The 109,600-nt window shown below is 70.8% G+C and carries 109 protein-coding genes, 4 tRNA genes, 1 pseudogene and 1 riboswitch (1 of these 115 running past the window's edge); of the genes and pseudogenes, 45 read left to right on the top strand and 69 right to left on the bottom strand.

Annotation, left to right across the window (positions count from 1 at the left end; genetic code table 11):
• Nucleotides 1-204, bottom strand: the 5' portion of a protein-coding gene (locus tag ACFV6X_RS06530) for an aspartate/glutamate racemase family protein (RefSeq protein WP_365449939.1). Its footprint begins 612 nt before the window's first position; 204 of the gene's 816 nt are visible here — the first part of the coding sequence; the start codon lies at nucleotides 202-204; the stop codon falls past the left edge of the window.
• Between the two features lie 208 nt (nucleotides 205-412).
• Here ACFV6X_RS06530 and ACFV6X_RS06525 point away from each other — a divergent pair, with 208 nt between their 5' ends.
• Nucleotides 413-1,360: a D-2-hydroxyacid dehydrogenase gene (locus ACFV6X_RS06525; RefSeq protein WP_385378525.1), complete on the top strand. Its 948-nt coding sequence runs from the start codon at nucleotides 413-415 to the stop codon at nucleotides 1,358-1,360.
• 17 nt (nucleotides 1,361-1,377) lie between these two features.
• On the top strand, nucleotides 1,378-2,781 hold the full coding sequence (locus ACFV6X_RS06520) for an amidase (protein ID WP_385378522.1): 1,404 nt from the start codon (nucleotides 1,378-1,380) through the stop codon (nucleotides 2,779-2,781).
• Here ACFV6X_RS06520 and ACFV6X_RS06515 read toward each other — a convergent pair.
• Complete coding sequence (locus tag ACFV6X_RS06515) at nucleotides 2,762-3,256, bottom strand: DUF3830 family protein (RefSeq protein WP_385378519.1); 495 nt, start codon at nucleotides 3,254-3,256, stop codon at nucleotides 2,762-2,764. The genes ACFV6X_RS06520 and ACFV6X_RS06515 overlap by 20 nt on opposite strands.
• A 119-nt stretch (nucleotides 3,257-3,375) precedes the next feature.
• Here ACFV6X_RS06515 and ehuB point away from each other — a divergent pair, with 119 nt between their 5' ends.
• From ehuB to ACFV6X_RS06485, 6 genes are all read left to right on the top strand, one after another.
• A complete protein-coding gene (gene ehuB, locus ACFV6X_RS06510) occupies nucleotides 3,376-4,317 on the top strand; it encodes an ectoine/hydroxyectoine ABC transporter substrate-binding protein EhuB (protein WP_385378516.1) in 942 nt (313 codons plus the stop codon).
• A complete protein-coding gene (ehuC, locus tag ACFV6X_RS06505; RefSeq protein WP_385378513.1) occupies nucleotides 4,314-5,015 on the top strand; it encodes an ectoine/hydroxyectoine ABC transporter permease subunit EhuC in 702 nt (233 codons plus the stop codon). The genes ehuB and ehuC overlap by 4 nt, the downstream gene beginning before the upstream one ends.
• A complete protein-coding gene (gene ehuD / locus ACFV6X_RS06500; RefSeq protein ID WP_365449927.1) occupies nucleotides 5,012-5,662 on the top strand; it encodes an ectoine/hydroxyectoine ABC transporter permease subunit EhuD in 651 nt (216 codons plus the stop codon). Before ehuC ends, ehuD begins: the two co-directional genes overlap by 4 nt.
• Nucleotides 5,652-6,440, top strand: coding sequence for an ectoine/hydroxyectoine ABC transporter ATP-binding protein EhuA (ehuA, locus tag ACFV6X_RS06495; protein ID WP_385378509.1), 789 nt, complete (start codon nucleotides 5,652-5,654; stop codon nucleotides 6,438-6,440). The genes ehuD and ehuA overlap by 11 nt, the downstream gene beginning before the upstream one ends.
• A gap of 205 nt (nucleotides 6,441-6,645) precedes the next feature.
• A complete protein-coding gene (locus tag ACFV6X_RS06490) occupies nucleotides 6,646-7,404 on the top strand; it encodes an IclR family transcriptional regulator (protein ID WP_385378507.1) in 759 nt (252 codons plus the stop codon).
• A gap of 100 nt (nucleotides 7,405-7,504) precedes the next feature.
• A tRNA-Lys gene (locus ACFV6X_RS06485) sits at nucleotides 7,505-7,578 on the top strand.
• A 54-nt stretch (nucleotides 7,579-7,632) separates the two neighbouring features.
• Here ACFV6X_RS06485 and ACFV6X_RS06480 read toward each other — a convergent pair.
• From ACFV6X_RS06480 to ACFV6X_RS06470, 3 genes are all read right to left on the bottom strand, one after another.
• Nucleotides 7,633-8,238 (bottom strand): lytic polysaccharide monooxygenase, encoded by a 606-nt coding sequence (locus ACFV6X_RS06480; RefSeq protein WP_385378504.1) that lies wholly within the window; start codon nucleotides 8,236-8,238, stop codon nucleotides 7,633-7,635.
• Nucleotides 8,239-8,334: 96 nt separating this feature from the next.
• Nucleotides 8,335-9,465, bottom strand: a complete 1,131-nt coding sequence (locus tag ACFV6X_RS06475) for an SPFH domain-containing protein (RefSeq protein WP_385378502.1) — start codon at nucleotides 9,463-9,465, stop codon at nucleotides 8,335-8,337.
• Between the two features lie 49 nt (nucleotides 9,466-9,514).
• Nucleotides 9,515-10,648 carry a peptidoglycan-binding protein gene (locus ACFV6X_RS06470; protein ID WP_385378499.1) on the bottom strand — a complete coding sequence of 378 codons (1,134 nt, stop codon included), beginning with the start codon at nucleotides 10,646-10,648 and terminating at the stop codon, nucleotides 9,515-9,517.
• A gap of 207 nt (nucleotides 10,649-10,855) precedes the next feature.
• Here ACFV6X_RS06470 and ACFV6X_RS06465 point away from each other — a divergent pair.
• The 4 genes from ACFV6X_RS06465 (at nucleotide 10,856) to ACFV6X_RS06450 (ending at nucleotide 15,842) form a co-directional block, all read left to right on the top strand.
• Nucleotides 10,856-10,929: transfer RNA gene (locus ACFV6X_RS06465), tRNA-Lys, on the top strand.
• A gap of 88 nt (nucleotides 10,930-11,017) precedes the next feature.
• Nucleotides 11,018-11,731, top strand: a complete 714-nt coding sequence (locus ACFV6X_RS06460) for a FadR/GntR family transcriptional regulator (RefSeq protein ID WP_385378497.1) — start codon at nucleotides 11,018-11,020, stop codon at nucleotides 11,729-11,731.
• A gap of 257 nt (nucleotides 11,732-11,988) precedes the next feature.
• The gene (locus ACFV6X_RS06455; RefSeq protein ID WP_385378494.1) at nucleotides 11,989-13,908 is read left to right on the top strand and encodes a glycosyltransferase family 2 protein; all 1,920 of its coding nucleotides are present in this window, start codon (nucleotides 11,989-11,991) and stop codon (nucleotides 13,906-13,908) included.
• Nucleotides 13,905-15,842, top strand: a complete 1,938-nt coding sequence (locus ACFV6X_RS06450; RefSeq protein WP_385378491.1) for a galactose oxidase-like domain-containing protein — start codon at nucleotides 13,905-13,907, stop codon at nucleotides 15,840-15,842. The genes ACFV6X_RS06455 and ACFV6X_RS06450 overlap by 4 nt, the downstream gene beginning before the upstream one ends.
• A gap of 8 nt (nucleotides 15,843-15,850) precedes the next feature.
• On the opposite strand, the gene ACFV6X_RS06445 is transcribed toward ACFV6X_RS06450, so the two are convergent.
• From ACFV6X_RS06445 to ACFV6X_RS06385, 13 genes are all read right to left on the bottom strand, one after another.
• A complete protein-coding gene (locus ACFV6X_RS06445; protein ID WP_385378488.1) occupies nucleotides 15,851-16,879 on the bottom strand; it encodes a glycoside hydrolase family 6 protein in 1,029 nt (342 codons plus the stop codon).
• Between the two features lie 93 nt (nucleotides 16,880-16,972).
• The gene (locus ACFV6X_RS06440) at nucleotides 16,973-17,638 is read right to left on the bottom strand and encodes a class F sortase (protein ID WP_385378485.1); all 666 of its coding nucleotides are present in this window, start codon (nucleotides 17,636-17,638) and stop codon (nucleotides 16,973-16,975) included.
• A gap of 6 nt (nucleotides 17,639-17,644) precedes the next feature.
• Complete coding sequence (locus ACFV6X_RS06435; protein WP_385378483.1) at nucleotides 17,645-18,148, bottom strand: hypothetical protein; 504 nt, start codon at nucleotides 18,146-18,148, stop codon at nucleotides 17,645-17,647.
• Nucleotides 18,149-18,337: 189 nt separating this feature from the next.
• The gene (locus ACFV6X_RS06430) at nucleotides 18,338-19,117 is read right to left on the bottom strand and encodes an HAD-IIA family hydrolase (RefSeq protein WP_365449903.1); all 780 of its coding nucleotides are present in this window, start codon (nucleotides 19,115-19,117) and stop codon (nucleotides 18,338-18,340) included.
• A 117-nt stretch (nucleotides 19,118-19,234) separates the two neighbouring features.
• On the bottom strand, nucleotides 19,235-20,296 hold the full coding sequence (locus tag ACFV6X_RS06425) for a 2-aminoethylphosphonate ABC transporter substrate-binding protein (protein ID WP_385378480.1): 1,062 nt from the start codon (nucleotides 20,294-20,296) through the stop codon (nucleotides 19,235-19,237).
• A gap of 59 nt (nucleotides 20,297-20,355) precedes the next feature.
• Complete coding sequence (locus tag ACFV6X_RS06420) at nucleotides 20,356-21,153, bottom strand: ABC transporter permease (protein WP_385378477.1); 798 nt, start codon at nucleotides 21,151-21,153, stop codon at nucleotides 20,356-20,358.
• On the bottom strand, nucleotides 21,140-22,120 hold the full coding sequence (locus tag ACFV6X_RS06415; RefSeq protein ID WP_385378474.1) for a 2-aminoethylphosphonate ABC transporter permease subunit: 981 nt from the start codon (nucleotides 22,118-22,120) through the stop codon (nucleotides 21,140-21,142). Before ACFV6X_RS06415 ends, ACFV6X_RS06420 begins: the two co-directional genes overlap by 14 nt.
• The gene (locus ACFV6X_RS06410) at nucleotides 22,113-23,162 is read right to left on the bottom strand and encodes an ABC transporter ATP-binding protein (protein ID WP_385378471.1); all 1,050 of its coding nucleotides are present in this window, start codon (nucleotides 23,160-23,162) and stop codon (nucleotides 22,113-22,115) included. The genes ACFV6X_RS06415 and ACFV6X_RS06410 overlap by 8 nt, the downstream gene beginning before the upstream one ends.
• Nucleotides 23,162-23,860: an HAD family hydrolase gene (locus tag ACFV6X_RS06405; RefSeq protein ID WP_385378467.1), complete on the bottom strand. Its 699-nt coding sequence runs from the start codon at nucleotides 23,858-23,860 to the stop codon at nucleotides 23,162-23,164. The genes ACFV6X_RS06410 and ACFV6X_RS06405 overlap by 1 nt, the downstream gene beginning before the upstream one ends.
• Nucleotides 23,861-23,865: 5 nt before the next feature.
• The gene (locus tag ACFV6X_RS06400) at nucleotides 23,866-24,990 is read right to left on the bottom strand and encodes a TIGR03364 family FAD-dependent oxidoreductase (RefSeq protein WP_385378465.1); all 1,125 of its coding nucleotides are present in this window, start codon (nucleotides 24,988-24,990) and stop codon (nucleotides 23,866-23,868) included.
• A gap of 154 nt (nucleotides 24,991-25,144) precedes the next feature.
• Nucleotides 25,145-25,900: a GntR family transcriptional regulator gene (locus tag ACFV6X_RS06395; protein ID WP_385378462.1), complete on the bottom strand. Its 756-nt coding sequence runs from the start codon at nucleotides 25,898-25,900 to the stop codon at nucleotides 25,145-25,147.
• 31 nt (nucleotides 25,901-25,931) lie between these two features.
• Nucleotides 25,932-27,356, bottom strand: a complete 1,425-nt coding sequence (locus ACFV6X_RS06390) for a hypothetical protein (protein ID WP_385378459.1) — start codon at nucleotides 27,354-27,356, stop codon at nucleotides 25,932-25,934.
• Nucleotides 27,357-27,504: 148 nt separating this feature from the next.
• The gene (locus ACFV6X_RS06385) at nucleotides 27,505-28,593 is read right to left on the bottom strand and encodes an ROK family protein (RefSeq protein ID WP_385378750.1); all 1,089 of its coding nucleotides are present in this window, start codon (nucleotides 28,591-28,593) and stop codon (nucleotides 27,505-27,507) included.
• A 133-nt stretch (nucleotides 28,594-28,726) separates the two neighbouring features.
• Between ACFV6X_RS06385 and ACFV6X_RS06380 the strand changes: the two genes are divergently transcribed.
• From ACFV6X_RS06380 to ACFV6X_RS06370, 3 genes are all read left to right on the top strand, one after another.
• A complete protein-coding gene (locus tag ACFV6X_RS06380; protein WP_385378456.1) occupies nucleotides 28,727-29,830 on the top strand; it encodes a Gfo/Idh/MocA family oxidoreductase in 1,104 nt (367 codons plus the stop codon).
• Nucleotides 29,827-30,342, top strand: coding sequence for a heme-degrading domain-containing protein (locus ACFV6X_RS06375; RefSeq protein ID WP_385378453.1), 516 nt, complete (start codon nucleotides 29,827-29,829; stop codon nucleotides 30,340-30,342). Before ACFV6X_RS06380 ends, ACFV6X_RS06375 begins: the two co-directional genes overlap by 4 nt.
• A 93-nt stretch (nucleotides 30,343-30,435) precedes the next feature.
• Entirely contained in the window at nucleotides 30,436-31,311 is an 876-nt protein-coding gene (locus ACFV6X_RS06370) for an LLM class F420-dependent oxidoreductase (protein WP_385378450.1), read from the top strand.
• Between the two features lie 52 nt (nucleotides 31,312-31,363).
• Here the strand turns inward: ACFV6X_RS06370 and ACFV6X_RS06365 are convergent, their stop codons facing one another.
• The 5 genes from ACFV6X_RS06365 to ACFV6X_RS06345 all read right to left on the bottom strand — a co-directional run bounded on the left by ACFV6X_RS06365 (nucleotide 31,364) and on the right by ACFV6X_RS06345 (nucleotide 34,858).
• Nucleotides 31,364-32,221 carry a fumarylacetoacetate hydrolase family protein gene (locus tag ACFV6X_RS06365; protein ID WP_385378447.1) on the bottom strand — a complete coding sequence of 286 codons (858 nt, stop codon included), beginning with the start codon at nucleotides 32,219-32,221 and terminating at the stop codon, nucleotides 31,364-31,366.
• Between the two features lie 130 nt (nucleotides 32,222-32,351).
• The gene (locus ACFV6X_RS06360; protein ID WP_385378444.1) at nucleotides 32,352-33,062 is read right to left on the bottom strand and encodes a YidC/Oxa1 family membrane protein insertase; all 711 of its coding nucleotides are present in this window, start codon (nucleotides 33,060-33,062) and stop codon (nucleotides 32,352-32,354) included.
• 109 nt (nucleotides 33,063-33,171) lie between these two features.
• Entirely contained in the window at nucleotides 33,172-33,489 is a 318-nt protein-coding gene (locus ACFV6X_RS06355; protein WP_365449889.1) for a DUF6412 domain-containing protein, read from the bottom strand.
• A 49-nt stretch (nucleotides 33,490-33,538) separates the two neighbouring features.
• The gene (locus ACFV6X_RS06350; RefSeq protein WP_385378440.1) at nucleotides 33,539-34,318 is read right to left on the bottom strand and encodes a class E sortase; all 780 of its coding nucleotides are present in this window, start codon (nucleotides 34,316-34,318) and stop codon (nucleotides 33,539-33,541) included.
• 114 nt (nucleotides 34,319-34,432) lie between these two features.
• A complete protein-coding gene (locus ACFV6X_RS06345) occupies nucleotides 34,433-34,858 on the bottom strand; it encodes a VOC family protein (RefSeq protein ID WP_365449886.1) in 426 nt (141 codons plus the stop codon).
• Between the two features lie 342 nt (nucleotides 34,859-35,200).
• On the opposite strand from ACFV6X_RS06345, the gene ACFV6X_RS06340 reads away from it, so the two are divergent.
• Complete coding sequence (locus tag ACFV6X_RS06340; protein WP_385378436.1) at nucleotides 35,201-36,217, top strand: SEC-C metal-binding domain-containing protein; 1,017 nt, start codon at nucleotides 35,201-35,203, stop codon at nucleotides 36,215-36,217.
• Nucleotides 36,218-36,568: 351 nt separating this feature from the next.
• Here the strand turns inward: ACFV6X_RS06340 and ACFV6X_RS06335 are convergent, their stop codons facing one another.
• Entirely contained in the window at nucleotides 36,569-37,072 is a 504-nt protein-coding gene (locus ACFV6X_RS06335) for a YDG/SRA domain-containing protein (protein ID WP_385378433.1), read from the bottom strand.
• A 160-nt stretch (nucleotides 37,073-37,232) separates the two neighbouring features.
• On the opposite strand from ACFV6X_RS06335, the gene ACFV6X_RS06330 reads away from it, so the two are divergent.
• Nucleotides 37,233-40,394: a DUF3427 domain-containing protein gene (locus tag ACFV6X_RS06330; RefSeq protein WP_385378430.1), complete on the top strand. Its 3,162-nt coding sequence runs from the start codon at nucleotides 37,233-37,235 to the stop codon at nucleotides 40,392-40,394.
• On the opposite strand, the gene ACFV6X_RS06325 is transcribed toward ACFV6X_RS06330, so the two are convergent.
• Nucleotides 40,327-40,998, bottom strand: a complete 672-nt coding sequence (locus ACFV6X_RS06325) for an ATP-binding protein (RefSeq protein WP_385378427.1) — start codon at nucleotides 40,996-40,998, stop codon at nucleotides 40,327-40,329. The genes ACFV6X_RS06330 and ACFV6X_RS06325 overlap by 68 nt on opposite strands.
• Nucleotides 40,999-41,200: 202 nt before the next feature.
• Between ACFV6X_RS06325 and ACFV6X_RS06320 the strand changes: the two genes are divergently transcribed.
• Together ACFV6X_RS06320 and ACFV6X_RS06315 are read left to right on the top strand one after the other, a co-directional pair.
• Nucleotides 41,201-42,046: a helix-turn-helix domain-containing protein gene (locus tag ACFV6X_RS06320; protein ID WP_385378424.1), complete on the top strand. Its 846-nt coding sequence runs from the start codon at nucleotides 41,201-41,203 to the stop codon at nucleotides 42,044-42,046.
• On the top strand, nucleotides 42,046-42,240 hold the full coding sequence (locus tag ACFV6X_RS06315) for a DUF397 domain-containing protein (protein WP_385378421.1): 195 nt from the start codon (nucleotides 42,046-42,048) through the stop codon (nucleotides 42,238-42,240). The genes ACFV6X_RS06320 and ACFV6X_RS06315 overlap by 1 nt, the downstream gene beginning before the upstream one ends.
• A gap of 1 nt (nucleotide 42,241) precedes the next feature.
• Here the strand turns inward: ACFV6X_RS06315 and ACFV6X_RS06310 are convergent, their stop codons facing one another.
• Complete coding sequence (locus tag ACFV6X_RS06310) at nucleotides 42,242-42,709, bottom strand: hypothetical protein (protein WP_385378418.1); 468 nt, start codon at nucleotides 42,707-42,709, stop codon at nucleotides 42,242-42,244.
• 495 nt (nucleotides 42,710-43,204) lie between these two features.
• On the opposite strand from ACFV6X_RS06310, the gene ACFV6X_RS06305 reads away from it, so the two are divergent.
• The 3 genes from ACFV6X_RS06305 to ACFV6X_RS06295 all read left to right on the top strand — a co-directional run bounded on the left by ACFV6X_RS06305 (nucleotide 43,205) and on the right by ACFV6X_RS06295 (nucleotide 45,102).
• Entirely contained in the window at nucleotides 43,205-43,819 is a 615-nt protein-coding gene (locus ACFV6X_RS06305) for an NAD(P)H-dependent oxidoreductase (RefSeq protein WP_385378416.1), read from the top strand.
• 94 nt (nucleotides 43,820-43,913) lie between these two features.
• The gene (locus tag ACFV6X_RS06300) at nucleotides 43,914-44,699 is read left to right on the top strand and encodes an SDR family NAD(P)-dependent oxidoreductase (RefSeq protein WP_385378413.1); all 786 of its coding nucleotides are present in this window, start codon (nucleotides 43,914-43,916) and stop codon (nucleotides 44,697-44,699) included.
• Between the two features lie 100 nt (nucleotides 44,700-44,799).
• Nucleotides 44,800-45,102 carry a hypothetical protein gene (locus ACFV6X_RS06295; RefSeq protein ID WP_385378410.1) on the top strand — a complete coding sequence of 101 codons (303 nt, stop codon included), beginning with the start codon at nucleotides 44,800-44,802 and terminating at the stop codon, nucleotides 45,100-45,102.
• 21 nt (nucleotides 45,103-45,123) lie between these two features.
• On the opposite strand, the gene ACFV6X_RS06290 is transcribed toward ACFV6X_RS06295, so the two are convergent.
• A complete protein-coding gene (locus ACFV6X_RS06290) occupies nucleotides 45,124-46,068 on the bottom strand; it encodes a GlxA family transcriptional regulator (RefSeq protein WP_385378407.1) in 945 nt (314 codons plus the stop codon).
• A gap of 186 nt (nucleotides 46,069-46,254) precedes the next feature.
• On the opposite strand from ACFV6X_RS06290, the gene ACFV6X_RS06285 reads away from it, so the two are divergent.
• On the top strand, nucleotides 46,255-46,704 hold the full coding sequence (locus ACFV6X_RS06285) for a hypothetical protein (protein WP_385378404.1): 450 nt from the start codon (nucleotides 46,255-46,257) through the stop codon (nucleotides 46,702-46,704).
• 37 nt (nucleotides 46,705-46,741) lie between these two features.
• Here ACFV6X_RS06285 and ACFV6X_RS06280 read toward each other — a convergent pair.
• From ACFV6X_RS06280 to ACFV6X_RS06270, 3 genes and pseudogenes are all read right to left on the bottom strand, one after another.
• Nucleotides 46,742-46,974 (bottom strand): annotated as a pseudogene (locus ACFV6X_RS06280) (glyoxalase); the annotation flags it as partial.
• 20 nt (nucleotides 46,975-46,994) lie between these two features.
• The gene (locus tag ACFV6X_RS06275; protein WP_385378403.1) at nucleotides 46,995-48,494 is read right to left on the bottom strand and encodes an MFS transporter; all 1,500 of its coding nucleotides are present in this window, start codon (nucleotides 48,492-48,494) and stop codon (nucleotides 46,995-46,997) included.
• Between the two features lie 51 nt (nucleotides 48,495-48,545).
• The gene (locus ACFV6X_RS06270; RefSeq protein ID WP_385378400.1) at nucleotides 48,546-49,937 is read right to left on the bottom strand and encodes a DUF445 domain-containing protein; all 1,392 of its coding nucleotides are present in this window, start codon (nucleotides 49,935-49,937) and stop codon (nucleotides 48,546-48,548) included.
• A gap of 244 nt (nucleotides 49,938-50,181) precedes the next feature.
• Here ACFV6X_RS06270 and ACFV6X_RS06265 point away from each other — a divergent pair, with 244 nt between their 5' ends.
• A complete protein-coding gene (locus ACFV6X_RS06265) occupies nucleotides 50,182-51,516 on the top strand; it encodes an SGNH/GDSL hydrolase family protein (RefSeq protein ID WP_385378398.1) in 1,335 nt (444 codons plus the stop codon).
• A 25-nt stretch (nucleotides 51,517-51,541) separates the two neighbouring features.
• Here the strand turns inward: ACFV6X_RS06265 and ACFV6X_RS06260 are convergent, their stop codons facing one another.
• From ACFV6X_RS06260 to ACFV6X_RS06245, 4 genes are read right to left on the bottom strand one after another with little or no spacing between them, the layout of a single operon-like run.
• On the bottom strand, nucleotides 51,542-52,264 hold the full coding sequence (locus tag ACFV6X_RS06260) for a DUF1707 domain-containing protein (RefSeq protein WP_385378396.1): 723 nt from the start codon (nucleotides 52,262-52,264) through the stop codon (nucleotides 51,542-51,544).
• 33 nt (nucleotides 52,265-52,297) lie between these two features.
• Nucleotides 52,298-53,326, bottom strand: a complete 1,029-nt coding sequence (locus tag ACFV6X_RS06255) for an ATP-binding cassette domain-containing protein (RefSeq protein ID WP_385378393.1) — start codon at nucleotides 53,324-53,326, stop codon at nucleotides 52,298-52,300.
• Nucleotides 53,327-53,336: 10 nt separating this feature from the next.
• Entirely contained in the window at nucleotides 53,337-54,176 is an 840-nt protein-coding gene (locus tag ACFV6X_RS06250; protein WP_385378391.1) for an ABC transporter permease, read from the bottom strand.
• Nucleotides 54,169-54,969 (bottom strand): ABC transporter permease, encoded by an 801-nt coding sequence (locus ACFV6X_RS06245; protein ID WP_385378388.1) that lies wholly within the window; start codon nucleotides 54,967-54,969, stop codon nucleotides 54,169-54,171. The genes ACFV6X_RS06250 and ACFV6X_RS06245 overlap by 8 nt, the downstream gene beginning before the upstream one ends.
• A 186-nt stretch (nucleotides 54,970-55,155) precedes the next feature.
• On the opposite strand from ACFV6X_RS06245, the gene ACFV6X_RS06240 reads away from it, so the two are divergent.
• Nucleotides 55,156-57,537: a transglycosylase domain-containing protein gene (locus tag ACFV6X_RS06240; RefSeq protein ID WP_385378385.1), complete on the top strand. Its 2,382-nt coding sequence runs from the start codon at nucleotides 55,156-55,158 to the stop codon at nucleotides 57,535-57,537.
• A gap of 12 nt (nucleotides 57,538-57,549) precedes the next feature.
• Here ACFV6X_RS06240 and ACFV6X_RS06235 read toward each other — a convergent pair whose 3' ends face one another.
• From ACFV6X_RS06235 to ACFV6X_RS06225, 3 genes are all read right to left on the bottom strand, one after another.
• Entirely contained in the window at nucleotides 57,550-57,870 is a 321-nt protein-coding gene (locus ACFV6X_RS06235; protein WP_385378382.1) for a DMT family transporter, read from the bottom strand.
• Between the two features lie 34 nt (nucleotides 57,871-57,904).
• Nucleotides 57,905-57,968: riboswitch (guanidine-III (ykkC-III) riboswitch) on the bottom strand.
• Nucleotides 57,969-58,043: 75 nt separating this feature from the next.
• Nucleotides 58,044-58,346, bottom strand: a complete 303-nt coding sequence (locus ACFV6X_RS06230; RefSeq protein WP_258021436.1) for a co-chaperone GroES — start codon at nucleotides 58,344-58,346, stop codon at nucleotides 58,044-58,046.
• Between the two features lie 95 nt (nucleotides 58,347-58,441).
• Nucleotides 58,442-58,771: a DUF3618 domain-containing protein gene (locus ACFV6X_RS06225; RefSeq protein WP_385378380.1), complete on the bottom strand. Its 330-nt coding sequence runs from the start codon at nucleotides 58,769-58,771 to the stop codon at nucleotides 58,442-58,444.
• A 93-nt stretch (nucleotides 58,772-58,864) separates the two neighbouring features.
• Here ACFV6X_RS06225 and bcp point away from each other — a divergent pair, with 93 nt between their 5' ends.
• The 4 genes from bcp to ACFV6X_RS06205 all read left to right on the top strand — a co-directional run bounded on the left by bcp (nucleotide 58,865) and on the right by ACFV6X_RS06205 (nucleotide 60,910).
• Entirely contained in the window at nucleotides 58,865-59,332 is a 468-nt protein-coding gene (gene bcp, locus ACFV6X_RS06220) for a thioredoxin-dependent thiol peroxidase (RefSeq protein WP_385378377.1), read from the top strand.
• 139 nt (nucleotides 59,333-59,471) lie between these two features.
• The gene (locus ACFV6X_RS06215) at nucleotides 59,472-60,122 is read left to right on the top strand and encodes an HNH endonuclease signature motif containing protein (RefSeq protein ID WP_385378374.1); all 651 of its coding nucleotides are present in this window, start codon (nucleotides 59,472-59,474) and stop codon (nucleotides 60,120-60,122) included.
• The gene (locus tag ACFV6X_RS06210) at nucleotides 60,119-60,784 is read left to right on the top strand and encodes an HNH endonuclease (RefSeq protein WP_385378371.1); all 666 of its coding nucleotides are present in this window, start codon (nucleotides 60,119-60,121) and stop codon (nucleotides 60,782-60,784) included. The genes ACFV6X_RS06215 and ACFV6X_RS06210 overlap by 4 nt, the downstream gene beginning before the upstream one ends.
• A gap of 53 nt (nucleotides 60,785-60,837) precedes the next feature.
• Nucleotides 60,838-60,910: transfer RNA gene (locus tag ACFV6X_RS06205), tRNA-Leu, on the top strand.
• A 56-nt stretch (nucleotides 60,911-60,966) separates the two neighbouring features.
• Here ACFV6X_RS06205 and rdgB read toward each other — a convergent pair.
• The 4 genes from rdgB to ACFV6X_RS06185 form a co-directional block, all read right to left on the bottom strand.
• Entirely contained in the window at nucleotides 60,967-61,569 is a 603-nt protein-coding gene (gene rdgB / locus ACFV6X_RS06200; RefSeq protein WP_365457687.1) for an RdgB/HAM1 family non-canonical purine NTP pyrophosphatase, read from the bottom strand.
• A 59-nt stretch (nucleotides 61,570-61,628) separates the two neighbouring features.
• On the bottom strand, nucleotides 61,629-62,030 hold the full coding sequence (locus ACFV6X_RS06195; protein ID WP_365457690.1) for a hypothetical protein: 402 nt from the start codon (nucleotides 62,028-62,030) through the stop codon (nucleotides 61,629-61,631).
• A gap of 180 nt (nucleotides 62,031-62,210) precedes the next feature.
• Nucleotides 62,211-62,948, bottom strand: a complete 738-nt coding sequence (rph, locus tag ACFV6X_RS06190) for a ribonuclease PH (RefSeq protein ID WP_385378367.1) — start codon at nucleotides 62,946-62,948, stop codon at nucleotides 62,211-62,213.
• A 97-nt stretch (nucleotides 62,949-63,045) separates the two neighbouring features.
• Nucleotides 63,046-63,279, bottom strand: a complete 234-nt coding sequence (locus ACFV6X_RS06185) for a PTS glucose/sucrose transporter subunit IIB (RefSeq protein ID WP_365457696.1) — start codon at nucleotides 63,277-63,279, stop codon at nucleotides 63,046-63,048.
• Between the two features lie 197 nt (nucleotides 63,280-63,476).
• Here ACFV6X_RS06185 and ACFV6X_RS06180 point away from each other — a divergent pair, with 197 nt between their 5' ends.
• Together ACFV6X_RS06180 and ACFV6X_RS06175 are read left to right on the top strand one after the other, a co-directional pair.
• A complete protein-coding gene (locus tag ACFV6X_RS06180) occupies nucleotides 63,477-64,763 on the top strand; it encodes a PTS transporter subunit EIIC (RefSeq protein WP_385378364.1) in 1,287 nt (428 codons plus the stop codon).
• Nucleotides 64,764-64,942: 179 nt separating this feature from the next.
• On the top strand, nucleotides 64,943-66,208 hold the full coding sequence (locus ACFV6X_RS06175) for a PTS transporter subunit EIIC (RefSeq protein WP_365457702.1): 1,266 nt from the start codon (nucleotides 64,943-64,945) through the stop codon (nucleotides 66,206-66,208).
• A gap of 86 nt (nucleotides 66,209-66,294) precedes the next feature.
• On the opposite strand, the gene ACFV6X_RS06170 is transcribed toward ACFV6X_RS06175, so the two are convergent.
• Entirely contained in the window at nucleotides 66,295-67,047 is a 753-nt protein-coding gene (locus ACFV6X_RS06170) for an MBL fold metallo-hydrolase (protein ID WP_385378361.1), read from the bottom strand.
• 196 nt (nucleotides 67,048-67,243) lie between these two features.
• Here ACFV6X_RS06170 and ACFV6X_RS06165 point away from each other — a divergent pair, with 196 nt between their 5' ends.
• Nucleotides 67,244-67,690: a type II toxin-antitoxin system PemK/MazF family toxin gene (locus ACFV6X_RS06165; protein WP_385378358.1), complete on the top strand. Its 447-nt coding sequence runs from the start codon at nucleotides 67,244-67,246 to the stop codon at nucleotides 67,688-67,690.
• A gap of 25 nt (nucleotides 67,691-67,715) precedes the next feature.
• On the opposite strand, the gene ACFV6X_RS06160 is transcribed toward ACFV6X_RS06165, so the two are convergent.
• The 7 genes from ACFV6X_RS06160 to clpS all read right to left on the bottom strand — a co-directional run bounded on the left by ACFV6X_RS06160 (nucleotide 67,716) and on the right by clpS (nucleotide 72,487).
• Complete coding sequence (locus tag ACFV6X_RS06160) at nucleotides 67,716-68,666, bottom strand: PLP-dependent cysteine synthase family protein (RefSeq protein ID WP_385378355.1); 951 nt, start codon at nucleotides 68,664-68,666, stop codon at nucleotides 67,716-67,718.
• 13 nt (nucleotides 68,667-68,679) lie between these two features.
• Entirely contained in the window at nucleotides 68,680-68,958 is a 279-nt protein-coding gene (locus ACFV6X_RS06155) for a MoaD/ThiS family protein (protein WP_365457714.1), read from the bottom strand.
• Nucleotides 68,959-69,074: 116 nt separating this feature from the next.
• A complete protein-coding gene (locus ACFV6X_RS06150; RefSeq protein ID WP_365457717.1) occupies nucleotides 69,075-69,170 on the bottom strand; it encodes a putative leader peptide in 96 nt (31 codons plus the stop codon).
• 79 nt (nucleotides 69,171-69,249) lie between these two features.
• Nucleotides 69,250-69,672: a Mov34/MPN/PAD-1 family protein gene (locus ACFV6X_RS06145; RefSeq protein WP_385378352.1), complete on the bottom strand. Its 423-nt coding sequence runs from the start codon at nucleotides 69,670-69,672 to the stop codon at nucleotides 69,250-69,252.
• A gap of 131 nt (nucleotides 69,673-69,803) precedes the next feature.
• Entirely contained in the window at nucleotides 69,804-71,222 is a 1,419-nt protein-coding gene (locus ACFV6X_RS06140) for an amino acid permease (RefSeq protein WP_385378349.1), read from the bottom strand.
• 342 nt (nucleotides 71,223-71,564) lie between these two features.
• A complete protein-coding gene (locus tag ACFV6X_RS06135) occupies nucleotides 71,565-72,158 on the bottom strand; it encodes a DUF2017 domain-containing protein (RefSeq protein WP_385378347.1) in 594 nt (197 codons plus the stop codon).
• Nucleotides 72,159-72,169: 11 nt separating this feature from the next.
• Nucleotides 72,170-72,487, bottom strand: a complete 318-nt coding sequence (gene clpS / locus ACFV6X_RS06130) for an ATP-dependent Clp protease adapter ClpS (RefSeq protein ID WP_365459137.1) — start codon at nucleotides 72,485-72,487, stop codon at nucleotides 72,170-72,172.
• Between the two features lie 58 nt (nucleotides 72,488-72,545).
• Between clpS and ACFV6X_RS06125 the strand changes: the two genes are divergently transcribed.
• Entirely contained in the window at nucleotides 72,546-73,883 is a 1,338-nt protein-coding gene (locus ACFV6X_RS06125; RefSeq protein WP_385378344.1) for a nicotinate phosphoribosyltransferase, read from the top strand.
• A gap of 193 nt (nucleotides 73,884-74,076) precedes the next feature.
• The gene (locus ACFV6X_RS06120; RefSeq protein ID WP_385378342.1) at nucleotides 74,077-74,661 is read left to right on the top strand and encodes a nicotinamidase; all 585 of its coding nucleotides are present in this window, start codon (nucleotides 74,077-74,079) and stop codon (nucleotides 74,659-74,661) included.
• Between the two features lie 246 nt (nucleotides 74,662-74,907).
• On the opposite strand, the gene ACFV6X_RS06115 is transcribed toward ACFV6X_RS06120, so the two are convergent.
• Nucleotides 74,908-75,249, bottom strand: a complete 342-nt coding sequence (locus ACFV6X_RS06115) for a hypothetical protein (protein WP_365459146.1) — start codon at nucleotides 75,247-75,249, stop codon at nucleotides 74,908-74,910.
• A gap of 122 nt (nucleotides 75,250-75,371) precedes the next feature.
• Nucleotides 75,372-77,738, bottom strand: coding sequence for an immune inhibitor A domain-containing protein (locus ACFV6X_RS06110; RefSeq protein ID WP_385378339.1), 2,367 nt, complete (start codon nucleotides 77,736-77,738; stop codon nucleotides 75,372-75,374).
• 393 nt (nucleotides 77,739-78,131) lie between these two features.
• Between ACFV6X_RS06110 and ACFV6X_RS06105 the strand changes: the two genes are divergently transcribed.
• Nucleotides 78,132-78,401: a hypothetical protein gene (locus ACFV6X_RS06105; RefSeq protein ID WP_385378336.1), complete on the top strand. Its 270-nt coding sequence runs from the start codon at nucleotides 78,132-78,134 to the stop codon at nucleotides 78,399-78,401.
• Nucleotides 78,402-78,476: 75 nt separating this feature from the next.
• Here the strand turns inward: ACFV6X_RS06105 and ACFV6X_RS06100 are convergent, their stop codons facing one another.
• Nucleotides 78,477-79,172: an RDD family protein gene (locus tag ACFV6X_RS06100; RefSeq protein ID WP_385378333.1), complete on the bottom strand. Its 696-nt coding sequence runs from the start codon at nucleotides 79,170-79,172 to the stop codon at nucleotides 78,477-78,479.
• A 93-nt stretch (nucleotides 79,173-79,265) separates the two neighbouring features.
• Entirely contained in the window at nucleotides 79,266-80,822 is a 1,557-nt protein-coding gene (locus ACFV6X_RS06095) for an RDD family protein (protein ID WP_385378331.1), read from the bottom strand.
• A gap of 231 nt (nucleotides 80,823-81,053) precedes the next feature.
• Between ACFV6X_RS06095 and ACFV6X_RS06090 the strand changes: the two genes are divergently transcribed.
• A complete protein-coding gene (locus ACFV6X_RS06090; RefSeq protein WP_385378328.1) occupies nucleotides 81,054-81,464 on the top strand; it encodes an SsgA family sporulation/cell division regulator in 411 nt (136 codons plus the stop codon).
• Between the two features lie 13 nt (nucleotides 81,465-81,477).
• Here ACFV6X_RS06090 and ACFV6X_RS06085 read toward each other — a convergent pair whose 3' ends face one another.
• A complete protein-coding gene (locus ACFV6X_RS06085; protein WP_365459715.1) occupies nucleotides 81,478-82,884 on the bottom strand; it encodes an FAD-linked oxidase C-terminal domain-containing protein in 1,407 nt (468 codons plus the stop codon).
• Nucleotides 82,885-83,081: 197 nt separating this feature from the next.
• Between ACFV6X_RS06085 and ACFV6X_RS06080 the strand changes: the two genes are divergently transcribed.
• Entirely contained in the window at nucleotides 83,082-84,440 is a 1,359-nt protein-coding gene (locus tag ACFV6X_RS06080) for a tetratricopeptide repeat protein (protein WP_385378747.1), read from the top strand.
• Between the two features lie 10 nt (nucleotides 84,441-84,450).
• Here the strand turns inward: ACFV6X_RS06080 and hppD are convergent, their stop codons facing one another.
• A complete protein-coding gene (gene hppD, locus ACFV6X_RS06075; RefSeq protein WP_385378324.1) occupies nucleotides 84,451-85,596 on the bottom strand; it encodes a 4-hydroxyphenylpyruvate dioxygenase in 1,146 nt (381 codons plus the stop codon).
• A gap of 124 nt (nucleotides 85,597-85,720) precedes the next feature.
• Here hppD and ACFV6X_RS06070 point away from each other — a divergent pair, with 124 nt between their 5' ends.
• From ACFV6X_RS06070 to ACFV6X_RS06040, 7 genes are read left to right on the top strand one after another with little or no spacing between them, the layout of a single operon-like run.
• Entirely contained in the window at nucleotides 85,721-86,191 is a 471-nt protein-coding gene (locus tag ACFV6X_RS06070; RefSeq protein WP_365459709.1) for an Lrp/AsnC family transcriptional regulator, read from the top strand.
• A 57-nt stretch (nucleotides 86,192-86,248) separates the two neighbouring features.
• Nucleotides 86,249-86,896, top strand: a complete 648-nt coding sequence (locus tag ACFV6X_RS06065) for an ABC transporter permease (protein WP_385378321.1) — start codon at nucleotides 86,249-86,251, stop codon at nucleotides 86,894-86,896.
• Nucleotides 86,889-88,127, top strand: coding sequence for a betaine/proline/choline family ABC transporter ATP-binding protein (locus tag ACFV6X_RS06060; RefSeq protein ID WP_385378318.1), 1,239 nt, complete (start codon nucleotides 86,889-86,891; stop codon nucleotides 88,125-88,127). The genes ACFV6X_RS06065 and ACFV6X_RS06060 overlap by 8 nt, the downstream gene beginning before the upstream one ends.
• On the top strand, nucleotides 88,124-88,984 hold the full coding sequence (locus ACFV6X_RS06055; RefSeq protein ID WP_385378315.1) for an ABC transporter permease: 861 nt from the start codon (nucleotides 88,124-88,126) through the stop codon (nucleotides 88,982-88,984). The genes ACFV6X_RS06060 and ACFV6X_RS06055 overlap by 4 nt, the downstream gene beginning before the upstream one ends.
• On the top strand, nucleotides 88,981-89,940 hold the full coding sequence (locus ACFV6X_RS06050) for a glycine betaine ABC transporter substrate-binding protein (protein ID WP_385378312.1): 960 nt from the start codon (nucleotides 88,981-88,983) through the stop codon (nucleotides 89,938-89,940). Before ACFV6X_RS06055 ends, ACFV6X_RS06050 begins: the two co-directional genes overlap by 4 nt.
• A 54-nt stretch (nucleotides 89,941-89,994) precedes the next feature.
• Nucleotides 89,995-90,585, top strand: a complete 591-nt coding sequence (locus ACFV6X_RS06045) for an ArsR/SmtB family transcription factor (RefSeq protein ID WP_385378309.1) — start codon at nucleotides 89,995-89,997, stop codon at nucleotides 90,583-90,585.
• Entirely contained in the window at nucleotides 90,582-90,770 is a 189-nt protein-coding gene (locus ACFV6X_RS06040) for a hypothetical protein (RefSeq protein WP_385378306.1), read from the top strand. The genes ACFV6X_RS06045 and ACFV6X_RS06040 overlap by 4 nt, the downstream gene beginning before the upstream one ends.
• Here ACFV6X_RS06040 and ACFV6X_RS06035 read toward each other — a convergent pair.
• The 4 genes from ACFV6X_RS06035 to ACFV6X_RS06020 form a co-directional block, all read right to left on the bottom strand.
• Nucleotides 90,767-91,558 carry a S16 family serine protease gene (locus ACFV6X_RS06035; protein ID WP_385378304.1) on the bottom strand — a complete coding sequence of 264 codons (792 nt, stop codon included), beginning with the start codon at nucleotides 91,556-91,558 and terminating at the stop codon, nucleotides 90,767-90,769. The two genes, ACFV6X_RS06040 and ACFV6X_RS06035, sit on opposite strands and share 4 nt — an antisense overlap.
• 133 nt (nucleotides 91,559-91,691) lie before the next feature.
• Nucleotides 91,692-92,333 (bottom strand): IclR family transcriptional regulator, encoded by a 642-nt coding sequence (locus tag ACFV6X_RS06030; protein ID WP_385378301.1) that lies wholly within the window; start codon nucleotides 92,331-92,333, stop codon nucleotides 91,692-91,694.
• Nucleotides 92,334-92,692: 359 nt separating this feature from the next.
• Complete coding sequence (locus tag ACFV6X_RS06025; protein WP_385378298.1) at nucleotides 92,693-94,483, bottom strand: DEAD/DEAH box helicase; 1,791 nt, start codon at nucleotides 94,481-94,483, stop codon at nucleotides 92,693-92,695.
• Between the two features lie 177 nt (nucleotides 94,484-94,660).
• A complete protein-coding gene (locus tag ACFV6X_RS06020) occupies nucleotides 94,661-96,136 on the bottom strand; it encodes an MFS transporter (protein ID WP_385378295.1) in 1,476 nt (491 codons plus the stop codon).
• 180 nt (nucleotides 96,137-96,316) lie between these two features.
• Here ACFV6X_RS06020 and ACFV6X_RS06015 point away from each other — a divergent pair.
• Nucleotides 96,317-96,388 (top strand) — tRNA-Cys (locus tag ACFV6X_RS06015).
• Nucleotides 96,389-96,463: 75 nt separating this feature from the next.
• Here ACFV6X_RS06015 and ACFV6X_RS06010 read toward each other — a convergent pair.
• The 10 genes from ACFV6X_RS06010 to ACFV6X_RS05965 all read right to left on the bottom strand — a co-directional run bounded on the left by ACFV6X_RS06010 (nucleotide 96,464) and on the right by ACFV6X_RS05965 (nucleotide 109,408).
• Nucleotides 96,464-96,958: a cupin domain-containing protein gene (locus ACFV6X_RS06010; RefSeq protein ID WP_385378292.1), complete on the bottom strand. Its 495-nt coding sequence runs from the start codon at nucleotides 96,956-96,958 to the stop codon at nucleotides 96,464-96,466.
• A 49-nt stretch (nucleotides 96,959-97,007) separates the two neighbouring features.
• The gene (locus ACFV6X_RS06005; RefSeq protein ID WP_385378289.1) at nucleotides 97,008-97,412 is read right to left on the bottom strand and encodes a RidA family protein; all 405 of its coding nucleotides are present in this window, start codon (nucleotides 97,410-97,412) and stop codon (nucleotides 97,008-97,010) included.
• 505 nt (nucleotides 97,413-97,917) lie between these two features.
• Entirely contained in the window at nucleotides 97,918-99,096 is a 1,179-nt protein-coding gene (locus ACFV6X_RS06000) for an SUKH-4 family immunity protein (protein ID WP_385378286.1), read from the bottom strand.
• A 430-nt stretch (nucleotides 99,097-99,526) separates the two neighbouring features.
• Nucleotides 99,527-101,836, bottom strand: coding sequence for a xanthine dehydrogenase family protein molybdopterin-binding subunit (locus tag ACFV6X_RS05995; protein WP_385378283.1), 2,310 nt, complete (start codon nucleotides 101,834-101,836; stop codon nucleotides 99,527-99,529).
• Nucleotides 101,833-103,509 (bottom strand): 2Fe-2S iron-sulfur cluster-binding protein, encoded by a 1,677-nt coding sequence (locus ACFV6X_RS05990; RefSeq protein ID WP_385378280.1) that lies wholly within the window; start codon nucleotides 103,507-103,509, stop codon nucleotides 101,833-101,835. Before ACFV6X_RS05990 ends, ACFV6X_RS05995 begins: the two co-directional genes overlap by 4 nt.
• On the bottom strand, nucleotides 103,506-104,399 hold the full coding sequence (locus ACFV6X_RS05985) for an FAD binding domain-containing protein (protein ID WP_385378278.1): 894 nt from the start codon (nucleotides 104,397-104,399) through the stop codon (nucleotides 103,506-103,508). Before ACFV6X_RS05985 ends, ACFV6X_RS05990 begins: the two co-directional genes overlap by 4 nt.
• 273 nt (nucleotides 104,400-104,672) lie before the next feature.
• A complete protein-coding gene (locus ACFV6X_RS05980; protein ID WP_385378275.1) occupies nucleotides 104,673-106,310 on the bottom strand; it encodes a beta-N-acetylhexosaminidase in 1,638 nt (545 codons plus the stop codon).
• Nucleotide 106,311: 1 nt separating this feature from the next.
• Nucleotides 106,312-107,157 carry a carbohydrate ABC transporter permease gene (locus tag ACFV6X_RS05975; protein ID WP_385378272.1) on the bottom strand — a complete coding sequence of 282 codons (846 nt, stop codon included), beginning with the start codon at nucleotides 107,155-107,157 and terminating at the stop codon, nucleotides 106,312-106,314.
• Nucleotides 107,154-108,119, bottom strand: coding sequence for a carbohydrate ABC transporter permease (locus ACFV6X_RS05970; protein WP_385378269.1), 966 nt, complete (start codon nucleotides 108,117-108,119; stop codon nucleotides 107,154-107,156). The genes ACFV6X_RS05975 and ACFV6X_RS05970 overlap by 4 nt, the downstream gene beginning before the upstream one ends.
• Nucleotides 108,116-109,408, bottom strand: a complete 1,293-nt coding sequence (locus ACFV6X_RS05965) for an extracellular solute-binding protein (RefSeq protein ID WP_385378266.1) — start codon at nucleotides 109,406-109,408, stop codon at nucleotides 108,116-108,118. The genes ACFV6X_RS05970 and ACFV6X_RS05965 overlap by 4 nt, the downstream gene beginning before the upstream one ends.
• Nucleotides 109,409-109,600: the final 192 nt, after the last annotated feature.

Below are 109,600 nucleotides of genomic sequence, written 5' to 3'. Positions count from 1 at the left end.
CGCCTCGCTCAGCGTCTCGTGCTCGCTGACCAGGCGGGCCAGGTCCAGGCTCACCTCCACCGGCACGTACGGGGTGCGGGTGACGTGCAGGGACACCTCGTCCGGCACCCAGCGCCACAGCTCGCGGTCCAGCGCGAAGTCGAAGGGGGCGACGACACCGATTCCGCGTTGCGGAGCCGGTCCGCCGAGAAAAGCGACGTCCATGGCAGGCACCGGCCTCACGCTCGGAGACGAGTGGGCAACGGATCGTGGGGAACGCCCGTGTTGACGACGGTAGGTTCGGGTGCGAGCGTGGTCAATCCGCCTGGATCACTCCCAGGTCAACACGCGGTTAAACCCCGTTGACATGTCGTCACCGGCCGTTGCCCCACGGTCGGCCGCCCCTCGCGAACGGCTGGAGAAACGGCTGCTCATGCCCACTCCCACCCTGCTCGTCCTGGACGCCGAACCCCTCCCCCGGCTGGGCCGCCTCACCGGCCGCGCCCGGATCGAGCACACGGACGCCGCGGCCCTCGCCGAGAGGCTGCCGCACGCGGATGTGCTGCTCGTGTGGGACTTCACCTCGCACGCCGTGCGTGCGGCGTGGCCGGGCGACGGGCCGCGGCCCCGCTGGGTGCACACCGCGAGCGCGGGCGTGGACCACCTGATGTGTCCGGAACTCGCCGCCGGCGACACCGTGGTGACGAACGCGCGCGGCATCTTCGACCAGCCCATCGCCGAGTACGTCGCCGCCCTCGTGCTGGCCATGGCCAAGGACCTGCCGCGCACGCTGGAGTTCCAGCGGGAGCGCGCGTGGCGGCACCGCGAGTCGCAGAAGGTCACCGGGGGCCGGGCGGTCGTGGTCGGCTCCGGCCCGATCGGCCGGGCCATCGTCCGCACCCTCAAGGCGCTCGGCGTCACCACCGCCCTCGTCGGCCGCACCCCGCGCACCGGCGTGCACGGCCCCGACGACCTGGACCGGCTGATGGCCCGCGCCGACTGGGTGATCGCGGCGGCGCCGCTCACGGAGCAGACGCACGGCATGTTCGACTCGCGCCGCTTCGGGATGATGCAGCCCTCCGCCCGCTTCGTCAACGTCGGCCGCGGGCCGCTGGTGGTGGCGGAGGCGCTCGCCGAGGCGCTGGCCAAGCGCTGGATCGCGGGTGCCGCCCTGGACGTCTTCGACGCCGAACCCCTGCCGCCGGACAGCCCGTTGTGGCAGGTCCCGAACCTGATCGTGTCCCCGCACATGAGCGGCGACACCGTCGGCTGGCGGGACGAACTCGGCGCCCAGTTCGTGGAGTTGTACGACGCGTGGGAGGCGGGGCGGCCGCTGCCGAACGTGGTGGACAAACAGCGTGGGTATGTACCCGGACACTGACGTTCCTGGGAGGGTGGATGACCGAGCTCACCGAGCTGACCGCCGTAAGGCTCCTCGACGGCTACCGCAAGGGCGAGTTCAGCCCGGTGGAGGCGGCCCGCGCGGCGCTGGAGCGGGCCGAGGCGATCCAGCCGGAGGTGAACGCCTTCGTCCGGCTGACCGCCGAGGACGCGCTGCGCCGGGCCCGGGAGTCCGAGGGGCGATGGCGGCGCGGCGCACCGGACGGGCTGCTCGACGGGGTGCCGGTCACCGTGAAGGACATCCTGCTGCTGCGCGGCGCCCCGACCCTGCGCGGCTCCCGGACGGTCGATCCGGAGGGCCGCTGGGACGAGGACGCCCCCTCCGTCGCCCGGCTGCGCGAGCACGGCGCGGTGTTCCTCGGCAAGACGACGACGCCCGAGTTCGGCTGGAAGGGCGTCACGGACTCGCCGGCCGGCGGGGTGACGCGCAATCCCCACGACCCGGCGCGCACCGCGGGCGGCTCCAGCGGGGGCGCGGCGGCGGCCGTGGCGCTGGGCGCGGGACCGCTGGCGCTCGGCACCGACGGCGGCGGCAGTGTGCGCATCCCGGCGGCGTTCTGCGGGATCTTCGCGCTGAAGCCGACGTACGGGCGCGTGCCGCTGTATCCGGCGAGCGCGTTCGGGACGTTGGCGCACGTGGGGCCGATGACGCGGGACGCGGCGGACGCGGCCCTGCTGATGGATGTGATCGGCGGCCCGGACTCCCGCGACTGGTCGGGGCTCCCGCCGGCGACCACGGCCTTCACGGACGGCCTGGCGGGCGGCGTGCGCGGGCTGCGGGTGGCGTACTCGCCGACGCTGGGCGGGCAGGTGGCGGTGCGGCCGGCGGTGGCGGCGGCGGTACGGCGGGGGGTGAAGCTGCTGGCGGAGCTCGGCGCGTACGTCGAGGAGACCGATCCCGACCTCACCGACCCGGTGGACGCCTTCCACACGCTCTGGTTCAGCGGCGCCGCCCGGGTGACCCAGCGCCTCGGGCCGGAGCAGCGCGCGCTGCTGGACCCCGGGTTGCGGGAGATCTGCGCGCAGGGCGCCCGCTGCTCGGCGCTGGACTATCTGGCCGCGGTGGACGTCCGGATGGACCTGGGCCGCCGGATGGGCCGCTTCCACGACACCTACGACCTGCTGGTCACCCCGACCCTGCCGATCACGGCGTTCGAGGCGGGCGCCGAGGTGCCGAAGGGGTCCGGGCACCGGCGGTGGACGGGCTGGACCCCGTTCACCTACCCGTTCAACATGACGCAGCAGCCCGCGGCGACCGTGCCCGTCGGGACGGACGGGGACGGCCTGCCGATCGGGATGCAGCTGGTGGCGGCCCGGCACCGGGACGACCTGGTCATGCGGGCCGCGCACGCGCTGTACGAGGCCGGTGCCGCCGCCGGGGTCAGGCTCGCCGGAAGCTGAGCGTCTCCCCGGCCGCGCCGGTCCGCCACAGGTCGTTGCAGGCCTCGGCCATCGCGGGCAGGCCCTCGACGATCTGGCCCCAGACGATGCCGGGGACCCAGCCGACGTCGGCGTTGAGCAGCAGGTTGTTGCGTTCGTAGAAGAGCGCGAGGTCCACGACGGTCGTACCGGCGCGGACCTCGCGGTCGTAGCCGTAGGCCTTCGTGCCCAACTCCGTCCCGGCGAAGGCGAAATAGCACAGATCGCCCGGAATGGGGGTTACGGTCGGATTTTCCAGTGGTGGCTCGGATGCCGCGAAGGGCGGGAAGAGGCCGTAGATCTCGTTGCGGGCGTACTTGGCGTGGTAGACGTCACCGGACAGCGGGAGGGCGTCCCAGACGGCCGCGCAGGTGATCGGCGCCCGGTCGTCGAGCAGCCTGGCCCTGCAGGTGACGGCGCGTTTGTCCAGCGAGACCTCGATGTAGCGATCAGCCATGGGTTCCATGGGAGTGCCCGGCGGCGGCGCGGTCAAGGGGGCCTGCGCACGCTGCCCCGGGTGGTGCGGGGCTTGAAAAGATCGGCATGACTCGCGTGCGGTCGGGTAGCCGCGCGCCCATGGCTCCACCACGCAGAAGCCCAACGAGAAACACCGACCACATATCCGAACCCGCCCCGGGACGCCTCTTCGGGCCCACCCGCCGGTCGCTGCTCGCGGGGGTCGCGGCGCTCGGCGCGCTGGGCGCCGCCGGCTGCACCCGCGTGGCCACCGCGTCCGGCACGGAGGGCGGTGACCTGCTCGACCGGCTGAGGGCCGCCGGTGTCGTGCGCCTGGGTATCGCGGGCGAGATCCCGTTCGGGTACATCGACACGAACGGCGAACTGACCGGCGAGGCGCCCGAGCTGGCCAGGGTGATCTTCAAGCGGCTCGGGGTGGACCGGGTGCAGCCCGTGCCGACCGAGTTCGGCTCACTCATCCCGGGCCTGAACTCCCAGCAGTTCGACGTCGTGGCCGCGGGGATGTACATCAACCCCAAGCGCTGCGAGCAGGTCATCTTCTCCGACCCCGACTACCAGATGCTCGACTCCTTCATCGTGCGCAAGGGCAACCCGCTCGGGCTGCGCGACTACCGGGACGTCGTCGAGAAGAAGGCCAAGTTCGCCACCGGCACCGGCTACGCCGAGATCGAGTACGCCGTGCAGGCGGGCTACGAGGAGAGCGACATCCTGATCGTGCCCGACCAGGTGGCCGGGCTGAACGCCGTCGAGGCCGGGCGCGTGGACGTGTTCGCCGGGACGGCGCTGACCACCCGCGAGGTGGTGAAGAAGTCCGCCAAGGCCGAGGCGACCGACCCGTTCAAGCCGATCGTCGACGGCAAGCCGCATGTCGACGGCGGCGGTTTCGCCTTCCGGCCCACCGAGACCGGGCTGCGGGACGCCTTCAACCGGGAGCTGCGAAAGCTCAAGGAGAGCGGCGAACTGCTGCGCATCCTCAAGCCGTTCGGGTTCACCGAGGAAGAGATGACGGATCTGACCGCGAAGGAGCTGTGCGGCGGATGACCTCGGGACTGTGGGAACTCGTACTTCAGGGCATCTGGGTCACGATCCAGCTGCTCGTCCTCAGCACGCTGCTGGCCACCGCCGTGTCCTTCGCGGTCGGCATGGCGCGCACCCACCGGTTGCGGATCGTCCGCTTCCTCGCGGGCCTCTACACCGAGGTGTTCCGTGGCACCTCGGCGCTGGTGATGATCTTCTGGGTGTTCTTCGTGCTGCCGCCCGCCTTCGGCTGGCAGCTGGTCCCGCTGTGGGCGGGCACCCTGGCGCTGGGTCTGACCTACGGGGCGTACGGCTCCGAGATCGTGCGCGGCGCGCTGAACGCCGTCGACCCGGCGCAGCGGGAGGGCGGGATCGCGCTCAGCTTCACCCCGTGGCAGCGGATGCGGCTGATCCTGCTGCCGCAGGCCGTGCCGGAGATGATCCCGCCGTTCTGCAACCTGCTGATCGAGCTGCTCAAGGGCACCGCGCTGGTGTCGATCATGGGCATGGGTGACCTGGCCTTCAGCGGCAACCTGGTGCGCCTCGCCCTTCAGGAGAGCGCGGAGATCTACACGTACATCCTGCTCATCTACTTCGTGATCGCCTTCCTGCTCACCCGGATGATGCGCGGGCTGGAGAAGAGGCTGAAGGCCGGGGTCGGCAAGGCGCCGCAGCGCAAGGCCCGAACGCCCGAGCCGGCTGTGGTGGAGGGGGTCCGATGAACTGGGACTGGAACGCGGTCACGGACTTCATGCCGCACTTCTGGGACGGTCTGCTGGTCACCCTGCAGATCCTGGTGATCGGCTCGCTGATCTCCTTCGTCCTGGGTCTGGTGTGGGCCCTGCTGATGCGGGTGCCGAGCCGCTGGGTGACCTGGCCCGTCGGCGTGGTCACCGAGTTCGTCCGGAACACCCCGCTGCTTGTGCAGCTGTTCTTCCTGTTCTACGTGCTGCCCGAGTGGGGCGTGACGGCCTCGGCCCTGACCACCGGTGTGATCGGCATCGGTCTGCACTACTCGACGTACACGATGCAGGTCTACCGGGCCGGCATCGAGGCGGTGCCCGTCGGCCAGTGGGAGGCCGCGACGGCGCTGAACCTGCCGCTGAGGCGGACCTGGACGGCGGTGATCCTGCCGCAGGCGGTCCGCCGGGTGGTGCCCGCCCTCGGCAACTACGTGATCTCCATGCTGAAGGACACACCGATGCTGATGGCGATCACGGTGCTGGAGATGCTCGGCGAGGCCCGGCTGTTCTCCCAGGAGACCTTCCGCTTCACCGAGCCCCTGACGGTGATCGGCGTGGCCTTCATCGTCATTTCCTATCTGGCCTCCCTTGTTCTGCGAGCCCTGGAGCGACGCCTTGCCCACTGAGACCCTCCCCAACCCGGAGAAGAACCCCGCCACGAACAAGACCGCCGAGCTGATCCGGCTGGAGCAGGTGAGCAAGCGGTTCGGCGACAACCTCGTCCTCGACCACCTCGACTTCTCCGTCGACGCGGGTCGGCACGTCACGCTGATCGGGCCGTCCGGGTCGGGCAAGACGACGATCCTGCGGATGCTGATGACCTTGACCAAGCCCGACGAGGGCACGATCACCGTCGACGGGGACAAGCTCTTCCCGGCGCCGGAGAAGCAGATCCGGGAGATCCGCAAGAAGATCGGGATGGTCTTCCAGCAGTTCAACCTGTTCCCGAACATGTCCGTGCTCCGCAACGTCACCGAGGCGCCGGTCACCGTGCTCGGCCTGTCGAAGGACGAGGCGGAGGCGCGCGCCCGGGAGTTGCTGGACCTGGTGGGCCTCGCCGACAAGTGCGACGCGAAGCCGTCGCAGCTCTCCGGCGGGCAGCAGCAGCGGGTGGCGATCGCGCGGGCGCTGGCGATGCGCCCGCAGGTGCTGCTCCTCGACGAGGTGACGTCCGCGCTGGACCCGGAGCTGGTCGCGGGCGTCCTGGACGTGCTGCGGGACATCGCGCGCAGCACCGACATCACGATGCTCTGCGTGACCCATGAGATGAACTTCGCGAGGGACATCTCCGACCAGGTCCTGATGTTCGACTCGGGGCGGGTCATCGAGTCGGGCCCGCCGGAGAAGATCTTCGGAGACGCCGAGCACGAGCGGACGCGGGAGTTCCTGAGCGCGGTGCTGTGATTTTTTCCGGTCCGTCACACTACCCGCCGGTACCGTCACCCGAGGTCGGGGCGGCGGGGCATTCCGTAGGCATATGCCAAGTGGCTACGCCCCTGCTGGGAGGGTCGTCATCTCGTCAACTGCCGCTCACTACCGGCCTCCTGCCGGTTATCGTGGAGAGCCAGAGCAGGCCCAGGACGGAAGTGAGCGAGCGCAGGGGGAGACCGTGGCGCTGAAGCACGAGCCGACCGTGCCGTACCACTCGGCGCAGGACGCGCTGCGCGTTCTGGAGACGGTGGCACGGCACTCCGCCGGAGTCACCGTCACCGGGATCGCCCGCCGAACGGGCCTGCGCGCGGAGCGGCTGACGGTACTGCTGCGGATGCTGCGCCGCGAGGGGTACGTCGACCAGGACACCGACGGGGCGTACGTCACCGGCGCGGCGCTCGCCCGCCTCGGCTCCGCGCACCACCACGACGAGGCCCTGCGCGAGCAGCTCCAGCGCACCCTGGACCGGCTGCGGGACTCCGTCGGCGCCGCCGTCTACATCAGCCGCTACGTCGACGGCGAGGTCCGGGTCACCCAGTACGCGGCCGGCCCGGCCACCCCGGCGGTCAACGAGTGGGTCGACTTCCGCTTCTCGGCGCACGCCACGGCGGTCGGCAAGAGCCTGCTCGGCCAGCTGGACCACAACGGCCGCCGCGACCACCTCGCCCGGCACAAGATGGCCCGCCTCACGTCGCGCACGATCACCAGCGACAAGGTGCTGCTCTCCCGGCTGGAGGCCCAGCCGCCCACGGTGCCGGTGCTCGACCTCCAGGAGTACGCGATCGGCACGGTCTGCGCGGCCGTCCCGATCACCGCCGGCTCCGCGGTGGGCTGCCTGGCCCTGTCGCTCCCGGTCGAGCACGCCCACCGGCTGCGCCAGGCGGCCGACACACTGAACCGCAACGCGGCCCCGGTACTGCTCTCCCTGGCGCTCTAGGGTCCGCCCCGGATCCCTCGGGCGGTGGTCAGGAGCACCCGCGCGGACCGGGTACTATTTTCTACGTCGTCGGCCGCGGTACGCGGACGGCGGGAGTCATGCGCCGCTAGCTCAGTTGGTTAGAGCAGCTGACTCTTAATCAGCGGGTCCGGGGTTCGAGTCCCTGGCGGCGCACAACGAAGGAGCCCCTCGCGGCAAGCGAGGGGCTCCTTCGCGTGTCCGGCCCACTCAGAACGTGACATCCGAGCAGGCGTAGAACGCGTTGGCCGTGTCCGCGATCGTCCACACCGCGACGATGACGTGCCGGCCGCTGAGCCCGGACGGCAGGGTGCCACTGTGCGAGAGGGTCTGCGGCGGACGCTGGCCGTTGTACGGGACCGTGAGGAACGGGGTCAGGTTGAGGTCGGACCGGGCCAGGTTGTGGTTCTGGTTCCAGCCCGGCTTGGTGACGTAGTACTTGAAGTCGGTCGTGGAGTGCATGGCGGTGAACTGCCAGCGGAACGAGTAGCTCTGGCCGCCGTTCACCTTGGTCGCCGGCCACGCGCCGCCCGACGGGGTGCGCGGGCTGTCGAGCTGACCGAAGGGCGTGTTGTTGCCGGAGCAGATCCGCCCGTCGGCCGGCCCGGAGGAGGGGAAGCCCTTCGGACCCTCGACGCTCTGCGGCTCCCACTGGATGTTGCCGCAGTTGGTCACCGTGCCGTTCTGACACAGCTTCTGCCGACTGATGGGCAGGTCGGTGTAGCCGTGCCCGCTGGCTCCGCCGGAGGAGAGCACCAGGGCACCGGTGGTCGCCATACCCACCATCACGGCGGACAACTTGGTCTTTCTGCGCATACTGCCGCTCCTGGAGAACGTGGGGGAAGTTCACTGAGCTTGCAGGTCTAGACCAAGCATGAGTTTATTGCCGTGAGTTGAACATGTCCATACCAATCACGGACCGGTTTCTCCCCGGCCCGCGCAGAACGCCACCGTCAAGTCCTTGACGAGCACCTTGCGTTCGTTGTCGTCCAGCGCCACGAGCCCTCGCATGGTCAGCCGGGTCACGGTGTCCTCCACCGAGTCCACCACCGAGGTCAGCACGCTGTTCCGGTGCTGGGCGTCCAGGGCGGCGATCCGGCGGCGGTGCATCGCGGCGGCGACCTCGGGGGCGTACTCGACCCGCACCGGTTGCACCGAGAACACCTCAAGGCCCACCGGCGTCGAGTCCGCCGCCACCAGCCGGGTCAGCGCGTCGGCCGCCGCGTCCACCGCGGGCTTCGCCGCGCCCGGCATCTCCACCGGCACCCGCGCCAGCGCCGCCTCCACGCACACCCGCAGATACGACTCGTGGTCCTCCACCGCCAGCACCGCCCGCGCGGTGTCCCGCACCCGCCACACCACCAGGACCACGACCCGCAGCGCGACCCCGCTCCCGTCGGCCGCCGGCATCGGCTCACTGCGCCAGTGCCGCAGCCGTACGTCGACCCGGCGGCGCAGCAGCAGTGGGTTCACCCACATCAGACCGGTCCGCCGGACAGTCCCCCGGTAGCGGCCGAACATCCCCAGCACCCAGGCCCGCCCGGTCCGCCCCCGCGCCAGCCCGCCGAACCCGAAGAGTCCCAGCGCCCCGGCCCCGGCGTACGCCGCCCACTGCGCCGGACCGGGACCGGCGCCCGCCGAGGCCGGCAGCCCCAGCGCCGTGGCCACGACCGGCGGCATCGCACCCGCCCACCATGAGGTGAGGGCGCCCCCGGCCGCCCCCGTGGCCCCGGCGAGCACCCCCACCGTCGCGGGCAGCACCCGCGCGGGCCGTTCGACCAGATCGGGGTCGACCTGGGGCACCGGACGGGCCCGCGCCGGCACCGGACGGCGCAGCCGCGGCTGCTCGCCCGTGCCCTGCCGGCGGTTCACCACGGCCGGCCGCAGCTGCACGGACACCGGGTCCGGGTCGTCACGGAACAGCAGATGGACGGGGATCTCGGTGGTCGCCTCGTTGTGGATCACCCGGGTGGACCGGGCCGGAGGCGGCGGGGTCTGCTCGGCTCCCCCAGGGTCGGGTGCCTGGGGAGTGGTCGTGGTCATGCGTGTCTCCAGCCTCCGCGCCAGATGCGTTCGTGGGGGGAACAGCAGGTCAGGAGAAGAGCCGGCGCCAGGTCTCGGGCCCCGGGTAGCCGTCCGCGGCACCGCCCCGCCAGCCCTGGGTGCGCTGGAAGGCCTCGACCGCTCGCCGGTCCGCCTCGCTCCAGCGCGGGCCCGGCCCGTTCGGGTAGTGCCTGCCGAACCCCTTCTTCACCAGCTGTCTGCCGAGCCGGGTGACGTGCGGGTTGTCGGCGCCGGGCCGGAACACCGCCCGGCCCGGATAGCCGGGCACCCCGTGCGAGGCGGGCGCCTGGGCCCCGGCGTGGGGTGCGGCGGCCTGCTTGCCGCCCCGCCTCGGGTCGGTCCAGGGCAGTGCCGGGGTCTGGGACGGCGTCGCGGGCGGGGTCTCGGGAGGAGTCACGGGCGGGGTCTCCGGTGGGGTCGCGGGCGGGGTCTCCACCACGCCCTTGTAGCGATACGGGACGTACCGGGCGGAGTTGCTCCAGTAGGCGTACGGGGTCACGGCCCTGCGGGCGTGCGGGCGGGTCGACTCGTAGGCGATGTAGGACGTCCGGGTGTGGTCGGTCCAGCCGCCGAAGAGGACGACGTGCGAGCCGTTCTCCGGGTTGTCGGGGTTGTGGAACAGCAGCATGTCGCCGGGCTGGAGTTCCGCCTTGGCGATACGGGTGCCGAAGGTGTGGAGCGAGCCCGTCCATTCGTTCTGCGGCAGGCCCCAGGCCATCGAGACATAGCCCGAGCAGTCCTGCCGGTAGCCGTCCGACCAGTAGGAGGTCATGCTGTACGGCACCTTCGCGTCGACCCATTTCTGGGCCCGCCTGATGATCTCCTCGCGGGTCGCCTCGGGCGTCTTCCCGGCGTCCGACGGTTTGCCCGGCGTCCCGGCCGGACCGTGCAGCGGAGCCGTGCCGCCCTGGGGGGTCTCAGGCTCCTCGTCTGCGGGAACGCCGGGCCGCAGGGGGGCGTGGGCGGCCGCGAGGGCGGGCGCTGTTTGGCCGACGCCGAGGGCCGCGGAGGTCAGCGCGGCAAGGGCGAGGGCGCGTCGGGCGGCGGGATGGGCGGAGGGGCGGTGCGGGGTGGAGTGCGGAAGGACGCGGCGCCAGTGGGCGCATCCGGGGCAGTCACAGTCGCTCACGGGATCGATTTCCTCGAAGACCGGAGTCTCCATGCGATTCCCCTCACACTCCTGGCGAGAACTTCCGGGCCTATGCACGTTGATCAGTTTCACAACTGTCTTCCGGGCGCGCATGTTGACGGTCCGAATGATGTACATCCCCCGGGCCCCCATCCCAGGCCCCCATCCCGGGCCCGTCCGGCCCCTCTCCGGTGGTCGGGAGCACCCCGGGAGGTCATGTAGAGTTAATGACGTCAGCAGGCGCCGCTAGCTCAGTTGGTTAGAGCAGCTGACTCTTAATCAGCGGGTCCGGGGTTCGAGTCCCTGGCGGCGCACCGACAGCGAGGCCCCTCACAGTGGTGAGGGGCCTTTTGCATGGGCGGAGGAGGGTCCTCCCCGGTTATGGCCGGTTACCCTCTGGCCATGGCAGCGCGTGACCTCCAGGAACGGATCAAGAAACTCATCGTCGACCGCCGGCTGGCCTCCGGGGCACCGCTGCCGACCGAGCCCGAGCTGATGACGTTCCTCGGCGCGAGCCGGAACTCGGTCCGGGAGGCGCTGAAGGCGCTCCAGGCCATGGGGATCGTCGAGATACGGCACGGCTTCGGCACCTATGTCGGCCGGATGTCCCTCGCACCGATGATCGAGGGCCTCGCCTTCCGCACGGTCGCCGGGCACCACCGGGGCGAGGACAGCCTGCGCCAGCTCCTCGATCTTCGGGAGGCGATGGAGACGGGACTGGTGTCCCGGCTCGCGGGGCGGCTCCCGCAGTCCGACCTCGCCGAGCTGGAAGCGCTCGTGGACGGCATGGACCAGCGGGCCGCGCGGGGGGCCGGCCTCGCCGCGACCGACCGGACTTTTCACGCCACCCTCTACCGGGGGCTGGACAACGTGCTCCTGAGCGAGGTGCTGGAGGCGTTCTGGGACGCCTTCCACCGGGTGAGCAGGGACCTCGTCGAGGTGCCGCAGGATCCGCGGATCACCTGCCGGCAGCACCGGGAGATCCTGGACGCGGTGCGCTCCGGTGACTCGCTCCGCGCCGAGCAGGCCATCAGGGACCACTTCCGCCACCTTCGTACACGACTGCACTCAAGCGCCCCAGCCGACGCCAACTTGCGTCCGAATGAGCCCGTATAACGGGTAAATACCGTGTATCCCATCTTGCGATCATGCGGAACGGCGTAGAACCCTGGTCCCAAGAGGCTGCGTATACACGCCAATTGGGGGGACAGGAACCGGTTGCCGGTGTTGCGGGGAGAGGGGCCCCGTTCATAAGGCGATGCCGAGGGGGGCATCACGCGACCGGACGCGCGCCTGTGACGGCCGAGGGGGGCCGGAGCGGGTGAAGGGACCGACAGACACGCGGTGCCGACCCGCGTGTGGGGGGATGACTCATGACGTCGACGCCGACGGGCGCCCGGCAGAACTCCGACCCGTCACAGACCACCCGGCTCCGGGCGGGTTCGCACCGGACCGGCCACACGGGAACGTTCCGCCGGCTCAGGAAGACCCTGCCGCGGTACGACTACGAGCACTACAGCCGGCTGGCCGGCCCCCTCACCGAACCCGATCCGAGCAGGCCGTACCGGGTGAGGTACCGCTCGCTGATCTCCCAGGAGCCGCACCGCGTCCGGGTGGCCCTGATGCTGACGGCCGCTCCCCTGCTCTCGCTGGTCCTGCTGGTCTGGCTGCTGCAACCGGCGCACTGGACGGAACGCGACCACCCGGCGTACGCCTTCCTGCCCGCGCTGGACGTCGTGATGCTGGTGGCGATCGGTCTGATCGAGTTCTTCCGCTGCATGAACGTGCTGTCCAACGCGCACGCCACGCTGGTCGCCCGTGACCCGGTCCCGGTGGTGCCGGAGGCCGGCACGAGAGTCGCCTTCCTCACCTCCTTCGTGCCCGGCAAGGAACCACTGGAGATGGTGACCAGGACCCTGGAGGCGGCGGTGCGCATCCGCCACCGGGGCCTCGTGCACGTCTGGCTGCTCGACGAGGGCGACGACCCCGAGGTCAAGGAGGTCTGCGCCCGACTCGGCGTGCACCACTTCTCCCGCAAGGGCGTCGCGAGGTGGAACCAGGCCGAGGGCCCGCACCGGGCGAGGACCAAGCACGGCAACTACAACGCCTGGCTCGACGCGCACGGCGACGCCTACGACTTCTTCGCGTCCGTGGACACCGACCACGTACCGCTGCCGAACTACCTGGAGCGGATGCTCGGCTTCTTCCGCGACCCCGACATCGGCTTCGTGATCGGCCCACAGGTCTACGGCAACTACGACACCTTCGTCACCAAGGCCGCCGAGTCGCAGCAGTTCCTCTTCCACGCGCTGATCCAGCGGGCCGGCAACCGCTACGGCGCCCCGATGTTCGTCGGCACCTCCAACGCCGTACGGATCAAGGCGCTGAAGCAGATCGGCGGCCTGTACGACTCGATCACCGAGGACATGGCGACCGGCTTCGAGATCCACCGCCACCGCAACCCCGTCACCGGCAGGAAGTGGCGCTCGGTCTACACCCCGGACGTGCTCGCGGTCGGTGAGGGACCGAGCGCCTGGACGGACTTCTTCACCCAGCAGATGCGCTGGTCGCGCGGGACCTACGAGACGATCCTCAAGCAGTACTGGAAGGGCTGGTACTCGCTGCCGCCGACCAAGCTCTTCAACTACACGATGATGATCATCTTCTACCCGATGTCGGCCCTGAACTGGATACTCGCGGCGCTGAGCTGCGCGCTGTTCCTGGGGCTCGGCGCCTCGGGCGTGAACATCGACCCGGCGGTCTGGCTGATGCTCTACGGCAACGCCTCCGCCCTCCAGATCGGCCTGTACGTATGGAACCGCCGCCACAACGTCTCGCCGCACGAGCCGGAGGGCTCCGGCGGTGTGGCAGGCATGGTGATGTCCGCGCTGTCGGCGCCGCTGTACGCGAAGGCGCTGGTCGACGCGGCGCTGCGACGCCGGAGCAAGTTCGTGGTCACGCCCAAGGGCGACTCGGCGAGCCCGGACCGGTGGTTCGGGACCTTCCGCTACCACTGGTACTTCATCCTGGTCTTCGGTGCCTCGATCGCCGCCGGCCACCGGTTCGGCCACTCCCACCCGGCGATGGTCGTCTGGGCGTCGTTCGCGATGCTGGTCACCGCGACGCCGGTGTTCGCCTGGCGCTGGGAACTGCGGCAGGCGAGGAAGCGGCCCGCCGTCGCACCCGAACCGCAGGACGCCGTGCCCCCGCCGACCCCGGCCCACGTAGTGCCCGCCCCGACACCCGCGCACGGGGTGCCCGCGGCGACGCCGGCCCACGGGGTGGCCAAATGACCGAGCGTGCCGGCCACCGCCGTGTCCGCCGGTTCGCGATCGGCACGGCGGTGGTCCTCGCGGTGGCCGGGATGAACGGGCCGTGGCTCTACCGGGTCGGCTCCGAGAGGTACCACGAGTACCGGATCGACAGGGCCGGGTACAAAGCGGAGAACGGCCGCTGGGAGATCGTCGAGTTCCCCGAGGAGTACCGCCAGAACACCATTCACGCGGCGCTGCTGCACACCGGCAAGGTGCTGCTGGTGGCGGGCTCGGGCAATGACCAGGACAACTTCGACGCGAAGAAGTTCGACACCCGGCTCTGGGACCCGGTCAAGGGCACCGTGAAGAAGGTCCCCACACCCAACGACCTGTTCTGCACCGGGCATACGCAGCTGGGCAACGGCAACCTGCTGATCGCGGGCGGCACCAAGCGGTACGAGAAGCTCCAGGGCGATGTGAAGAAGGCCGGCGGCCTGATGATCGTCTACAACGAGAACCCGGACAAGCCGATCACCGTGCCCGCGGGCACCCGGTTCACCGGCAAGGAGAACGGCAGGACGTTCGTCTCCAAGGACCCGGTGCTGGTGCCGCGCGCGAAGAAGGTCTTCGACGAGGCGACCGGGCGCTTCCTGCGCAACGACCCCGGATTCGGGCGGATCTACGTCGAGGCCGCGCGAGAAGGCGCCAAGTACGAGACCGGCACCCAGGACAACTACCGCGTCCAGGGGCTGACCGGGCCGGACGCCCGCAACACGTACGGCATCGCGCAGAAACTGGCGCTGGACAAGAAGGACTTCCAGGGGATCCGGGACGCCTACGAGTTCGACCCCGTCGCCGAGAGGTACGTCAAGGTCGATCCGATGAAGGAGGCCCGCTGGTATCCGACGCTCACCACCCTGAGCGACGGGAAGATCCTCAGCGTCTCGGGGCTGGACGACATCGGGCAGCTGGTGCCGGGGAAGAACGAGGTCTTCGACCCCCGGACGAAGGAGTGGAGTCACACCGCGAAGGAGCGGCAGTTCCCCACGTATCCGGCACTGTTCCTGATGCAGAACGGGAAGGTCTTCTACTCCGGGGCGAACGCGGGGTACGGGCCGGACGACGTGGGCCGCAAGCCGGGCGTCTGGGACGTGGCGACCAACAGGTTCACCGAGGTGCCCGGCCTGAGCGACGCGAACATGCTGGAGACCGCGAACACGGTGCTGCTGCCGCCCGCCCAGGACGAGAAGTACATGGTGATCGGGGGCGGCGGGGTCGGGGAGTCCAGGCTGGCCAGCGAGAAGACGCGGATCGTCGATCTGTCGGCCCGCGAGCCGCGCTTCGTCGACGGGCCGTCGCTGGGCACGGGCACCCGCTATCCGCAGGCCTCGCTCCTGCCGGACGACAGCGTGCTGATCGCCGGGGGCTCGCGGGACTATCGCGGGCGCGGTGACTCCGACATCCTTCAGGCGCGGCTCTACGACCCGTCGACCGATGAACTCAGGCGGGTCGCCGACCCGTTGATGGGGCGGAACTATCACTCCGGATCGCTTCTGCTGCCCGACGGGCGGGTGATGTTCTTCGGGTCGGACTCGCTGTTCGGGGACGCGGCGAACACCAAGCCGGGGGAGTTCGAGCAGCGGGTGGAGATCTACACGCCGCCGTACCTGTACCGGGGGGCCCGGCCTTCGTTGAGCGGGGGGCCGCGGACGATCGCGCGTGGGGAGTCGGGGACGTTCACCTCGCGGCAGGCGTCGTCGGTGAAGAACGTGCGGTTGATCCGACCGAGCGCTTCCACGCATGTGACGGACGTGGATCAGCGGTCCGTCGCGCTGGACTTCACCGTGGCCGGGGACGAGGTGACGGTGACGGTGCCGCGGAACAGGAATCTGGTTCCGTCGGGGTGGTACATGCTGTTCGTCACCGACGGGGAAGGGACGCCCAGTCAGGCGCGGTGGGTGAGAGTGCCATAACCCCGCCCCTAGGGGGTGGTGGCTTGCGCCAGTGCCAAGGCGTAGGCCGGCCACCAGGCCCCTGCCTTGGGGCCGCCCTTGCACTCACCGTCCGACTCCCCTGGCCGTTTGATCCAGAGATAGGCGTCCACCGACGGGTCGGCCGTCCTGGTGGTCGGGGTTTCGCCGAGGGCGCGGCCGGGCGGGTTGCACCAGCGTTCGTCCGGATCGCCCTCCGTGTAGGGACCGTTGCCGTTGCGGCTGGTGTCGATGACGAAGTGCTTGCCTCCGACCTTGGCGGACAGGTCCTTGCCGTAGGCGAGGGAGTCCTCGGTGGAGTAGAAGTTGGAGACGTTGACCGAGAAGCCGTCGGCCTCGGCGATGCCCGCCCTGTTCAAGGGGTCGAAGATCTGGTCGGGGTGGCCCCATCCGGCATTGCCCGCGTCGAGGTAGACCTTGGTGCTGCGCAGGGACTTGAGCTTGCCGACGGCGTACGTGAGAAGCGCGTACCGCTCCTCGTGGAACTCCTTCGGGGTGCAGCCGTCCACCAGGTGCAGCAGTGCGTCGGGTTCCAGGATCACCGTCGCGGAGCGGTCGCCGATGCCCTGGGTCACGCCGTCGATCCAGGCCCGGTAGGCGTCGCCGTCGGCGGCGCCGCCGCCCGAGTACTGGCCGCAGTCGCGGTGCGGGATGTTGTAGAGGACGAGCAGGGCCGTACGGTCGGCCTCGGCGGCGGCCTCGGTGAAGCCGCGCGCCTCCTGCTCCGGGTTCTCCGGGCCGATCCACTCACCGGTCGGCTGCTGCGCGATCTTGCGGATCTGGTCCGCCTCGGTCTCTCTGCCGTCCCGCGCGTAGTCGGCGACCTGCTCGGCCGCGTTCCCGTGCGGGTTGACCCAGAACGGCGCGGCTTCCTTGGGCAGTTGGGTGATCCGGGCGTCGTCGCCGCCCTTGTCACCGTCGCCGTCTCCGTCACCGGACGTGCAACTCGCGATCAGCAGTGCCGCCCCCAGCACCACCGCGGTCGCCCGCACTCCGGCCGCCCCCCTGCTGCCGTACATCCAACTCCCCCTTGGGTGCAACGGTCCAGGGCCCAATCCTGACATACGCCGCGTTGTTCCCACGAGGTGGCGAAGGGCCTTGGCCGGGAGCTGTTACAGAGCGGTTCCGGTGAGATACGCCGAGACGACCACGTTCGCCGTGTAGCTGCCGGTGGCGCGGTCGAAGGTGCCACCGCAGGTGATCAGCCGCAGCTCGGCACGCCCCGACTCCCTTGGCCCATAGGCCTGCTGGGCGTCGAAGCGGTCCCGGCTGAGGACCGTGACGTCCTCCACGGTGAACTCGGCGACCTTGCCGTCGTCCCGGACGACCCGGACGGTCTGGCCGGGGCGCAGGGCGCTCAGCCCGTGGAAGACGGCGGGGCGGGTCCTGGTGTCGACATGGCCCACCATCAGCGCGGTGCCCGCCGTGCCCGGCTCGGCGCCCGCCCCGTACCAGCCGACGACGCCCGGCTGGTCGTACGGCGGCGGGTCCACCGCGCCCTGCGCGTCGAGCCCGCGGGCCACGACCGGCGCCTGGACGGCGAGGCCGGGGATGTCCAGGCGCTGGGGCCGCGCGCCGGCCAGGGGCTTGGCGGGGGGCGGCAGGGCGGCGATGGGCGGGCGGCCCGCCGCCGCCATGTCGCCCGTGGCGGGCGCGGTCGTTCCGTGCCGTACGTCGGTCACCTCGCGGCCCCACAGCCACAGCCCGAGCAGCAGCGCCGCCCAGACCATGCCCGTGACCAGCCGTCCCGTGCCGGTGGTTCGTTCCCGGTCGGACATGATCGGTCAACCCGTCCTGCGGCTCCGGCGGCCGCCGAGCACCTTGACGGCGACGCCGGCCGCGCCGGCCAGGACCAGTCCGGTGACCGCGTGCCCCGCGTTGGGTCCGGTCGCCCGGGCGTCCTCGTCCCCGGCTGCGAGGTGCGCGGTGCCGCCGCCGCCCGCCTTGACGGGGGCGATCGGGGAGGCGTGGCCGGACGGGTGCTGAACGCCCGGCGAGGCCGCGGAGCCGTCGGTGAGGGTGAGGGGCGTCGTGATCGACTTGGGCCCGTCCGCGCCGGCGCAGGTGACCTTGACCTCGTAGGACCGCTCCGGCCGGAGCGCGGAGCGGATCCGGGTCTGGCCGGTCAGCGTGCCGCCCAGGCCGCTGAGCCGGGCCTCGGTGACGAACGCGGCCGAGCTGGCGACGCCGGCCTTTCCCGTGCAGCCGGTCACCCGCAGCCCCAGCTCGCCGCCGGGGGCCGGGGTGGCGGGGCTGACCGAGACGCCGCCGTCCGCCGCGTATGCCACCGGAGCGAGGGTCGCGGTGGCCGCCAATACGCCCGTACAGAGAGTGAGTCGCAGTGAACCCATCGTGGTGAACCTCCAGACTCCTGGAGCCTCCCCCGCCCGACCCGCCCCTGCATCCTCAACAGGGGCGGGACTGCTCCGAACGGGTGGGTTTCACCCCGATCCGCCGGGGGCGTGGTTTCAGCGCGGCTAGATGCGGTCCACGAGGTCCGCGATCGAGTCGACGATCTTGGAGGGCCGGTACGGGAAGTCCTCGACCTGCCCGGGGCGGGTCAGGCCGGTCAGCACCAGGAAGGTCTGCATGCCGGCCTCCATGCCCGCCAGCACGTCGGTGTCCATCCGGTCGCCGATCATGGCGCTGGTCTCGGAGTGGGCGCCGATCGCGTTGAGGCCGGTGCGCATCATCAGGGGGTTCGGCTTGCCCGCGAAGTAGGGCTTGCGGCCGGTGGCCTGGGTGATCAGCGCGGCGACGGCGCCGGTCGCGGGGAGCGGGCCCTCGGCGGAGGGGCCGGTCTCGTCCGGGTTGGTGCAGATGAAGCGGGCGCCACCGAGAATGAGCCGTACGGCCTTGGTCATGGCCTCGAAGGAGTACGTCCGGGTCTCACCGAGGACGACGTAGTCCGGCTCGTGGTCGGTGAGGATGTACCCGATGTCGTGCAGCGCGGTGGTCAGGCCCGCCTCGCCGAGCACGTAGGCGGAGCCGCCCGGCCGCTGGTCGTCCAGGAACTTCGCCGTGGCCAGCGCGGACGTCCAGATGTTCTCGATCGGCACGTCCAGGCCCATGCGGCTGAGCCGGGCGTGCAGGTCGCGCGGGGTGTAGATGGAGTTGTTGGTGAGCACCAGGAAGGGCTTGCCGGACTCGCGCAGCTTCTTGATGAAGGCGTCGGCGCCGGGGATCGGGACGCCCTCGTGGATCAGGACCCCGTCCATGTCGGTCAGCCATGAATCGATGGGCTTGCGGTCTGCCATGTGCGTCGATCACTCCTGGCGTACGTGCGAAAAGAGCTGGGGCGCCGGAACCGCGGCGTACCGACGCCCCCAGCCTAATCACGACTCGGCGTTGCGTGTTCCTCGGTGCGGGGTGGCTCAGCTGCCGGTGGCCGACTTCCAGGAGTCGACGTACTTCGTCAGGTTCTCGCCGATGTCGTTCCAGTCGGGCTCGAAGATCTCGACGCCGTCCATGAGCTTGGTGAGGGCGATCGCGTTGGCGTCGGTGGCCTTGACGTCCTGGCGGGCCGCGAAGCCGCCGCCGATCTCGCTGACCTGGGCCTGCGCCTTCTGGCTCAGCATGTGGTCGAGGAGCTTCCTGCCGTTCTCGCTGTGCGGGGCGTCGGTGATCAGGCCGCCGGCGTAGGGCAGGGCGAAGGACGTGGGCTTGCCGCCCTCCGGGGCCGGGAACCAGATGCCGAGGTTGGGCATGGACTTGGACTGGGCGAAGTTCATCTGCACATCGCCGTTGGCGACGTGCAGTTCGCCCTTGTCGACCTTGGGTGCGAGCTTGCCCGTGGAGGCGGACGGGCCGACGTTGTTGGCCTGGAGCTTGCCCAGGTAGTCCATGGCCTGCTGCTCGCCGCCGAAGTCGTGCATGGCCTTGATGAGCACGGCGGTGCCGTCGCCGGCGACTCCGGGCGTGGAGTACTGCAGCTTGTTCTCGTACCGGGCGTCGAGCAGTTCCTCCCACGTGGTGGGGGCCTGCTTCAGCTCCTTCGTGTTGTAGATGAACCCGAAGTAGTTGTTGACGACCGAGGTCCAGGTGGCCTCGGCCGACTTGTCGGCGCCGTTGACCTGGTCGGAACCCTTCGGGGCGTACTTCTGGAGCAGGCCCTTCTCGTCGGCCTGCTGGATGAACGGCGGGAGGGTGACGAGCACGTCGGCCTGCGGGTTGCGCTGCTCGCGGACGGCGCGCTGCACCATCTCTCCGGAGCCGCCCTCCACGTACTCGACCTTGATGCCGGTCTCCTTCTCGAAGTCCTTGAAGACCTGGTCGTACCAGCCGTCGCCGTTCTCGCCCTTGAGGCCGTCGGCGCTGTAGACGGTGACGACCTTCTCGTCGGAGGCGGCGGAGCTGCCGCCGCAGGCGGTCAGGGAGGCGGCGAGGGCGAGGCTGCCGAGGACGGCGGCGATCGGCTTGAGAGGCGTTGCGGGCATGGCGAGGTGAACTCCTTGCGTGACCGGACTGGTTGCGGGATGCGGATACGGGGTGCGGGTTATCGGTACGAGGCCTTGGTGCGGATCTTGGAGACGGCGAGCAGGACCAGCAGGGTCGCCGCCATCAGCACCACGGCGATCGCGGAGCCGGCGAACAGGGCGCCGCGGTCGGTGGCCGCGTAGATGAGGACCGGAAGCGGTGTCCAGTCGGGCGGATAGAGCATCATCGTGGCGCTCAACTCGCCCATGGAAAGGGCGAAGCAGAGGCCGGCGGCGGCGGTCAGGGAGGGCAGCAGCAGGGGGATCCTGACGCGCCACAGGACGTACGAGGGCCGGGCGCCGAGGGAGGCGGCGGCCTGTTCGTACGCCGGGTCGAGGCGGACGATCGCGGCGGACACCGACTGGTACGCGAACGCGGTGACCAGGACGGCGTGGGCGGCGATCACGATCCAGCGGGTGCCGTTCAGCAGGAACGGCGGCTGGGAGAAGGCGACCAGGATCGCCAGACCGACGACCACCGAGGGCACGGCGACCGGCAGCACGAACAGGGCGTCCAGCACCTTGCGGTACCGCTTGTGCAGGGCGGCCGCGGCCAGCGCCGCCCAGGTACCTGCGACGAGCGCGAGCAGGCTCGCGGCCACCGCCGTCACCAGGCTGGTGGTGAGGGCCTGGAGAGCCTCGCCGCGGGTGGCGGCGGAGTAGTGCCCGGTGGTGAAGCCGGAGGGCAGGACGCTCGACCAGTTCGTGGCGAAGGAGGCGCCGAGGACGACGAGGAGCGGCAGGGCGAACAGCGGCAGGAAGAGGAGGAGGAAGACCGTCCACACGGCCCACCTCGCCTTGCGGCTATGCACCAGCACGACGGCTCACCACCCGGTACAGGCCGTACAGGCCCACGGAGATCAGGACGTTGACGACGGCGACCACGCAGGCGCCCGGGTAGTCGGACTCCAGGATCGCCTTGCTGTAGACGAGCATCGGCAGGGTCGTGACGCCCTTCGCCCCGGTGAACAGGACGATCCCGAACTCGTTGAGGCAGAGCACGAGGACGAGGCTGCCGCCGGCGGCGAGCGCGGGGAGCGCCTCCGGCAGGATGATCCGCCGGATGATCCGCGGCGCCCGGGCGCCCAGCGAGCTCGCCGCCTCCAGCTGGGCGGTGTCCAGCTGGGAGAAGGCCGCGAGCAGGGGGCGGATCACGAAGGGCGTGAAGTACGTGATCTCCGCGAGGAGTACGCCCCAGGGCGTGGTGAGGAACTGGAAGGGCCCCTCCGCCGCTCCCGTGACGTCCGTCCACAGTCCGTTGGCCATGCCGACCGAGCCGTAGATGAACAGCAGGGCGAGCGTGATCAGGAAGGACGGGAAGGAGAGGAAGACGTCGATGAACTTCGACACCGCCCGGGCTCCGGGGAACGGCACGAACGCGATGACCAGCGCCAGCACGAACCCGAGGACCAGACACCCGAGGGTGGCCGCGACAGCCAGCCAGACGGTGGTCCACAGGGCCTCGCGGAACGCCTCCGAGGCGAAGACGTCGGCGTAGGGCCGCACCGAGGTCCCGCCGGTGTCCGGCTGGAGGGACTGCTGGACGACCAGGGCGAGGGGGTAGAGGAAGAACAGGGCGAGGAGGGCGACCGGGGGCAGGGCCCAGATCCAGGCCGCCACCTTGCGCGACCGGGCCGGGGACCCGGCCGCCGGGGTGCCGGTCGGCGCGCCGGGCGCGCCGCCGGACGTGCCGGGCGAGGCGGCCGGCCGCTCGTGGTCCTGCCGGGGCCGGTCGTGCGGTTCCCCGCGCCCCTTCAGGGCGCTTCGCCCGGACCCGCTAGCCATGTTCGCTCACCCCCGCGGGCAGCAGCACCGCGTCCTCGGGCGCGAAGTGCAGCGCGACGGCGTCCCCGAGCGCCGGCGGATCCCGCAGCTCCCGCAGGTCCGCCAGCACCCGGTGGCCGTCCACGTCGACGTACAGCCGGTGGGTCGCGCCCCGCCACTGGATCTCGGAGACGGTCCCGGCGAGCTGGTTGGGCCCCGAGCCGAGCCCGACCAGGTGCGGGCGTACGCACAGCGTGGCCCGCGCGCCCGGGGCCACGGACCCCGTGTCGAGCGCGAGCTCCGCGCCGGCGAAGGCCACGCCGCCCTGCCCCACCGTGACCGGCAGCAGGTTGGCGTTGCCGACGAAGGACGCGGTGAACTCGTTGGCGGGCGCCCGGTACAGCTCGCGCGGGGTGCCGCACGCCTGCAGCCGCGCCTTGTCCATCACGGCGATCCGGTCGGCCAGGGTCAGCGCCTCCACCTGGTCGTGGGTGACGTAGAGGATCGACACGTCGGGCAGTTCCCGGTGCAGCCGGGCGAGTTCGGCGAGCATGCCGGAGCGCAGCTGGGCGTCGAGCGCGGACAGCGGCTCGTCGAGCAGCAGGACGTCCGGCCGGATGGCCAGCGCCCGCGCGATGGCGACGCGCTGCTGCTGGCCGCCGGACAGCTCGCGGGGGTGGCGGCGGGCGTACGCCGCCATCCCGGTCATCTCCAGCGCCTCGGCGACGCGCTCCCGGATCCCGGCCTTGTCGGCCTTGCGGGCCTTCAGTCCGAAGGCGACGTTGTCCTCGACGCGCATGTGCGGGAACAGGGCGTACTGCTGGACGACCATCCCGATGCCCCGCCGGTACGGCGGCAGGTCGGTCACGTCCCGGTCGCCGAGGAAGACCCGCCCGGAGACCGGCCGCACGAACCCGGCGACCGCGCGCAGGGCCGTGGTCTTGCCCGAGCCGGACGGCCCGAGCAGCGCCATCACCTCGCCGGGGGCGACGGTGAGGTCCAGGGAGTCGAGGACGACGTCGCCGTCGTAGGCGACGGTGACCGAGTCGAAGCGGATGCCCATCAGCCGGTTCCCCGCAGGAGTGTGGGCAGGCCGGCGACCGAGTCGAGGACGTGACCGGCGCCCGCCTCGCGCAGCGCCTCGTCGCCGTGCGCCCCGGTGCGGACGCCGGCGACCAGGCCCGCTCCGGCGCGGACGCCGCTGAGCATGTCGTACGAGGTGTCGCCGACGACCGCGACCTGCTGGACGCCCTCGGCGGCCTTGGTACGCAGGAAGGCTTCGAGCACCATGTCCGGGAAGGGCCGCCCGCGCCCGCCCGCGTCGGCGGGACACAGGGTGAGCGGGACCAGGTCCTGCCAGCCGAGGGCGGCGAGGATGGCGTCCTGGGTGACGCGGGCGAAGCCGGTGGTCAGGACGGCGGTGCGGCCGCCTGCCTGGATCTCCTCGATGGCCTCGCGGGCCCCGGGGACCGGGGCGACGAGCCCGCTGTCGACCAGTTCGCCGTACGCCTTCTCGAAGGCGGTGTTGGCGCGCCGGGCGAGCTCCTCGGTGCCGAACAGATGGCGGAAGACGGAGATCTTGGACTCGCCCATGGTGGCGCGGACGTAGCCGAGCTTGTCGGCGTGGTCGGGAGTGCCGGGCTCGACGCCCAGCTCACGGGCGGCGGTGTCGAAGGCGCGCTCGACGAGGCCGCCGTCGGCGACGGTGGTGCCGGCCATGTCGAGGACGACGAGGCGTATGTCGGTGGTCGGGTTCGTCATGGTGTTCACCAGCCGAGTTCGTTCGCGGTGGTTTCGGCGATCGCGGGCGAGCAGGTCATGCCGCGCCCGCCGGGCCCGGTCACCAGCCATACGCCGTCGCGTACCTGCTGCCGGTGCACGACCCGGGAGGTGTCGGTGCACTGCGCGTACACCCCGGCCCAGCGGCGCCGGATCTTCGGCAGCGGCCGGCCGAGCAGGGACTCGACGACGCCGGTGAGGTGGTCGTAGGGGTCTTCGAGGGTGTCGAAGGCGAAGGGGTGCTCGTACTCGTGGGTGTCGCCGATGGTGAGTCCGCCGTCGGCGCGCTGGACCATGAGCAGCTGCATACGGTGCTCGGCCGCGGTCCGCGGCTGCGGTTGCCCGGCGTTGAGCTCGTCGAGGGCGGCGCCGCGGTAGGCCGGGTAGTAGCGGAAGCTGTCGGCGTCGGCGATCGAGGTGGTGAGCCGCTCGCCGAGGGGTTCGGTCTGCATCATCTGCAGGCGGACCCGACGGACCGGCAGGTCGGGGCCGGCCAGCTCGCGGACCAGGCCGCCGAGCCAGGCGCCGGTGCACAGCACGACCACGTCGCCCTGGTGGACGTCGCCGTGGTCGTCGCGGACGGCGTTGGTGCCTATGACGTCGCGGACCTCACGGCCGGGCAGGAAGCTGTAGCGCTGCGACTTCAGCAGTTCCTCGCGCAGGGCGAGCTGCGCGGTGCGGGGCTCGACGGCCGCGTCCCGCTCGCAGTGAAGGGCCGCGGTGAACTCGCCGCGCAGGGCGGGGTTCAGGGCGCGGGCCTCGCCGGGGGTCAGCAGCTTGTAACCGCGGGCGGCGGCGTCCGGGCGGGCCAGGGCGGCCTCGGCGACGGCGAGCTCCAGGCCGCCGCGCACGGGCGTCAGGGAGCCGTTCGGGCGGAAGCCGAGGGCCGGGACGCGGTCACCGATCTCCTCCCACAGCTCGCGGGCCCGCAGGGCGGTCTCCAGTTCCTCGCCGCCCGCGCGGCCGCTGACCCAGATCTGGCCGAAATTACGCAGGGACGCGCCGCGAGCCTCCGCCTCGCGCTCGATCTGTACGACCTCATGGCCACGGTTCACTGCATGCCAGGCGTGCATGGTGCCCACCACGCCGGCTCCGACGACTATCACTCTCACGTCCGCCACGCTCCTCGTGCTGGGGGAACCGAAAGGGTCCGGCCGACAACGAGAGCGTGAACGAGCTATCAAGTTTGGGCTAGACCTGTTATCCGTTCGTGATAATCAAGGCGATGGATCTTGGGTGTTTTTCAGCCATACCGGGTGGGCCGCGTCAGCCGCGCAGACGGGTCGTGAAGGAGAACCGGTCGCCCCGGTACAGGCTCCGCACCCGCTCCAGCGGCTGCCCCTCGGTGTCCCTGGACACCCGGTGGATCAGCAGCATCGGCAGGGCGGGCGGCGTCCCGATCAGCAGCGCCTCGCGCGGGGTGGCCAGCACGGTCTCGATGCGCTCGTCGGCGTCGCCGAACCCGATGCCCTGGCCCCCCAGCCAGGCGTAGAAGGAGGAGTCGGGGTCGAAGTCGACGTCGAGCCGGGGCACCCGGGCCACGGCGACGTACGTGCTCTCCAGACCGACCCGCTCGTCGTCGGCGAGCAGCAGGCGCTCCAGGTGCCAGACGGCCTCGCCGCGCCGCAGCCCGGTCTCGGCGGCGAGCGTGTCCGGGCAGGGGAAGCGGTCGAGGCTGACGAGATTCCGGCCCGGGGTCCGGCCCTGCCGCCGCACGCCTTCGGTGTAGCTGGCGAGGGACAGCGGCTGCTCCAGCTTGGGCCCCGCGACGACGGTCCCGCGTCCCTGCCGGCGCAGCTTGCCCTCCAGCACCAGCTCGCGGATCGCCTGCCGGACGGTCTCGCGGGCGACCTCGTAGCGCTCGGACAGATCCCGCTCGGTGGGCAGCAGCCCGCCCTCCCCCAGGTCCTCGATCAAGCGGTCGAGCCGCGCCTTGACCGCGTAGTACTTGGGGATGCGGCCGTGCTCCGGGATGCCGTATCGGACGGGGGCGCCGGGGGCCTGGTCGTTCGGGTAGTCCACCCGGGGATCGTCGCACGGGCGACGCACCGGCTCAGCGCCGCCTCCGCACCATGACCAGGGCGGTGCCGGTCACGACCAGCAGGAAGGACGTGGCGGCGAGGGCGCCGCGGGGGGTGGTGAGGCCGGTGCGGGCGAGTTCGTCGGCGAAGGAGAGGCGGCCGTCGGGGGCGGGGGACGCGGTGGCGGAGGGGTCGTCGCCGCCGGGCTCGGCGGTGCCCTCCGGCTCCGAGGCCGCCCGCACCCGGAACCGGTAGTCGTTCGACTGCCCGATCCAGTCGCCGTCGTCCGCGCGCCGCTGTACGACGGCCGCGTTGGCGGTGATGTCGTTCGGTACGGCGTCCGAGGTCAGCGCCAGCCGCACCCGCACCGTCAGGGTCTGCCCCGGCTGCACGGTGAACCCCGCGAACCCGTCGTCGAAGACGCCCACCAGCTCGTCCTGGTCGGTCCGCTCGAACCGCACCGCGCGGGGCCGCGCCCCCTCGTAGAACTCCAGCCGCGGCTGCGACGGCTTCAGCTCGCGCTCACCGTCCACGAGCACGACGACGGGGTGGATGCCGGTGCAGGCGCTGCGGGTGCTGTTGGTGAGCTCGATGGACCAGGTCCCGTACCCACCACCGGCGTCGTAGGAGCCGGGGCCGTCGACGATGCGGGTGGAGATCGGGAACTGCCGGTCGTCGGACCCGGCGCACGGGGACGTGTCGGCCGCGTACCCGGCACGCACAGGGGCCATGTGCACGGCGCGCGCGGGAGCCGGACGCACGGCGTGCCCGAGGGCCGGGTGCAACGCGTCCGCGGGGACCGCGTGCAACGCGTCCGAGGGAGCCGCGTGCACCCCGTGCCCGAGGTCTGGGTGCAACGCGTGCGCGGGAGCCGGGTGCAAGGCGCGCGCGGGTGCCGGATGCACGGCGCGCGCGGGAGCCGGACGCACGGCGTGCCCGAGGGCCGGGTGCAACGCGTCCGCGGGGACCGGATGCACCGCGTGCCCGAGGGCCGGGTGCACGGCGCGCGCGGGAGCCGGACGCACGGCGTGCCCGAGGGCCGGGTGCAACGCGTGCGCGGGGACCGGGTGCACGGCGTGCCCGAGGGCCGGGTGCAACGCGTGCGCGGGAGCCGCGTGCAACGCGTCCGAGGGAGCCGCGTGCAACGCGTCCGAGGGAGCCGCGTGCACCCCGTGCCCGAGGTCCGGGTGCAACGCGTGCGCGGGAGCCGGGTGCAAGGCGCGCGCGGGTGCCGGATGCACGGCGCGCGCGGGAGCCGGACGCACGGCGCGCGCGGGAGCCGCGTGCTCGCCGTGCCCGAGGGCCGGGTGCAACGCGTGCGCGGGGACCGGGTGCACGGCGTGGGCGAGGGCCGGACGCAACGCGTGCGCGGGGGTCGCGTGCACAGGCGATGCGGCTCCACCGAGGAGGGCGGCGGCTGCGGCGAGGCAGAGGGAGACGGGCGTGCACAGTCGCATGCTTCCATTGCGCGCCACCCGCCCGCCGCTCCGCGAGAACACCGCGCCGTACGGCCCAACAGGTCCGCCCGATCGGGCAGATCGAGCCGGTCCGGTGAGAAGGGAGACACTCACCGGGTGGCTGGGTACCGGCGCACAGGCCGGCCCCTCACGCCCCGCCCCGCCCGAACAACGGCGCCAGCAGCAGCTGCGCCGCGCCCTCGGCGACCGCGCGGCTCCCGCCCTCCGCGATCCGGACCGGCACCGCCTCCTCCCCCGTGCGCCGGGCGCGTTCCGCGAGGACCCCGGCGACTCCGCGGGCGAACCGCTCCGGCTCGGTCGCGACGATGCGGCCGCCCAGCAGCACGAGGTCGACGTCGAGAAGTGCGACCAGGTTGCTCGCGCCCACGCCCAGGACGCGCGCCGCCTCCTCGACGTCCCCGCCCGCCACCGCGTCGAGACACAGCGCCTCGACGCACCCGCGATTCCCGCACCCGCACACCGGCCCGTCCAGCTGCACGACCTGGTGCCCGAACTCCCCCGCCCCGGTCCGCGCCCCGCGGTGCACCGTGCCCCCGATCACCAGCCCGCATCCGAGCCCCGCCGCGAAGTGCAGGTACGCGAAGGATCCGCCCCCGCCCGCGACGGCCAGCCGCAGCGCGGCGGCGTTGGTGTCCTTGTCGACCACCACCGGCACCCCCAGCCGCCGCCCCAGCACGTCGCGCAGCGGAAACCCGTCCCACTCGGGGAACCCGGTGACCCGGTGCAGCACCCCGTGGACGTGGTCGAGAGGCCCGGGCAGGGCGACCCCGGCCCCGAGCAGCGACCGCACCCCGGCCGCCGGGTCCCCGCCGAGGACCTCCCTGACGAGGCCGGCCACGTCCCCCACCACGGCCTCCGCACCCGCCCCCAGGTCCATCGCCGTACGCCGCTCCCCAACCACCGTCCCGGCCAGGTCGACCAGCACCACGCGCAGCTCGTCCCGGTCCAGGTGCACGCCCACGGCATGCCCGGCCCCCGGCACCAGCCGCAGCACCGTCCGCGGCTTGCCCCCCGTGGACACCAGACGCCCCGCCTCCGCCAGCAGCCCCTCGTCCCGCAACCGCGCGGTGATCTTGCTGACGGCCTGGGGCGTCAGCCCGGTCCACTCGGCGAGCTCCAGCCGGCTGACGCCCTCCGTCCCGGCCCTGCGCAGGAGTTCGAGGACGAGCGCGGCGTTGTGACTGCGCACCGCCAGCAGGTTCGCCCCCGGAGGCACGTCGTGACGCGTGCCCTGCGACGCGCCCTGCGCGCCCTGTCCGGCGCCCGCTCCGTTGGTGGTGCTCGGCCTGTTCACGCTCCCATTGTCCCCTCCGCTTGCACTTTGGCAACAGCGTTGCGAAAGTGGACGTATGACTCGCACACCCCCTGGCTCGCCCCTCCGCGTCGGCCTCGTCGGCTACGGCCTCGCGGGCTCCGTCTTCCACGCCCCGCTCATCGCCACCACCGAGGGCCTGGCCCTGGACACGGTGGTCACCTCGAACCCCGAGCGGCAGGAACAGGCCCGCACCGAGCACCCCGGCGTGCGGGTCGCCGCGAGCCCGGACGAGCTGTTCGAGCGGGCCGACGACCTGGACCTCGTCGTCATCGCGTCCCCGAACAAGACGCACGTCCCCCTCGCCACCGCCGCCCTGAAGTCCGGCCTGCCCGTGGTCGTCGACAAGCCGGTCGCCGGCACCGCGGCCGAGGCCCGCGAGCTGGCGGCCCTCGCCGAGGAGCGCGGCCTGCTGCTCTCCGTCTTCCAGAACCGCCGCTGGGACAACGACTTCCTGACGCTGCGCCACCTCGTCGCCGAGGGGGAGCTGGGCGACGTATGGCGCTTCGAGTCGCGCTTCGAGCGCTGGCGGCCGCAGCTCAAGGGCGGCTGGCGCGAGTCCGGCGACCCGGCAGAGATCGGAGGTCTGCTCTACGACCTCGGCAGCCACGTGGTCGACCAGGCCCTGGTCCTCTTCGGCCCCGCCGCCTCGGTCCACGCCGAGGCCGACGTCCGCCGCCAGGGCGCCGAGACGGACGACGACACCTTCATCGCCCTCACGCACGCGAACGGCGTCCGCTCCCACCTCTACGTCTCCGCGACGACCGCCCAACTCGGCCCGCGCTTCCGGGTGCTGGGCTCGCGGGCCGGCTACGTCAAGTACGGCCTCGATCCGCAGGAGGCGGCCCTGAAGGACGGGCAGCTCCCCGCCACGACCGCCGGCTGGGGCACGGAGCCCGAGTCGCTGTGGGGCCGCCTCGGCGCTGGGGGTCCCCCCTCTGGGGGAGAGTCCCCCCTGACCGGCGGCGGCCGCCCCGTGCCCACCCTGGCCGGCGACTACCCCGCGTACTACGCCCAGATCGCCGCCGCCCTGCGCGACGGCGCCCCCAACCCGGTGACCGCCCTCGAGGCGGCCGCCGCCCTCGACGTACTGGAAGCGGCCCGCCGTTCGGCCCGCGACGGAGTGACGGTGACCCTGTGACGCACAGCCACACGACCGCGACGACCGAGAAGTCCACCCCCGAACTGACGCCCGGCATCGAGGAGCTGGAGGCCCAGGAACGCCGGCTGGTGTTCCGCCGGTTCACCTTCGACGACGCCTGGGCGCTCGGCTCGCTGCTGGTGGAGCTGGCCCGGGAATGCCAGGCCCCGGTCGCCATCGACATCCACCGCGCCGGCCAGCAGCTCTTCCACGCCGCCCTGCCCGGCTCCACCCCGGACAACGACGCCTGGATCGCCCGCAAGCGCCGGGTGGTGGAGCGCTACGGCTCCGCGTCGTACCTGGTGGGCGCCCGCTTCCGGGCCAAGGGCACCACGTTCGAGGAGTCCTCCCGGCTGGACCCCGACACCTACGCCGCCCACGGCGGCTCCTTCCCGATCACCGTGGAGGGCGTGGGCGTCGTCGGTTCGGTGACGGTGTCCGGCCTGCCCCAGCTCCAGGACCACCGCATGGTGGTGGAGGCGCTGGAGCACTTCCTGGGCGATCAGGTCTGATTCCCGGGATTCCGCTTCCCGGGATTAGCCCGAGCGGCCCTCCGGTTACACATCGGTGTAACGGCCGTCACAGCAACCGGAGGGATCGCACTCATGGACAACCCCGCAGCCTCGTTGAAGGAACGGCTGGGACGGTACGGCATCTGGAGCAGCGGCCTGCGCTCCGAGGACCCGGCCGTGCGCGGGGAGCTGACGGACGCCGCCGCCGAACTCGAGGACCTGGGCTACGGCGCCCTGTGGCTGGGCGGCAGCAGCGCCGCCCGGCACGCCGCCCTTCTCATCGGCGCGACCTCGGAGATCACCGTCGCGACCAGCATCCAGAGCATCTGGCAGTACGAGGCCAAGGACAGCGCGGCGGCCTTCACGGACCTGGAGTCCGCCCACCCCGGCCGCTTCGTCCTGGGCCTCGGCGTCAGCCACGCGAAGTTCACGGAACAGTACCGGCGCCCGTACGCGGCCCTCGTCGACTACCTCGACGGGCTGGACGCCGCCGGCGTACCCGCCGAGCGCCGCCTGCTGGCCGCACTCGGCCCCAAGACCCTGGAGCTCTCCCGCGACCGCGCGGCCGGCGCGATCCCCTACCTGGTGACACCGGAGCACACGGCCTACGCCCGCGAGATCCTGGGCGAGGCGCCGATTCTGGCCCCCGAGCTGAAGGTCGTCCTGGAGCGGGACCCGGACCGGGCCCGCGCCGCCGCCCGGGACTACCTGGCCATGTATCTGGCGCTCCCGAACTACACCAACAACTTCCTCCGGCACGGCTTCACCGAGTCGGATCTGGCGGACGGCGGCAGCGACCGCCTCATCGACGCGGTGTACGCCTGGGGCGACGAGGACCACATCCGCGAACGCGTCGCCGCCTTCCACGCGGCGGGCGCGGACCATGTGGCGCTCCAAGTGGTCGGCACCGAGCCCGGCGACACACTCCCGCGCGAGGAATGGCGCAGGCTGGCGGGCCTGTTGGCGTGACGGCGGCGTCCGGTGAGGGCGGCGTCGGCGCCGCCCTCCCGGCGTTGGCGCGCTAGGCGTCCTTCAGCTCCTGCCGCTGCCGCCCCAGCCCCTCGATCTCCAGCTCCACCACGTCCCCGGCCCGCAGGTACTGCTTGGGCTCCGGCTGCCCCATCGCCACCCCGGCGGGCGTACCGGTGTTGATCACATCGCCGGGATACAGGGTCATGAACTGGCTCACGTACCGCACGACCTCCCCCACGGGGAAGATCTGCTCGCCGGTCGACCCGTCCTGCTTCAGCTCGCCGTTGACCCACAGCCGCAACGACAGGTTCTGCGGATCCGGCACCTCGTCAGCCGTCACCAGCCACGGGCCCAGCGGGTTGAACGTCTCGCAGTTCTTGCCCTTGTCCCAGGTCCCGCCACGCTCGATCTGGAACTCCCGCTCGGACACGTCGTGCGCCACCGCGTACCCGGCGACATGCGCGAGCCCCTCCTCGGCCGACTCCAGATAGCGGGCCGTACGGCCGATGACGACCGCCAACTCCACCTCCCAGTCGGTCTTGCGGGACGCCCGCGGCACCAGCACCGTGTCGTTCGGGCCGACCACCGTGTCCGCCGCCTTGAAGAAGACCACCGGCTCGGCGGGCGGCTCGGCCCCGGTCTCGCGGGCGTGGTCGTGGTAGTTCAGGCCGATGCACACGACCTTGCCGATCCGCCCCAGCGGCGGCCCGATCCGCAGTCCCGCCCCGTCCAGCACCGGGAGCTCCCCGGCGCCGGCGGCCGCACGGACCCGCCCGAGCGCCGCGTCGTCGGCGAGCAGCGCGCCGTCGATGTCCGGCACGAGTCCGGACAGGTCCCGCAGCACGCCCTCGGCGTCGAGCAGCGCGGGCTGTTCCGCCCCGGCCGTTCCGACTCGCAGCAGCTTCATGGTCACAATCTCCCTCGATCGTGGGGCGCCCCCGACGTGTGCAGCCATCGGAGGACTGGTCGATCCTCCAAGGTGGCGGTGCAGTCCGCAATACCCCGTTCACGTACTGGACCGTGCGGAGGCGCTCCGCTCAGCGGTACAGCACGGCCCGCTCCACCGCGCTCCACGTCGTGCTGGTGACCACGTAGAGGGCGGCCGCCAGCGGCACCACCGCCACCGTGATCAGCGTGAAGAAGGACATGAACGGCATGACCTTGGTGACGGCTCCGAGGCCCGGCAGCTGCTCACCGTCGGCCGGCACCGGACGGCCGGCGGCCGTCATCCGCCGGGTACGGCGGAAGTTGGACCCGGCGACGACCGCGACGAGGGCGAACAGCGCGACGTACACCAGCCCCGCGGCGCCGAACGCCCCGCCGTCGCCCAGTGCGTCCAGCCACCGGTCCCCCAGAGGCGCGGCCAGCAGCTCATGGCCGAGCAGAGCGTTCGCCTCGCCGCCGATCGTCGGGTTCGAGAACAGGTGATAGAGCAGGAAGAAGGCGGGCAGCTGCATCAGACCGGGCAGACAGCCCGCCAGCGGGGACACCTTCTCCTTCGCGTGCAGCTCCAGCACGGCCTGCTGAAGCCGCTCGGGGTTCTTGCGGTACCTCTCGCGCAGCTCGGCGATCTTCGGCTGCAACGCGGTGCGCGCCTTCTGCCCCCGCGCGGACGCCCGCGACAGCGGCAGCACCAGCAGCCGTACGAACGCGGTGAACAGGACGATCGCGGCGGCGGCCGCGGAGGCGTGGAACAACGGCTGGAGCAACTCCGCGAGCTGCTCGACCAGGTTGGCGAAAACGGACATGGGTGAGCCCTCCGTCGTGGGTCTCGTCGTGCCGGGACATGGGGCGGCATGACGACCCGCGCGGGGTCACGGTGAGGTGCTCGGCCGAGATGGCTCGGAGTGGCGTGCCCTACGCGACGGTCGTCAGGAGGGCGTGTCCGGGCGCTCGAGGGCGGGTGCGCCCCTTGGCGTCGGGGTCGCGTTGCGGCAGGAAGGCCGTACGCCGGTCCCGGTCGCGGATGGCCGTACGCACCCGCGTGGGCGGCACGGCGGGCGCGCAGCGCGCGGCGACCAGCAGGGAGAGGGCGAACGCCGACCCGGCCGCGGCGGTCGCGGCGAGCGCGACGGTGGCGGTGAGGGTGCCGGCGTCCAGCAGCGCGAATTCGAGGAAGACGAAGAGGATCAGGAGCAGGACGGCGGGGCGCGGCTTCGCACAGCGCTGGATCATCGCGGCTCCCCCCTCGTCGTACGCATGAGTGCTGTCGCTCGTTTATACCTCACCGCGGGCGCAGGGAAAGGAGCGTCCCCCACACCACCAGGCGGTACTTGGACGTGTACTCGGGGGTGCAGGTGGTGAGGGTGATGTAGTACCCCGGCTCGCTGTAGCCCCGCCCGGGGTGGACGAGGCTGCGCGGCACGGGACGTATCACCCCGGTGTCGCGGGCGGAGGTCCGCGGGACGGTCTGGTCGACGGCGTACGTGTACACCGCGGCCCGCGTCTCCACGACGATCCGGTCGCCGTCGCCGAGCCGGTCGAGGTACCGGAAGGGCTCGCCGTGGGTGTTGCGGTGCCCGGCGAGCGCGAAGTTCCCGGCGCGGCCGGGCTGTCCGGTCCCGGGGTAGTGACCGGCGTACCCCTTGTCGAGGACGTCGGGCTTGCTGATGCCTTCGGCGACGGGGACGCGGAGGTTCAGGCGGGGGATGGCGAGGATGGCGTAGGCGTCGGAGGACACGGGTGCCGAGGCGGGCGTGGGGCCGGACGGCCGGGCGCCCGCCTCACCCCGCCGGACCGGGACGTCTCCGTCCCCGGAATCCACCGGATGACCACCGTCCCGCACCTGCCCGGGAACCGTGCTGCCGCCCCACTCCCGCTCCAGCGCGGCCACCTCCCGCTGGGCTCCGTGCCACGCCTGCCGGTTGGTCCACCACAGCTGGTGGACCACCAGGAGCAGGACGACGATCCCGACGGTGACGACGACTTCCGCACCCGTCCACAGCGCGCGCCGGCGCCGGGCGCGCCGCCGCCGGTCGGTGTGCTGCACGACGGGCACGCGCATGGGCGGACGCCTCCTCCACCGTCGTACGGGACGGGCCGCCCGCACGATAAGGGCCGGGGCGTGAGGTCTCCAGACCCGCGCGGCCCCTTTCGCACACCGTCCTAGGAGGGCCGGTCAGACGACGGGCTCCCCGATCCCGAGCAGATTCCCCTCGCTGTCCCGGAACCAGGCGGCACGCTCCCCCCGCGCCCCCTTGCTCGGATAGTGCCCCTCGACATCGGCGATCCCGTCCTCGGACGTCCGCAACCCCGGAAGGTCGACGACCTCGAACACGACACCGCGCCGTCGTAGATCGGCCACGACGCGGTCGATGTCGTCGACCTGCCAGCCCATCTGCGTGAAGGTCCCCGGCGAGGCCCCCGCCGACCGGAACAGGGCGAACTCCACGCCCCCGCTCCGGTACAGCAGCCCACCGGGCCGCTCGTCGACGGGTTCGAGACCGAGCTTCTCGGCGTAGAAACGGCGGGCCCGCTCAAGATCCTGCGCGGGCAGCCGGGTGGCCGGACGGCCCCCGGCGAGACCGGTGTCCCTGTCATCCATACCTTCACTGTGCAGCAGGGGGCGACGGAATCCTGCCGGGCGGCCGGACGGCCGGGGCGCAGGGCTCTCCTCGTCCCGCCGGACGAACGGACTGAGCCCCGGGCTCCCCCTCCCGCCGGCCGGACGGCCGGGGACGCGGGGGCTCTCCTCGTCCCGCCCGCCGGACGGACTGGGGGCCACGGCTCTCCTCGTCCCGCCCGCCGGACGGACTGGGGGCCACGGCTCTCCTCGTCCCGCCCGCCGAACGGACTGGGGGCGCAGCGCCCTCCTCGTCCCGCCCGCCGGACGGCCCGGGGTGGGACGGACTCTCCTTTGTCACCACTCGGCAGTACGGTGTCCCCCATGCGCCCCGACACGCCTGCCGAAAACGTCGACCACGCCACCGAGGCGGCCCGCCTGGAGCGAACCGCCGGCCTGTACCCCGAGGACGCCGAAGCCCTGCTGCTGCGGGCCGCGGCCCACCTCGAACTGTCCGGCGACCGCCCCGCCGCGACCGCGCTCTACGACCGCCTGCTCTCCTCCGGCGACAGCCTGGAGGACCCGTATCTGGTCCGGGCCCTGAAGGCCTCGAACCTCTGGGAGTACGGCCACGAGGCCGAGGCCCGGGCGATCATCGACGGCATCCGCACGGCGTCCCCGCGCGACGCGGCCCCCTGGGTGATCGTGGCCGAGGCCCTGGAGGCCCACGACGAGCTGGAGACGGCGCAGGAGGTCCTCACGGAGGCCACGCGGCTCCTCGTGACGGACGGTGCGCGTCCCCCGCAGCCCACGCGCCCCCTCTTCTTCGGCCGCCACCGGGTGCGCCGCATGCTGGGCCTCCCCCACGACGAGTGGGACACCCTGGCCGACACCCTGCACTCCATGCCGGTCTCCCTGGACGAACTCCACGACCCGAAGCGGGTGTGGTCCCTGGGCTCGGACAACCCGGCGGAGCTGGAGGCGGAGATCTCGCGCCTGCGCGCGGAGCTCGGCGCCTACCGGGAGGCCCTCTCCCGCCCGTTCCCCGTGGCGGTCCTGCACTGGCCGCAGGGCGAACTGACGGAACTCCTCTCGGCGTACCCGGCCCTGTCCGCGGAGTACCCGTCCCACGAGGAGCACCTGACGACGATAGAGACATCCCTACGCGAACTGTCGTCCTCCGGCACGGCGAACCTGGGCGTGGTCACGGGCACGGTCCCCTCCTTCGAGGCCTTCGCCGCATCGGAGGGCACGACCCCGGACGACCCGACCCTGCTCCCCCAGTACGCGACGACGCTCGCGGCCCGGGGACGAGCGGTGGCCTGGCCTCCGGAGGGGACGGGGGGTTGCTGGTGCGGGTCGGGACGTGCGTACGGGGAGTGCCACGGCGCGGGAGGCTGAGAGCTGAGGACGCCGAGGAGGGGGCCCGCGACGACGGAGCTGAACGGGACCATAAAGCTCGTCCCCCTCTCGCGTCCCCACACACCCCACGCACCGGCACCCGGCAACGGCGGGCACCCCGACCCCCGCCGGTCCCCGCCGCCCCACCCCTGGGCCGCCCGGCCGCATGCAATCCGCGGTGGAGGGGCGAGTGTCAAGAGTGGAGCGCAGCGCAATCGGCGAAGCCGACGCCCGAAGGGCGCTCTTGACCCTCGCCCCGGAACCGCCACCCTCAGAACAACTGGGCGGCCATGGGCACGTTTGCAGCCAACGAGCTATTCGACTCGGCTCAAACGGTGAAACCGCCGTGGCTCAGTCAGGCAACTGCTCCAGATCGAACTGACAGATGCTGATAGGGGAGCCATCCGGGGCGGGCCACTTGGAGAGGGCCGTCCGAACGGCGGTGATCTTGAACAGGCCGTCGTACCGGTAGCCGTCAGACGGCGAGTAGTCCTTATCTCCCTTATGGCCGCGAATAACCCGAATCGGGTATCCGCGGTCATAGCTGTTCTTGAGCGCCACATTGTCGACGTACGACCACGACTGGCTACACAGCAGCCGCCCCGTATCGGAGTCTCGATCCTTGCCCTCGGAGGCGCCCGTGTAGTGCATCCACGACCCATGATCGTCGTCGTCCACATAGCCACCGTTCAAAACGATGGCATCGGCCACGTGCAGCCCATCCTCGTCCTTAAGCCACGAGATCCCCTTCTGGTTGGTCTGGTGCAGCTTGGCCTTCATCACCTCAAGCCGAGAGGAGTAGGAGGCTCCCAAGACGACGCCCTCGATAGGACCGATGACCCGTTCGATTTCCACGTGCCCATACTCGTCCGAAGTCGATCACTCCTGTCAAACAAAAATGCAAGGTTGGCCCGTTACAGTCCATGAACCGCCAGGGCAGGCCGACGCCTCCCGGTGTCGGTGCCCTCTGTTAGACATAGGGCACCTATCAGAGCAAGCCGGGGGGAAGCCAAGCGTGGGTAAGTCAATTGGTCCTTCACAGCCTGTCGCAGGGCTCTACGAGGAGCTCATCACCTTGCGCTTCGAGGAGCAGTTGAGAGGGCTCGCTGACCGAGGCTGGCGTCTCGTGAGCGATGAGGTGGGAGCCGAGTCAGTCCCCCACGTCCTGGCAAGGCACGTCGCTCGAACCGTGCAGCGGGTACTGCACGGCATCCCGGCGCAGGAACGTGTCTACGCGGCAAACCACATCCTGGAGTCCATCAGCACCCTGGAAGGCGCGCAGGAGTGGGTCGACCTCGTTGCCGATGGACCACGCCAACTTCTCGCTGTTACTCGCCAAGAGGCACCGGGAGTCTTCGCCGTACGCCCTGGGATTCCGCTGTCTGACGCAGCACTGATCACTAACTCGCCGGAGGATCCCAGCCTCGGCTTCGAGCTGCGTGCGGAACTGGCCACCGCTGACCGAGTAGATCTGCTTTGCGCCTTTGTGAAGTGGCACGGGCTGCGCATCATCGAGCAGTCGCTGAGAGCTGCTCATGAGCGGGACGTGCCCATGCGGGTGATCACAACGACCTACATCGGCGCAACCGAACGCCGTGCGCTGGATCGCTTGGTCGAAGAGTTCAACGCTCAGGTCAAGGTCAACTACGAGACCCGGTCTACCCGACTGCATGCCAAGGCTTGGCTGTTCCGTCGCAACAGTGGATATGACACCGCCTACGTCGGCAGCTCCAACCTCTCCAAGGCCGCTCTGCTTGACGGGCTGGAGTGGAACGTTCGACTTTCCTCCATAGCCACACCCGATGTGCTGCGAAAGTTCGCGGCCACCTTCGACGCCTACTGGAGCGATCCATCGTTCGAGGCGTATGACCCTGCAACCGACGGGGAGCGCCTCCGCGAGGCATTGGCGATTGCAGGGGGTACGTCGTCCACTGCCGCGACCGAGCGCAGCATCACTCTGTCTGGCCTGGAGGTACGGCCGTACCCGCACCAGCGCGACATGCTGGAGCGTCTGGAGGTCGAGCGGGAGGTGCATGACCTGCACCGAAACCTACTCGTGGCAGCCACGGGCACCGGCAAGACCGTCATGGCGGCACTCGATTACAAGCAGCTGCGCAAGAAACGCGGCCGCGACCTGCGCCTGCTCTTCGTCGCCCACCGCAGGGAGATCCTCCAGCAGTCCATGCGGACCTACCAAGACGTTCTGGTGGACTCGAACTTCGGCGAGGCACTCCACAGCGGCGAGATTCCCGAGCGCTGGACACACGTGTTCGCCAGTGTGCAGTCACTCAACGCGAAGGCCCTTGAGCGCCTCTCCCCCGACCACTTCGATGTGATCGTGATTGACGAGTTCCACCACGGCACGTCACCGACGTACCGGAAAATCCTTGATCACTTCCGGCCGTTGGAACTGCTGGGGCTCACGGCGACGCCTGAGCGCATGGACGGTAGAAACATCCAGGACGAGTTCTTTGAGGGGCGGATCGCCGCCGAGATGCGCCTGTGGGAAGCGCTGGAGAATGAGCTTCTGAGCCCGTTCCACTACTTCGGTATCAGCGATTCCACTGACCTGAGCACTGTGGAGTGGAAGCGGGGGGCATATGACGCGTCCGCGTTGAGCAACATGCTGTCGAGCAACGCCAGGCGAGCCCGACTCGTAGTGAAGGCCGTCAAGGAAAAAATCGCTGAGCCGGGCGCCATGCGTGCACTGGGCTTCTGTGTTTCGGTCGCCCATGCCCACTTCATGGCAGAGGTGTTCCGCACGGCCGGCCTCAATGCCATCGCCCTGTCGGGCGAGACACCGGCTGAGCAGCGTAAGCAGGCACTCGGTGATCTGAAAGCGGGCACGCTGCAAGTGATCTTCTCAGTCGACCTCTTCAACGAAGGGCTCGACGTCCCCGACGTGGACACTCTGCTCCTCCTGCGACCCACCTCCAGTGCCACCGTGTTCTTGCAGCAGCTCGGCCGCGGACTACGCCGCACCGAGGACAAGGCCGTACTCACCGTGCTCGACTTCATTGGACAGCACCGCAAGGAGTTCCGCTTCGAGAACCAGTTCAGGGCACTCACCAACCTGACGCGCAAGCGGCTCTTGGACCACCTAGAGCGCGACTTCCCGCAACTCCCCTCCGGGTGCGAAATCATCCTTGAGGAGAAGGCGAAGAAGGCGATCATCGCGAACATCAAGGATCAGATCGGCGTCAATGTCACGGCACTAGCCCGTGAGGTCGCTGACTACGGGGAGCCGAAACTCAGCCGGTACCTGGAGGAGAGCGGCCGTGAGCTCAAGGAGCTCTACCGGGGTAACGGCAACTCCTGGACGGGTTTGCTACGCCGCGCGGGGCTCCTCAAGGGCGAGGCTCCCGAGGGGGAAGCAGCACTCCTGAAGCGCGTCTCCGCGTTTCTCCATGTGGACGACCCCTTGCGGGTGGCCGCGTATACACGGATGTTGGAGGACGACGCCCCCGCGTACGGCGAACTGGACGAGCAGACACAGGCCTACGCCCGCATGCTCTTCTTCCAGCTCTGGCCACTCGGTGGGGTAACGCGTAAGGGCTTTGCCCACTACGACGCCGGGTTTGCGACGCTCCACACGCAACACGCGGTGCGCAGTGAGCTCCGCCAGGTGTTGGCGTGCAACCTGGCTCACACGGAACACGTTCCGATTCCACTGCTGGGGATAGGGGGCAAGGCCGGCATCCCGCTCACCGTGCACGCCTCCTACAGCCGCGAGGAGATCCTCCCCGCCCTGGGGCAATCCGTTATCGGAGGCTTCATGCCGGGAGACTTCCGTGAGGGGGTGAAGTGGTGCGAGTCCATCAAAACCGACGCGCTTCTCATCACGCTGGAAAAGGATGAGAAGGACTTCTCTCCGCAGACTCGCTACCACGACTACGCACTGAACGAGATGCTCTTCCACTGGGAGTCTCAGAACCAGACCTCGGAGACCTCTCCCACGGGCCTGCGCTATCAGAACCACATCGCCGAGGGCAGTCACGTGCTGCTCTTCGTACGCCGTTACAAGTCCACGGACATCGGTGGAGCACAGCCGTGGATGCTGCTGGGCCCGGCCGAGTACGACGAGCACACGGGGAGCAAGCCCATGGCAATCAAGTGGCGGCTGAAGCACCCGATTCCGGCGGACGTGTGGACGTACTCGGCGATCGCGGCTGGGTGAGGGATCGCGGTCGCTCGCGATAGGCGCACTCGGCTTCAAAACGCCTCTGAGCTCGATCAAGCATCTCGTCTGCATCATGCCCATGCGCCTGAAGCCAGAGCAGAACCTCGGCGATGACGTTGATGGAAGCGGCCTCGGCCGCGGCCACCCGAAGCCGACTCTGCCTGTAGATGCCGGCCACTCTCTCGCTTGGCTCGGTCGGCCCTGTGGCGAACTCACACCAGGTCACCTTTCGGTCGGCGAGCAGGTAGACGCCCCAGCGATCAGCAAGGGCGTCCACGAGCGCCATGCCGCGCCCTGCTTCAACGTCCGCGTGCGCGTCGCGGAGCATCGGTAGGGCGCGGGTATCGGGATCTTGGATCTCGATCCGCAGGTGCATGCCGAGCAATGAAACGCTGAGGGTGGCGGGGGTTCCTGACCCGACGTGATTGATCACGTTGGAGACGAGCTCGCTCACGCAGACCTGGACCGAGTCCGACAGCTCCTGCAGCCCCCAGGCGGCCAGATTCATGCGCAGGGCACGGCGCAGGAGCGCCACTTCCTGGGGCTCGGCGAGGAAGGCGAGATCCCAAGACTTCTTGGGCATGCAGGTGACGTAGTCCATGTCCAACCCCTCCATCGGTGCACCGTGGTAGCCAGTTGCAACTGGCCACACACGAAGAGTTGCATTGGAACTCTCAAAATGGAACTCTCACCAGGGACCAAGAGGAGTGCACCGCAGCCACGCGCGCCCCGGGCGCACGCCACCTTGCCGTCCTGTTCGCACAACGAGCACGATTTGAACCGATCGACGTGAAGGGCTGAACATGCCAGTTGGACCCACCACACGAAGGCGCCAACTCGGTGCTGACCTTCGCCGCCTCCGCGAGGCAAAGGGCTTAACCCTGGAAGAGGCGGGAGCTCGGGTCGGCATCTCGAAGGCGACGCTCAGCCGCTACGAAACGAAGGAAGGCCCTGTCAAGTGGCCGGCCGTGGACGCTCTATGCCGCGAGTATGACGCCTCAGCCGAGGAGTGTCAGGCCCTCGTTGAGCTGGCGAAGGGGGCGAGGATCCAGGGGTGGTGGCGGTCGCTTGCCGACCCTATCCCCGAGTCCATGAACCTCATGCTCACCCTGGAGGACGAAGTCGTACGCGAAGACCACTACGCGTGCATGTACATCCCCGGACTCCTTCAGACACGTGCGTACGCCGAAGCCGTTCACCGGGCATCTGAGGTGCAGTGCTCGGAGCGGGAAGTCCAGCACATGGTTGACATTCGCATGAGGCGCCAAGAACTGCTGGAGCGCGACGAGCCCCCGCACATCTGGTCTGTCATCGATGAGGCGGCACTGCGGCGATGCGTAGGTGGCCAACGCGTGATGCAGGACCAACTTCGGCACTTGCTGACCATGTCGGAACGCCCACACATCACCGTCCAAGTGCTGCCCTTCGCGAAGGGTGCGCACGCGGCGGCCGTCGGTAGCTTCGCTGTCCTCCGTGGACCGAGCCATGAACTGGACGTGGTGTACGTCGACTTGCTCGGTGGAGGGCTCTTCATCGAGAAGCCGAAAGAGCTGGACCGCTATAGGTTGGCGTTCGAGTACCTCAGCGCACAGGCGCTGGACTTCGAGTCCTCGGCAGACATCATCGACCGTATAAGCAAGGAGTCCTGATGACAACGGCCTCTACGCAGCAGTGGTTCAAGTCCTCGTACAGCGGCGGCAGTGGAACCGAGTGCGTGGAGTGCGCGCGGGGTGCGGACGGGATGCTCGTGCAGGACTCCAAGCGGGATGGTGGTCCCGTGGTGGTCGTTCGGGCAAAGGCATGGCGTGCCTTCATAGACGCGCTGGTTCCTGCTGAGACGTGAGTCAGATGTGGGCCCTGATCTGATTCACGGGGTGCCCGAGTGCCTCGGAAATGGTGGCCATTTCCTCGTCGCCAAACCAGTCACGTTCGGGGTTCCAGAGGGCGATCTCGAAGCGGGCAAAGCCGCACGGCCAGTCGTAGTCCAGTACGTCCAGCGACGTGACGGTGCCACAGCAGGGCACTTTCACGGCCAAGGCGGCAAAGCCGTCTTCACTGTGGCTTTCGAGCAGGTCGGCGTACCACTCGGTGCCGATGGAGGCACGGCAGTGGGGACAGCCGATCCGTTGCAGGTTGCCGCCGCAGTCGATGGGCATCAGCGTGTCGTGCCAGGTGACGTCGACCTCGACCTCCTCGCCATCGGGAAGGCCAGGAGACAGGTCTACTACGAGTGCGGCAGCCCGCTCCGCCGCTGCTCGTCCGGGCTGCCACTCGGGATTGGTCGGAATGATGGACAGGACGTCGTCGCTCACGGCTCACTCAATTCGTCGGGCACAAGCGTTCGGCCGGGTGCGGCGATCGTAGGGCCCAGTGGCGTGGCCCGCTGATCGATGGGCTCGTTACTCCTATAGCTGAGGCCAACAGAAAGCCCGGCGTTCTTCTGCTCGTTGGCTGGAAGGTACCCACGGCCGCCCGGTTGTTCTGAGGGTGGCGGTTCCGGGGCGAGGGTCAAGAGCGTCCTTCGGGCGTCGGCTTCGCCGATTGCGCTTCGCTCCACTCTTGACACTCGCCCCTCCACCGCGGTGTTTTTCCTGGCCGGGCGGCCCAGGGGTGGGGCCTCCGGGACCGGTGGGTGCGTGGTGACGGTTCGTTGCCGGGGTGCCAGTGGGAGGGTGGGGCGCGCCGGCGCCTCTGGGCACGCCGGGGTGGTGTGGCGACGGGCGCGGGTCGGTGGATCGGTTCGGACGGCCGTAGGGCCTTCTGCGATGATCTCCGAGGCGTTCAGGGCTGCTTGGGGGAGATGAGCCATGCGTGTCGGGGTGTATCTCGCGCATCCGCGAGGCGGGAGCTTCAATCACGCTCTCTTCGAGGCCGTGGTGGGTGAGTTGCGTGGGCGAGGGTGTGACGTCGTCGCGCATGATCTGTGTGCCGAGGGGTTTCCGGCCGGGGTGGCCGCCGAGGAGACGGGGACCGTTGAGGCCGCCGGGCGTGCCGGGGATCCTCAGGTCGCGCTGCATCGGGGCGAGGTCGCCACGCTGGACGCCCTGGTGTTCGTGCATCCCAACTGGTGGGGGATGCCGCCCGCTGTGCTCGTCGGATGGGTGCAGCGGGTGTTCGTGCCGGGGATCGGCTACAAGTTGGGCAGTGCGGAAGGGGAGCCCGCGGGGTTGTTGCGGGCCGGACGGGCGCTTGTGCTGAACACGTCCGACACTCCTGCCGAGCGGGAGGCGAGTGAGTTCGGGGATCCGTTGGAGCGGGTCTGGCGGGCTTGCGTGCTGCCGTATGTGGGAGTCGTTGACGTGCGGCGCGTGGTTTTTCGTACCGTCGGCGATTCGGGCGATGATCTGCGGGCCGAGTGGCTCGCTCGGGCTCGGCGGGAAGCCGCCGCACTGCTGGATCGAGCGGATCCGTCCCGCTCGTGACCATGTCGGCGCACCGCGGCTCGAGATGCGATCTCCGCCGCTCGCGCGGGACGATGAAGTTACTGCCAGGTGCTTCATCCCCTACCCACCCCTGATGATCATGCTGCTCGCAGAGAAGAACGCCCTGATCTACGGAGCCGGTGGGGCGATAGGCGGTGCCGTCGCTCGGGCCTTCGCCCGGGAGGGGGCCACCGTCTTTCTCGCCGGTCGCACGGAGGCCAAGCTTCAGGCGGTGGCCGGGGACATCGCCGCCGCGGGCGGACGGGCCCGCACGGTTCGGGTCGACGCGCTCGACGAGGAGTCCGTCGAGGACTGTGTCGCCTCGGTGATGAAGCAAAGCCGGCGAATCGACGTCTCGTTCAATGCCATCGGGCTGGACGAGGTGCAAGGGACGCCGCTCGTCGAGATGTCCTACGACGACTTCGCCCGGCCGATCGGCATCGCGACCAGGACGCAGTTCCTGACCGCGAGGGCGGTCGCGCCGCACATGGCCGAGGCCGGGTCCGGCGTGATCATGATGATCACGGCGTCGCCGTCCCGGATCCCCTTCCCCCTCGTCGGTGGCTTCGGCGTCACCTGCGCCGCGCTGGAGGGCTTCTCCCGAACCCTGGCGGCGGAGCTGGGGCCCAGTGGGGTGCGCGTCATCTGTCTGCGCTCGGCGGGATCGGTCGAGTCGATCGAGGAGGTGCTGGACAAGCACGCCGCCGGCATCGGGACGACCCGTGACGACTTCATCGAGGATCTCACGGAGATGACCCTGCTGAAACGGCTGCCCTCCCTGGCCGACGTCGGCAACGTCGCCGCGCTCATGGCATCGGACCACGCTGCCGCCATGACCGGCGCCGTGCCCAACGTGACCTGCGGTCAGGTGGTGGACTGACTCAACCGGTCGCGTGCCGGTACCGACTTCCGTCAGGGTTGGTCTCGGGTCGTATCCGCTGTCGGCATCCGGTCGGCACTGGAGTACGAGGAGAGATGACATGGCCAAGGTTCCCAGCGCGCTCGTCGCCGCGAGCGGGCTCGTCGGTGGGTACGGCGTCGCCCGCTGGAGCGGGAGGCGACAGCTCGGCGGGGTCGTACTGGCCGTCGCGGGGGCCGCTGCCGCGCAGCAGTGGCGGGAGCGGGCCGGCGGGAAGGCCGCGGGCGCGCTGGGCACCGCGTACGTCGCCGCCTTCGCGGGGTCGCATCCGCTGGCCAGGAAGGTGGGCGCCTGGCCCGCCGTGTTCGGGGCGGCGGGGGCCGTCGCCCTCGCGTCCTGGGCGGTCGCCGACCGGCAGGCGTGAGCCTCGGTCGTCGTAGCACGGCTACGCCGACCTGAACGCCCTCCGGTACCCCTGCGGGCTCGTCCCCACCACCCTCCGGAAGCGTTCCCTGAACGCCGTGGACGAGCCGAAGCCGGCCTGCGCCGCGATGCGTTCGACCGGGTACGACGTCGTCTCCAGCAGGTACTGCGCCCGCCGCACCCGCGCCCGGTGCAGCCACTGCAACGGCGTCGTCCCCGTCTGCTCCCGGAAGCGCCGGTTGAGGGTGCGCGTGCTCATCCCGGCCTGCGTCGCGACGTCGTCCAGCGTCAGGTCGCGGTCGCAGTTGTCCTGCAGCCAGGCCAGCAGGGGCTCCAGCGTCGCGCCCGCCGGGGCCGGGGGCTGGTCGTGCACGATGAACTGGGCCTGCCCGCCCTCCCGTTCCAGCGGCATGACCGACATACGGGCGGCGTGCGCGGCGACCGCCGAGCCGTGGTCCTTGCGGACCATGTGGAGGCACATGTCCATCGCCGCGGCCGCGCCCGCCGACGTCAGGAACTGGCCGTTGTCGACGTAGAGGACGTTCGGGTCGACCGTCACCTTCGGGTAGCGCCGCGCGAGGTCCGGCGCCGCGATCCAGTGCGTCGTGGCGCGCAGGCCGTCCAGCAGGCCGGTCGCCGCGAAGATGAACGCGCCCACGCAGACCGACGCGATCCGCGTGCCGTTCGCCGCCGCCGCGCACAGCGCCTCGGCGACCCCGGGCGGCAGCGTCTCGGGCGGGTCCTCGACGCCGGGCAGGATGATCGTGTCGGCCTCCGCCAGCGCCTCCAGGCCGTACGGCGCCCGTACGGTGAACGCCCCGGCGTCCACCTCCTCCCGCTCCGCGCAGACCCGCACCCGGTAGGCCTCACGGCCGTCCGGCAGCCGGGCCCAGCCGAAGGCGTCGATCGGGGCGGAGAGGTCGAAGGGGATGACGCCGTCCAGCGCCAGTACAGCGACGGTGTGCATGGCCAGATCGTAGGCATGCGACGGACTTTCGCCAACCCGGTCGCGAGCCACGCACGCCGCCGTCCCCGTCAGACGCCCCGCCGGATGCCCTCCGAGCCTGCAGCGGGCGTCCGTGGCGAGAATCCGTCGAAGCCTGTCACTGACGCCACTTCCCCATGATCCATCACGACCTTAGCGTCGACGTCCGTGACCAAGTTCCTCCTCGCCGTCCACGTCCTCGCCGCGATCGTGGCCATCGGGCCCGTCACCGTCGCCGCGAGCATGTTCCCGCCCGCAGCGCGCCAGGCCATGGCCGCGCCCGACGACCCGAAGGCCGCCGAGACGGTCCAGCTGCTGCACCGGATCTGCCGGGTGTACGCCACCGTCGGCGTCGTGGTGCCCGTGTTCGGGTTCGCCACGGCCAGCGCCATGGGGGTGCTGGGCGACGCCTGGCTGATCGTGTCGATCGTGCTGACCGCGCTGGCAGCGGTCGTGCTCGTCGCCCTGGTGCTGCCCCGGCAGGGCGCGCTCGTGGAGGGCGGCGGGACGCGGCAGGCGACCGTGCGGCTGGCCATGTTCACCGGCGTCTTCAACCTGCTGTGGGCGGTGGTGACGGTGCTGATGATCGTCCGGCCGGGCTCCACGACCGGCGCCTGAGCGCCGTCCCAGGGATCGAAGGCCCGAGGCTTGAGGACCTGTGCGTGAGCAAGTTCACCACACGCCCGCCGGGGTCCCGCACGAAGAAGCGCCGCACAGGAACGCACCGCGCCCGTCGTCCCCGGTGGGGTTGGCCGGGGACGCCAGGGTCATCACCCAGCCCAGGCTCATGACCTCCTCCAGGCCGAGCAAGCCGTGGAAGTCACGGTTGTCCTCCATCGCGGCCTCGGACGGGACCTGGCAGTCGGGGACGACTCTGCGGACGGTCATGGGGAGGGCTCCCTGGGTTGTCAGGCCGTCGCCTTGGAGGTCTCGGACCCTGTCACCGACAACGGCGTGGCGATGTCCTCCAGGGACCGCCGCTCCGCCCGGACGGCGAGGAACACCGCGACCAGGCCCGCCGCGCACATCAGGCCCGCGCCGATCTGGAAGGCGAGCACGGTGTCCGCGACGACGCCCGACTCGGTCAGGTCGGCGAAGATCAGCGGGCCGCTGATGCCGCCCGCCGCGGTGCCGAGGGCGTAGAAGAAGGCGATGGCCATGGCCCGGGTCTCCATCGGGAAGATCTCCGAGACGGTGAGGTAGGCGCTGGACGCGCCCGCCGAGGCGAAGAACAGCACCACGCACCAGCAGGCCGTCATCGTCGTCGCCGTCAGGGAGCCCCGGTCGAAGAGCCAGGCCGTCACGAACAGGAGCAGGCCGGAGAGGATGTACGTCGAGGAGATCATCACCCGGCGGCCGACCGTGTCGAAGAGCTTGCCGAGCAGCAGCGGGCCGAGGAAGTTGCCCGCCGCGATGACGGCGAAGTAGTAGCCGGTGCTGCCCGTCGGCACGTCGAAGAAGGTGCTGAGGATGGTGCCGAAGCCGAAGGTGATCGCGTTGTACAGGAACGCCTGGCCGATGAAGAGCGACAGGCCGAGGACGGCCCGGCGCGGGTAGCGGCCGAAGACGGTCCTGGCGATCAGGCCGAAGCCGATGCTCTTGCGCTCCTGGATGGTGATCTCGCCGGCGGGGGGCGGCAGCGGCTCGCCCTTCTCCTGCTCGATCTCCCGTTCGACGGACGAGACGAGCTCCTCCGCCTTCTCACCCCGGCCGTGGATGAACTGCCACCGTGGCGACTCCGGGACATGGCGTCGTACCAGCAGGACGACCAGGCCCAGGACGACGCCCAGCGCGAAGCTCAGCCGCCAGCCCAGGTCCTTCGGGAAGATCGCGGTGTCCAGCATGACGATCGACAGCAGGGCGCCGCCGATGGCGCCGAGCCAGTAGCTGCCGTTGATGATCAGGTCGACCCGGCCCCGGTAGAGGGACGGGATCAGCTCGTCGATCGCGGAGTTGATGGCCGCGTACTCGCCGCCGATGCCGAAGCCGGTGAGGAAGCGGAAGAGGAAGAACCACCAGGACTCGAAGGACAGCGCCGTCATGGCCGTGGCCGCCAGGTAGACCACCAGCGTCACCATGAACAGCTTCTTGCGGCCGTACCGGTCGGTCAGCCAGCCGAAGAACAGGGCGCCGGAGCAGGCGCCCGCCACGTACAGCGCGGCCGCGATGCCGGTGACCTGGGCCGCGCTGATGTCCAGGCCGCTGCCCTCCTCCGCCAGCCGGCCGGCGACGTTGCCGACGATGGTGACTTCCAGACCGTCCAGGATCCAGACGGTGCCGAGGCCGATCACGATCATCCAGTGCCACCGGGACCACGGCAGCCGGTCCAGTCGGGCCGGGACGGACGTGGTGATGGTTCCGGTGGAGGCGGGCACGGAATCCGGCGACGACGACGCTCCTGCTGTCATGGCTCCCTCTCCCTCGGGCGACCCCCTCCCGTATGCCCGGAAAGGGGGAGGTCACGCCCCCAGCATGCGGGAGACGGTGTAGATCAGCAGCCCGGCCAGCGAGCCCACCACCGTGCCGTTGATACGGATGAACTGCAGGTCACGACCGATGTGGGCCTCGATCTTCCGAGTGGTGTGCTCGGCGTCCCAGCCGGCCACGGTGTCGGTGATCAGCAGGGTGATCTCGCTGCGGTACGTGGTCACGACGTGCACCGCCGCGCCCTCGACCCAGCTGTCCACCTTGTCCTGGATCTTGGGTTCGGTGGCCATCCGGGCGCCCAGGGAGAGCAGGGAGGCCCGCACCCGCAGCCGCAGCTCGCTGCGCTCGTCCTCGGCCGCGGAGACGATCATGGAGCGTACGGCCGTCCAGGCGGAGGCGATCAGGTCCTGGACCTCGCCCCGGCCCAGCACCTCGCCCTTGAGCCGCTCCACCTTCGCGCGGATCTCGGTGTCGGACTGGAGGTCGGAGGCGAAGTCGGAGAGGAAGCGGTCCAGGGCGCCGCGCGCAGGATGGGACGGCATGTCCCGCATCTCCGCGCAGAAGCGCAGCAGCTCCTTGTAGACCCGCTCGCCGACCTTGCGGTCCACGAACCGGGGGGTCCAGCCGGGCGCGCCGCCCTGCACGGCGTCCATCACGGAGTCGCTGTGCAGCACCAGCCAGTCGTGGGCGCGGGAGACGACCAGGTCGACGACCCGTTTGTGGCCGCCGTCGGCGACGACCTTCTCCAGCATCTTGCCGATGCCGGGCGCGATCTCCTGGACGCCCGCCCGCCGGGTGATCGCCTCGCCGACCACCGCCTGCACGTCGGAGTCGCGCAGCACGGTGAGCGCGCCGCGCAGGGCCGTCGCCAGCTCGGCGGTCACCCGGTCGGCGTTCTGCGGTTCGGCGAGCCAGGCGCCGAGGCGGCTGCCGATGCCGACGGCGCGCAGCCGCTGTCGTACGACGTCCTCGGAGAGGAAGTTCTCGCCGACGAACTCACCCAGGGAGACGCCCAGCTGGTCCTTCTTGGTCGGGATGATCGCGGTGTGCGGGATGGGGATGCCGAGCGGGTGACGGAACAGGGCGGTGACGGCGAACCAGTCGGCCAGCGCGCCGACCATGCCCGCCTCGGCGGCCGCGGCGACATAGCCGGCCCAGGGGCCCGCGCCCGAGTTCGACGCCCACTTGGCCAGCACGTACACCACGGCCACGAGGAGCAGCAGGCCGGTCGCGGTGAGTTTCATCCGACGCACGCCGCGCTGCTTCTCCTCGTCGGCCGGGCTGAACGTCGTCATCGCCCGGACGGCGGACGCGGGCACGGCGCGGCCGCCGGCCGCGCGGGCACCGGCGGCGCCCGACCGGGCATGCTGCTCTACGGCACCCGCACCCGTTTCACCTGCTTGATCCGGTTTTGTACGATCCATCCGCTCCACCCGTTCCCGAGCCTCCACTCCTCATTGTCCCTTCCTGACCGACTCCTGGAACGTGACAAGAGTTCCCGGCGTCTGTCGGTAGGGGCGGCTCGCGAGTGAACCGGTACGTGAACTCGCGCGGCCGAACGGGTCTCCTTCCGGGGGTCCCGGTCAACTTCCCCCGCCTCATGGCGCATCATGAGGCGATCACACCGGAGCCTCGGGCTCCACTTCCGCCCGAGGAGAAACGCACCGCATGACCAGGCGTCATCACGGTTATGCCTTGCTCGCCGCCATCGTCTCGCTGATCGTGGCCATGTCGGTCGCCATATACGCCGGAGCCGCCTCCGACGACGGCACGGCACCGAGCGCGCTCGCAGGTCCCCGCCCTCCGTACGACCCCGCCGCCCCGGCGTCCACCGGCACCTGGGTCGGCTCCTGGTCGACCTCCCCGTCCGCCGCCGAGCCCGGCACCGAGACCGCCGGCCTGCACGACCGCTCCGTACGCAACGTCGTCCACACCAGCGTCGGCGGTACGGGTGCCCGGATCACGCTGTCCAATCTCTACGGCCGGCTGCCGCTGACCCTCACGCGGGCCACGATCGCGCTGGCCGCCGCCGACGACAGCGCCGCCGCGGTTCCGCGGACCATGCGGCGACTGACGTTCAACGGCCTCCCCACGGTCGTGATCCCGCCGGGCGCGCAGGTGATGAGCGACGGCGTGCGCATCCCCGTCCCGCCCGACAGCGACGTCCTGGTCACCACGTACGCCCCGGCAGAGCCGGGCCCGGTCACCGTGCACGCGCGCGTGCGGCAGCTCTCGTACGCCGCGCGGGGCGAGCGCACCGAGGACGTGACCGGCGCGCCGTACACCGAACAGGTCGAGGCCTGGCGCTACCTGACCGCCCTCGACGTGCTCAGCAGGGAGGCCGACGGCACCCTCGTCGCCTTCGGCGACTCCCTCACCGAGGGCAACTCCTCCACCGTGGGAGCCAACCGGCGCTGGCCCGACATCCTCTCCGACCGGCTGCGCGAGGCGGCCTCGGCGGGCCAGGACGTGCCCCGGTACGGCGTCGTCAACGAGGGCATCGGCGGCAACCGCGTCCTGACCGGCGGTCTGGGCCGCCCCGCCGACAACCCCAGCGGCCTCAGCCGCTTCCCGCGTGACGTGCTCGGTCGGACGAACGTCAAGGTCGTCGTCATCGACCTCGGCGTCAACGACATCCTGCGCTCCCCCACCGTCATCGACCCCGACCTGGTCCTCGACGGCCTGCGCACGCTGGTCGGCCAGGCCCACGCCCGGGGCATCCGGGTCGTCGGCGCGACCCTGATGCCCTTCGGCGGGCACCGCGGGTACAGCGCCGAGCGCGAGGCGGTACGGCAGGGGATGAACGCCGAGATCCGGTCCGGGCGCCTCTTCGACGCGGTGGTCGACTTCGACCGGGCGGTGCGGGATCCGTACGACCCGCGCAGGTTCCGCCCGGACTACGACTCGGGCGACCGTCTGCACCCCAACGACCGGGGCTACGAGCGGATGGCGCGCGAGTTCGACCTGACGGCCCTGAAGGGCGCGGCTCCGGCGAAGCTGTGAGGGGGCGCCGGGCGGGGGGGCGGGCCTAGTCCCTCGGCCGCTGGTCGTGCCCCCAGCCGTGCGCCTGGTCCCCGTGCCCCAGCATCCGCCGGTCCCCGCCCTCGACGTCCCGCTGCTCGTGGCCACCCCGCACCCGCACCTGCTTGCGCTCGATGCCCACTCCGCCCCAGAAGGCGAACCCGGAGACGATCACCCGCGGGGCGCCCGGGTCGCCCGGCACCCCGTCCTCGCGGCTGTCGAAGCCGCCCATGATCCCGATGCCGCGGACGACGACCTCGACGCCGGGCGGCACGACGATGCTCACCCCGCCCATGACGGCCACGCAGTTGATCACGACCTCACGGTCGGCGAAGAGCGCGTCGCGCAGATCGATCTCCCCGCCGCCCCAGAACGTGAAGCAGGTGAACCGCTTCGGCACAGTCCAGCGCCCCTTGCGCTGGAAGCCGGACATCACGGCGACACCCCCCGAGGAGGATCCCCCGCCCCCGGTGATCCGCGCGGCCCAACCCCCGCGCGCGGCGGGCTCCTTGACCATCGAGACCGCCGGTCCCGGCGCCCCGCCCCCGGCGGGCAGGTCCCGCGTGATGGGGGCCAGGTCCCCGTAGGTCCGCGCCTGGTACGTCGCGTCGAGGCGCTCCTCGAACTCCGTCATGTCCAGCCGCCCCTCCGCGAGGGCGTCCCGCAGGACCTCGGCGACTCGCTCTCGATCGGCGTCGGAGGCTCGCAGCTCCGGGGCATCGTCGGTCATGGACAGCAGCCTACGTTTTCCACGGTCCCCGCACTATGCGGTCGCGCGCTCCGTCGGGGGTTCGGTGGTGTCCCCCGTCGAATGCAGCATTCGCGCGATCACGGCCTCGATGTCCGGTTCCCGCACCGAGAGGTCCACCAGCGGGTACTCCGCCGCGATCCGCGCCACCAGCGGCGCCGCCGACTGCGCCGCCGGGAAGGCCAGCCACTGCCGGGGCCCCTCCACCCGGACGACCCGCGCCGGTGCCGGCGCCTCGATCGGCGGCAGTTCCCGCTCCAGGTCGACGACGAGAGTGCGCTCGCTCTCCCCCGCCTCGTGCAGCCCGGCGAGCGGGCCGTCGTACATCAGACGCCCGTGGTCGATGACCATCACGCGGGAGCAGAGCTGCTCGATGTCCTGGAGGTCGTGCGTGGTGAGCAGCACCGTGGTGCCGCGCTCGGCGTTCAGGTCACGCAGGAACTGCCGCACCCTGGCCTTGGAGATGACGTCCAGGCCGATGGTCGGCTCGTCGAGGTAGAGCACCTCGGGGTCGTGCAGCAGCGCCGCCGCGATGTCCCCGCGCATCCGCTGGCCGAGCGAGAGCTGCCGCACCGGCACGTCCAGCAGCTCGGCCAGCCCCAGGAGTTCGACGCAGCGTTCGAGGTTGGCGCGGTAACGGGCGTCGGGGATCCGGTACATGCGGTGCATCAGCCGGTACGACTCGATCAGCGGCAGGTCCCACCACAGCGTCGTGCGCTGCCCGAACACCACCCCTATGCGGCGCGCCAGCCGGGTGCGCTCCCGGGACGGGTCGATGCCCGCGACCCGCAGCCGCCCGCCGCTCGGGGTGAGGATGCCGGTCAGCATCTTGATCGTGGTCGACTTCCCGGCGCCGTTCGGCCCGATGTAGCCGACCATCTCGCCGCGTGCCACGCGGAACGAGATCGAGTCGACGGCCCGCACCTGCCGCCGCTCCCGTTTCAGGAAGCCGGCCTTCTTGCGCACGTCGAAGACCTTCTCGATCCGGTCGACCTCGATGAAGCCCTCGACGCCCTCGGCGCCCGCTCCGTCTGCCTCTGTCACCGTCACCGCCCTAACTCCCTGTGCTCTGATACGACCTGAGTCCTGCCCGCCAGGCCAGCCCCGCGAGCGCGCAGCACGCCGCCGCCACCAGTGGCGGTGCGAAGGCCACCCACTCGGGCAGGTCCAGCGGGTAGGGCCGCCCCAGGATGTGGCTCGCGGGCAGCCAGTTGACGAAGGCCAGCGGCAGCACGAAGGTCACGCCGCGCACCAGCTCCTTGCCGAACACGGTCGGCGGGTACTGGAGCAGCGTCGTACCGCCGTAGGTGAACGCGTTCTGCACCTCGGAGGCGTCCTGCGCCACGAACTGGAACGCCGCGCCCCCGACGAACACCGCGCAGAAGATCGCCGCCCCGCTGAGCAGCATCATCGGCATCAGCAGCACCTTGACCGGCGTCCAGTCGATGTCGAGCGTGGCCAGCGCGTAGCCGAGGACCAGCGCGCCCTGGACGACCCGGCCGAGGCGGCGCAGCCCGAACCGGTCGGCGGCGACCTGCGCGAGCACCGGCACCGGACGCACCAGCAGCGTGTCCAGCGTGCCGTCCCGCACCCGCCGCCCCAGCCGCTCCATCGACCCGATGGACAGGTCGGCCAGCCCGAAGGCGACACCGGTCAGCCCGTACAGGAAGGCGATCTCGGGCAGGGTCCAGCCGCCGAGCTCGTCCACCCGGGAGAACATCAGCAGGATCGCCACGAAGTCCAGACCGGTCGCCACGAAGTTGCCGACGGTGGTCATCACGAAGGACGCGCGGTAGGCCATGGTGGACTTGATCCACATGGCGACGATCAGCCCGTACGCGCGCAGCCCGTCGGCGACCCGCCCGGCCTGCCGCACATGACCCGTCTCACCCACCGTGCACCACCACCCGCCGCGTGGCCGACGACTGCATCAGCCGCCCCACCGCCAGCAGCGCCACCGCCCACGCGCCCTGGAAGAGGAAGGTGCCCAGCGGGTCGGCCCGGCCCAGCAGCACGTCCGCGGGCGCCTGGAGCAGCGACGACCACGGCAGGGCCCGTACGATCTCGCCGAGCAGGCCGGGAAAGACGTTCAGCGGCAGCAGCATGCCCGAGCAGAAGTAGCTCAGCAGCCAGGTCACCTGGGAAACGCCGGTGCCGTCGAGCAGCCAGAACGCGCTCAGCGCCACCAGGTACCGCAGCCCGAAGCTGACCACCATCCCGAGCAGCACCGCGATCAGACAGGCTCCCCAGGTCACCGGGTCCGAGGGCAGCGCGACGTCGAAGACCAGCGCCCCGAACGCGAAGGGCAGCACGCCGCGCCCCAGCAGCTGGAAGAAGGCCCGGCCCAAGTCGGCGGCCAGCCACCACAGTTGCAGGTCGGCCGGGCGGTGGAGATCGATCGCCACATCACCCGTACGGATGCGTTCCATCAGCTCGTTCTCGAAGCCGCCACCCCCGATCGCGAGTGTCGACAGCAGCGCCTGCCCGAGCCACACGTAGGTGACAGCCTGTGCCTGGTCGTACCCGCCGAGCTGCGGTCTCTCGTCCCACAGGGCGAGGTAGGTGTACACGAGGATGAGCCCGAAGACCGTGTTGGTGAACACCCCGGCGGCGGTGGCCGCCCGATAGGTCGCGTACCGTCGGAAATTCCCCACCGCGACGGCCGCGTACAACCGTCCCGTGCCCACACCGAACCACCGCCCCGACCAGCCCGACACCGAAGCGCAGGAGCCTAGTACGCGGCGGAGAGGGCCTGCCAGGCGTTTTCCGGGCGGGACACGTGCACGGATCCGGGAACGGAACGGCCGGTGCGAGAGTCTTCAGATGGGGGCGCAGATGACGTACGAGGAAACACACAGGAGTCCGTGCACGACATGAGTGACGAGCCGCAGCCTCAGCAGCCGAACCAGGACGGGCCCGGGGAGGGGAAGCCCGGGCGGCCGAAGCGCACCGGCTGGCGCCGGATCCTTCCGACCTGGCGCATGCTGCTGGGCACCTTCGTCATCGGCGTCCTGCTGCTGATCGGGCTGTTCTACCTCGGCTACTCGATGGTCAAGATCCCCTCCGCGAACGCGCTGGCGACCAAGCAGAGCAACGTCTACCTGTACGCGGACGGCTCGCAGCTCGCCCGGGACGGCGAGGTCAACCGGGAGAACGTCGCGCTCGCCCAGATCTCCCAGGACGCCCAGCACGCCGTGCTGGCCGCCGAGGACCGCGACTTCCACACCGAGTCCGCGATCGACCCCAAGGCGATGGTGCGCGCGGGCTGGAACACGGCCACCGGAAAGGGCAAGCAGTCGGGCTCCACGATCACCCAGCAGTACGTGAAGAACTACTACCTGGCCCAGGAACAGACGGTCACCCGGAAGGTCAAGGAATTCTTCATCTCGATCAAACTCGATCGGGAGAAGAGCAAGAACGACATCCTGGAGGGCTACCTCAACACCAGCTACTTCGGCCGCAACGCCTACGGCATCCAGGCCGCCGCCCAGGCCTACTACGGCATGGACGCCACCGACCTGGACGCGGCCCGCGGCGCCTACCTCGCCGCGCTGCTGAACGCGCCCAGTGAGTACGACGTCGTCGCCCACCCGGAGAGCAGGCCCGCGGCCCAGGCGCGCTGGAACTACGTCCTGGACGGCATGGTCAAGGAGGGCTGGCTCACCCGGTCCGAGCGCGCCGGCCTGAAGTTCCCGATGCCGAAGGAGGCCACCGTCTCGACCGGGATGTCCGGGCAACGCGGCTACGTCGTCGACGCGATCAAGCAGTACCTGGTCGAGCACGACGTCGTCGACGCGGAGTCCCTCGAGGCGGGCGGCTACCGGATCACCACCACCCTGCAGAAGCCCCGGCAGGACGCCTTCGTGAAGGCCGTCAACGACAAGCTGATGTCCAAGCTGGACAAGGAGAACCGCGAGGTCGACAACTACGTCCGCGCGGGCGGCGCCGCCGTCGACCCCAGGACGGGCAAGGTCGTCGCCATGTACGGCGGCATCGACTACGTGAAGCAGTACACCAACGGGGCCACCCGCCGGGACTTCCAGGTCGGCTCCATCTTCAAGCCGCTGGTGTTCACCTCGGCCGTCGAGAACGGCTCGACCACCCAGGACGGCACCCGCATCACGCCCAACACGTTCTACGACGGCACCAACAAACGCCCGGTGCAGGGCTGGAACGGCGGCTACGCGCCGGAGAACGAGGACCAGGTGTCGTACGGCGACCTCACCGTCCGCGAGGCCACCGACAAGTCCGTGAACGCGGTGTACGCGCAGATGGCCGTCGACGTCGGCCCCGACAAGGTCATGCGGACCGCGGTCGATCTCGGTTTGCCCTCCAGCACGCCGGAGCTGGGCCCCTACCCGTCGATCGCGCTCGGTGTCGCCCAGGCGAGCGTCCTCGACATGGCGGAGGCCTACGCCACGCTCGCGAACCACGGCGAGCACGGCACGTACACCCTGATCGAGAAGATGACCCGGGGCGGCTCCGAGGTCGAGATGCCCGAGCGGCGGACCACCCAGGCCGTCAGCCGCGAGGCCGCCGACACCACGACGTCGGTCCTGCAGAGCGTCGTCGACAACGGCACCGCCACCGCCGCGCAGGCCGCCGGCCGTCCCGTGGCGGGCAAGACGGGCACCGCGGAGGAGGACCAGGCGGCCTGGTTCGCGGGCTACACCCCCGACCTGGCCACCGTCGTCGCGGTGATGGGCCAGGACCCGAAGACGGCCGCCCACAGGTCGCTGTACGGCGCGATGGGTCTGGAGCGCGTCAACGGCGGCGGGGCGCCCGCCGAGATCTGGGCCCAGTTCACCAAGGACGCCCTGGAGGGCACCCCGGTCACCGACTTCGACCTGCGGCTCCAGGAGGGCGCCGACGTGGTGTTCACGCCGCCGGCCCCGCCCACCCGCGACCAGGACACCGGCGACCCGAGTCAGGAGGCCACGCCCGGCACCGGCGATCCGCAGAGCCCCGGGGCGGTGCAGGGCGGTGTGACCGACGGCGGGACGACCGGCGACGGCGGTACGACGACCGGGGGCACGCCCACTGACGGCGGGACGACCGGCGGGCAGGCCGACGGCGGCACCACCACGGACGGGGGCACGACCGGCGACGGCGGGACGACGGACGGCGGTCTCACCACCGGTGGCGACCCCACCACGGGCGGTCCGACCACGGGTGGCACCACGGGGGGCACCACCGGCGGCGGAACGTCCACGGGCACGACGACGTCGGGGACGCAGGGCCCGCGCCGGACGTGAGCCCGCGCCCGGTCAGTGACCGGAGGTCGCCTTCAGGCCCACGACGGCGACCAGCAGCAGACAGACGAAGAAGATCCGGGCGGCGGTGACGGGCTCGTTCAGCACCACCATGCCGAGCACCGCCGCCCCGGCCGCACCGATCCCGACCCACACGCCGTAGGCGGTACCGATGGGCAGGGACTTCGCCGCGTACGAGAGCAGCAGCATGCTGGCGACGATGCCGACGCCGGTGAGCACGCTGGGCACGAGCCGGGTGAAGCCGTCGGTGTACTTCATCCCGATCGACCAGCCGACTTCGAGCAGGCCGGCGACGATCAGCAGAACCCAGGCCATGAGAGGCACCTCCGGGAGACAGGCGACTGACGGGGGTGCGTCGTCTTTGCCTTCTACCCGGTACGGCGCGTCTCGTCGGGTGCCTCTCCAAGGTAGCAAGGGCCCGGCGCCGGGGCCGACGGCAGAGGAAAAGGGCTGGTGACCGTGGTCACCAGCCCTTTCGTGTCGCTTGCCTACAGGTACAGCCCCGTGGAGTCCTCGGACCCCTCGAACCGGTCGGCGGCCACCGCGTGCAGGTCGCGCTCGCGCATCAGGACGTACGCGACCCCGCGCACCTCCACCTCGGCGCGGTCCTCCGGGTCGTACAGGACCCGGTCGCCCGGCTCCACGGCCCGTACGTTCTGCCCCACCGCCACGACCTCCGCCCACGCCAGCCGACGGCCCACGGCCGCCGTGGCGGGGATCAGGATGCCGCCGCCGGAACGCCGCTCGCCCTCACTGGTGTCCTGCCGCACGAGCACACGGTCGTGCAGCATCCGGATGGGCAGCTTGTCGGGATGGGTGCTGTCGTTTCTGTTGCCGCTCACGTCCTTGAACCTACCTGCATCCGGGGAATTCGTACGCCGGGGGGTCAGCGCCTGCGGCGCCGGGTGCCGAGCGCGAGCAGCCCGACGACGCCGACGGCGACCAGCGCGACGGGCAGCACGCGGGCCATCCGGGGCGCACCGTCCTCGTCGACGAACTGCCGCCTGACGTCGCTCACCGCCCGGTTGACCTGAACGTAGGCACGTCCCAGGGTGTGATCGACATTCGACACGACCTTCGCCTTGGCGTCCCCGACGATCGTCTTCGGGTGCACCCGCACACCGATCTCGTCGAGGGTCTCGGCCAGCACTTCGCGGCGGCGCCTGATGTCCGCCTCGATCTGCGCCGGGGTTCTGGTGTCCGACGATTCCGCCACCGTACGGCCTCCGAAGTCTGCTGATGCTGTTCCGGACAGTCTGTCAGTTCCCTGGGCGGCCGCGCTGTCAGGACCCCCGGTTACGCTGGATCGATGAGCGAACGACTCCAGCCCGGGGACGTGGCCCCCGCCTTCACCCTGCCCGACGCCGACGGCCGCGAGGTGTCCCTCGCGGACCACAAGGGCCGCAAGGTCATCGTCTACTTCTACCCCGCGGCACTGACGGCAGGCTGCACCAAGCAGGCCTGCGACTTCACGGACAACCTCGACGTGCTGGCCGGCGCCGGCTACGACGTCATCGGCATCTCGCCGGACAAGCCGGAGAAGCTGGCGAAGTTCCGCGAGCAGGAGTCCCTGAAGGTCACCCTGCTCGCCGACCCCGAAAAGCAGGTCCTGGAGTCCTACGGCGCCTTCGGTGAAAAGAAGCTCTACGGCAAGACGGTCGTCGGCGTCATCCGCTCCACGGTGGTCGTCGACGAGGAGGGCAAGGTCGAACGCGCCCTCTACAACGTCAAGGCGACGGGCCACGTAGCCAAGATCATCAAGGATCTGGGTATCTGACCCGGCGCTCCCGCAGCTCGGCGGCCCGCACCGATGACTTCCGGTGCGGGCCGCTCCACGTCTCCGGCGTGACTGTCGGATGAGCGGTTCGTTACTCCGTGCGAGCCAGGAACGTACGACCGTGAACGGAGGGGGCTCGATGGGCGCCAGCGCGTACACCAAGGAACGGCTGGAGGAGGCGGCTCGGGGGGCGCGGACGCTGTCGGAGGCGTTGGTGTTGTTGGGGGTGGATCCGGGGAGTTCGACGCGGCGGTACGTGCGGGAGCGCATGCAGAGGTCGGGGGTGGACACGTCGCACTTCGAGCGCGAGGTCAAGTGGACCCGGGACGTGCTTCAAGAGGCGGTCTCGGCCTCGACGAACACGTGCGAGGTACTGCGCTTTCTCGGGCTGGAGGTCGTCGGAGGGCATCACACGCACATCAGCCGGAGGATCAAGGCTTACGGCATCGACACGTCCCACTTCCAGGAGCCGTCCCGGCGCGGCAGGCCATGGCGTCCCCGAACGCCGGAGGGGCTCCTCGTCATGCAGCCGGCCGACCAGGCCCGACGCACCCCGAGCGACCGCCTCAAGTGGGCGATGACCGCAACGGGCATGGAGGAGCGATGCGCCCTGTGCGGTACCGCGCCCCTCTGGCGGGGCAGCCCTCTCCCGCTGGAGGTCGATCACATCAGCGGGAACTGGCGCGACAATCGCATCGAGAACCTGCGGTTCCTGTGCCCCAACTGCCACTCGACGACCGACTCCTACCGAGGGCGCGGCAAAGGACGAGCCGCGGGGGCCGCCGCATGAGCAACGGGGTGCGGTACACCCGCGAGCAGCTTGCCGAGGCCGCCGCGCAATGCCGTGACATCGACGAGGTCATCGCCTACTTCGGCACCGAGCCGTACGGCAACCTTCGCCGCCATCTCTTCCGGCGTTTCGACCACTTCGGGATCGACGTCTCCCACATGCCGCGCAGACGGCGAGCCGCCGGCCCCCGTCAGCCGAGTGCCGACGAGCTGCGCCGGGCGGTCGCCGGAGCGACCTCCGTCGCCGACGCCCTGCGCGCACTCGGCATCGAGCCCTACCGCAGCCGGGCGCGCTCGCTGTTCAGTCAGTGGGTGGACGACGACGGCCTCGACATCTCCCACTTCGTCGGCCAGGCGCATCAGCGAGGAAAGGCGGGGACGACCCCGGTCAGACGCGCCGAGGACATCCTGGTCCGGCACGCCGGAGAGCGGCGGACGCGCACGCATCTCCTGCGCCGCGCGTTGCGCGAAGTCGGCGTCCCGGAGAAGTGCGCGGAGTGCGGGGTCGGTCCCGAGTGGCTCGGCAGATCCATGACCCTGGAGGTCGACCACATCAACGGGGACTGGCGTGACAACCGGCGGAAGAACCTGCGGCTGCTGTGTCCCAACTGTCACGCGGTGACCCGTACATGGTGCCGCGGAGGGCGACGGCCGACGCTCTGACCCATATCTCCTCACCGACCTGTGGGTCGGCCCAGTACAGTAGGGCGCGGCGCGCGCCCGTACGCCAATGGCCGAGCGGCGATCTTTAGGTGGTCGTGTTTGTCGGTTCGAATCCGACCGGGCGCACAGGTAGGACAGGGCCCCGCACCTTCGATTCCACGGTGCGGGGCCTGTCCCATGGATCAGCCCAACAACTCCCGCACCACAGGCACCAACGCCCGGAACGCCTTCCCCCGGTGGCTGATGGCGTTCTTCTCGTCGGGGCTCAGCTCCGCGCAGGTCCGTGTCTCGCCCTCGGGCTGGAGGATCGGGTCGTAGCCGAAGCCGTGGGTGCCGGCCGGCTCGTGGCGCAGGGCGCCCGTCAGGCGGCCCTCGACCACCCGCTCCGTGCCGTCCGGCAGGGCGAGCGCCGCCGCGCAGGCGAAGTGGGCGCCGCGGTGCTCCTCCGCGATGTCGGACAGCTGGGCCAGCAGCAGTTCGAGGTTGGCGCGGTCGTCGCCGTGCCGGCCGGACCAGCGGGCCGAGAAGATGCCCGGCGCGCCGCCGAGGACGTCGACGCACAGGCCGGAGTCGTCGGCGACCGCGGGCAGGCCGGTGGCCTGCGCGAGGGCGTGGGCCTTGAGCAGGGCGTTCTCGGCGAAGGTCACGCCCGTCTCCCGGACGTCCGGGATGTCGGGGTAGGCGTCCGCGCCGACGAGGTCGTGCGTCAGACCTGCGTCGGCGAGGATCGCCTTCAGCTCGGTGATCTTTCCGGGGTTGCGGGTGGCGAGGATCAAGCGGGTCATGCCCTCAGTATCCAGGCCCCGGCATCCACGCCCCGGGTGTCCCGGCACACCCGCGCGCGTTACGGCGTGCAGACCTTGGTCAGCTCGCCGGCCGCGTCCGTGATCGGGCTGATGTCGGGGGTCTCGTCGCCGTTCTCGACCGACGTACGAACGTTGTCGACGGCCTGCTGGAGGTCGTCCACCGCCTTGTTGACGTCGGCGTTGTCGGTCTTGTCGCCGATCTCGCCGAGGTTCTGCTCGATGGAGTCGAGGGACTCCGCGAGCTGCGTCGGGTCGTTCGCGGCGCTTTCGACGGCCTGCTGGAGGTCCGTGACGCTGTCGGCGATGGCGTCGGCGGTCTGGACGCAGTCGAGTGCCTTGCTCACGGCGTCGCAGCCGGTGGTCAGCCCGGCGGTCAGCGCGACGGCCGCCAAGGTGGCGGCGACGGCTGCGGTACGGCGTCGGCGGCGGCTCGCGGCCATGGAACGGTCCCTCCCTCGGATCGGGCCCGACGGGCCCGGCTGGTGGCCGGGCGCACAGGGATGAGCCGTGCGCCCGTAACTCATGAGACGCGGCGACGGCCGGTACGGTTGCCCGCACCGACCACCACTTTTTGTGCGCCCTTTACCTTCCGCGCGCTGCGCGCGGCGGCCGTCCGCGTCCTACTTCTCGGCGGTCGCTTCCAGCGCGGCCAGCTGCAGTGCGGAGAGTTCCGTGCAGCCGGCCACCGCCAGGTCGAGCAGCGCGTTGAGCTCCTCGCGCGCGAACGGCTCGGCCTCCGCGGTGCCCTGGACCTCGACGAACCGTCCGTCGCCGGTGCAGACGACGTTCATGTCGGTCTCGGCGCGCACGTCCTCCTCGTAGCAGAGGTCGAGGAGCGGGACGCCGCCGACGATGCCGACCGAGACCGCGCTGACGGTGCCGGTGAGGGGCTGACGGCCGGCCCGGATCAGCTTCTTGCCCTGGGCCCAGGCGACGGCGTCGGCCAGGGCGACGTACGCGCCGGTGATGGCGGCGGTGCGGGTGCCGCCGTCGGCCTGGAGGACGTCGCAGTCGAGGACGATGGTGTTCTCGCCGAGCGCCTTGTAGTCGATGACCGCGCGCAGGGAGCGGCCGATGAGGCGGGAGATCTCGTGCGTACGGCCGCCGATCCTGCCCTTGACCGACTCGCGGTCGCCCCGGGTGTTGGTGGAGCGGGGCAGCATCGCGTACTCGGCGGTGACCCAGCCCTCGCCGCTGCCTTTGCGCCAGCGCGGGACGCCTTCGGTGACGGAGGCGGTGCAGAAGACCTTGGTGTCGCCGAAGGAGACGAGGACGGAGCCCTCGGCGTGCTTGCTCCAGCCGCGTTCGATGGTGACCGGGCGGAGCTGTTCGGGGGTGCGGCCGTCGATTCGAGACATGGGTCGAGCCTAGCCTCCCGTCGTCCCTGCTCGGACCGGGACGCGGAAGGGGCCCTTCCCGGTGCGGGAAGGGCCCCTCACGGAGCTGAGCCGGGGCTCACATCATGTCTTCGATGTCCGCGGCGAGCGGGTCGGCGTCGGTGCCGATGACGACCTGGATGGCGCTGCCCATCTTCACGACGCCGTGGGCGCCGGCGCCCTTGAGGGCGGCGTCGTCGACCAGCGCGGGGTCGGACACCTCGACCCGCAGCCGCGTGATGCAGCCCTCGACCTCTTCGATGTTGTCGATGCCGCCGAGCCCGGCAACGATCTTCTCAGCCTTGCTGGCCATGTCCTTCTCCCTGATCCGACCTGGTCCGAAGCGCTTTCACGCAGTAACCCACAGTTGGCCCAGCTTCGCGAGCGGTCATGGCCTGCGTACCGAATGATGGCGTCACGACAGCGGAACACGACAGCGGAACCTTCCGCCGACTGGTCTACACCACCTGGCGGACGCTCGCCAAACCCGGTCCCTCCGGGAGGAGTCCGATGAGTGCCGACAGCGTCGCCCGCCCCGCTCGCAGCCGCTGGAGCGCCCTCTTCCAGGGCATGCAGAAGATGGGGCGCAGCCTTCAGCTTCCCATCGCCGTCCTGCCGGCCGCGGGCATCCTCAACCGGCTCGGTCAGCCGGACCTGTTCGGCGACGAGGGGCTCGGCTGGACCGATGTCTCCAAGGTGATGGCGGGCGCGGGCGGGGCGCTGCTCGACAGTGCCCTGGGTCTTCCCCTTCTCTTCTGTGTCGGTGTGGCGATCGGCATGGCGAAGAAGTCGGACGGTTCGACGGCGCTGGCGGCGGTGGCGGGGTTCCTGGTCTACTTCTCGGTGCTGCGTCAGTTCCCGCAGGAGTGCCCGGCCGGGGCGCGGGTGATCGTCGCGGGCTGCCAGGCCGACGACGGGACGGTGTCGGTCTTCACGTACCAGAACCCGGGGGTCTTCGGCGGCATCGTCATGGGGCTGCTGTCCGCCTTCTTCTGGCAGCGCTACCACCGTACGAAGCTGGTGGACTGGCTCGGCTTCTTCAACGGCCGGCGGCTCGTGCCGATCATCATGGCGTTCGTGGCGATCGCGTTCGCGGCGCTGTGTCTGTGGGTCTGGCCGCCGATCGGCGCGGGGCTGGAGAGCTTCAGCGACTGGATGAGCGATCTGGGCGCGTGGGGCGCGGGCGTCTTCGGGATCGCGAACCGGGCGCTGCTGGTCGTCGGCCTGCACCAGTTCCTGAACGTGCCCATCTTGTTCCAGCTCGGCACGTACGTCGAGCCGGACGGCACGGTGGTGCACGGCGACATCAACATGTTCCTGGCGGGCGACCCGGACGCGGGTCAGTTCACCACGGGCTTCTTCCCGATCATGATGTTCGCGCTGCCCGCCGCGGCCCTCGCCATGACGCACTGCGCCAGGCCGAACCGTCGCAAGGAGGTCGGCGGCCTGATGCTGTCGGTGGCCCTGACGTCGTTCGTCACCGGCATCACCGAGCCCCTGGAGTACTCGTTCCTCTTCGTGGCCCCCGCCCTCTACGTCATCCACGCCCTTCTGACCGGTGTGTCGATGGCGGTGTCGTGGGGACTGGGCGCGAAGGACGGCTTCAGCTTCTCGGCGGGTCTGATCGACTACGTCATCAACTGGAACCTCGCGACGAAACCGTGGCTGCTGGTGCCGATCGGGCTGGCCTTCGCGGCCGTCTATTACGCGATCTTCCGGTTCGCGATCACCAGGTTCGATCTGAAGACGCCCGGACGGGAGGCGGAGGACGAGGTCGAGGACGTCACCAAGTCCTGACCCAGGGCCTGAAGTGCGGGCACTGCGGGTAGCGGCTCGGTAGCAAGAATCGCGGGTTCCTTATGCGGCCTTCATCGTGCTACAACAGGTCTACACCACTGATGGTGTAGACCACCTGGACGCCGCCGTCCCCCTTCCCTTTCCGTTGCTGGGCGGCGCCATGCCCACTGGAGGAAGTTGTGTCCACGGCCAGCGCCGCTCCCGCGGCCGAGAAGAAGAAGGGCTCCGGCACGATGGCTGTCATGCAGCGTATCGGCCGCAGCCTGATGCTGCCGGTCGCCGTGCTGCCCGCCGCCGCGCTGCTGGTCCGCTTCGGCAACGCCGACATGCTCGGCGACCCGGAGTACCCCGCCTTCCTCACGAAGATCGCGGGCTTCATGACGGCCGGCGGCAACGCCATTCTCGACAACATGGCCCTGCTCTTCGCGGTGGGCATCGCGATCGGCTTCGCGAAGAAGTCGGACGGCTCGACCGCCCTCGCGGCCGTCGTCGGCTACCTGGTCTTCAAGAACGTGCTCGGCACCTTCACCGACGGCAGCCTGCCGAAGAAGGAAGCGATCGTCGACGGCAAGATCGTCATGGTCGAGCAGGCGGTGGACGCCAAGGTGCTCGGCGGCGTGGTCATGGGCCTCGTCGTCGCGCTGCTCTACCAGCGCTTCTACCGCACCAAGCTGCCCGACTGGGCGGGCTTCTTCGGCGGCCGCCGTCTGGTCCCGATCCTGGCGGCCTTCGCGGGCCTGATCATCGGCATCGTCTTCGGCTACATCTGGCCGGTGCTCGGCACGGGTCTGCACAACTTCGGTGAGTGGCTGGTCGGCTCCGGCGCGGTCGGCGCGGGCATCTTCGGTGTCGCCAACCGCGCGCTGATCCCGATCGGCATGCACCACCTGCTGAACTCCTTCCCGTGGTTCCAGGCGGGCGAGTACGAGGGCAAGAGCGGCGACATCGCCCGCTTCCTGGCCGGTGACCCGACCGCGGGCCAGTTCATGACCGGCTTCTTCCCGATCATGATGTTCGCCCTGCCGGCCGCCTGCCTGGCGATCGTGCACTGTGCGCGCCCGGAGCGCCGCAAGGTCGTCGGCGGCATGATGTTCTCCCTCGCGCTGACCTCGTTCGTCACCGGTGTCACCGAGCCGATCGAGTTCACCTTCATGTTCATCGCGCCGGTGCTGTACGCCCTGCACGCGGTGCTGACCGGTGTCTCGATGGCGCTGACCTGGGCGCTGGGTATGAAGGACGGCTTCGGCTTCTCGGCCGGCGCGGTCGACTTCTTCCTGAACCTGGGCATCGCGACCAACCCGTGGGGCCTGGCCCTGGTCGGCCTCTGCTTCGCGGCCGTCTACTACGTGGTCTTCCGCTTCGCGATCACCAAGTTCAACCTCCCCACGCCGGGCCGCGAGTCCGACGAGGAACTGGCGGAACTGCAGAAGGCCGAGGCCAAGTAGGCCCGGTCGGTCCCCGACCGCACGAAGGCCCCCGGACGGCGTCCGGGGGCCTTCGTCATGTCGTGGTGCCGTGTGCGTCGTGCGGGTCAGATCTCGTACGACTTCCTGGGCAGCGCCAGTTCCGCCGGACCGTCGTACACCGCGCGGGCGTCGGCGAGGTTGACCTGCGGGTCGGTCCACGGGGGGATGTGGGTGAGGAGCAGTCGGCGGGCACCTGCCCGGGCCGCCGTCTCGCCCGCCTCGCGGCCGTTGAGGTGCAGGTCGGGGATGTGCTCCTTGCCGTGCGTGAAGGCGGCCTCGCACAGGAAGAGGTCGACGTCCCGGGCCAGTTCGTCCAGCGCGCCGCTGACACCGGTGTCGCCGGAGTACGTCAGCGTCCGTCCGGCGTGCTCGACCCGGATGCCGTACGCCTCCACGGGGTGGGCCACCCGTTCGGTGTGCACCGTGAAGGGGCCTATGTCGAACGTGGACGGCTTGACCGTGTGGAAGTCGAAGACCTCGCTCATCGAGGAGGCCGACGGGGTGTCGGCGTAGGCCGTGGTCAGACGGTGCTCGGTGCCCTCGGGGCCGTACACCGGGAGGGGGGCGCAGCGGCCGCCGTCGTGGCGGTAGTAGCGCGCCACGAAGTAGCCGAGCATGTCGATGCAGTGGTCGGCGTGCAGATGGCTGAGGAAGATCGCGTCGAGGTCGTAGAGACCGCAGTGGCGCTGCAACTCGCCCAGGGCGCCATTGCCCATGTCAAGGAGCAGCCGGAAGCCGTCGGCCTCGACGAGGTAGCTCGAACAGGCCGATTCCGCGGACGGGAACGACCCGGAGCAGCCGACGACGGTGAGCTTCATGAAGCAGAAACCTCCGCGGGCGGATGGGGAGAAACGGGGGGTCGTGCGGTCCGTCGAGCGTAAGGCGCGAAACGTCCGGTCGCTCCTCCGCCAGGGGCCGTTGTGGGGGAACTCACCTGTGCTGTCACCGGTTCGGCTGGACGCGCGGCGCGGCGGAGGGCGCGCGTGCGGGTGCGTGCGCCGGTAACGTCATCGTATGGACACGTCCTGGTGGTTGGCACTCGCAGCGGTGGTGCTGCTCGCGCTGGTCGCCGCGCTCGTGGACGGCTGGGGGCGGCGCCGGCCCACGGGCCGGCGGACGCGGCCACCGGGTCGCGCGGAGGGACCGGCCGCCCGGCCGCGGGCGGCGGAGATCTGGTGGGCCAACGTGCCCTACGAGGACGGGCCCGGCGCCAAGGACCGGCCGTGCCTGGTGCTGGCGGTGCACGGGCGGCGGGCGACGGTCGCGAAGATCACCAGCAAGTACCACGACGAGCGGGCCGGGGTGATCCCGCTGCCGCCGGGCTCGGTCGGCGACACCCAGGGCCGGACGAGCTTCCTGGAGACGGACGAACTGCGCGAGGTCGCGCTGTGGGACTTCCGGCGCCGGGTCGGGGTGGTGGACCCGGTCCTGTGGGACCAGGTCCGCCACCTGACGACCTAGGTTCTGACGCTCGCGGGGGCGTTGCTCACGCCCAGAGCTGCCCCCGCAGGGTCTCGATCGCTTCCTCCGTCGTCGCCGCCGTGTAGACGCCCGTGGAGAGGTACTTCCAGCCGCCGTCCGCCACGACGAACACGATGTCCGCGCTCTCGCCGGCCTTCAGCGCCTTGTTGCCGACGCCGATCGCCGCGTGCAGGGCCGCGCCGGTGGAGACGCCCGCGAAGATGCCCTCCTGCTGGAGCAGTTCACGTGTGCGGGTGACCGCGTCGGCGGAGCCCACCGAGAAGCGGGTGGTCAGCACGGAGGCGTCGTACAGCTCCGGTACGAAGCCCTCGTCGAGGTTGCGCAGGCCGTACACCAGGTCGTCGTAGCGCGGCTCGGCGGCGACGATCTTCACGTCCGGCCGCTGCTCGCGCAGGAAGCGGCCGACGCCCATGAGGGTGCCCGTGGTGCCGAGGCCGGCGACGAAGTGCGTGAGGGAGGGCAGGTCGGCGAGGATCTCCGGGCCGGTGGTGGCGTAGTGCGCGCCGGCGTTGTCCGGGTTGCCGTACTGGTAGAGCATCACCCACTCGGGGTGCTCGGCGGACAGCTCCTTGGCAACGCGTACGGCGGTGTTCGAGCCGCCCGCGGCCGGGGAGGAGATGATCTCCGCGCCCCACATGCCGAGCAGGTCCCGGCGTTCCTGCGAGGTGTTCTCGGGCATCACGCACACCATGCGGTAGCCCTTGAGCTTGGCCGCCATGGCGAGGGAGATGCCGGTGTTGCCGGAGGTCGGCTCCAGGATGGTGCAGCCCGGGGTGAGCCGGCCGTCCTTCTCCGCCTGCTCGATCATGTGCAGGGCCGGGCGGTCCTTGATCGAGCCGGTCGGGTTGCGGTCCTCCAGCTTGGCCCAGATCCGGACCTCGGCGGACGGCGAGAGCCGCGGCAGGCGCACCAACGGGGTGTTGCCCACCGCTGCCAGCGGGGAGTCGTATCGCATCGGGGCCGGGGCCTCAGGCCATGCCGCCGGCCACGGCCGGCAGGATCGTGACGTTGTCGCCGTCGGTCAGCTTGGTGTTGATGCCGTCGAGGAAGCGGACGTCCTCGTCGTTCAGATAGACGTTGACGAAGCGGCGCAGCTGGTCTCCGTCCACGATGCGGGCCTGGATGCCCGCATGCCGGGTGTCGAGGTCGGCGAACAGGTCGGCGAGGGTGGCCCCGGTGCCGTCGACGGCCTTCTGACCGTCGGTGTACTGGCGGAGGATGGTGGGGATGCGGACCTCGATGGCCATGGCTCAGGGCTCCTGTCGGGAGAAGTCAGGTTCGGTGGGCGCGCGGCAGCGCGGTGACAGCAGGTCGTGCGTACGTCGCGCCGCGGCTCACGGCCGTACGGCGGCAGGCGTCGGCGTCAACAGATGGCGCTGGCGAGCCTGCACAGGTCGACGTGCAGCCGCGCCACGAGCAGGGCGCCCGGCGTCTTGTCGCTCACGTCGAGGAAAACCATGGGCTCATCGTATCGATTCCTGGTCCGGGTCCTGGAATGTGATCTCGGATGGTGGATGAATTCTGACCGAATCCCGGGATCAGTAGGTTTCCACGACCCTGACCTCCTCCTCCGTGACCTCGCCCTCGACGATCCGGAAGGAACGGAACTGGAAGTCGCCGAGACCGTCGGTGTCGGCGGTGGAGACGAGGACGTAGTGGGCGCCGGGCTCGTTGGCGTAGGAGATGTCCGTGCGGGAGGGGTAGGCCTCGGTCGCCGTGTGCGAGTGGTAGATGATCACCGGATCCTCGTCACGGTCGTCCATCTCACGGTAGAGCTTGAGGAGATCGCCGGAGTCGAACTCGTAGAACGTGGGCGAGCGGGCGGCGTTCAGCATCGGGATGAAGCGCTCGGGGCGGCCCTCGCCCACCGGGCCCGCGACCACGCCGCACGCCTCGTCGGGGTGGTCCTCACGCGCGTGGGCGACGATCCGGTCGTACAGGTCCTGGGTGATGGTCAGCATGACGGTCAGGATAAGCAGAAGGCCGTCCCGTACCGAGGGGTGGTACGGGACGGCCCACATGCCGGACGCCCTGAGCGGCGGCGGCAGGGAGCACCACGAGTGCTCGCTGCCGCCGGACGTCCTCGCGTTGGTCAGCCGACCTTCTCGAACTCCGACGTGCGGCGTTCGGCGATCTGCGGGTTGCGTGCCTTGAGGATCATCCAGCCGATCCCCAGGGCGGCGGCCCAGCCGGCCATCACGTAGAGGCAGACGCGGGCGTCCGCGTCGTAGGCGATGATGCCGGTCACGAAGAGCAGGAACGCGATGGCGACGTACGAGCACTTCGCGCCACCCGGTGCCGGGAAGGAGGAGGCGGGCAGCCGGCCCGCCTCGACCGCGCGGCGGTACAGGACGTGGCTGACCAGGATCATCAGCCAGGTCCAGATGCCGGCGGCGGTGGCGATGGAGGTGACGTAGCCGAAGGCCTTCTCCGGGACGACGTAGTTCAGGACCACGCCGATGCCCATGAAGCACACGGAGACGAGGATGCCCAGGGCGGGCGTCTTGGTCGACGACAGCTTGGTGAAGGCCCGCGGGGCCTCGCCGCTCTCGGCCAGGTTCCGCAGCATGCGGCCCGTCGAGTACATGCCGGAGTTGCAGGACGACAGCGCCGCGGTGAGCACGACGAAGTTGACGATGGCCGCGCCCGCCGGGATGCCGATCTGCGCGAAGGCCTCGACGAAGGGGCTGACGCCTGGCGCGAACTCGGTCCACTTCACGACGCAGAGGATGACGGTGAGGGCACCGACGTAGAACAGGGCGATGCGCCACGGCAGGGTGTTGATCGCCTTGGGGAGGGTCTTCTCGGGGTTCTCGGACTCGCCGGCGGTGACGCCGACCAGCTCGACGGCGAGGTAGGCGAACATGACGCCCTGGAGGGTCATCAGGGACGAGCCGATGCCCTTGGGGAAGAAGCCGTCGAAGGCCCAGAGGTTGGAGACGGCGGCCGTGTCACCGGCGCTGCTGAAACCGAAGGTCAGCACGCCGAGGCCGATCACGATCATGCCGATCAGGGCGGTGACCTTGACCATCGAGAACCAGAACTCCAGCTCACCGAAGAGCTTCACGGAGATCAGGTTGACCCCGAACAGGATCACCAGGAAGACCAGCGCCGTCACCCATTGTGGAATGGACGGGAACCAGTAGTTGACGTAGATCGCGGCGGCGGTCAGTTCCGCCATGCCGGTGACGACCCACATCAGCCAGTACGTCCAGCCGGTGAAGTAGCCGAAGAACGGGCCGAGGAACTCGCGGGAGTACTCCGCGAAGGAACCCGAGACGGGGCGGTAGAGCAGGAGCTCGCCGAGCGCCCGCATGATGAAGAAGATGATCACGCCGGCGAGGGCGTACATCAGGATCAGGCTGGGGCCGGCCTTGGCGATGTTCGCCCCGGCACCCAGGAAGAGGCCGACGCCGATGGCGCCGCCGATCGCGATCATCTGGACCTGACGGCTGCCGAGCCCGCGCTCGTATCCCTCTTCAGGAGCGTCCGTGACCTTCTCAGAGGCCATGTGTTGTGCGCCTTTCTCCATGCCGACCCGGACCTCTCGTCGGCCTCGGATCGGGTTTCGATCCCCCCGGATTGATGGAGCTGAGCAACCCTCCCAAGGCCGCTCGTGCCTGGCCGACGGTCGTCGGCTCGGTGGCGCACCCGGCGCGACATAAGGGTGGTGTTCGCCGGGCGGTCGTGAAGATTTATCACGGCCGCAACACTGATCGCCCGGGGAGTGTGTGGCGCACGACACAGGAAGAACCGGACAAACGGACACCTAAAGGCCTAAAACCGGCCACAGCGGTGACAGGATCGTTATCCGGAATTGAGCGTCCGCTGAGCGAACACATCGCCTTCACAATCAGGGCGAAAGGGTGGAGATCAGTGTCTCCTGGAGCCCGCCGAGCCAGAGATAGGCCATCACCATGGGCTTGCGCGGGTCCTCGTCCGGCAGCCGGTAGAGCAGATCTGTGTCGTCCTCTTCGGAGATCTCCAGCCGGGAGCCGATCGCGAGGCGCAGATCGTTGAGGGCGCCGAGCCACTGCTGGGACCGCTCCGGGGTCAGCTGGAGCACCGCCCCGCCGTCCCCGGGGGAGGCCAGCTCGTCCAGCGAGCGGATCACCGCCAGGGCGTTCTCCCGCTTGCCGGCCCGCAGGTCGTTCTCGGTGTAGCGGCGGAACTCGGCGGAGTGCGCCTGCTGCTCCTCGTCCTCCTCGGGCCGCTCGGGGTCGCTGTAGGCGTCCGGGAACAGGCGGCGGAGCACCGGGTCGGAGGGCGGTTCGCTCGGGCCCTCGGCGAACAGCTCGGCCAGCGGGTCCGCGGAGGCGTCCTCGCCGGGGCCGGGGCCGATGAGTTCCAGCAGCTGGACGGCCAGCGAGCGGATGATGGAGATCTCGACGTCGTCGAGGGCGACGGCCGCGCCGCCGCCGGGGAGCGGTTCGAAGGTTCCTGGCATGGCGGCGATCGCTACTTCCGGTCCTGCTGGAGGGTGGCCCACAGACCGTAGCCGTGCATGGCCTGCACGTCGCGTTCCATCTCCTCGCGGCTACCGCTGGAGACGACCGCCCGGCCCTTGTGGTGGACGTCGAGCATGAGCTTGGTGGCCTTGTCCTTGGAGTAGCCGAAGTACGACTGGAAGACGTACGTCACATAGCTCATGAGGTTGACCGGGTCGTTGTGCACGATCGTGACCCAGGGGACGTCCGGCTCTGGTACGGCAGAGACCTCCTGAGCCGACTCGGTGCGTTCGATCTCGATGGGAGCGGCTGACGTCACAACTCCCATGCTGCCATGGGCTCCACAAATCGTCACACTGACGAAATGGGGTGTAGCATCGGTTGCCATGAACACAGCGGACCTTGGGCTGCCGGTGGACGTCCCCTCGACCGCCCTCTTCACGGACCAGTACGAGCTGACGATGCTCCAGGCCGCGCTGCGGGCCGGCACCGCCGGGCGACGCAGCGTCTTCGAGGTCTTCACCCGGCGGCTGCCGGAGGGGCGCCGGTACGGCGTGGTGGCCGGGACCGGCCGCGTCCTGGACGCCGTCGAGAACTTCCGCTTCGACGCGGACGTCCTGCGCTTCCTGCGGGAGGGCGAGATCGTCGGCGAGGAGACCCTCGACTGGCTCGCCGGCTACCGCTTCTCCGGCGACATCTGGGGCTACCCCGAGGGCGAGGTGTACTTCCCGGGATCGCCGATCATGCGGGTCGAGGGCAGCTTCGCCGAGTGCGTGCTGCTGGAGACGGTGATCCTGTCCATCCTCAACCACGACTCCGCGATCGCCGCGGCGGCCTCCCGGATGTCCTCGGCCGCCGGGGGCCGCCCGCTGATCGAGATGGGCGCCCGGCGCACCCACGAGCTCGCCGCGGTCGCCGCCGCGCGGGCCGCGTACGTCGGCGGCTTCGCCTCCACGTCGGACCTGGCCGCCGGGTTCCGCTACGGGATCCCGACGGTGGGCACCTCCGCCCACGCCTTCACCCTGCTCCACGACCGCGAGCGCGACGCCTTCCAGGCCCAGGTCGAGTCCATGGGGCGGGGGACGACCCTGCTGGTGGACACGTACGACGTCGCGGAGGCCGTCCGTACGGCGGTGGAGGTCGCCGGGCCCGAGCTGGGGGCCGTGCGGATCGACTCGGGGGATCTGCTGCTGGTCGCGCACCGGGTGCGTCAGCAGCTGGACGAGCTGGGCGCGACGAGCACGAGGATCATCGTGACCTCGGACCTCGACGAGTACGCCATCGCCTCACTGGCGGCGGCGCCCGTGGACGCGTACGGCGTCGGCACCCAGCTGGTCACCGGCTCCGGGCACCCGACGGCCTCGATGGTCTACAAACTGGTCGCCCGCGCCGAGTCCGAGGACCCGAAGGCGCCGCTCGTGCCGGTGGCGAAGAAGTCGTCCAGCGGCAAGATCTCCATCGGGGGCCGCAAGTGGGCCGCCCGGCGGCTGGACGGGCAGGGCGTGGCCGAGGCGGAGGTCGTCGGCACGGGGGCCGTCCCGGCGGGGCTGGCCGACCGGCAGCTGCTGGTCGAGCTGGTCAAGGGCGGCGAGGTGGTCGCCCGCGAGCCGCTCGACGCCACCCGCGATCGGCACATCGCCGCCCGCGCCGACCTGCCCCTGTCGGCGACCCAGCTGTCCCGGGGGGAGCCGGTTCTCCCGACGGAGTACGCGACCGAGGGCTAGCGCGGTCCGGCGGGGCGCGTGCGTACGCGCCCCGTAGCGCCCCCTCCCGCCGCGTGCCCGGAGTCTCTAGGCTCGGAGTTTCAGATGCACCCGCCGGACGGGCCCGCGCCCCCTCAGCACCAGGCTCCGCACCGACCCGTACCGAACCGCCGGGACGACAGTCGACAGACCCCATAGCCGAAGGACACCGACCATGCGCCGCGCCTTGATCGTCGTAGACGTGCAGAACGATTTCTGCGAGGGGGGCAGTCTCGCGGTGACCGGGGGTGCCGATGTGGCCGCCGCGATCACCGAGCTGATCGGGCAGGCTCCCGCCGGGTACCGCCATGTGGTCGCGACCCGTGACCATCACATCGCGCCCGGTGGCCACTTCGCGGACAACCCCGACTTCGCGCACTCCTGGCCCGCGCACTGCGTCGCGGGCACGGAGGGGGTCGGCTTCCACCCGAACTTCGCCCCGGCCGTCGCCTCCGGCTCCATCGACGCGGTCTTCGACAAGGGCGCGTACGCGGCGGCGTACAGCGGCTTCGAGGGCGTCGACGAGAACGGGACCTCGCTGGCCGACTGGCTGCGCGAGCGGCAGATCGACGAGGTGGACGTGGTCGGCATCGCGACCGATCACTGCGTACGCGCGACGGCCCTCGACGCGGCCCGCGAGGGCTTCCGCACCCACGTCCTGCTGGACCTCACGGCGGGCGTCGCGGAGGCGACCACGGAAAGAGCCCTGGAGGAGCTGCGCGAGGCGGGCGTGGAACTGTCGGGGAAGCCGGTCGTCTGAGCCCTTCCGAACCCGCTCGGGCAAGCGGGCCGCCGGGCAGCACCCGGACGCCGCAGCCGGGCAAGGACGGCCGCTCCGGTGGCCCGCCGCCCGTGCGGCCGGGCATGGCCGCTGGAGGCCCGGGACACCGAGCGGAGGAGCCCTTTCGGCCGGGTGCGGTCGTCGGAGGTGTGCTGCTGCCGGAGCCCGGTCAAGGCAGCAGGGGTTCGTCCGTCCGGGCCCCTGGGCGGGGATCGCTCGGGTGGGTCACATCTGGGCCGTGGGGCGGCGCAGGAGGGCCCGGATCGGGCGCCAGAGTTCCTGGGTGAGGTCGGGGCCGCCGAGGGTCGCGTCGGGGGCCGTGCGCCATATCAGGCCGTCCGGATGGTGCAGGACCGCCGTGATCTCGTCCGGGCTGGGTGGGGCCGCGTTGCCGCGCAGGTAGACCGCCCGCAGCCCCAGGTTGCGCAGCCTGGTCAGGGCGCGCGCCCGGTTCTGGGCGTGGACGAGCACACGCACCGCGGCGGACCCGTCGGCGGCGGGGCTGGGCAGGTTCAGCGCCACCACCACCGTGCCGTTCGGCAGCTTGCAGAAACCTCCTGCGGCCATGTCTTCATACCCCCGTATCAGCCGGTGTCAATAAGAGAACCACAGGACGCACCTAAACACGGATCGGCGGTGACCCGCCAGGGGGTCACCGCCGATCACGCTCTGACCTGGGCGGATACCGACTACCTACCCGCGGGGCCAACCTCCAGCTCGACCGTCGAGCCGTTCGAGGCCTCCTTCAGGATCTTGATCTTCGTGTTGGTGTCAGTGATCTTGACGCCGCCGGTCGGGTTCGACTCGTCGTAGTAGTCACCGGTGCGGTCGTTGAAGACCGGGACACCCTTCGACCCCGGGATGTACTTCGCCACGTCCGCCTTGTGCAGCGTCATGCCGTCGGTGCGGCCGAGGCTGAACGGCGAGTCGTAGGCCTGGATGCGGTTGCGCATCAGCGTGCCGTCGGCCCACTTGAGCGCGGTCGGGTGGGAGTCGATCGGCAGCACCAGACCGGTACCCGCGTGCTGACTGGTGTTGTTGTCCTGCTGGGAGGTGTCCCACTTCCAGATCAACAGGCCGTTCTGGTACGCGTAGTGCTCCACCCAGTCCGGGCGCTCCGTGAAACCGAAGTTGTACGGACCGGTCTTGAGCGTCTCGTCGTACGACACGTACTGCCGGTTCTCGGCGATGTAGTACTGCGCGTAGTCCTTGGTGAAGGACGCGCCGACGCGGGAGAAGCCGGCGGCCGTCCAAGCGGCGTCCGCGGCCTCGGCGTTGTCGGAGAAGACGGGCGCACCGTCCGCGGTCACCTTGATCGCGTCGGCCGTGAAGCCCTTCTGGGCCACGCCGCCGTCGGTCTGGTAGCGGAAGCGCAGGCCGATCTTCTGGCCGGCGTAGGCGTCGAGCGAGTACGCGAACTTCTTGTACCCGTCGAGCGTGCCGTGCAGGGCGGGCTTGTCGCTGCCGTCACGCGGGACCGGCCGGCCGTCCACCGTGCCGTCGACGGCGGTCCAGTTGGCGCCGCCGTCGGTCGAGACCTCGGCGTAGAGGTAGTCGTAGTTGGCCTCGATGTCGTACCAGCCGTCGAAGGTCAGCTCGGCGGACGACTTGCCGGTGAGGTCGACCGAACGCGTCAGCGTGTTCTTGAGGTTGTCACCGCTGCCGCTCCACCACTGGGTCTGTCCCTCGGAGGGAGCGATGATCTCGGTGGTGACGGCCTTCTTCGGCAGCTGGACGACCAGCGCCTGCTTGTGCTTCGTGTTGTACTCGGCGACGCCCAGCTTGTGCCAGGAGTTGACCCCGGCCTTGGCGGTGTCGTAGTTCAGCCAGCCCAGCTGGAGCTTGTCCCAGGCGGTCATGTCGCCGGGGAGGTTGCCTATCTCGTTCTTGCCGGTGCCGAGCCACGAGCCGGACGACATCAGCGTCCAGAAGCCGGTGGAGTTCTCGCCGCCCGCGGTGTCGTAGTGGTCCGGCAGACCGAGGTCGTGACCGTACTCGTGGGCGTAGACGCCGAGTCCGCCGTTCTCCGGCTGGACCGTGTAGTCGCCGACCCAGATGCCGGTGGAGCCGATCTGCGTGCCGCCGAGCTTGTTCTGCTCGGGGCCGGTGGCGCCGGCGTCCGTGCCGAAGGCGTACCAGCGGTGGGCCCAGATCGCGTCGGTGCCCTGGGCACCGCCGCCCGCGGACTCGTCCTCGCCGGCGTGCACGACCTGGAAGTGGTCGATGTAGCCGTCGGGCTCGTTGAAGTCGCCGTCACCGTCGAAGTCGTAACGGTCCCACTCGTCGAACCGCGCGGCGTCCGCCTTGATCTGCGCGTCGGTGCGGCCGGCCGCCTTCTGCTGGGCGACCCAGGCGTTCAGGCCGTCACTGACGACGTTCCACACGCTCGGGCAGTTGGTGTCGCCGCAGGCGTTGTTGCCGTAGCGGGCCTCGTTGTAGGGGACCTTGACCCAGTCCGAGACCTCGCCGTCGACCGAGTAGCGGCCGGAGGACTGCTTCTCGTAGTACGTCTTGACCGAGTCGACGCCCTTGCCGGAACCGAAGTACAGGTCCTCGAAGTGCTGCTGGTCGTAGTCGGCCTGCCAGGCCGTGGAGTTGTCCTTCTTGCGGTCCGGCTTGGCTATCTGGTTGTGCAGCGGGCCCGCGGTGCCGCCGTAGCGGGGGTCCGTCTTGTCGCCGAACTCGACCAGGATGGTGAAGATCTTGTCGGTCTTCTCCCGGCCCAGCTCGACGTACTTGGCGTCGCCCTTCTTGCTCTTGAGCTGCACGACCCTCGAGCCGTCGCGCTGCTTCACGGAGGCCTGGCCGGATATGACCTGCTTCAGCGCCTCTTCACGCTGGGCCTCGACCGTCTTGCTCAGCGGGCCGTCGAGGTTGTGCTCGTGGCCCTTGTGGTTCTCCGGCGACGCGGGGTCATGCCGGTCGGCGGCGGGCGTCTTGGCCGCCGGGCCGGCCGAGTCCGCCTGGGCCACGGTGAGGCCGGAGAGCGTGGCGGTGGCCGCGGCGAGTGCGACCGCGGTCGCGGCAGCTCTCAACGTCCAGGGTCTGCTGGTCACTTGAGTTCCTCCCCAGCGTCCGGGGCGCGCGGAAAGGGGGGTGATGGAGGTGGTGCGTCCGCGCGCGCCTGATCAACGCGTGTAGTCAAGTGCCGACATTTGACTAGAGGTTGCGGAGAAAAGACAGACCTTGACTTGCGCAGGACAACTGCACTATGCGGAGATGACATTTCGCTTACCGAACAAGTCGGGACTCGTTCTCCGGGCGCGCGGGACGGCCGATCCGGTGGCCGACATGACTCGGTGCGCCCCCTGTGCATCGGCACTGTTGGTCAGGTCACGCTTACGGTTCGTTCCGGTCGGGCATGCACGCGAATAGATTCAGTCCGCACCCTCCCCCGCAGCGTGAGGCACGGGGGGAGTCCACCCCCATTCTTCGAGGACACGATTGCCATGCCTCGTCCGACCGCCGCACAGCTCGCCTACGGTTCGTGCGCCGTGATCTTCTCGACCCTCGCCATGCTGCTGCTGTCACAGACGAGTTCGGGTGCGGGGATCGCGGTCATCGCCGTCGCGGCACTCCTGCTCGGGCTGCTGGTCGCCATGACGGTGCCCATGCCGAAGCGAACCCCGATACCCGCGCAACGGCCCGCCACCGACATCGCGCCGCCGAGGCCGGCGACGGTGCGCCGCGAGCCCGTACGGGAACCCACGGCCCACTGAGGAAGACACAAGCAGCACACGGCACGGCGGGCCCGTCACCTCCCAGGTGACGGGCCCGCCGTCGTGCCGACCGGGTCACGTGGTGCTGACCACCACCGTCTTCGCCGCCTTGTCGTGCAGCCCCTGCTTGTAGGGCCTGTCGAAGAAGCTCCAGCCGCCGCAGATCGCCGTCCAGACGCAGGCGCAGCAGAACGCGAACGGAATCCACAGCACCGCCGCGCGGAGCAGCGAGGCCTGAACGGAAGGCGTGGCTCCGTTGTCGAGATGTGCCACGCGCATGTTCAGCCATTTCTTGCCGAGGGTCTGACCCGACTTGGCGATCATGATCGTGTCGTACGCGATGTAGAGCACGGCCGCGATGACGGACTGCGCCACGGAGTCGCCGACGTCGACCCGGTCGGCGTCCACCTGGTACTCGTCCACGTTGAAGCCCCAGGTGATCAGCCAGACCACGATGCCGACCAGCACCATGTCGATGATCCGGGCCACCGTGCGCTTGCCGCTGTCGGCGAGCGGGGGCATACCGGCGAGCGGATCGCCGGGGTGCTCGCCACCGCCGTACGGGCCGCCGCCGTAGGGCCCGCCGCTCTGCGGCCCGCCACCGTAGGGTCCACCGCCGTACGGGCCGCCGCCGGGGGGCGGGGGCTGCTCACCGCCGCCCGGGGGCCTGTCGTACGGCGAGCCGGCCCCCTCGCCGGGCGGGGGCTGCTTCTTGAACGGGTCGTCCTCCGGCGGCTGCCCGCCGGAACCGGGGGGCGGTTCGGTGCTCATGGCCCGAGTCGACCGCGAACCCCGCGGCTCCGCATCCGGCGAGGGGCCGTCCGGAGTACCGGCCCCCGACAGACGCTCCGGACGGCCCTCCCGTCAGCCCGCGACGAACGTGTGTGCGGCCTTGTCGTGCCAGCACTGGCGCCACGGCCGGTCGAAGAGGCACCACAGCACACCGATGAGGCCGAAGCAGAGCAGACCGGGGACGCTGTAGACGAGCCAGCGGCGCAGGGCCGCGCCGAAGGACGGGGCGTCGTGGCCCTCGATGTCCCGCACCTCCAGGCCGAGCAGCTTCTTGCCCAGCGTGCGCCCCCACTTGGCGGTGGGCAGCGCCTCGTAGAGGACGCCGAAGACGAGCAGCACGGCGAGGACGATGCCGAGGTACGCCGCTGTCGTGCCGTCCAGCAGCCAGACGGTGACCGTCCGGCCGGAGAGCTTGGCCTCGTCGATCTTGCTCTGGACGTGGTCGAGGGCCTGCGTGCCGAGCGGCACGGCGGCGACCGCGGTGACGCCCGCGACGACCACGGTGTCGATCAGCCGGGCGGTCAGCCGCTTGCCGAGGCCGGCCGGGCGGGCCTCGGCCTGCCGTCGCGCCGCCGCCTGGAACACGTCCTCGACGGGGGGCTTCCACGGGGCGACGGGCTGCTCGTCGGGGGCGCCGCCGGAGGTGCCGGCGAGCCGGTGCACCTGCTGCGCCCAGGAGGACTGACCGCCGCCGGAGCCCGACGTGACGGGGGCGGCGGCCTGGGCCTGGTGGGGGACGCTCGCGGACTGCGGGGCGGGCGCCGGAGCCTGGGACGCAGCGGCGCGGGCGGCGGCCGCCTTCCCGGCACCGAAGCCGGGGGCGCCGGCCGGCTGCTGGCCTGGCGGGGGTGCCCAGCCGGGGGCGGCCTGGCCGCCGGACGGGGCGGGGCCGGGTGCCGCCGGGCCGGAAGGGCCCGGCTGAGGGGCGGTCATCGGTCCCGACGCCGGGGAGCCGGAAGCGGCGGTGCCCGGTGTCCCGGTGCCCCCGCCGTGCGCCCCGTCCTGCTGCCCCGTGCGCGGGGTGAGCGCACGGAACGTCATGGTGCCCGGGTCCTCGGGGGCATCCTCCGCACCGCCCGCACCCTGCGCCTTGGCGGTCGGACGACGGAACACGAACGTGTTGCCGGACGACGGCTGTTCGGACCCGGCAGGCGAGGGGGGTCCCCCGTGTTCGGGCGAAGCCGGGAACTCGGGGGGCGCCGTCGCGCCGTCCGTGCGGGCGGCGCCGCCGTCCGGCCGGGCGGACGGGTCCGCCGGGACGCGCGGGTCCGCGCCCTGGGCCGCGGGCCAGGCGACGCGCCGGTCCTGGTCGCCGCCGAAGCCGGACTGCCGGGAGCGGTCGGCGCCCCACGCGGAGGCGGGCTCGGGACGGCTGCCGTGCTGGGCGTCCTGGCGTCCGGGCGCGGGGTCCTCGTCGAAGAAGTGCGGCCCGGTCTCCTCGACGGCGGGCCGCGCGGGGCGCGTGCCGGAGGGCGGGGCGAGCGGCTCGCCGTCGGCCGGGGCCGGGCGACTGGTGCCCGGCACCCAGGCGGCTCCGTTCCAGTACCGGACATATCCAGGAATGGAGGGGTCCGGGTAATAGCCCTCGCGGGGCCTGTCGTCGCCTGGTGCCGGGGTTGGGGCGCTCATGTCCGTCGTCCCGTATCTGCTCGGGGGTGTTATGGGGGTCTCCACATCTATCAGACCGGCGCAACCCTCACCGCCCGTCCCGCCGGACCCGCCCCTTTCGAGCACGGTTGTGCTAGGCCGCCCCCTGCCGCGAAAGAACTCCGGAGAACCCGCGTAACGCTCCCGCCCCTTGCCGCTCTTGTCGGGTACGGGCCCCACGCCAGGGCCCCCGACCGAGGAGAGAGGCACGCCATGCACACCGTGGTGGAGCGCGAACTGGAGCTGAAACTCATCCTGTCGCCGGAGCGCGGCATCCCGGTGCCGGCCCGCCTGGCCTACCGCACCGACGACCCGTACGCCGTGCACATCTGTTTCCACATCGACTCCGAGCACCCCGTCAGCTGGACGTTCGCCCGGGACCTGCTGGTCGAGGGGGTGTTCCGGCCGTGCGGGCACGGGGACGTACGGGTGTGGCCGGCGAAGTCGGGCGGGCGTGTCGCCGTGTTGATGGCGCTGAGTTCACCCGACGGGGACGCCCTGCTGGAGGCACCGGCGGCGCAGGTGTCGGCCTGGCTGGAGCGCACGTTGCGCCTGGTGCCTCCGGGCTGTGAGGGCGAGCGGCTCGGCATCGACGACGGTCTGGACCGGCTGCTGGCCCGGTGAGACCGGTGCCGCCTCAGAACAGCTTGCCGGGATTGAGGATCCCCAGCGGGTCGAACGCCTGCTTGACCGCCCGCTGCATCTCCACCCCGACGGGGCCGATCTCGCGCGCCAGCCACTCCTTCTTCAGCACGCCCACGCCGTGTTCGCCGGTGATCGTGCCGCCGAGCTCCAGGCCGAGGGCCATGATCTCGTCGAAGGACTCACGGGCGCGGGCGCACTCGTCAGGGTCCTGGGCGTCGAAGCACACGGTCGGGTGGGTGTTGCCGTCGCCCGCGTGGGCGACCACCCCGATGGTGAGCCGGTACTTCTCGGCGATGCGCTCGACGCCCTCGATCAGGTCGCCGAGCCGGGAGCGGGGCACGCACACGTCGTCGATCATCGTGGTGCCCTTGACGGCCTCCAGCGCGGTGAGCGACAGCCGCCGTGCCTGGAGGAGCAGTTCGGACTCGGCCACGTCGTCCGCCGGGACGACCTGGGTGGCGCCGGCGGCCTCGCACAACGCGCCGAGTGCGGCCAGGTCGGCGGCCGGGTCCGGGGTGTCGAAGGCCGCGAGCAGCAGCGCCTCGGTGGTCTCCGGCAGCCCCATGGCGGCCATGTCGTTGACGGCCTTGACCGTCGTACGGTCCATCAGTTCGAGGAGAGAGGGCACGTGCCCGCCCGCCATGATCCGGCACACGGCGTCGCAGGCGGCGGCCGCGGAGGCGAACTCGGCGGCCAGCACCAGTTGCTGCGGCGGCTTGGGCCGCAGGCCCAGGACGGCCCGTACGACGATGCCGAGGGAGCCCTCGGAGCCGACGAACAGGCGGGTCAGGTCGTACCCGGCGACGCCCTTGGCGGTACGGCGGCCGGTGGACATCAGGCGGCCGTCGGCGAGGACGACGTCGAGGCCGAGGACGTACTCGGCGGTCACGCCGTACTTCACGCAGCACAGGCCGCCCGAGGCGGTGCCGATGTTGCCGCCGATGGTGCACATCTCCCAGCTGGAGGGGTCCGGCGGGTAATAGAGGCCGTGTTCGCCGACGGCGCGGGAGAGGGCGGCGTTGACGACGCCGGGTTCGACCACGGCGATGCGGTCGACCGGGCTGATCTCCAGGATCCGGTCCATCTTCGTCAGGGACAGCACGACGCAGCCCTCGGTGGCGTTGGCCCCGCCGGACAGGCCGGTTCGGGCGCCCTGCGGGACCACGGGGACGCGCAGCTCGGTGGCGACGCGCATGACGTGCTGGACCTGCTCGACCGTACGGGGCAGCACGACCACGGCCGGGGTGCCGGCCGGGCAGAAGCTCGCCATGTCGTTGGCGTAGGAGACGGTGATGTCGGGGTCGGTGAGGACGGCCTCGGCCGGCAGGCCCGCGAGCAGCCGGTCCGTGAGGTTGCCCTGCGCTTCGTCGGGAGGGGCTTGGATACGGCTCATGATCACAGAGTGTCACCCGGGGCCATCGGTGTGAACCCCGTCAGCGGCACCGTCTCCGTGCCGGGACCCGGTCGTCGTACTGGCGCACAGTGTCCGCCATGAAGACCGGTGTGAAGACCGCCGTCAGGACCGGCACGGGGAACGGGGCGAGCGATCCGCTGGGCGCGGGCAGGGGTACCGGCCGGTGGCGTACCCGGCTCGTCATGGGCGTGCTGCTCGGCCTGTTCGTGGGTGCCCTCGCTGTGGGCGGGCTGCTGTGGCTGGAGCGCCCGCAGCCACGGCCCGCACCGCCGCCCGCGCCGGGCCCCGCCGAGGTGGCGCTGGCCGCGATGCGGGCCGGGGTGCCGCCCGCGCTGCGGGATCTGGCGGTGCTCATCGGTGAGCGCGAGCGGCATCTGCGGGCACATCCCGGGGACGCGCGCGCGTGGGCGGTGCTGGGCACGGCGTACGTGGAGCGGGGGCGGCGGACCGCCGACGCCGCCTACTACCCGACCGCCGAGCGGGCGCTGCGTACCTCGCTGAAGGTGCGGCCGGGCAACGCCGGGGCGCTGGAGGGCATGACGGCGCTGGCGAACGCGCGCCGGGACTTCCGGGCCGCGCGGACCTGGGGCGAGGCCGCCGTGAAGGCGGACGGCAGGCGCTGGACGACGCAGTCGCTGCTGATCGAGGCGTACACGGGCGTCGGCGACTACAAGGCCGCCCGCAGCACCCTCGAGCGGCTCCAGAAACTGCACTCCGGCAGGGCCGTGATGGTCCGGTCGGCCGCCGTGTACTGGGACCGGGGCTGGCGTGAGGACGCGGTGGCCACCCTGGCCGACGCGGCGGCGGGCGCGGAGGCGCCGGCCGAGCGGGCGGCCTGGCTGGAGCGGGCCGGGCAGCTCGCCTGGGAGCGCGGGGACCGGGAGGTCGCCCTGCGGCACTTCGAGGAGGCGGTGCGCGCCGACCCCGACCAGCGGAGCGCGAAGGCCGGGCAGGCGCGCGCGCTGGCTGCGCTGGGGCGGACGGACGAGGCGCTGAGCGCGTACCGGCTGGCACTCGCCGAGCGGCCGTCGCCGCAGTACGCGCTGGAGCTGGGCGAGCTGTACGAGGCGCTGGGACTGGAGCAGCCGGCCCGCGCGCAGTACGACCTGCTGCACGCGCACGTCCGCAGCGCCGCCGCCGGTGGCGTGGACGAGGAGCTGGTGCGGGGGCGCTACGAGGCGGACCACGGCGATCCCGAGGAGGCCGTACGGGTGCTGCGCGCCGAGTGGCGCAAGCAGCCCGGGATCGCCGTGGCCGACGCCCTGGGGTGGGCGCTGCACCGCACGGGGGAGAACGAGGAGGCGCTGGAGTACGCGGTGCGGGCGACCGACAAGGAGCACGGGGGCGGCGTACGCAGCGCGCTGTACGCCTACCACCGCGGGATGATCGAGAACAGCCTCGGCCTGCCCGGGCCCGCGCGGCGCCATCTGGAGGAGGCGCTGCGCATCAACCCGTACTTCTCACCGCTGTTCGCGCCGCTGGCGCGGGAGAAGCTACAGGCGCTGGGCGAGCCGCCGGACGTGCCTGTTCCGGCGGCCTGACCCCGGCCTGTCAGAGGTTGCCGCGCTTCTCCTGCTCGCGCTCGATGGCCTCGAACAGGGCCTTGAAGTTGCCCTTGCCGAAGCCCATCGAGCCGTGCCGCTCGATGATCTCGAAGAAGACGGTCGGACGGTCCTGGACCGGCTTGGTGAAGATCTGCAGCAGATAGCCGTCCTCGTCGCGGTCGGCGAGGATCTTCAGTTCGCGCAGGGTGTCGACCGGCACGCGGGTCTCACCGACCCACTCGCCCAGTGTGTCGTAGTACGAGTCGGGGGTGTCCAGGAACCGCACGCCGGCCGCGCGCATCGTACGGACCGTCTGGACGATGTCGTTGGTGTTCAGCGCGATGTGCTGGACGCCCGCGCCGCCGTAGAACTCCAGGTACTCGTCGATCTGGGACTTCTTCTTGGCGAGGGCGGGCTCGTTGATCGGGAACTTGACCTTGAGCGTGCCGTCGGCGACCACCTTCGACATCAGCGCGCTGTACTCGGTCGCGATGTCGTCGCCCACGAACTCCTTCATGTTCGTGAAGCCCATGACCTTGTTGTAGAAGCCGACCCACTCGTTCATCCGGCCCAGCTCGACGTTGCCCACGCAGTGGTCGATCGCCTGGAAGGTGCGCTGGGCGGGCGGCTCCACCATCGGCTCGGCGGCCACGTAGCCCGGCAGGTAGGGGCCGTCGTAGCCGGACCGCTCGACCAGGGTGTGCCGGGTCTCGCCGTACGTGGCGATCGCGGCGAGGACGACCGTGCCGTGCTCGTCCTTCAGCTCGTACGGCTCGGCGACCGGGCGGGCGCCCTGCGCGACGGCGTAGGCGAACGCGGCCCGCGCGTCCGGCACCTCGATCGCGAGGTCGACGACACCGTCACCGTGCGCCGCCACGTGCTCGGCGAGGAAGTGGCCCCAGGTGGTGGCGGGCTTGATCACCGAGGTGAACACGAACCGGGCGGAGCCGTTCTCCAGCACGTAGGCGGCGGTCTCACGGCTGCCGTTCTCCGGTCCGGAGTAGGCGACCAGCCGCATGCCGAAGGCGGTGGAGTAGTAGTGCGCGGCCTGCTTGGCGTTGCCCACGGCGAACACGACCGCGTCCATTCCCTTGACCGGGAAGGGGTCGGCCTGCCGTGCGGTGTCGGGAGTGTGGTGTGTGGTCTGCGTCATGGCCGCAGCGTCTCGCCGACAACGCAAGGTGCGCAATAGTTGGCGTCTTTACTGGGCAAACTGACCAGTGGATTCCCCAATTCGGCGGGCGCTCTGTACAGGATGACCACTTCGGGAGGCTGCCATGACGATCGACCGGCTGGACGGACGGATCATCGTGCTGCTCGCACGGGAGCCGCGGATCGGCGTGCTGGAGATGTCCCGTCGGCTCGGGGTCGCGCGGGGCACCGTGCAGGCCCGGCTGGACCGGCTTCAGTCGAATGGCGTCATCCGTGGATTCGGCCCGCAGGTGGACCCGGCGGCCCTCGGCTATCCGGTCACCGCGTTCGCAACGCTCCAGATCCGGCAGGGACAAGGTCCCGACGTACGGGCGCACTTGGCGACCGTTCCTGAGGTGCTGGAGCTGCACACCACGACCGGCAGCGGCGACATGCTGTGCCGGCTGGTGGCCCGCTCGAACGCCGATCTTCAGCGTGTGATCGACCGGGTCGTCGGTTTTGATGGGATCGTGCGGGCCGCCACGGCGATCGTGATGGAGAACCCCGTTCCGCTGCGGATCATCCCGCTGGTGGAACAGGCGGCGCTTCATGAGTGAACGAACGATCAGCGGGAAGGCGCCGGACGGGAGTCACTAGCAGCGGGGTGATGGTGTGTGAACTTCTGGGAGTATCTCGGCAACCGCCATCAGCAACTGCTCACCGACGCCTACCAGCACGCCAGCGTCGTCTTCCAGTGCATGGTCGTGGCGACCGCGATCGGTGTGCTGATCGGCGTGGCCACCTACCGCTCCGAATGGGGCGGCAACCTGGCGACCCTCGCCACCTCGACCATCCTCACCATTCCGTCGCTGGCCATGATCGGTCTGCTGATCCCCCTGGTGGGGCTGGGCGTGCCGCCGACCGTGATCGCCCTGACGCTGTACGGGCTGCTGCCGATCGTCCGTAACGCGATCGTGGGCCTGCGGGGCGTCGATCCGACGCTGGTGGACGCGGCCACCGGCATCGGGATGTCCCGGGCGAAGCGGCTGGTGCGGATCGAGCTCCCCCTCGCCTGGCCGCCGATCCTGACCGGCATCCGGGTCTCCACACAGATGCTGATGGGCATCGCGGCCATCGCCGCGTACGCCTCGGGTCCCGGCCTGGGCAATCTGATCTTCCGCGGTCTCGCCTCGCTGGGCAGCAAGAACGCGCTGAACCAGGTGCTCGCGGGCACCGTCGGCATCATCATCCTGGCCCTGCTGTTCGACGCCGCGTACGTGCTGATCGGGCGGCTGACCATTTCGAAGGGGATCCGTGCCTGAGTCCGAGTCCCATGGGGCGACCATCGAGCTGGAGAATCTCAGCAAGCGGTACGCCGGCAATCCGCAACCCGCCGTCGACAACGTCAGCATGGAGATCAAGGCGGGCGAGACGGTCATCTTCGTCGGCCCGTCCGGGTGCGGCAAGTCGACGACCCTCAAGATGATCAACAGGTTGATCGAGCCGTCGGGCGGGCGTATCCGGATCAACGGTGACGACGTGACCCACATCGATCCGGTCAAGCTGCGCCGCAAGGTCGGCTACGCGATCCAGGCGTCCGGTCTCTTCCCGCACATGACGGTCGCCCAGAACATCGCGCTCGTACCGCGGATGATCGGCTGGTCCAAGACGCGAATCCGTGACCGGGTCGAGGAGATGCTCGATCTCGTCGGGCTCGATCCCGTCGAGTTCCACGGCCGCTATCCGCGCCAGCTGTCCGGCGGGCAGCAGCAGCGGGTGGGCGTGGCGCGGGCGCTGGCCGCCGATCCGCCGGTGCTGCTGATGGACGAGCCGTTCGGCGCGGTGGACCCGATCACGCGCGACCACCTCCAGGACGAGCTGATCCGGCTCCAGCGCGAGCTGCACAAGACGATCGTGTTCGTCACGCACGACTTCGACGAGGCGATCAAGCTGGGTGACCGCATCGCGGTGCTGCGGGAGCGGTCGCACATCGCGCAGTTCGACACCCCGGAGGCGATCCTCACCAACCCGGCGGACGACTTCGTCTCCGGCTTCGTGGGCGCCGGCGCGGCGCTGAAGCGGCTGAACCTCACGCGCGTCCGGGACGTGGAGATCACCGACTACCCGACGGTGACCGTGGACGACCCGCTCCAGAGCATCTTCAACCGGCTCCGCTCCAGCGGCACGAACGAGATCCTGCTGCTGGACAAGCGGGGCCGCCCCTACAAGTGGCTCAGGCGAGGCGATCTGATGCGGGCCAAGGGCTCGCTCGCGCGGGCCGGGACCCTGGTCCACGACACGGTGACCCGGGACGCGACCCTGCGGGACGCGCTGGAGGCCGTCCTCACGGACAACACCGGGCGGGTCGCGGTGACCGGACGGCGGGGCGAGTACACCGGCGTGGTCGACATGGAGACGCTGATGAACTCCGTGCACGAGCTGCTGGAGGCCGACCGGCTGGACGCCCTGGAGCACCAGCACGACCTGGAGGAGACGCGGGCCGGCCAGACGCACGCGGAACAGGAGGGTCACGGAGGGGAGCCCAAGGCGTGACCACCTCTTCGGAGCAGAACCGTCCCCCCGGCGAGCACGACGTCAGGGGGCATGCCTTCCGTGACGAGGGCGAGGTGCCCGGCGACCAGGAGCCCTCTCCCCCGCCGGCCCGGACGGCCCCCCGCATCACCTGGCAGAAGCTGACCTTCCTGCCCGCCTTCGTGGTGGCCCTGCTGCTGGCGACCTGGCTGTGGTTCCGGCAGGCCGACCTGGACACCATCTCCGAGAACGCGCTGTCCGGCGGCCAGGTGTCCGAGGCGCTGTGGCAGCACATCCAGCTGACCGCGATCTCCACGTTCTTCGTGCTGATCATCGCGATCCCGCTGGGCATCCTGCTCACCCGCAAGACGTTCCGGAAGGTCACCCCGGTGGCGATGGTGTTCGCCAACATGGGCCAGGCGACCCCGGCGATCGGCCTGCTCGCCCTGCTGGTGATCTGGCTCGGCATCGGCCGCAGGGCGGCCCTGATCGGCATCATCGTCTACGCCATCCTGCCGGTGCTGTCGAACACGATCTCCGGCCTCAAGGCGAACGACCCGACGCTGCTGGAGGCGGCCCGGGGCATCGGCATGTCGCCGACGGGCGTGCTGAGCCGGGTGGAGCTGCCGCTGGCGGTCCCGCTGATCCTGGCGGGCGTCCGTACGGCGCTGGTGCTGAACGTCGGTACGGCGACGCTCGCGACATTCGGCGGCGGGGGCGGTCTGGGTACGCTGATCACAACCGGTATCACCAGTCAGCGGATGCCCGTACTGATCCTGGGATCCGTCCTCACCGTCACGCTTGCCCTGCTGGTGGACTGGCTGGCCTCGCTCGCCGAAGTGATGCTACGGCCGCGGGGACTGGAGGTGGGCCGATGAGGCGGTTGCTGTACCTCGCCACGGCGCTGGTGCTGGCCTCCGGCTGCGGACTGACCAGCGGCTCCCCCATGGTCGACGATGTGCGGCCCGGGTCGATCGGGCAGGGCGAGCCCCTGAAGGGCGCCGATCTCACGGTCACCTCGAAGGAGTTCACCGAGCAGCTGATCCTGGGCGCCATCATGGGGATCGCCTTCGAGGCGGCGGGCGCCAACGTCCTCGACCGGACCGGCATCCAGGGGTCCGTGGGGTCGCGCGAGGCGGTCAAGAGCGGTGAGGCGGACGCCGGCTACGAGTACACGGGCACGGCCTGGATCACCTACCTGGGCAACAGCAAGCCCATCACCGACCCGCGCCGTCAGTGGGAGGCGGTGCGCGACGCGGACCGGAAGAACGGACTGACCTGGCTGGAGCCGTCGGCCCTGAACAACACCTACGCCCTGGCGATGAACCAGGCCAACGCCAAGAAGTACGGCACGAAAACCCTCTCGGAGGTGGCCGCGCTGTCGAAGTCCGACCCCGCGGCCGTGACGCTGTGCGTGGAGGGCGAGTTCGCCAACCGCGCGGACGGGCTGCCGGGCATGGAGAAGGCGTACGGCATGGACATCCCGCCGTCCCGGGTCACGCAGATGGACACCGGGATCATCTACACCCAGACGGCGAAGGGCGGCTGCACCTACGGGGAGGTCTTCACCACCGACGGCCGCATCAAGTCCATGAACCTGGTGGTGATGGAGGACGACAAGAAGTTCTTCCCCAACTACAACGCCGCCCCCGTGATCAACACCAAGACCCTCAAGGAGTGGCCGGCGATCGCGGGCGTCCTCGACCCGATCACGAAGAAGCTGAACAACTCGGTGGCGCAGACCCTCAACGCGAAGGTGGACGTGGACGGCGAGGATCCCCATCAGGTGGCCCTGGACTGGCTGGTGCAGGAGGGGTTCGTACGGGAGGGATGACAACGTGCAAAGAACCCCTTGCAAAGCAATCTATGCAAGGATAGCTTTGTACGCATGACCGAGCCCCGGGACCGACAGGTCCGCAACCTCGACGCCCGCTCCCTGCGAGGCCTCGCCCATCCCCTGCGCATGCAGTTGCTGCGCGCCCTGCGGCAGGACGGGCCCGCCACCGCGTCGCTGCTCGCCGAACGGCTCGGCGAGTCCAGCGGGGCCACCAGCTACCACCTGCGCCAGCTCGCCGCGCACGGCTTCGTCGAGGACGCGCCGGAGCGCGGCAAGGGGCGGGAGCGGTGGTGGCGGGCGGCCGACGGAGGCATCAGCTTCGACTCCGGCCTGCTCACCGACGCGGACCCGGACACCCGTGGCGCCGCGGACACCTTCCTGCACGAGGTCGCCTCCACGCACGCCCGCGAGCTCGCCACCTGGGTCGGTACGCGCGAGGACTGGCAGCCCGCATGGGCGCAGGCCACCGACATGAGCGACTGGACGCTGCGCCTCACCCCGGACCGGGCACAGGAACTCATCGACAGGATGCACGAGTTGCTGCAGAGCTACCGGGACGAGGACGACGCGCCCGGAGCGGAGCGGGTCCGCGTCCACACGCACACCTTCCCCATCAGCACGGACTCGGAGAGGTCCCGATGACGAACCCCGACACCCATCTCGCCCTGCACCACGCACGTTCCGCCGACCTCCGCGCGCGGGCCGACGCCCATCGCCTCGCCGCGACGGTCGGGCGCCGGGGCGACCTCCGCACGCGGCTCGGCTGGACCCTCGTGGAAGTGGGGCTGCGGCTGGTCTCCCCGCCGAGGCCGGCGCTCGCGGGTTAGCAGCTCGGGACCGAGCCCGTGCCCTTCGCCAGCGCGGTCAGGGACTGGACCGTGCCCTTCAGGGTCCTGACCGGGATCAGGCGCAGGCCCTTGGGGAGTTCCGACTTGGCGTCGGCACACTCGGCGCTAGGGACGAGGAAGACGGTCGCGCCGTCGCGGCGGGCGGCCTGGGTCTTCAGGGCGACGCCGCCGACCGCGCCCACCGAGCCGTCGGCCTCGATGGTGCCCGTGCCGGCGATGTTGCGGCCGCCGGTGAGGTCGCCGCCGCTGCCGTCACCCTCCAGCTTGTCGATGATGCCGAGGGAGAAGAGCAGGCCGGCGCTGGGGCCGCCCACGTCGGCGAGTTCGAGGTCGACCTCGATGTCCTTGTCCTCAAGACCCAGGTAGGTGAGCGCGGCCTCGCTCGCCGCGTTCTGGGACTCGCGCATCTGGGCCTCGTTGTGCTGCTCGATCTCCTTGACGGTGTCGCCGCTCGGGTAGACCGCGTCGCGGGGCATGACCGCCTTGTCGGTGCGCCACCAGCTGTCCAGCACGTCGCCGAGCCAGACGCGGGTGTCCGGGCTGGTCGCCTCGATGGTCGTCATCCGCAGCTGCCCGTCGGTCTCGCGGGTCGGCGCACCGGAGATCGTGATCACCGGCGTGCCCTGGTCCTCCCCGAGCACGTTCGCCGTCATCCCCGGCTGCGCCACCGCGAACGGCAGCGGCGCCACCACCGTGGCGGCGATCAGACCGACGACGGGCAGCGCACAGACGGCGAGGGCCTTGGAACGCGTGAGACGAGAGAGCACGAGGTCAATCTAACGCGCGGGCGTGTTCGAGACGTCGGCGGTGCGGTGGGGCGCTCGCCGTACCCCCCGCCACCCAGCGCCCGCCGCGCGGGTGCCACCGCGCCGTCAGGCCGGTTCCCGGACCGTGCCGGCGTCAGCGGAGGGCCTCCGCCACCTCTCTCGCCGCGTCCACCACCCTCACGCCGACGCGTTCCGGGACCGCGTCCGCGAGCATGACCACGCCGACGCTGCCCTCGACGCCGGTCACGCCGACCAGGGGGGCGGCGGCTCCGCACGCGCCTGCCTCCAGTTCGCCCTGGGTGAGGGTGTAAGCGGGGTCGCTGTGCGGGCGCTGGCGGGCGGCCAGGATCGCCTTGCCGGCGGCCCCCCGGTCCAGGGGGTGCCGGAAGCCGGCCCGATAGGCCACGTGATAGTCCGTCCAGGTCGGCTCGACCACCGCGACGGCCAGCGCCTCCGCCCCGTCCACCAGCGTCAGATGCGCCGTCGCCCCGATGTCCTCGGCCAGCGACCGCAACGCCGGCAGCGCGGCCTCCCGTACCAGCGGATGCACCTGCCGTCCGAGCCCCAGCACACCCAGCCCGACCCGGGCGCGCCCGCCCAGGTCGCGGCGTACCAGCGCATGCTGTTCCAACGTGGCGAGCAGGCGGTAGACGACGGTGCGGTTCACGCCCAGCTTGGTGGACAGCTCGGTGACGGTCAGCCCGTGGTCCGTGTCGGCCAGCAACTTGAGGACGCGCAGTCCCCGGTCGAGCGTCTGAGAGGTCTCCGCGGTCACGACGCCCACTCCTTAAGTGGTGAGTTCGGCAGACCTCTCGTGGCGGACGCGTCACCGAGTCCCGGCAGCGACGCGCTTCAGAGGCTGCCGATCGGCTGACGGCCCGGCCGGTGGTCCGGGCCCAGTCGCTTCACGGCTGCGCTCCGCGGCGGCGCTGCCACGGGGCGTGTGCGTAGCGGGACATTAGCGAGCTGGTTCGCTCAGCGGAAGTCTCCGTCCAGAATCCGGTCAGGGACCGGTACGGGGTACTCGGGTTTGCCCTGATACATACCGGCGCACGTGGTCCGGCGCGCACCACCCGCGCACACCACGCCCGCCCGACGCCACCAACCCCCGCGCGTGCGTTGCGTGCTGCGGTCTCACCGCATCCGCGTGGCCCATTCCTGGACCTTGGCGATCCGCTGCCGCAGTTGCCCCGCCGTCGCCTCCGCGCTCGGCGGCCCGCCGCACACACGGCGCAGTTCGGTGTGGACGACGCCGTGCGGCTTGCCGCTCTGGTGGACGTACGCACCCACCAGGTTGTTGAGCTGCCGGCGCAGCTCCATCATCTCCTTATGGCTGACCACCGGCCGCCGCTCGGCGGGCATTTCGAGCAGGTCGGCCTCGGCGTCCGGCTTCTTACGGCTGTGCGCGATCTGCCGCGCCTGCCGCTTCTGGAGCAGGAGTTGCACCTGGTCGGGTTCGAGCAGCCCGGGGATGCCGAGGTAGTCCTGCTCCTCCTCGCTCCCCGGGTGGGCCTGCATCCCGAACTCGGCGCCGTTGTACATGACCCGGTCGAAGACGGCGTCGGATTCGAGGGCCTCGAAGGGGAGCATGTCCTGCTCGCCGGTGTCCTCGTCCTTCTGCTGCTCCGCCTCCTGGAGGAGCTTGTCCTCCTCGGCGTACGGGTCCTCCTCGCCGTCCTTCTTCGGCTTGTCGAGCACGTGGTCGCGCTCGCGCTCCATCTCGCCCGCGAAGGAGAGCAGGTCCGGCACCGTCGGCAGGAACACGGACGCGGTCTCGCCGCGCCGCCGGGACCGTACGAAGCGGCCGACGGCCTGCGCGAAGAAGAGCGGTGTCGAGATGGTCGTCGCGTACACCCCGACCGCCAGCCGCGGTACGTCGACACCCTCGGACACCATCCGCACCGCGACCATCCACCGGTCGGTGTTGCCGCTGAACTCGTCGATCCGGTCGGACGCGCCGGCGTCGTCGGACAGCACGAGGGTCGCCCTGTTGCCCGTGATGTCCCTGATGAGCTTGGCGTACGCCCGCGCCGAGTCCTGGTCGGAGGCGATGACGAGGGCACCGGCGTCCGGGATCGCCTTCCTCACCTCGGTCAGCCGCTGGTCGGCGGCGCGCAGCACGGACGGCATCCACTCGCCGCGCGGATCGAGCGCCGTGCGCCAGGCCTGGCTGATCGCGTCCTTGGTCATCGGCTCGCCGAGGCGTGCCTCGATCTCGTCGCCGGCCTTGGTGCGCCAGCGCATGTTGCCGCTGTAGGAAAGGAAGATGACCGGCCGCACGACGTTGTCGGCGAGGGCGGAGCCGTATCCGTAGGTGTAGTCGGCGGCGGAGCGCCGGATCCCGTCGGCCCCTTCCTCGTACGCGACGAAGGGAATGGGGTGGGTGTCGGACCGGAACGGCGTACCGGTCAGGGCCAGCCGCCGGGTCGCCGGCTCGAAGGCCTCCAGGCAGGCCTCACCCCAGGACTTGGAGTCGCCGGCGTGGTGGATCTCGTCGAGGATCACGAGGGTCTTGCGCTGCTCGACGCGGTTGCGGTGCAGCATCGGCCGCACGCCCACCCCCGCGTACGTCACCGCGACCCCGTGGTACTCCTTGCCGAGCGGTCCCGCGCTGTACTCGGGATCCAGCTTGATCCCTATCCGCGCGGCGGCCTCCGCCCACTGCTTCTTCAGATGCTCGGTGGGCGCGACCACGGTCACCTGCTGCACGACGTGGTGGTGCAGCAGCCAGGACGCCAGCGTCAGCGCGAAGGTCGTCTTGCCGGCGCCGGGGGTGGCGACCGCCAGGAAGTCACGCGGCTGCTCCTGGATGTACTTCTCCATCGCGCCCTGCTGCCAGGCACGCAGCTTGCTCGCGGTACCCCAGGGGGCGCGGCCCGGGAAGGCGGGCGAGAGGTGATGGGAGGACGAGGAGGAAGCAGACATGGGCGTGGGCCCGGAGGGCCCTCCGTTAAGGGTGGTGGCGGGCGACGGGCGGGCGGTAGTCACGGTCTCCGTGGGGGTCGAGCGGCCGGGCTGGGTACGACAACCGGGCCACCCTACCGGCGCCCCCCATCCCTCAAGCAGTGAACTCCCCCGCCTCCCCCACGGGTGGGACCGACGTCACAACCCCTCGGTCGGAGAGGGAGAGTGCTCCCGCACCCGTGTCGTCACCCACGCCCCCAGCAACGCCACCACCGCCATCGGCAGGAACACCGCCGCGAACGCCGCCGGGTGGGAGGCCGTGGTCGTCGTCACCGTGTGGGCGACCGCGCCGCCGCCCAGGGCGGCGAAGGCCGCGCCGCCCAGGGCCAGGAGAAGGATGTTGGACAGGCCGTCGGAGATCTGGAGGGCGGCGGAGTTGGTGCCGGCCTGGTCGGGGGCGGAGAGCTGGAGAAGCAGGACGCTGGTCGAGGAGATCACGAGGCCCATGCCGAGGCAGCCGAAGGCCCAGGCGACGGCGACGATCCAGACGGGGACGGAGTCGAGCAGGACGCTCGGGGCGGTGGCGATGGCCGCCGCGACCAGCAGCATGCCCAGCGTCATCAGACGTTCGCGGTACGGCTCCAGGCGGGGCCGCGACTGCAGCCAGGAGCCCAGCGCCCAGGTCGCCCCGCCCGCCGCCAGCGAGAAACCGGACAGCGTCGGGCTGAGGCCCCGCTGGGTGACCAGCATCAGGGGCACGAAGGACTCCGCGGCGATGAACGACCCCGCCGCGACGCCGCGCAGCAGCACGACCGAGGGCAGTCCGCGCGCCGCCCGGTAGGTGCCACGCGGGAGGAGCCCCAGCACCGCCGGGATCAGCAGCACGATGCCCGCCGCCCCGGGCAGCACGGAGAGCGGGCGCAGGTCCTGCGCCGCGTACTGGAGGAGACCCGCGCCGAAGGAGATGCCGAGCGCGAGGCGAATACGGCGGCGGTCGAAGGAACCCGGCCCCTTCCCTGCCCCGTCCTTCACGTCTCCCGAGGCCCGCAGCCGTATCTGCGGCAGGGCGAGCGCCAGTGGGAGCAGCACCAGCACCGGTATCCCGAGGAACACCCAACGCCAGCCCAGCTGTTCGGTCACCGCGCCCGCCGCGAGCGGCCCGACCACCGACGGCACCACCCAGCTCGCCGCGAACGCCGCCATGATCGCCGGCCGCATCCGCTCCGGGTAGGCCCGCCCGACCACGACGTACAGCGCCACGATCACCATCCCGCCGCCGAACCCCTGCACCGCCCGGCCGAGGATGAACAGCCACATCGCCCCCGCCGTGCCGGACAGCAGCAGCCCCGCGGCGAAGGCGCCGATCCCGGTGGTCAGCGCGCCCAGCGGGCCTCGCCGGTCCGACCACTGCCCCGCGAGCACCATGGCGAACAGGCTCGTCGTGAAGTACCCCGAGAACGCGAACGCGTACAGCGACACCCCGTCCAGCTCGCGCGCCGCCACCGGCATCGCCGTCCCCACGGCCGTCGCCTCGAAGGCGATCAGCAGCACGACCGAGACGATGCCCACGCTCAGGGCCCGGTACGACCGGCCGAGCACACCCTCGCTGTCGGGTTCCGACGGGAGGATCGGGGCGTCTGCGACCTCGGTGTCGCGTGGGTTCAGGGCAGCCATGTACGCCAGCGTAAGGGGCACAACCTGATGTGACCCCTGTCGGGAGACGGTGATGGCCTCCGTCCTTGGTCGTAGGCCCGGCCGTTCGTGAACGGCGCATGGCAGTCCCGTTGCAGCCCCCCGCCCCTCCTTGAGCCGCACCCGCCCCGCCCCTACGGTCGAGGCACGTCACCAGCACACGGCCGTGTGCCCGAGTGGTTCAGGGGCTCGCCTGCAAAGCGAGTTACGCGGGTTCGATCCCCGCCACGGCCTCTGGTTGCCTGACCAGGCAAAACGAAGGGGTACTGGACGTGAGACGGCCCCCGGGACCGGCCCGGGAGGCCCTCGTCAGCGGCGCGCGGCCCATGCCTCGCTGTTCAGGAAGTGGTTGTCGTAGAGGTCCTGGACCTTCAGCAGACTGTCCGGGCCGACCTCGCCCAGGCGGATGCGCTGGATGTGGCGGAAGTACTCGAAGCGCTCGACGCCCGGGGTGATCACGACGAGGATGTCGGCGCCGGCGCCGGGGGTGGCGGCGAAGGCGTGCGGCTTGCCCGGCGGGACGATGAGGAGATCGCCGCGTTCCGCGGTGACGATGTCGTCGCCGGAGAGGATCTCGGCGGCGCCATCCAGCAGGAAGAACATCTCCGCGGAGTGCCGGTGCAGATGCGGTGGGGCGCCATCGGTGCCTGCCGCCAGCGTGACCCGCACAGTGGACAGCGCCCCACCAGACGCGCTGCTGTCAGCCAGCAGCGTGAAAACACCGTCGGGATCATCATCGATCGTCTCGGCCTCGGCCGCACGGACGATCACGGACGAGTCGAACTGCGGCACGAACAGCGACATGTGCGAACCTCCCTGTGACCGTCACGAACAGGCTTGGGGGCGCGCTCCGTCAGTGCGTCACGTCAAGGCGGACGACCGCGCCGATCTCGACGAGCTGGTCGGGCAGCGCGAGGTCGGCCACGCCCATGACGGTGCTGGTGGGCCGGTAGTCGCCGCAGTACGCGGCATGCAGCCTGGCGAGGGTGTCGAAGTTCTCCCGCAGATCCATGACCAGGACGGTGGTCTCGACGATCTGGTTGCGGGTGGCGCCGAAGTGCTCCAGCACCCGGTCGAGGTTTTCGAAAGTCGTCCTCACCTGGACCTCGAAGTCTCCCACCCCGACGAAGGCCCCGGTGCTGTCGTGCGACACCTGCCCGGAGACATAGAGCGTGTCGCCGACTTGCACGGCCTGGCTGTACCCGTACTGGGCTTCCCACGGCATACCGAAGCCGAGTTCCCTGGACCGAACAGTCACGATTCTCTCCCGAATGATCGACCGAACAGATTCCGGGCTCCTACAACTTGCTTCGCAGCGGATTCACGTTGCCTCGTACAGACAGCCCCCCAGACCAGGGTGTCTCCTGCCGGCTACCTCCGCATCCGGGGCTGCGGCGGACAGGACCAGGAAGGGCGTACCGCACAGCCTGACCTGCTCGCGGGTGCGGCCCAGGGTGCGCAAGAGCCCCTCGTTGGCGTCCGCGTAGATCACTGCGGGGTCAGCGATGCCACCGCCCCGGGAAGGGCCCGGAACACCCCTGCCCTAGGTAGGTCTCGCCCGTCTCAGTTTCCGTCTCGTTCACCGCCGTACGCGACCCTCCAGCGCCGTTCACCCCGCCCCTCGGGCACAGCTTCCGTACGGATCCGAACGCCCGCGACCACGCCCGGATGACGCCCTGACCAGCGCGGACAAACCTGCGAAGCAAGTTACGTGGGTTCGAATCCCGCCACGGCCTCCAGTCCCGCAGGGCCCCGGCGTCGGGCTACAGCACGCCGCCCGCCTCGTCCTGGAACAGCTCCGTCCAGTAGTGCCAGCCGGAGCGGTCGACCGAGCCCGTCGGGTCGATCCTGCGCAGGACGTCGATCATCGTCGCCGCCAGCTGGTCGTACGTCTCCGTCGTCAGCTCGTGGTCCGTCGCCGCGTCGATCGCCTTCTCGCGGTGCAACAGCCAGAGGGTGAAGGCCAGGGTAGATATGTCCGTGTTGAGCGGATACAGCCTCGCCTCGGATTCGCTCCAGTCGAGGACCTCGCCCGTGGCGCCGTCGACGACCAGGCTGTTGTCCTCGATGAGGTAGCCGAGGCGTATCAGGTGGTCCGCGCGGGCCGGGAGGCGATCGGTGGGGAAGTCGCCCGGGCGCTCGTCGGTGTAGTACTCGGTGAGGGTCGGCAGCGGGACGTCCGTGTCGAGGTGGAAGAGGAAGCCGTCCTCGGGCAGGCCCGTCTCGCGCAGGAAGCGGCGGGTCGGCTCGTGGGTGAGGGTCGCGGGGAAGTCGACCTCCTCGAAGCGGGCGATCCGGCCGGGGCCGAACTCCTGGTCCAGCAGGCGCCGAGGCAGGTCCAGGGTGAGGCCGGACTCCGTGCCCGGGCCGGCCATCAGGGCCAGCGGGCGGATCAGCGCGGCCATCCGCCAGTACGGCGGCATCTCACCCTCCGCGCCGGTGCCCTCCTCGAACACGGCGAGCAACTGCCGCGTCGCCTCCGCCACCGCCTTCGGCCCGGAGCGGCCGGCGTACGAGGCGAACTGACCACGTACATCCGCCAGTTCCTCCGTCGCCGCGGCGAACCGGACCAGCGTCCGCAGCGACGGCGCCAGCGGGCGGCTGTCCATCAGGTCGGGGCGGTCGTAGAAGAAGTACGCCGTCGAGACCTCGCCGGTCGCGCCGTCGAGCAGCACCGACTCCGACTCCAGGCCGTCGGGCGCCAGGAGCCCGCCTATCACCAGCTGTTCGCGCAGCCGGGCGATCAGACGGCCGGGGTCGCCGGTCGAGTCGGCCACCGTGCGCAGCCCGTCCCTGCGCAGGGCGTCGAACGTCAACAGAGCGCTGTCCGCGGGCAGTCCGGGGCCCGTCAGCCAGCGGCGCGTCGGCCCATGCGTGACGTGCGGGTCGAGTTGGTCCTCGGTCAGGGTGATCACCGCGGCGGCGGCGTCGATCGTGCTCATGGTTCCCCCGTGCATGGTGGTCCACGGGGTACGCCCGCCGCCCGTGCCCCGCGCGGCCGTCCCCACTGCTCAGAACACTACGCGCCACCACTGACAATCGCTCCGGCCTGCGCAGACACCGAGCGAACGGCACCTGTTGAACGATGCCGAAGAAGGGCTGCCGCCACCACCATCGCAACGGCATCCGCAACAGGCCGCCGTCCCGGGCCCGTCGAAGGCGCCGCCCGGCGCCCCGGCGCGCACCGAAAACCGCCCGCCCGCCGACCCTCGCCCACCGAAAGGAGCCCGCCCACACGACCCCGCGCCCGCAGAGTTCGCCGCCCGCAGAGTTCGCCGCCCGCAGAAACGCCACCGTCAGCGACCGGGCCCCGGGCTCCCCGGCGTCACCGGTGTCACCCGATCGGCCCCCGGGCTCCCGGCATCCCCCGTATCACTGCCCCGTCACCACAGCCGCCTGCGGCCGGATCGGCAGCCGGTTCACCGGTCGCCCCGTCGCCGCCCGCACCGCCGAGGCGATCGCCGCCGGTGAAGCCACCACCGGCGCCGCGCTGACCGCCTTCGCGCCGAACGGCGCGACCACGTCCCGCTCCTCGACCAGCTTCACGATCCGGATGTCGGGCGCGTCCAGCGCCGTCGGCAGGGCGTACCCGGTGAGGTCGGGGTGCCGTATCACGCCACGCGGCGTGCGCAGGTTCTCCGTGAGGGCGATGCCCACGCCCTGGGTGACGCCGGCCTCGATCCGCGCCGTCAGCTGCGCCGGGTTCAGCACCCGGCCGACGTCCTGCGCGACCGCCAGCTCCACCACCCGTACCGAGCCGATCTCGATGTCGACGTCCACCACCGCGCGGATCGCGCAGAAGGCGAGCCCCACGAAGGCGTCGCCCTGCCCGGACGCGTCCAGCGGCTCCGTGGGGTGCGGGCGGCACTGCGCCGTCGCCCACAGCTCCTTGCCGTCCAGCGCCTCGGTGACGGTCGTCGAGAGCACGCCGTCGTACGACGTGATCTTGCCGTCGGTGATCTGGAGCAGCTCGGTGGACATGCCGAACTTGTGCGCCAGCGGCTGCAGCAACTGCGTACGGACCATCTTCGCCGCGCGCTCCACCGCACCGCCCGACACCCAGGTGTGCCGGCCGCGGCAGCCCGGGCCGGCGGGCGGCTGGTCGGTGTCGACCGGCGCCACGTGCACCTCGTCGATGCCGAGCGTCTCCTGGACGATCTGCCGGGCCAGCGTGGCGAAGCCCTGCCCGGTCTCGACGGCCGCGCACAGCACGGTCGCCACGCCGTCCTGGACTTTCACGGTGGCCGTGGAGACCTCGTCGGCGCCCTCCGCGCCGAGCATGTGGACCATGCCCAGCCCGTAGCCGACGCCCCGGCGCACCGCTCCCGGTTCGCCCGCGCCCTCGGGGCCGCCGGGCAGCAGCCACTCGTCGGCGGGCGTGTCCTTGGGAAGCTTGGGGAGCGGGAAGTCGCGTACCGCCTGGAGGAGTTCGGCGACCGGCGCCGGGCACGTCACCGTCTGGCCGGTGGGCAGGACGTCGCCCGTGGACATGACGTTGCGCAGGCGCAGTTCGGCCGGCTCGATGCCGAGCTTCTTGGCCAGCTTGTCCATCTGTGCCTCGTAGGCGGCGCAGACCTGCATCGCGCCCTCGCCGCGCACATGACCCGAGGGCGGGTTGTTGGTGCGCACGGCCCAGCCCTCTATGAAGGCGTTCGGGACGACGTAGGGTCCGCAGGCGAAGGCCACCGCCGCGGCCAGTGCCTCCGCCGAGGTGTCGGCGTACGCGCCCGCGTCGAGCAGGATCTGCGCCTCGACCTTCACCAGCTTGCCCTCGGCGTCGGCGTGGTGGCGGTAGCGCAGCAGCGTGGGGTGGCGGTGCGTGTGGCCCAGGAAGGACTCCTCGCGCGTCGCCGTCAGCTTCACCGGGCAGCCGGTCTTGAGCGCCAGCAGGCCGAGCGGCAGCTGGAAGCCCGGGTCCTCGCGGTCGGCGGTGGCGCCGGGCACGCCGGTGACGACGACCTTGACGCGCTCGGGCTCCAGCCCGTAGCAGGCGGCGGCCCGGTCGCGGTCGGCGTGCGGGTCGGTGGACGCCAGGTAGAGCTCCACGCCGCCGTCGGGACGCGGCACCGCGAGGCCCGCCTCGGCACCGATGGGGGCCGGGTCCTGCCGGCCGATGCGGTACAGGCCCTCGACGACGACCTCGCCCTGCACGTCGGGGTCGCCGTGCAGCAGCGGGATGTGCCGGATCAGATTGCCGTCCGGGTGCAACGGCTCGGCCTCGAACGCCTGCTCGGGGTCGGTCACCGGGTCGAGCACCTCGTACTCGACGATGACGGCCGCGGCCGCCATGCGCGCGGTGTCCGGGTGGTCGGCGGCGACGGCGGCGATGGGCTCGCCGTGATGGCGTACGACCTCGGAGGCGAACACCGGGCGGTCGGCCTTGCCACGTCCGTGATACGCCGAGCCCGGCACGTCCTCGTGGGTGACGACGGCCCGTACGCCGGGCATCTCGCGCGCGTGGGTGGTGTCGACGGACACGATGCGCGCGTGCGGGTGCGGTGAGCGCAGTACTGCCGCCCAGAGGAGGCCCTCGGCCCACAGGTCGGCCGCGTAGGGGAAGGTGCCCTCGGTCTTCGCGCGGGAGTCGGCGGCGGCCAGGGAGGCGCCCAGGCCGTGCGGGAGCGGCTCCGCGGCGGGCACGGCCTCCGCGGTGGTGGTCGCGGTGGCGGCTTCGTTGCTCACGCCTGGCCTCCGTCCTGTCCCTGTCCGTAGGACTGGTCACGCGTTCCGTGCGGTCCCCCGGGGGACTCGAACGCCGACCGGTTGACGCCGCCGGCCCCGGGACCGGCCTGATGAGGAATCCGCGGTTCGTCGGCGTCGGGTCCGGGCGCGTCGGCCGCGGAGTGCGCGTCGCGTTCGGCGACGACGTCCTTGACGGCTTCGAGCACGGCCCGGTAGCCCGAGCAGCGGCAGAGGTTCCCGCACAGCGCCTGGCGGGTCTCCAGCTCGGTCGGCGCCGGATTGCCCTCCAGCAGGTCGTGCACGGTCATCGCCATGCCGGGCACGCAGAAACCGCACTGCACGGCACCGCACTTGGCGAGCGCCCGCTGCACGTCCGACGGCCGCCCGTCGACGGCCAGGCCCTCCACCGTGCGCACCTCGCTGCCGGCCGCGGTGACCGCGGGCACCAGGCAGGAGGCGACGAGCCGCCCGTCGACCTGGACGTTGCAGGCCCCGCACTCGCCCTGCGAGCAGCCGTCCTTGGCGCCCGCGAGGCCGAGCCGCTCGCGCAGCACGTAGAGCAGCGACTCGCCGATCCACGCGTCGGTGACGGGGCGGTCGGCGCCGTTGACGCGCAGCACGTACGAGGCGAGGGGGTGGTCCTCGTGCGAGGCGGCGCCGGACGGCTCGGCCGAGGCGTCCGGTTCGCCTTCGAGGGCGGCGTGTTCCGGCCCGGCGTCCGCGTCCCCGGCCGGCGCGGAAGCTCCGGTGGCACTCGGGGACCCCGCGGCACGCCCGGCGACGCTCTCGCCGGAGCCCTCGGACGGGCCCTCAGCGGCCTCCAAGCCCTTTGGCGCACCCGGCATACCCCCCGGCGCCTCAGCGGCCCTCTCAGCCGCCTCCACGCCCTCCAGGGCCCCCGCTGCCTCGTGAGCGCCGTCGGGGCCCTCACCGCCCGCGGGGACGCCTCCCGTCGGGTGCTGCGCGGGGGCGTCGGCGTACAGCCCACCGGCGTGTCCCGGCCCGCCCTCGTGTCCCGGCCCGTCCTCGTGCCGCGGACCGCCGTCGTGCCGCTGCCCGCCGTCGTGCCCGAACGCGTCCTCGTGTCCCCAGGGCTGCCCTCCGGTCTCGGTGGCCCACGGCGCGGACGCCCCTCCGGGAAGCGTGGTCGGCGGCGTACCGCCCCACTGCTCCACGAGCGCGGACGTGGTGAACTCGCCCGACTCGTCCGGAAGGTCACCGTTCGCGACGGGGATCGACCACTGCCCGGTCACGTCGTGGCCGGGTGCGGGCGCGGCCTGCGGGTGGCCCGCGTGCGGATGCCCGGCCTCCGGATGGCCGGTCCCCTCGAAGTTCCACTGCCCGGTCGTCCCGGGGTCGTACGTGAACCGGTCCTGGCCGCCCCCCTGGGGCGACGCGTTCGGGTCGGGCCACTGCGCGCCCTCGGAGGGCACACCCCAGGTGCCGGTGGCCGCGGGGTCGGTACCGGTGGCGGGCGTGACCGTTATCGGCGGCGGCACGTAGCCGTGGCCGGGCGCGGCGAGCGGACTGTCGGCGGCGGCCAGCAGCGCGTCGATGCCGCCCTCGGGGAGTTTCACGAAGGCGGTGGCGCCGTCGTCGTAGTCGCCCTGGGGCAGCGGGTCCCAGCGTCCACCGCCCTGGGGCGTGCCCTCTCCGTGCTGGTCGTCGGTCACGACAGTGCCCTCCCCAGTGCTCGTCGGGCCAGCGCGGCGACGGTGCGCCGCAGGTGCAGTACGGCAGGCGGAAGCTGTGGCACCGAACCGTCCTCGGCCGGTGGCGCGTCGGGGATGCAGGCCGCGGCGACGTACTCGCCGAAGGCGGAGAGCGCCTCGGGGACGATCGCGCGGTTGTTGTCCCAGTCGATGAGCTGCGCGACCCACTGCTCGGCCTCCAGGGGCCGCAGCGGCATCGGCGCTATGGCACCCACGGCGCACCGCACCCCGCGCCGGGCGGGGTCGAGGACCAGCGCCACGGAGGCGACGGCCCGCCCGGGGCCGGTCCGTCCGGTCGCCTTGAGGAAGACCTGCGGGGCGTGCAGCAGGGGCACACGCACGTACCCGATGAGTTCACCGGCACGGAGCATCTCCACGCCCGCCAGCAGATGCGACACCGGGATCTCCCGGCGGGCTCCGCCCGGGCCCGCGATCACCAGCGCCGCCTCCAGGGCGGCCAGTACGGGCAGCGCGTCGCCCGTGGGGGCCGCGGTGGCGATGTTGCCGCCCAGGGTGCCGGCGTTGCGGATGTGCGGCGGGCCCGCGGCGCGCGCGGCGGCGGCGAGCGCCGGGATGAGGGCGGCGAAGTCGGGGCGGCCCATCCGCGCGTGGGTGAGGCCGGCGCCGAGCAGGGCGTGGCCGTCCTGGTACTGCCAGCCGCGGATCTCGCTGATCCGGCCGAGGCCGACCAGTGCGGCGGGCCTGAGCTGACCGGAGTTGACCGAGGTCATCAGATCGGTGCCACCGGCCACGGGCACGGCGGCGGGCATGGCGGTGAGCGCCGCCACGGCCTCGTCCAGCGTTGCGGGCAGCGTGACGGCCTGCCCCGCCTGCGGTGCGTGCGTGGTCAAACCGGCTGCCCCTTCCCGCTGCCCCACCTGGTCCCGCCTGTGTGGCCGTACGGTACGTGCCGACAGGGCGGACGTGGCAACTCTGGCACATCTTCGCAGGACCCGAAGACGGGGGTCCGCTAGGAGACATTCGCCCACCTCATCGGGGAGATGGCCCGATTTGTGCGTACATCGACGCGCATCGCCGGCCAGCAGGAGATTGCCACTCTTCGGTGACCCTTGTCCGCTTTTTTTCCCGCCTGTTCGAGGCCTGCCCGCTTTTCGCGCCGGGGCCTACCTGTTCGGCGGCGCCCCCTCGATCGGGCGGCCGAGCACCCCGGGGCGGCGCTGCCAGGGCCGTGGCCCGGCGGGCGGCCGGTAGGCGACGCCCAAGGCGTCAAGTCGGCGGTAGTGGGCGGCCATCCGGCGTTCGAAGTCGGCGAAGTCCCGTTCCGCCGGGGGGGGCAGGGCGCTCCAGGCGACCTCGGCGAAGGCGGCGAGCCTCGGGAAGGCCTGGTAGTCCACGCGGGCCTGGTTCTCCATCACCTCGGTCCACACGTTGGCCTGCGTGCCCAGCACACGACCGGCCTCGGCCTCGGTGAGCTGCGGCGGAACGGGCTCGAACCGGTAGACGTCCTCCAGGGTGCGCACGTAGCCGATCGGTACGGGTTCGTCCGCGCCGTCGGCCTGCCGGTGATCAAGGTAGACCTGCTGCTCGGGGCACATCACGACGTCGTGACCGGCCCGGGCGGCGGCGATCCCGCCCGCGTAGCCGCGCCACGAGGACACCGTCGCCCCCGCCGCGAGTCCGCCCTCCAGGATCTCGTCCCAGCCGATGAGCCGGCGCCCGCGCGCGGAGAGCCAGGTGTCGAAGTGGCCGATGAACCAGGACTGCAACTCGTCCTCGTCGGCCAGCCCCAGTTCCCTGATCCGCGCCTGCGCGGCGGGCGAGCGCCGCCACTGGTCCTTCGGGCATTCGTCACCGCCGACGTGAATGAACTCCGAGGGAAACAGATCGAGGACTTCCTCGAACACCCCTTCGTAGAAGCGCAGGGTGTTGTCGGCAGGGGCGAGGACGTTCGGGGAGACCCCCCAGCTGTCCCAGACGGACAGGGCGGTGTCCCCTGCCGTGGCGGACGCGACGACGTCGGTGTTGCCGAGTTCCGGATACGCGGCGATGGCGGCCTGCGAGTGCCCCGGTACGTCGATTTCCGGGACCACGGTGATATGCCGCTCGGCGGCGTAGGCGACGATCTCCCGGATGTCGTCCTGGGTGTAGTAGCCGCCGTGCGGCTTCTCCTCCCACAACGGCGAGGCCCGGTGGCCGAATTTGGTGCGGGCCCGCCAGGAGCCGACCTCGGTCAGCCTCGGGTATCGCTGGATCTCGAGACGCCAGCCCTGGTCGTCCGTCAGATGGAAGTGGAAGACGTTGAGTTTGTGGGCGGCCATCAGATCCAGGTAACGCAGCACACCGTCCTTCGGCATGAAGTGCCGGGCCACGTCGAGCATGAGACCGCGCCAGCGGAATCGAGGTGAGTCCTCGATGATCTGGTGCGGGATGCCGAGGGTGTGGTCCGGCCGGACGGGTGCGCGCCGGAAGGCCTCCGGGCCGAGCAGCTGACGCAATGTCTGCGCGCCCCAGAAGACACCTGCCGGGTCACCGCCACGGATCTCCACGCCCCGGTCGGCGGTGGCGCTCAGCCGGTACGCCTCCGGCTTCAGCGAGTCGTCGAGCAGCAGACGTACGCCCCCTCGGCCGTCCTCCGGGGCGGGGCGCAGCGGCAGCCCGAGGGCCGCGCCGAGCGTGGCCCGCAGCCAGCGTTCCGTCGTCTGCGTGCCCGGAGCGGCCCACAGGGGGGTGTCCCCGTCCAGGGGGACTCCGCACGGGGACGGGCCCTCGACGGCGCGGGGCGCCGGAATCAGTTCACTCATGTCAGTCCTTTACCGCTCCACCCAGCCCCGACACGAGCCGGCGCTGCACCAGCACGAAGAACACCAGCACCGGAATCGTCATCACCGTGGACGCCGCCATCACGCCGCCCCAGTCCGGTTCCTCCGGCTTGTAGAAGACCAGCAACGCCATCGGCAGCGTGGACTGCGAAGTGTCACTGATGATGAAGGACTTGGCGAACAGGAAGTCGTTCCAGGCCGCGATGAAGGAGAACACGCTCGTGGCCACCAGCCCCGGGAAGACCAGCGGGAAAAGGATCTGCCACAGGAATCGCGCCCGGCTCGCCCCGTCGATGTACGCCGCCTCCTCCAGCGTCTCCGGCACCGCTTTCACGAACCCCCGCAGCATCCAGATCGCGAAGGGCAGGGAGAACGCGATGTGCGGCAGGATCAGCGCGCCCAGTGTGTTCAGCTGCCCGAAGTCCCGCATGAGGAAGAACAGGGGGATCGTCAGCGCCTCCACGGGCACCATCTGGGCCACCAGGAACATGATCAGCAGGGTGGTCCGGAAGCGGAACCGGAATCGTGTCACGGCCGTCGCGGCGAGAAACGCGATCAGTGCCGAGACGATCACGACGGTGCAGGCGACGACGAGACTGTTGACGAAGTACCGGCCGAATTCCTGCTGCCCGAAGACCCGCCGGAAGGAATCCAGGGACGGGGTCAGGGTCCACGGCCGAGGGGTCGCCGACTCGATCTCCCCGGCCGGTTTGAAGGCGCTCAGCACCATCCAGTAGAGGGGGACGGCGACCACCACCGCGATCAGCAGCGCCGCCGCCTCGGCAGCCGTCCGCCACGGCCTGCGCACCAGGCCGCTCAAAAGATTCACAGCTCTTCCCCCTGCCTGCGCAGCAGCCGCAGATACACGAGCGTCACCGCGAGCAGGATCAGCAGCATCACGACGCCGATCGCCGAGCCGAGGCTGTACTGCGAGGAGGCGAACGCCTGCTGGTAGGCGTAGACGTTCAGGACCAGGTTCTGTCCCGCGATGCCGCCGCCGTTCGTCATGACGTAGATCTGTGTGAAGACCTTGAAGTCCCAGATGATCGACTGGATGGTGACGATCACCAGGATCGGGCGGAGCATCGGCGCCAGCACGGAGCGCCAGATCCGCCACTGCGAGGCGCCGTCCAGCGCCGCGGCCTCCAGCACCTCCGTGGGGACGGCGCGGATGCCGGCGTAGACCGTGACCATCACGAACGGGAAGGAGCACCACACCACTTCGAGCAGGACGAGGAAGAAGGCGCTGAACCGGCCGTACGTCCACGAGTGGTCGCCGAGCCCGAGGATCCGGTTGACCGGACCGAAGTCCGGGTCGAACAGGAGCAGCCAGACCGTGGAGCCGGTGACCGCCGGGGTCGCCCACGCGCCCAGCGCGGCCAGCATCAGCGCGAGCCGCGGCACCGCCCGCACGCGCGTGAGCAGCACGGCCAGCGCGCAGCCCACGGCGAGCGTGGCGAGGACGCAGGCGGCCGCGAAGACCACGGTGGCCAGCAGCACCTGCCAGAACTGCTCGTCACCGAAGAGCCGCGTGTAGTTCCCGAACCCCTGGAACGAGGTGGGCTCGCCACCACTGACCTGGGCCTGGGTGTACTCCAGGAAGGAGATCAGGCCCAGTTGGTAGACCGGGTAGACGAGCAGCCCGGCGACGACGACGAGCGCCGGCGCAAGGTACAGCCAAGGCACACCCCCGTGCCGAGAGGGTCGCGGGGAACCGCGCGACAAGCCCCCACCGACCCGCAGCCGCCCACGAGCCGCGACACCCGAACTGTCAGGGGTCACCGGCGTCATCCGGCGGAGCCGAACGCCGCGTCCATCTTCTTCGCCGCGTCCCGCGCGGCGGCGCCGACGTCCTTCTTGCCGCTGACGATCTCCTGGAACATCGTCGGCAGCACGAGCGAGGAGTCGATCTGCGCCCAGGCCGGCGAGGCCGGCACGAACCTCGTCTCCGCGGCCAGCGTCTCGACGAACGGCTTCACGAAGGGCTCACGCCCGGCCACCTGGCCGCGCACGTCCGTGAAGGTCGGCAGGAAGCCCATCGCGTCGAAGAGTTCACCCTGCGTCCGCTTGGAGGCGAGCCGCTGCATCAGGTCGACGGCCAGGGTGCGGTGCGAGGTGCTCTTCAGTACGCCGATGTTGTTGCCGCCCGCGAACGCGGGCGCGACCGAGCCGGAGGCCACGCCAGGCAGCGGCACCACCGCGTACTTGCCCTTCACCGCCCCGGCCTCCACGGCCTGGTGGCTGAAGTCGCCGCCGATCGCCATGCCCGCCTTGCCCGAGGCGAACGCGGTGATGGTGTCGTTGCCGGTCATGCCCGCGCACTTGGCGGCCGGGCAGTTGTCGTCGCCGAAGAGCGAGGTGTACGCCTCGATGCCCTTGCGCGCTTCCGCGCTGTCGATGGCGGAGGCGTACGAGCCGCCCTTGCCGGTGGCCAGTTCACCGCCGTTGGCCCAGATGAACGGCATCGCGCCGTACGTGTAGGCACCGCCCACCGCGAGGCCGTACAGGTCGGGCTGGGCGGCGCGGATCCGCCGCGCCGTCTCGATCAGCTCGGCCTGCGACTTCGGCACGTCGAGGCCGAGTTCGTCGAAGACGTCGGTCCGGTAGTACAGGGCGCGTACGCCCACGAAGTAGGGGGTGCCGTAGATCTTGCCGTCCACCGTCACCGACTGCTTGGCGGTCGGGTCGGTGTCCTTGGCCTCGCTCCAGGAGGCGAAGTCCTTGGTGACGTCCTCCAGGCCGCCGTCCTTCACATAGCCGGCGGTGTCGGTGTTGCCGTACTCGATGACGTCGGGGGCGCTCTTGGGGTCGTTGAAGGCGGCCTTGATGCGCTGCGCGCGGGTCTCCACCGGGATGTACTCGACGGTGACCTCGGTGCCCTCGTGCGCCTTCTCGAAGCCGTCGACCACGGACTGGACGACCTGCTCCTTCGGCTTGTTGTTGACCTCCTGGAACAGCCAGACGCGCAGCGTGCCGGACCGCTCGTCCTTGCCGGAGCCGGAGTCGCCCGACGTCTGCGGGGCGCAGGCGGCGGTGACCAGGACGACCGCGACGGCGGCCAGTCGGACGGACAGCTTCATGGAGTGCCTCCGAGGGGTGTCGCAGCATGCCGTTGCAACATGTGCAATGACGGTTTCGCTCTGCACAACAACAAGCCGGAGGTTATGAACTACATGAACATGTCCACAAGAGGTCTCAACCACTTCGTGACATGAACGCGCGACATGACGGCGGCACAGGACGAAAAGGCCCCCGGGTCACGCCGCAGCGCG

It is taken from the genome of Streptomyces sp. NPDC059861 (genome assembly GCF_042731435.1).
Classification (GTDB): Bacteria; Actinomycetota; Actinomycetes; order Streptomycetales; family Streptomycetaceae; genus Streptomyces.
The sequence above is the reverse complement of the archived record's forward strand: the minus strand, read 5'-3'. Positions and strand labels throughout refer to the sequence as shown.

Excerpts from the sequence above, each read along its gene's own strand:
- ACFV6X_RS05970 (WP_385378269.1), bottom strand. The coding sequence starts at position 108,119 with ATGACGCCGGTGACCCCTGACAGTTCGGGTGTCGCGGCTCGTGGGCGG.
- ACFV6X_RS06230 (WP_258021436.1), bottom strand. The coding sequence starts at position 58,346 with ATGCTGCACGACCGTGTGCTCGTGCGGCAGGACACCAGTGAGGGCGAG.
- ehuB (WP_385378516.1), top strand. The coding sequence starts at position 3,376 with ATGGCTCCACCACGCAGAAGCCCAACGAGAAACACCGACCACATATCC.
- ACFV6X_RS06160 (WP_385378355.1), bottom strand. The coding sequence starts at position 68,666 with ATGCGATACGACTCCCCGCTGGCAGCGGTGGGCAACACCCCGTTGGTG.
- ACFV6X_RS06295 (WP_385378410.1), top strand. The coding sequence starts at position 44,800 with ATGGCCAAGGTTCCCAGCGCGCTCGTCGCCGCGAGCGGGCTCGTCGGT.
- ACFV6X_RS06165 (WP_385378358.1), top strand. The coding sequence starts at position 67,244 with ATGGACACGTCCTGGTGGTTGGCACTCGCAGCGGTGGTGCTGCTCGCG.
- hppD (WP_385378324.1), bottom strand. The coding sequence starts at position 85,596 with ATGACGCAGACCACACACCACACTCCCGACACCGCACGGCAGGCCGAC.
- ACFV6X_RS06430 (WP_365449903.1), bottom strand. The coding sequence starts at position 19,117 with ATGGCAGACCGCAAGCCCATCGATTCATGGCTGACCGACATGGACGGG.
- ACFV6X_RS06275 (WP_385378403.1), bottom strand. The coding sequence starts at position 48,494 with ATGACAGCAGGAGCGTCGTCGTCGCCGGATTCCGTGCCCGCCTCCACC.
- ehuD (WP_365449927.1), top strand. The coding sequence starts at position 5,012 with ATGAACTGGGACTGGAACGCGGTCACGGACTTCATGCCGCACTTCTGG.
- ACFV6X_RS06390 (WP_385378459.1), bottom strand. The coding sequence starts at position 27,356 with ATGCGACTGTGCACGCCCGTCTCCCTCTGCCTCGCCGCAGCCGCCGCC.
- ACFV6X_RS06235 (WP_385378382.1), bottom strand. The coding sequence starts at position 57,870 with ATGGCCTGGGTTCTGCTGATCGTCGCCGGCCTGCTCGAAGTCGGCTGG.
- ACFV6X_RS06355 (WP_365449889.1), bottom strand. The coding sequence starts at position 33,489 with ATGATCCAGCGCTGTGCGAAGCCGCGCCCCGCCGTCCTGCTCCTGATC.
- ACFV6X_RS06480 (WP_385378504.1), bottom strand. The coding sequence starts at position 8,238 with ATGCGCAGAAAGACCAAGTTGTCCGCCGTGATGGTGGGTATGGCGACC.
- ACFV6X_RS06180 (WP_385378364.1), top strand. The coding sequence starts at position 63,477 with ATGAGTGCCGACAGCGTCGCCCGCCCCGCTCGCAGCCGCTGGAGCGCC.
- ACFV6X_RS06405 (WP_385378467.1), bottom strand. The coding sequence starts at position 23,860 with ATGACGAACCCGACCACCGACATACGCCTCGTCGTCCTCGACATGGCC.
- ehuC (WP_385378513.1), top strand. The coding sequence starts at position 4,314 with ATGACCTCGGGACTGTGGGAACTCGTACTTCAGGGCATCTGGGTCACG.
- ACFV6X_RS06445 (WP_385378488.1), bottom strand. The coding sequence starts at position 16,879 with ATGTACGGCAGCAGGGGGGCGGCCGGAGTGCGGGCGACCGCGGTGGTG.
- ACFV6X_RS06520 (WP_385378522.1), top strand. The coding sequence starts at position 1,378 with ATGACCGAGCTCACCGAGCTGACCGCCGTAAGGCTCCTCGACGGCTAC.
- ACFV6X_RS06135 (WP_385378347.1), bottom strand. The coding sequence starts at position 72,158 with ATGCCAGGAACCTTCGAACCGCTCCCCGGCGGCGGCGCGGCCGTCGCC.
- ACFV6X_RS06265 (WP_385378398.1), top strand. The coding sequence starts at position 50,182 with ATGACCAGGCGTCATCACGGTTATGCCTTGCTCGCCGCCATCGTCTCG.
- ACFV6X_RS06070 (WP_365459709.1), top strand. The coding sequence starts at position 85,721 with ATGACGATCGACCGGCTGGACGGACGGATCATCGTGCTGCTCGCACGG.
- ACFV6X_RS06515 (WP_385378519.1), bottom strand. The coding sequence starts at position 3,256 with ATGGCTGATCGCTACATCGAGGTCTCGCTGGACAAACGCGCCGTCACC.
- clpS (WP_365459137.1), bottom strand. The coding sequence starts at position 72,487 with ATGGGAGTTGTGACGTCAGCCGCTCCCATCGAGATCGAACGCACCGAG.
- ACFV6X_RS06140 (WP_385378349.1), bottom strand. The coding sequence starts at position 71,222 with ATGGCCTCTGAGAAGGTCACGGACGCTCCTGAAGAGGGATACGAGCGC.
- ACFV6X_RS06410 (WP_385378471.1), bottom strand. The coding sequence starts at position 23,162 with ATGGGCATCCGCTTCGACTCGGTCACCGTCGCCTACGACGGCGACGTC.
- ACFV6X_RS06185 (WP_365457696.1), bottom strand. The coding sequence starts at position 63,279 with ATGGCCAGCAAGGCTGAGAAGATCGTTGCCGGGCTCGGCGGCATCGAC.
- ACFV6X_RS06040 (WP_385378306.1), top strand. The coding sequence starts at position 90,582 with ATGACGAACCCCGACACCCATCTCGCCCTGCACCACGCACGTTCCGCC.
- ACFV6X_RS06525 (WP_385378525.1), top strand. The coding sequence starts at position 413 with ATGCCCACTCCCACCCTGCTCGTCCTGGACGCCGAACCCCTCCCCCGG.
- rdgB (WP_365457687.1), bottom strand. The coding sequence starts at position 61,569 with ATGACCCGCTTGATCCTCGCCACCCGCAACCCCGGAAAGATCACCGAG.
- ACFV6X_RS06000 (WP_385378286.1), bottom strand. The coding sequence starts at position 99,096 with ATGAGCACGATCGACGCCGCCGCCGCGGTGATCACCCTGACCGAGGAC.
- ACFV6X_RS06450 (WP_385378491.1), top strand. The coding sequence starts at position 13,905 with ATGACCGAGCGTGCCGGCCACCGCCGTGTCCGCCGGTTCGCGATCGGC.
- ACFV6X_RS06020 (WP_385378295.1), bottom strand. The coding sequence starts at position 96,136 with ATGGCTGCCCTGAACCCACGCGACACCGAGGTCGCAGACGCCCCGATC.
- ACFV6X_RS06210 (WP_385378371.1), top strand. The coding sequence starts at position 60,119 with ATGAGCAACGGGGTGCGGTACACCCGCGAGCAGCTTGCCGAGGCCGCC.
- ACFV6X_RS06095 (WP_385378331.1), bottom strand. The coding sequence starts at position 80,822 with ATGAGCGCCCCAACCCCGGCACCAGGCGACGACAGGCCCCGCGAGGGC.
- ACFV6X_RS06305 (WP_385378416.1), top strand. The coding sequence starts at position 43,205 with ATGCGTGTCGGGGTGTATCTCGCGCATCCGCGAGGCGGGAGCTTCAAT.
- ACFV6X_RS05980 (WP_385378275.1), bottom strand. The coding sequence starts at position 106,310 with ATGAGTGAACTGATTCCGGCGCCCCGCGCCGTCGAGGGCCCGTCCCCG.
- ACFV6X_RS06370 (WP_385378450.1), top strand. The coding sequence starts at position 30,436 with ATGGACAACCCCGCAGCCTCGTTGAAGGAACGGCTGGGACGGTACGGC.
- bcp (WP_385378377.1), top strand. The coding sequence starts at position 58,865 with ATGAGCGAACGACTCCAGCCCGGGGACGTGGCCCCCGCCTTCACCCTG.
- ACFV6X_RS06260 (WP_385378396.1), bottom strand. The coding sequence starts at position 52,264 with ATGACCGACGATGCCCCGGAGCTGCGAGCCTCCGACGCCGATCGAGAG.
- rph (WP_385378367.1), bottom strand. The coding sequence starts at position 62,948 with ATGTCTCGAATCGACGGCCGCACCCCCGAACAGCTCCGCCCGGTCACC.
- ACFV6X_RS06440 (WP_385378485.1), bottom strand. The coding sequence starts at position 17,638 with ATGTCCGACCGGGAACGAACCACCGGCACGGGACGGCTGGTCACGGGC.
- ACFV6X_RS06115 (WP_365459146.1), bottom strand. The coding sequence starts at position 75,249 with ATGGCCGCAGGAGGTTTCTGCAAGCTGCCGAACGGCACGGTGGTGGTG.
- ACFV6X_RS06415 (WP_385378474.1), bottom strand. The coding sequence starts at position 22,120 with ATGGCTAGCGGGTCCGGGCGAAGCGCCCTGAAGGGGCGCGGGGAACCG.
- ACFV6X_RS06320 (WP_385378424.1), top strand. The coding sequence starts at position 41,201 with ATGCCAGTTGGACCCACCACACGAAGGCGCCAACTCGGTGCTGACCTT.
- ACFV6X_RS06460 (WP_385378497.1), top strand. The coding sequence starts at position 11,018 with ATGGCAGCGCGTGACCTCCAGGAACGGATCAAGAAACTCATCGTCGAC.
- ACFV6X_RS06045 (WP_385378309.1), top strand. The coding sequence starts at position 89,995 with ATGACCGAGCCCCGGGACCGACAGGTCCGCAACCTCGACGCCCGCTCC.
- ACFV6X_RS06145 (WP_385378352.1), bottom strand. The coding sequence starts at position 69,672 with ATGCTGACCATCACCCAGGACCTGTACGACCGGATCGTCGCCCACGCG.
- ACFV6X_RS06105 (WP_385378336.1), top strand. The coding sequence starts at position 78,132 with ATGCCTCGTCCGACCGCCGCACAGCTCGCCTACGGTTCGTGCGCCGTG.
- ACFV6X_RS06475 (WP_385378502.1), bottom strand. The coding sequence starts at position 9,465 with ATGACCACGACCACTCCCCAGGCACCCGACCCTGGGGGAGCCGAGCAG.
- ACFV6X_RS06470 (WP_385378499.1), bottom strand. The coding sequence starts at position 10,648 with ATGGAGACTCCGGTCTTCGAGGAAATCGATCCCGTGAGCGACTGTGAC.
- ACFV6X_RS06120 (WP_385378342.1), top strand. The coding sequence starts at position 74,077 with ATGCGCCGCGCCTTGATCGTCGTAGACGTGCAGAACGATTTCTGCGAG.
- ACFV6X_RS06455 (WP_385378494.1), top strand. The coding sequence starts at position 11,989 with ATGACGTCGACGCCGACGGGCGCCCGGCAGAACTCCGACCCGTCACAG.
- ACFV6X_RS06345 (WP_365449886.1), bottom strand. The coding sequence starts at position 34,858 with ATGGATGACAGGGACACCGGTCTCGCCGGGGGCCGTCCGGCCACCCGG.
- ACFV6X_RS06080 (WP_385378747.1), top strand. The coding sequence starts at position 83,082 with ATGGGCGTGCTGCTCGGCCTGTTCGTGGGTGCCCTCGCTGTGGGCGGG.
- ACFV6X_RS06215 (WP_385378374.1), top strand. The coding sequence starts at position 59,472 with ATGGGCGCCAGCGCGTACACCAAGGAACGGCTGGAGGAGGCGGCTCGG.
- ACFV6X_RS06125 (WP_385378344.1), top strand. The coding sequence starts at position 72,546 with ATGAACACAGCGGACCTTGGGCTGCCGGTGGACGTCCCCTCGACCGCC.
- ACFV6X_RS06315 (WP_385378421.1), top strand. The coding sequence starts at position 42,046 with ATGACAACGGCCTCTACGCAGCAGTGGTTCAAGTCCTCGTACAGCGGC.
- ACFV6X_RS06270 (WP_385378400.1), bottom strand. The coding sequence starts at position 49,937 with ATGGATCGTACAAAACCGGATCAAGCAGGTGAAACGGGTGCGGGTGCC.
- ACFV6X_RS06300 (WP_385378413.1), top strand. The coding sequence starts at position 43,914 with ATGATCATGCTGCTCGCAGAGAAGAACGCCCTGATCTACGGAGCCGGT.
- ACFV6X_RS06360 (WP_385378444.1), bottom strand. The coding sequence starts at position 33,062 with ATGTCCGTTTTCGCCAACCTGGTCGAGCAGCTCGCGGAGTTGCTCCAG.
- ACFV6X_RS05965 (WP_385378266.1), bottom strand. The coding sequence starts at position 109,408 with ATGAAGCTGTCCGTCCGACTGGCCGCCGTCGCGGTCGTCCTGGTCACC.
- ACFV6X_RS06325 (WP_385378427.1), bottom strand. The coding sequence starts at position 40,998 with ATGGACTACGTCACCTGCATGCCCAAGAAGTCTTGGGATCTCGCCTTC.
- ACFV6X_RS06150 (WP_365457717.1), bottom strand. The coding sequence starts at position 69,170 with ATGGTTTTCCTCGACGTGAGCGACAAGACGCCGGGCGCCCTGCTCGTG.
- ACFV6X_RS06155 (WP_365457714.1), bottom strand. The coding sequence starts at position 68,958 with ATGGCCATCGAGGTCCGCATCCCCACCATCCTCCGCCAGTACACCGAC.
- ACFV6X_RS06425 (WP_385378480.1), bottom strand. The coding sequence starts at position 20,296 with ATGCCCGCAACGCCTCTCAAGCCGATCGCCGCCGTCCTCGGCAGCCTC.
- ACFV6X_RS06100 (WP_385378333.1), bottom strand. The coding sequence starts at position 79,172 with ATGAGCACCGAACCGCCCCCCGGTTCCGGCGGGCAGCCGCCGGAGGAC.
- ACFV6X_RS06240 (WP_385378385.1), top strand. The coding sequence starts at position 55,156 with ATGAGTGACGAGCCGCAGCCTCAGCAGCCGAACCAGGACGGGCCCGGG.
- ACFV6X_RS06380 (WP_385378456.1), top strand. The coding sequence starts at position 28,727 with ATGACTCGCACACCCCCTGGCTCGCCCCTCCGCGTCGGCCTCGTCGGC.
- ACFV6X_RS06340 (WP_385378436.1), top strand. The coding sequence starts at position 35,201 with ATGCGCCCCGACACGCCTGCCGAAAACGTCGACCACGCCACCGAGGCG.
- ACFV6X_RS06365 (WP_385378447.1), bottom strand. The coding sequence starts at position 32,221 with ATGAAGCTGCTGCGAGTCGGAACGGCCGGGGCGGAACAGCCCGCGCTG.
- ACFV6X_RS06010 (WP_385378292.1), bottom strand. The coding sequence starts at position 96,958 with ATGTCGCTGTTCGTGCCGCAGTTCGACTCGTCCGTGATCGTCCGTGCG.
- ACFV6X_RS06350 (WP_385378440.1), bottom strand. The coding sequence starts at position 34,318 with ATGCGCGTGCCCGTCGTGCAGCACACCGACCGGCGGCGGCGCGCCCGG.
- ACFV6X_RS06195 (WP_365457690.1), bottom strand. The coding sequence starts at position 62,030 with ATGGCCGCGAGCCGCCGCCGACGCCGTACCGCAGCCGTCGCCGCCACC.
- ACFV6X_RS06170 (WP_385378361.1), bottom strand. The coding sequence starts at position 67,047 with ATGAAGCTCACCGTCGTCGGCTGCTCCGGGTCGTTCCCGTCCGCGGAA.
- ACFV6X_RS06290 (WP_385378407.1), bottom strand. The coding sequence starts at position 46,068 with ATGCACACCGTCGCTGTACTGGCGCTGGACGGCGTCATCCCCTTCGAC.
- ACFV6X_RS06050 (WP_385378312.1), top strand. The coding sequence starts at position 88,981 with ATGAGGCGGTTGCTGTACCTCGCCACGGCGCTGGTGCTGGCCTCCGGC.
- ACFV6X_RS06025 (WP_385378298.1), bottom strand. The coding sequence starts at position 94,483 with ATGTCTGCTTCCTCCTCGTCCTCCCATCACCTCTCGCCCGCCTTCCCG.
- ACFV6X_RS06090 (WP_385378328.1), top strand. The coding sequence starts at position 81,054 with ATGCACACCGTGGTGGAGCGCGAACTGGAGCTGAAACTCATCCTGTCG.